This is a genomic window from Stenotrophomonas sp. SMYL11 (genome assembly GCF_036320005.1).
Lineage (GTDB): Bacteria > Pseudomonadota > Gammaproteobacteria > Xanthomonadales > Xanthomonadaceae > Stenotrophomonas > Stenotrophomonas maltophilia_A.
On record NZ_JAWIRS010000007.1, the window covers coordinates 81,230 to 170,446 of the forward strand.

73 protein-coding genes, 1 tRNA gene and 1 pseudogene (1 of these 75 running past the window's edge) are annotated in these 89,217 nt (G+C 67.5%); 51 read left to right on the top strand and 24 right to left on the bottom strand.

The genetic code is table 11. The features are described from left to right. On the top strand, positions 1-50 hold the final stretch of the coding sequence (locus tag V3B46_RS11980; RefSeq protein ID WP_164171550.1) for a SulP family inorganic anion transporter. It extends 1,555 nt beyond the left edge of the window; the window shows 50 of its 1,605 coding nt (coding positions 1,556-1,605); its start codon lies beyond the left edge, outside the window; it ends in the stop codon at positions 48-50. 164 nt (positions 51-214) lie between these two features. Here the strand turns inward: V3B46_RS11980 and V3B46_RS11985 are convergent. Further along, positions 215-913, bottom strand: a pseudogene (locus V3B46_RS11985) (glutathione S-transferase); the annotation flags it as partial. 170 nt (positions 914-1,083) lie between these two features. On the opposite strand from V3B46_RS11985, the gene V3B46_RS11990 reads away from it, so the two are divergent. After that, a complete protein-coding gene (locus V3B46_RS11990) occupies positions 1,084-1,905 on the top strand; it encodes a DUF3014 domain-containing protein (RefSeq protein ID WP_164171551.1) in 822 nt (273 codons plus the stop codon). Between the two features lie 181 nt (positions 1,906-2,086). Then, positions 2,087-4,672, top strand: a complete 2,586-nt coding sequence (clpB, locus tag V3B46_RS11995) for an ATP-dependent chaperone ClpB (protein WP_154353233.1) — start codon at positions 2,087-2,089, stop codon at positions 4,670-4,672. A 72-nt stretch (positions 4,673-4,744) separates the two neighbouring features. On the opposite strand, the gene V3B46_RS12000 is transcribed toward clpB, so the two are convergent. The 3 genes from V3B46_RS12000 to V3B46_RS12010 all read right to left on the bottom strand — a co-directional run bounded on the left by V3B46_RS12000 (position 4,745) and on the right by V3B46_RS12010 (position 7,715). Next, positions 4,745-5,545, bottom strand: a complete 801-nt coding sequence (locus V3B46_RS12000; RefSeq protein ID WP_125892763.1) for a MipA/OmpV family protein — start codon at positions 5,543-5,545, stop codon at positions 4,745-4,747. A gap of 140 nt (positions 5,546-5,685) precedes the next feature. Beyond that, a complete protein-coding gene (locus tag V3B46_RS12005; protein WP_154353232.1) occupies positions 5,686-6,981 on the bottom strand; it encodes an ATP-binding protein in 1,296 nt (431 codons plus the stop codon). Then, entirely contained in the window at positions 6,978-7,715 is a 738-nt protein-coding gene (locus V3B46_RS12010; protein WP_049461520.1) for a winged helix-turn-helix domain-containing protein, read from the bottom strand. The genes V3B46_RS12005 and V3B46_RS12010 overlap by 4 nt, the downstream gene beginning before the upstream one ends. A gap of 182 nt (positions 7,716-7,897) precedes the next feature. On the opposite strand from V3B46_RS12010, the gene V3B46_RS12015 reads away from it, so the two are divergent. Continuing rightward, positions 7,898-9,184: an O-acetylhomoserine aminocarboxypropyltransferase/cysteine synthase family protein gene (locus tag V3B46_RS12015; RefSeq protein WP_329891975.1), complete on the top strand. Its 1,287-nt coding sequence runs from the start codon at positions 7,898-7,900 to the stop codon at positions 9,182-9,184. A gap of 286 nt (positions 9,185-9,470) precedes the next feature. Here V3B46_RS12015 and ybaL read toward each other — a convergent pair whose 3' ends face one another. Together ybaL and V3B46_RS12025 are read right to left on the bottom strand one after the other, a co-directional pair. After that, on the bottom strand, positions 9,471-11,168 hold the full coding sequence (ybaL, locus tag V3B46_RS12020; protein ID WP_164171552.1) for a YbaL family putative K(+) efflux transporter: 1,698 nt from the start codon (positions 11,166-11,168) through the stop codon (positions 9,471-9,473). Between the two features lie 199 nt (positions 11,169-11,367). Further along, positions 11,368-13,755, bottom strand: coding sequence for a TonB-dependent receptor plug domain-containing protein (locus V3B46_RS12025; RefSeq protein WP_154353230.1), 2,388 nt, complete (start codon positions 13,753-13,755; stop codon positions 11,368-11,370). A 336-nt stretch (positions 13,756-14,091) separates the two neighbouring features. On the opposite strand from V3B46_RS12025, the gene V3B46_RS12030 reads away from it, so the two are divergent. Further along, positions 14,092-15,957, top strand: a complete 1,866-nt coding sequence (locus tag V3B46_RS12030) for an ABC-F family ATP-binding cassette domain-containing protein (protein ID WP_154353229.1) — start codon at positions 14,092-14,094, stop codon at positions 15,955-15,957. Between the two features lie 73 nt (positions 15,958-16,030). On the opposite strand, the gene ampR is transcribed toward V3B46_RS12030, so the two are convergent. After that, positions 16,031-16,894, bottom strand: coding sequence for a LysR family transcriptional regulator AmpR (ampR, locus tag V3B46_RS12035; protein WP_329891976.1), 864 nt, complete (start codon positions 16,892-16,894; stop codon positions 16,031-16,033). A gap of 176 nt (positions 16,895-17,070) precedes the next feature. Between ampR and blaL2 the strand changes: the two genes are divergently transcribed. From blaL2 to V3B46_RS12050, 3 genes are all read left to right on the top strand, one after another. Continuing rightward, the gene (blaL2, locus tag V3B46_RS12040) at positions 17,071-17,985 is read left to right on the top strand and encodes a L2 family extended-spectrum class A beta-lactamase (RefSeq protein WP_329891977.1); all 915 of its coding nucleotides are present in this window, start codon (positions 17,071-17,073) and stop codon (positions 17,983-17,985) included. Positions 17,986-18,071: 86 nt separating this feature from the next. Continuing rightward, the gene (locus V3B46_RS12045; RefSeq protein ID WP_032128538.1) at positions 18,072-19,286 is read left to right on the top strand and encodes a cation:proton antiporter; all 1,215 of its coding nucleotides are present in this window, start codon (positions 18,072-18,074) and stop codon (positions 19,284-19,286) included. 55 nt (positions 19,287-19,341) lie between these two features. Next, the gene (locus tag V3B46_RS12050) at positions 19,342-19,983 is read left to right on the top strand and encodes a hypothetical protein (protein ID WP_329891978.1); all 642 of its coding nucleotides are present in this window, start codon (positions 19,342-19,344) and stop codon (positions 19,981-19,983) included. A gap of 133 nt (positions 19,984-20,116) precedes the next feature. Here the strand turns inward: V3B46_RS12050 and V3B46_RS12055 are convergent, their stop codons facing one another. Continuing rightward, positions 20,117-20,860, bottom strand: coding sequence for a DUF3011 domain-containing protein (locus V3B46_RS12055; RefSeq protein ID WP_154353225.1), 744 nt, complete (start codon positions 20,858-20,860; stop codon positions 20,117-20,119). Between the two features lie 157 nt (positions 20,861-21,017). On the opposite strand from V3B46_RS12055, the gene aspS reads away from it, so the two are divergent. From aspS to queC, 18 genes are all read left to right on the top strand, one after another. Then, on the top strand, positions 21,018-22,769 hold the full coding sequence (gene aspS, locus V3B46_RS12060; RefSeq protein ID WP_106468917.1) for an aspartate--tRNA ligase: 1,752 nt from the start codon (positions 21,018-21,020) through the stop codon (positions 22,767-22,769). Positions 22,770-22,785: 16 nt separating this feature from the next. Beyond that, positions 22,786-23,103: a DNA primase gene (locus V3B46_RS12065; RefSeq protein ID WP_154353224.1), complete on the top strand. Its 318-nt coding sequence runs from the start codon at positions 22,786-22,788 to the stop codon at positions 23,101-23,103. Positions 23,104-23,134: 31 nt separating this feature from the next. Beyond that, positions 23,135-23,656 (top strand): GNAT family N-acetyltransferase, encoded by a 522-nt coding sequence (locus tag V3B46_RS12070; RefSeq protein WP_154353223.1) that lies wholly within the window; start codon positions 23,135-23,137, stop codon positions 23,654-23,656. Between the two features lie 75 nt (positions 23,657-23,731). Beyond that, complete coding sequence (locus V3B46_RS12075) at positions 23,732-24,364, top strand: esterase/lipase family protein (protein WP_032128532.1); 633 nt, start codon at positions 23,732-23,734, stop codon at positions 24,362-24,364. A gap of 179 nt (positions 24,365-24,543) precedes the next feature. Continuing rightward, positions 24,544-25,275, top strand: a complete 732-nt coding sequence (locus tag V3B46_RS12080) for a YebC/PmpR family DNA-binding transcriptional regulator (protein ID WP_154353222.1) — start codon at positions 24,544-24,546, stop codon at positions 25,273-25,275. Positions 25,276-25,380: 105 nt separating this feature from the next. Then, positions 25,381-25,902, top strand: a complete 522-nt coding sequence (ruvC, locus tag V3B46_RS12085) for a crossover junction endodeoxyribonuclease RuvC (RefSeq protein ID WP_032128530.1) — start codon at positions 25,381-25,383, stop codon at positions 25,900-25,902. 13 nt (positions 25,903-25,915) lie between these two features. Further along, a complete protein-coding gene (gene ruvA / locus V3B46_RS12090; RefSeq protein WP_005410756.1) occupies positions 25,916-26,509 on the top strand; it encodes a Holliday junction branch migration protein RuvA in 594 nt (197 codons plus the stop codon). Between the two features lie 49 nt (positions 26,510-26,558). Further along, positions 26,559-28,478, top strand: coding sequence for a potassium transporter Kup (locus tag V3B46_RS12095; protein WP_154353221.1), 1,920 nt, complete (start codon positions 26,559-26,561; stop codon positions 28,476-28,478). Positions 28,479-29,011: 533 nt separating this feature from the next. After that, complete coding sequence (gene ruvB / locus V3B46_RS12100; protein WP_154353220.1) at positions 29,012-30,052, top strand: Holliday junction branch migration DNA helicase RuvB; 1,041 nt, start codon at positions 29,012-29,014, stop codon at positions 30,050-30,052. Further along, complete coding sequence (gene ybgC / locus V3B46_RS12105) at positions 30,042-30,473, top strand: tol-pal system-associated acyl-CoA thioesterase (RefSeq protein WP_071229045.1); 432 nt, start codon at positions 30,042-30,044, stop codon at positions 30,471-30,473. Before ruvB ends, ybgC begins: the two co-directional genes overlap by 11 nt. A gap of 10 nt (positions 30,474-30,483) precedes the next feature. Continuing rightward, on the top strand, positions 30,484-31,263 hold the full coding sequence (tolQ, locus tag V3B46_RS12110; protein WP_154353219.1) for a protein TolQ: 780 nt from the start codon (positions 30,484-30,486) through the stop codon (positions 31,261-31,263). A 24-nt stretch (positions 31,264-31,287) separates the two neighbouring features. Further along, positions 31,288-31,716: a protein TolR gene (tolR, locus tag V3B46_RS12115; protein WP_100473681.1), complete on the top strand. Its 429-nt coding sequence runs from the start codon at positions 31,288-31,290 to the stop codon at positions 31,714-31,716. Then, positions 31,706-32,758: a cell envelope integrity protein TolA gene (gene tolA / locus V3B46_RS12120; protein WP_329891979.1), complete on the top strand. Its 1,053-nt coding sequence runs from the start codon at positions 31,706-31,708 to the stop codon at positions 32,756-32,758. Before tolR ends, tolA begins: the two co-directional genes overlap by 11 nt. Positions 32,759-33,049: 291 nt before the next feature. Next, positions 33,050-34,369, top strand: coding sequence for a Tol-Pal system beta propeller repeat protein TolB (tolB, locus tag V3B46_RS12125; RefSeq protein ID WP_154353217.1), 1,320 nt, complete (start codon positions 33,050-33,052; stop codon positions 34,367-34,369). 64 nt (positions 34,370-34,433) lie between these two features. After that, the gene (pal, locus tag V3B46_RS12130) at positions 34,434-34,952 is read left to right on the top strand and encodes a peptidoglycan-associated lipoprotein Pal (RefSeq protein WP_005410748.1); all 519 of its coding nucleotides are present in this window, start codon (positions 34,434-34,436) and stop codon (positions 34,950-34,952) included. Between the two features lie 3 nt (positions 34,953-34,955). After that, positions 34,956-35,774: a tol-pal system protein YbgF gene (gene ybgF, locus V3B46_RS12135; protein ID WP_329891980.1), complete on the top strand. Its 819-nt coding sequence runs from the start codon at positions 34,956-34,958 to the stop codon at positions 35,772-35,774. Positions 35,775-36,011: 237 nt separating this feature from the next. Further along, positions 36,012-36,713 (top strand): 7-carboxy-7-deazaguanine synthase QueE, encoded by a 702-nt coding sequence (gene queE / locus V3B46_RS12140; RefSeq protein WP_010481613.1) that lies wholly within the window; start codon positions 36,012-36,014, stop codon positions 36,711-36,713. A gap of 78 nt (positions 36,714-36,791) precedes the next feature. Then, positions 36,792-37,457 (top strand): 7-cyano-7-deazaguanine synthase QueC, encoded by a 666-nt coding sequence (gene queC, locus V3B46_RS12145; protein ID WP_014038216.1) that lies wholly within the window; start codon positions 36,792-36,794, stop codon positions 37,455-37,457. A 127-nt stretch (positions 37,458-37,584) separates the two neighbouring features. Here queC and V3B46_RS12150 read toward each other — a convergent pair whose 3' ends face one another. Beyond that, positions 37,585-38,541, bottom strand: coding sequence for a DUF2268 domain-containing putative Zn-dependent protease (locus V3B46_RS12150; protein ID WP_329891981.1), 957 nt, complete (start codon positions 38,539-38,541; stop codon positions 37,585-37,587). 178 nt (positions 38,542-38,719) lie between these two features. On the opposite strand from V3B46_RS12150, the gene V3B46_RS12155 reads away from it, so the two are divergent. Beyond that, positions 38,720-38,795: transfer RNA gene (locus V3B46_RS12155), tRNA-Lys, on the top strand. Positions 38,796-38,870: 75 nt separating this feature from the next. Here the strand turns inward: V3B46_RS12155 and V3B46_RS12160 are convergent. Continuing rightward, positions 38,871-39,188, bottom strand: coding sequence for a hypothetical protein (locus tag V3B46_RS12160; RefSeq protein WP_154353215.1), 318 nt, complete (start codon positions 39,186-39,188; stop codon positions 38,871-38,873). Positions 39,189-39,735: 547 nt separating this feature from the next. Between V3B46_RS12160 and V3B46_RS12165 the strand changes: the two genes are divergently transcribed. Then, positions 39,736-40,587 (top strand): alpha/beta hydrolase, encoded by an 852-nt coding sequence (locus V3B46_RS12165; protein ID WP_329891982.1) that lies wholly within the window; start codon positions 39,736-39,738, stop codon positions 40,585-40,587. A gap of 84 nt (positions 40,588-40,671) precedes the next feature. Continuing rightward, positions 40,672-41,610: an alpha/beta hydrolase gene (locus V3B46_RS12170; protein WP_329891983.1), complete on the top strand. Its 939-nt coding sequence runs from the start codon at positions 40,672-40,674 to the stop codon at positions 41,608-41,610. A 107-nt stretch (positions 41,611-41,717) separates the two neighbouring features. Here the strand turns inward: V3B46_RS12170 and V3B46_RS12175 are convergent, their stop codons facing one another. Both V3B46_RS12175 and V3B46_RS12180 read right to left on the bottom strand, forming a co-directional pair. Continuing rightward, complete coding sequence (locus V3B46_RS12175) at positions 41,718-42,143, bottom strand: response regulator (RefSeq protein WP_049400506.1); 426 nt, start codon at positions 42,141-42,143, stop codon at positions 41,718-41,720. 94 nt (positions 42,144-42,237) lie between these two features. Further along, entirely contained in the window at positions 42,238-43,005 is a 768-nt protein-coding gene (locus V3B46_RS12180; protein WP_329891984.1) for a CPBP family glutamic-type intramembrane protease, read from the bottom strand. Positions 43,006-43,154: 149 nt separating this feature from the next. Here V3B46_RS12180 and V3B46_RS12185 point away from each other — a divergent pair, with 149 nt between their 5' ends. Beyond that, complete coding sequence (locus V3B46_RS12185) at positions 43,155-43,475, top strand: TFIIB-type zinc ribbon-containing protein (RefSeq protein WP_329891985.1); 321 nt, start codon at positions 43,155-43,157, stop codon at positions 43,473-43,475. Between the two features lie 77 nt (positions 43,476-43,552). Here the strand turns inward: V3B46_RS12185 and V3B46_RS12190 are convergent, their stop codons facing one another. From V3B46_RS12190 to V3B46_RS12215, 6 genes are all read right to left on the bottom strand, one after another. Then, positions 43,553-44,065, bottom strand: a complete 513-nt coding sequence (locus V3B46_RS12190) for a GNAT family N-acetyltransferase (protein ID WP_329891986.1) — start codon at positions 44,063-44,065, stop codon at positions 43,553-43,555. Between the two features lie 81 nt (positions 44,066-44,146). Beyond that, the gene (locus tag V3B46_RS12195; RefSeq protein WP_154264224.1) at positions 44,147-45,112 is read right to left on the bottom strand and encodes a copper resistance protein B; all 966 of its coding nucleotides are present in this window, start codon (positions 45,110-45,112) and stop codon (positions 44,147-44,149) included. Beyond that, the gene (locus tag V3B46_RS12200; protein ID WP_329891987.1) at positions 45,109-46,920 is read right to left on the bottom strand and encodes a copper resistance system multicopper oxidase; all 1,812 of its coding nucleotides are present in this window, start codon (positions 46,918-46,920) and stop codon (positions 45,109-45,111) included. Before V3B46_RS12200 ends, V3B46_RS12195 begins: the two co-directional genes overlap by 4 nt. 75 nt (positions 46,921-46,995) lie before the next feature. Beyond that, complete coding sequence (locus V3B46_RS12205; protein ID WP_154264222.1) at positions 46,996-47,379, bottom strand: CopL family metal-binding regulatory protein; 384 nt, start codon at positions 47,377-47,379, stop codon at positions 46,996-46,998. Between the two features lie 85 nt (positions 47,380-47,464). Further along, positions 47,465-49,270 carry a DNA helicase RecQ gene (gene recQ / locus V3B46_RS12210; protein ID WP_329891988.1) on the bottom strand — a complete coding sequence of 602 codons (1,806 nt, stop codon included), beginning with the start codon at positions 49,268-49,270 and terminating at the stop codon, positions 47,465-47,467. 633 nt (positions 49,271-49,903) lie between these two features. Beyond that, positions 49,904-50,452, bottom strand: a complete 549-nt coding sequence (locus tag V3B46_RS12215; protein WP_106468898.1) for a Dps family protein — start codon at positions 50,450-50,452, stop codon at positions 49,904-49,906. An 86-nt stretch (positions 50,453-50,538) separates the two neighbouring features. Here V3B46_RS12215 and hrpA point away from each other — a divergent pair, with 86 nt between their 5' ends. After that, positions 50,539-54,621, top strand: a complete 4,083-nt coding sequence (gene hrpA / locus V3B46_RS12220; protein ID WP_329891989.1) for an ATP-dependent RNA helicase HrpA — start codon at positions 50,539-50,541, stop codon at positions 54,619-54,621. 53 nt (positions 54,622-54,674) lie between these two features. On the opposite strand, the gene V3B46_RS12225 is transcribed toward hrpA, so the two are convergent. Continuing rightward, positions 54,675-55,211, bottom strand: coding sequence for a hypothetical protein (locus V3B46_RS12225; protein WP_329891990.1), 537 nt, complete (start codon positions 55,209-55,211; stop codon positions 54,675-54,677). 130 nt (positions 55,212-55,341) lie between these two features. Between V3B46_RS12225 and V3B46_RS12230 the strand changes: the two genes are divergently transcribed. Both V3B46_RS12230 and V3B46_RS12235 read left to right on the top strand, forming a co-directional pair. Continuing rightward, complete coding sequence (locus V3B46_RS12230; protein ID WP_329891991.1) at positions 55,342-57,498, top strand: RelA/SpoT family protein; 2,157 nt, start codon at positions 55,342-55,344, stop codon at positions 57,496-57,498. 30 nt (positions 57,499-57,528) lie between these two features. Further along, positions 57,529-59,094, top strand: a complete 1,566-nt coding sequence (locus tag V3B46_RS12235; RefSeq protein WP_154353203.1) for a hypothetical protein — start codon at positions 57,529-57,531, stop codon at positions 59,092-59,094. Here V3B46_RS12235 and V3B46_RS12240 read toward each other — a convergent pair. After that, positions 59,091-61,190 (bottom strand): glycosyltransferase, encoded by a 2,100-nt coding sequence (locus V3B46_RS12240; protein WP_329891992.1) that lies wholly within the window; start codon positions 61,188-61,190, stop codon positions 59,091-59,093. The genes V3B46_RS12235 and V3B46_RS12240 overlap by 4 nt on opposite strands. 96 nt (positions 61,191-61,286) lie before the next feature. On the opposite strand from V3B46_RS12240, the gene mrcB reads away from it, so the two are divergent. From mrcB to tsaB, 4 genes are all read left to right on the top strand, one after another. After that, positions 61,287-63,725: a penicillin-binding protein 1B gene (gene mrcB, locus V3B46_RS12245; protein ID WP_329891993.1), complete on the top strand. Its 2,439-nt coding sequence runs from the start codon at positions 61,287-61,289 to the stop codon at positions 63,723-63,725. Then, positions 63,722-64,261 (top strand): hypothetical protein, encoded by a 540-nt coding sequence (locus tag V3B46_RS12250; RefSeq protein WP_154353201.1) that lies wholly within the window; start codon positions 63,722-63,724, stop codon positions 64,259-64,261. Before mrcB ends, V3B46_RS12250 begins: the two co-directional genes overlap by 4 nt. Positions 64,262-64,827: 566 nt before the next feature. Then, positions 64,828-66,876, top strand: a complete 2,049-nt coding sequence (gene yoaA, locus V3B46_RS12255) for a DNA repair helicase YoaA (protein WP_329891994.1) — start codon at positions 64,828-64,830, stop codon at positions 66,874-66,876. Positions 66,877-66,885: 9 nt separating this feature from the next. After that, on the top strand, positions 66,886-67,599 hold the full coding sequence (gene tsaB / locus V3B46_RS12260) for a tRNA (adenosine(37)-N6)-threonylcarbamoyltransferase complex dimerization subunit type 1 TsaB (protein ID WP_329891995.1): 714 nt from the start codon (positions 66,886-66,888) through the stop codon (positions 67,597-67,599). Positions 67,600-68,190: 591 nt separating this feature from the next. Here tsaB and V3B46_RS12265 read toward each other — a convergent pair. Then, positions 68,191-69,075 carry an energy transducer TonB family protein gene (locus tag V3B46_RS12265; RefSeq protein WP_154264215.1) on the bottom strand — a complete coding sequence of 295 codons (885 nt, stop codon included), beginning with the start codon at positions 69,073-69,075 and terminating at the stop codon, positions 68,191-68,193. Beyond that, positions 69,075-70,022, bottom strand: a complete 948-nt coding sequence (gshB, locus tag V3B46_RS12270; RefSeq protein ID WP_154264214.1) for a glutathione synthase — start codon at positions 70,020-70,022, stop codon at positions 69,075-69,077. Before gshB ends, V3B46_RS12265 begins: the two co-directional genes overlap by 1 nt. A 240-nt stretch (positions 70,023-70,262) precedes the next feature. Here gshB and pilG point away from each other — a divergent pair, with 240 nt between their 5' ends. The 7 genes from pilG to V3B46_RS12305 all read left to right on the top strand — a co-directional run bounded on the left by pilG (position 70,263) and on the right by V3B46_RS12305 (position 82,231). Further along, the gene (gene pilG, locus V3B46_RS12275) at positions 70,263-70,664 is read left to right on the top strand and encodes a twitching motility response regulator PilG (RefSeq protein ID WP_005418455.1); all 402 of its coding nucleotides are present in this window, start codon (positions 70,263-70,265) and stop codon (positions 70,662-70,664) included. Positions 70,665-70,682: 18 nt separating this feature from the next. Continuing rightward, positions 70,683-71,045 (top strand): response regulator, encoded by a 363-nt coding sequence (locus V3B46_RS12280; protein WP_005410717.1) that lies wholly within the window; start codon positions 70,683-70,685, stop codon positions 71,043-71,045. Then, on the top strand, positions 71,045-71,575 hold the full coding sequence (locus V3B46_RS12285; protein WP_005410716.1) for a chemotaxis protein CheW: 531 nt from the start codon (positions 71,045-71,047) through the stop codon (positions 71,573-71,575). The genes V3B46_RS12280 and V3B46_RS12285 overlap by 1 nt, the downstream gene beginning before the upstream one ends. A 41-nt stretch (positions 71,576-71,616) precedes the next feature. Further along, on the top strand, positions 71,617-73,653 hold the full coding sequence (locus V3B46_RS12290; RefSeq protein WP_032130100.1) for a methyl-accepting chemotaxis protein: 2,037 nt from the start codon (positions 71,617-71,619) through the stop codon (positions 73,651-73,653). Between the two features lie 100 nt (positions 73,654-73,753). Further along, positions 73,754-80,443 (top strand): Hpt domain-containing protein, encoded by a 6,690-nt coding sequence (locus V3B46_RS12295; protein ID WP_329891996.1) that lies wholly within the window; start codon positions 73,754-73,756, stop codon positions 80,441-80,443. Further along, positions 80,430-81,770 carry a chemotaxis protein CheB gene (locus tag V3B46_RS12300; RefSeq protein WP_329891997.1) on the top strand — a complete coding sequence of 447 codons (1,341 nt, stop codon included), beginning with the start codon at positions 80,430-80,432 and terminating at the stop codon, positions 81,768-81,770. Before V3B46_RS12295 ends, V3B46_RS12300 begins: the two co-directional genes overlap by 14 nt. Next, positions 81,767-82,231, top strand: coding sequence for a chemotaxis protein CheW (locus V3B46_RS12305; RefSeq protein ID WP_049422146.1), 465 nt, complete (start codon positions 81,767-81,769; stop codon positions 82,229-82,231). The genes V3B46_RS12300 and V3B46_RS12305 overlap by 4 nt, the downstream gene beginning before the upstream one ends. A gap of 198 nt (positions 82,232-82,429) precedes the next feature. Here the strand turns inward: V3B46_RS12305 and V3B46_RS12310 are convergent, their stop codons facing one another. Then, a complete protein-coding gene (locus tag V3B46_RS12310) occupies positions 82,430-83,167 on the bottom strand; it encodes a 16S rRNA (uracil(1498)-N(3))-methyltransferase (RefSeq protein WP_329891998.1) in 738 nt (245 codons plus the stop codon). After that, positions 83,158-84,549 (bottom strand): adenosylmethionine--8-amino-7-oxononanoate transaminase, encoded by a 1,392-nt coding sequence (gene bioA, locus V3B46_RS12315; protein ID WP_329891999.1) that lies wholly within the window; start codon positions 84,547-84,549, stop codon positions 83,158-83,160. Before bioA ends, V3B46_RS12310 begins: the two co-directional genes overlap by 10 nt. Before the next feature lie 77 nt (positions 84,550-84,626). Here bioA and nudE point away from each other — a divergent pair, with 77 nt between their 5' ends. The 7 genes from nudE to V3B46_RS12350 all read left to right on the top strand — a co-directional run bounded on the left by nudE (position 84,627) and on the right by V3B46_RS12350 (position 89,072). After that, positions 84,627-85,190 (top strand): ADP compounds hydrolase NudE, encoded by a 564-nt coding sequence (gene nudE, locus V3B46_RS12320; RefSeq protein WP_005418435.1) that lies wholly within the window; start codon positions 84,627-84,629, stop codon positions 85,188-85,190. Next, the gene (gene cysQ / locus V3B46_RS12325; protein WP_329892000.1) at positions 85,187-85,990 is read left to right on the top strand and encodes a 3'(2'),5'-bisphosphate nucleotidase CysQ; all 804 of its coding nucleotides are present in this window, start codon (positions 85,187-85,189) and stop codon (positions 85,988-85,990) included. Before nudE ends, cysQ begins: the two co-directional genes overlap by 4 nt. 13 nt (positions 85,991-86,003) lie before the next feature. After that, complete coding sequence (gene mazG / locus V3B46_RS12330) at positions 86,004-86,843, top strand: nucleoside triphosphate pyrophosphohydrolase (RefSeq protein WP_329892001.1); 840 nt, start codon at positions 86,004-86,006, stop codon at positions 86,841-86,843. Further along, positions 86,840-87,169, top strand: coding sequence for a YnfA family protein (locus V3B46_RS12335; RefSeq protein WP_154264210.1), 330 nt, complete (start codon positions 86,840-86,842; stop codon positions 87,167-87,169). The genes mazG and V3B46_RS12335 overlap by 4 nt, the downstream gene beginning before the upstream one ends. Before the next feature lie 138 nt (positions 87,170-87,307). After that, positions 87,308-87,610 (top strand): Mpo1-like protein, encoded by a 303-nt coding sequence (locus V3B46_RS12340; protein WP_049422150.1) that lies wholly within the window; start codon positions 87,308-87,310, stop codon positions 87,608-87,610. Positions 87,611-87,676: 66 nt separating this feature from the next. Next, entirely contained in the window at positions 87,677-88,636 is a 960-nt protein-coding gene (locus tag V3B46_RS12345) for an SPFH domain-containing protein (RefSeq protein ID WP_005410704.1), read from the top strand. A gap of 1 nt (position 88,637) precedes the next feature. Beyond that, positions 88,638-89,072, top strand: a complete 435-nt coding sequence (locus V3B46_RS12350; protein WP_257472311.1) for an NfeD family protein — start codon at positions 88,638-88,640, stop codon at positions 89,070-89,072. Positions 89,073-89,217 lie beyond the last annotated feature (145 nt).

The window sequence follows — 89,217 nt, forward strand, 5'->3', positions numbered from 1 at the left end:
TGCTGTCGCTGCAGAAGCAGGCGGTGAAACCGCTGGGTGAGAACAGCTGACCGCAGAGTAGTGGGGGGGGGGGGGGGGGGGGCGGCGGGGGGGGGGGGGGGGGGGGGGGGGGGGGGGGCGGGGCCGGCGCCCCGGCCCCCCCCCCCCCCCCGCCGGGGGGGGGGGGGGGGCCCCCCCCCCCCCCCCCCCCCCCCCCCCCCCACGACCGCTCCCCATCCAGCTCCGGGTAGTGGCGGAAGATGCCGTTGGTGTTGAACGGCAATCGCCGCTCCGAGGTCAGATAGGCGGCGATGCTGGGCCGCTTGGCCACCCGCTCCTGCAGCGCACGCAGCAGGGGCAGGTTCGGTTCCAGTGCCTGCATGCGGCGTGGGAACATGTAGTCCAGCCCGCTCAGCAGCTGGAACAGCGACAGATCCACATACGAGTGCTCGCGCAGTGCATGGCGGCCACCGTTGGCGGCCAGCACCTGTTCGAAGTAGCCGAGGAACTTCGGCAGCCGTTCGCTGCGCAGTGACGCGGCGCGTGCCTTGGCCTCGGTCTTCTGCTCTTCGTAGTACTTCGATGCAGCGATCGGATGGTGGGTGTCATGCACCTCGGCCACCAGGTCGGCGATGGTCAGCTGCAACTGCAGTGCCTGCATCCGCCGCGAGGCCGCCTGCGGCACCAGGTCCAGCGTCGGACCCAGGAAATCCAGGATCGCTGCGACCTGCGCGATAAGCTGGCGACCGGCCTTCAGGAACGGAGGCGCGAAGGGCTGCGCACCTTCACTGCTGCCATCGAGAAACACCTGCATCACTGCATCGCCGTGCACCCGCGCCATGTCGATGTAGTCGGCACCCGCATCTTCCAGTGCCAGACGCACGAACTCGCCACGGCCCTGGATGCCGGTCCAGTAGTACAGCGCGTATTGCATGGCAACGCCTCCACACGACAAGAGCAACAGCCTCGCGCGCGGCGTGCAAAGCGGGCGTGAGCATGGCTGCAGGTCCTGCGCAACCCAAACCGCAGCCGAACGAAGGGGGGAACCCTCGCCGACACGGGGGGTCACACCATCTCCATGCGTGTGAAACGAGGTGCTGCATCATGCAGAGTGGAAAGGCGGTATGGCCCTGGGTGTTGGGCGTGGTGGTGATCGGTGGCGCGGGCGGTTGGTTGTTCCGCGATCAGCTGAAGAGCCTGGCGGACGGCGTTTCGGTGCAGGTGCAATCCACTCCCGCCGGCAGCGCTGCACCTCCACAGCCAATGACGGCCGAGCAACCGGCTTCGGCACCTCCACCGATCAGGCACCCGCTGGAGACAGAGGCGGCCGCTGATCCAGCACTCCCGAAACTGGCTGACAGCGATGCCGCGGCCTGGGGCGCACTGAGCCAGTTGTTCCAGGGCGAAGGGCCGTTGACCCTGCTGTTGCGCGACCATTTGATCCAGCGCCTGGTTACCCAGGTCGACAACCTGGACAAGCCCAGCGTGCCGCCGACCGCGTTGGCCGCGCGCCCGCTGCCGGGCAACCTGCAGGTCGAGGCCGGTGAGGGCGGCGAACGCATCGCCGCCAGCAACGCGGCGCGCTATGCGCCCTATGTGCAGGCGTTCACTGCGCTGGATGCGGCGGCGACCGCCAGCGCCTACAAGCGCTTCTATCCATTGATCCAGCAGGCCTATGTGGACCTGGGCCGGCCCGAGGGCTATTTCAACGACCGTCTGGTGGCGGTGATCGACCACCTGCTGGATACCCCGGAGCCGGCCCAGCCGCCGTTGGTGGAACGCGATGAGCGTGGCCGCTACCGCTTCGTCGACGCCACCCTGCAGTCGCGCTCGATCGGGCAGAAGGTCCTGCTGCGCATGGATGTGGCGCAGGCAAGGGCCATCAAGCAGCAGCTGCGGGCGATCCGCAGCGCGATCACCCGCTGAGCCCGTCCACCGCGCGGAACTGATCGGGATCAACGCGCCGACCACACCCGTTCCGGCATGCTGGCCGCAGGCTGACTGGCCTCGGGGTGCAGTCGCAGTCACCCTTGAAACGGGGTGGGGCAACCGCATCTTTCCAGCATCGCCGGCACAGGCCGGCCCTGATGACCGATGAGGATTCGCAATGCGGATGGACAAGCTCACCTCGCGTTTCCAGCAGGCGCTGGCAGACGCACAGTCGCTGGCCGTGGGCCGCGACAACAGCATCATCGAACCGGTTCACCTGTTCAGCGCCCTGCTGGACCAGCAGGGCGGCAGCACGCGCCCGCTGCTGGCCCAGGCCGGGGTGAACGTGCCGGTACTGCGCGAGCGCCTGACCGAGGCGCTGGATGCGCTGCCCAAGGTATCCGGCCAGGCCGGCAACGTCTCGATGGGCAATGACCTGGGGCGCCTGCTGAACCAGACCGACAAGCTGGCCCAGCAGAATGGCGATGCCTTCATTGCCAGCGAGTGGTTCGTGCTGGCGTCGCTGGAGGATGGCGGCACGCTGGGCATGGCGCTGCGCGCCGCCGGTGCCGACAAGACCCGCCTGCAGGCCGCCATCGACAAGCTGCGCGGCGGCGAGAACGTGCAGTCGGAGAATGCTGAAGAACAGCGGCAGGCGCTGGAGAAGTACACCATCGACCTGACCGCGCGTGCCGAGAGCGGCAAGCTCGATCCGGTGATCGGCCGTGACGAGGAAATCCGCCGCACCATCCAGGTGCTGCAGCGGCGGACCAAGAACAACCCGGTGCTGATCGGCGAGCCCGGCGTGGGCAAGACCGCGATCGTGGAAGGCCTGGCCCAGCGCATCATCAACGACGAAGTGCCCGAGGGCCTGCGCGGCAAGCGCGTGCTGTCGCTGGACATGGGCGCGCTGATTGCCGGTGCCAAGTTCCGCGGTGAATTCGAAGAGCGCCTGAAGGGCGTGCTCAGCGACCTGGCCAAGAGCGAAGGGCAGATCATCCTGTTCATCGACGAGCTGCATACCATGGTCGGCGCCGGCAAGGCCGACGGTGCGATGGATGCGGGCAACATGCTCAAGCCCGCACTCGCACGCGGCGAGCTGCACTGCGTGGGTGCCACCACCCTGGATGAGTACCGCAAGTACATCGAAAAGGATGCCGCGCTGGAGCGCCGCTTCCAGAAGGTGTTCGTGGGCGAGCCGTCGGTGGAAGACACCATCGCCATCCTGCGGGGGCTGAAGGAAAAGTACGCGGTGCATCACGGCGTGGAAATCACCGATCCGGCCATCGTGGCGGCTGCGACGCTGTCCAACCGCTACATCACCGATCGCCAGCTGCCGGACAAGGCCATCGATCTGATGGACGAGGCGGCCTCGCGCCTGCGCATGGAGATCGACTCCAAGCCGGAGGAGCTGGACCGCCTGGAACGCCGGGTGATCCAGCTGAAGATCCAGCGCGAGATGCTGAAGAAGGAAAAGGACGAGGCCTCGCGGCAGCGCCTGGCCGATCTGGAAAACGACATCGATGCGCTGGAGCGCGAGTTCTCCGACCTCAATGAAATCTGGAAATCGGAGAAGGCCGCGCTGCAGGGTGCAACCAAGATCAAGGAGCAGGTCGAACAGGCCAAGCTGGAGCTGGAATCGGCGCAGCGCCGCCAGGATTTCGCCAAGATGAGCGAGATCCAGTACGGCCTGCTGCCGCAGCTGGAAAAGCAGCTGGCCGCTGCGCAGGAGGCCGAACACAAGGACTTCAAGCTGGTGCAGGACCGGGTGACCGACGAGGAAATCGCCGAGGTCGTCTCGCGCTGGACCGGCATTCCGGTCAACAAGATGCTGGAAGGCGAGCGCGACAAGCTGCTGCGGATGGAAGAGGTGCTGCACAACCGCGTGGTCGGCCAGGAGGAAGCGATCAAGGTCGTCTCCGACGCCGTGCGCCGCTCGCGCGCGGGCCTGTCCGATCCGAATCGTCCGGCCGGTTCGTTCCTGTTCCTCGGCCCGACCGGTGTCGGCAAGACCGAGCTGTGCAAGTCGCTGGCCGAGTTCCTGTTCGACAGTGCCGACGCCATGATCCGCATCGACATGAGCGAGTTCATGGAGAAGCACAGCGTCGCCCGCCTGATCGGTGCCCCCCCGGGCTACGTTGGTTACGAAGAGGGTGGCTACCTGACCGAGGCCGTGCGTCGCCGTCCTTACTCGTTGATCCTGCTGGACGAAGTGGAGAAGGCACATCCGGATGTGTTCAACATCCTGCTGCAGGTGCTGGACGACGGCCGCCTGACCGATGGCCAGGGCCGCACCGTGGACTTCCGCAACACCGTCATCGTGATGACCTCGAACCTGGGCTCGCACCAGATCCAGGACATGAGCGCTGATGACAGCCCGGAGGCCTACACGCAGATGAAGGCGGCGGTGATGGGCGTGGTGCAAGCGCACTTCCGTCCGGAGTTCATCAACCGCCTGGACGACATCGTGGTGTTCCACCCGCTGGACAAGCAGCAGATCAAGCAGATCGCGCGCATCCAGATGCGTGGGCTGGAAAAGCGCCTGGCCGAGCGCGGCTTGAAGCTGATGGTGTCCGACGCAGCGTTCGACCTGCTTGGCAACGTGGGTTTCGATCCGGTGTACGGCGCACGTCCGTTGAAGCGTGCGATCCAGGCGCAGCTGGAGAATCCGCTGGCGCAGAAGATCCTGGCCGGTGCCTTCGTCAACGGCGACACCATTGAAGTCGGCAACGACGGCGGCCATCTGGTGTTCGCCAAGGCGTGATTCACACGGGGCGCTGCCTGGCTGCAGCGCCCCGTTTCCTGCGGAGTACGCCGGGCCATGCCCGGCGCTCACTCAGAAGCGGTGTGTATAGCCGCTCATCAAGCCGAACTGGTTCGCCTTCTGCACGATCGGGCTGTCGGCCGCATCGCCGAGCAGGCGCGTGCCTTCGGCCGAGATGTACCAGTTGCCATTGCGGCCCACGCGGTGGCTCCATTTCAGGCCGAGACCGGCGCTGACCAGGCCAGCCTTCGGCGTGTGCTGGGCAAAGCCGGTGCGCGCCGCCTGTTCCGGGCTGACGCCGTACCAGGTCTGCATGTAGCCACGGTTGCCGTAGTCGGTGGAAACACTGCCACTGACCACGCCACCGGCCAGGTCGAACAGCGGCATGCTCAGATTCAGATGGATCTGCTGGGTGGCCAGGCCGTTCTCGGCCTTGTCCTCGTCCTTGCGGGTGAACTGCCAGGAGCCGCTCAGCACGGCTTCGCCCAGCGTATAACCAGCGGTGAGGCCGACCAGGGGACGGGTATCGATATCACCCATGCCGCGCAGGAAGTCGGAACCACCGAGCAGGGAGTCCTTGTCGCGGCGGATGCCGCTGGCGCCGATGTAGGCACGCACGCGGGTGTGCTCGCCGATGGACGTGCCCCAACCGATGCCACTGGTGCCCAGAAACCAGCCCCCCGGCGAGGTGACATCGAAGGACAGTGACGGCGTCGCACGATACTCCTCGCTGCCGCTGTAGCGCGGGGTCACGCCACCACCAGCGGCGAGCTCGAAGGTCCAGTGGTCATCCTTGGCGTGGGCGATCGGCGCGGCGAACAGCGGCAGCAGGGCCAGGCAGAGCAGGGTGGGGGAACGGCGAAGCTGGGACATGGAATCTCTCGACAATGGGAGGAAAGCAGCGCGCGCATCCGGCGAGTGCTGCAGGGTCGCCAGCGTGGCGATATGCCGGCGACCGATCCGTCCGCAGTTGTGCGGGAGTTGTAATCAACTGTAATGACGCCCTTGGGCGTTCAGCTGGCAGCCAGCGGCCAGTGCATTTCCAGGCGCGCGCCGCCCAGCGTGGCGCGGCTGATGCGCAGCTCGCCGCCGTGGCGGGCTGCAATGCGGTTGACAATGGCCAGGCCCAGCCCGAAGCCGCCGGTATCGCGGCTGCGGCTGTCATCCAGGCGGGTGAACGGACGCATCACCTTCTCGTGGTCGGCTTCGGCGATGCCGGGGCCGTCGTCATCCACGCGCAGACAGGCACGGCCAGCGACACCCACCAGCGAGACTTCCACCTGCGAACGCGCATGGCGCAGCGCATTGCCCACCAGATTGCTCAGCGCCAGCTGCAGCAGCCGCGGTTCGGCATCCACCCGCGGCAACGCACTGGGCTGCACGCGCAGGACCACGCCGGCTCGTTCGGCATCACGGCGTGCATCGGCCAGGCAGGCCTGCAGCCAGTCGTTGGCTTCAATGCGCTGCATCGGCTCGCCTTCCCCGGGATGCTCCAGGCGCTCATAGGCCAGCAGTTCGCTGACCAGCCGGTTGAGTTCGGCCAGGTCGCCGTGCAGCCCCTGTGCCAGCCGTGTACGGCGTTCGTGATCGTCGCTGTCCTGCATCAGGTCCAGGCCGAAGGCCACGCGCGCGATCGGCGTACGCAGCTCATGTGAGATCGCGTGCGTGAGGTCGCGCTGGCGCTGAACCAGTTCGGCCACGCGTGCGGCCATGCGGTTGGAATGGTCGACGATGACGCGTATCTGCGAGCGTGGCGAAACCTGCGCGCGCGCCTGCAGATCACCGGCGCCGATGCGGTCGGCATGCACGCGCAGCGCGTCCAGATCGCGCCAGAGCAGGCGCACCCAGGCGTACAGGCACAGCCCGAACAGGGCCAGCATCACCGAATAGGCGATCAGGGTGAGATAGAGGGTCATCGACGGCTCGCCCGGCAGGTGCAGGCGCAGCCAGGGGCCATCGGGATGCAGTGGATCAAGCGGCGCCAGTACGATCTCGAACTTCTGCCGGGAGATGAGCCCGTTGCGCCGCAGCTGTTCCTGTTCGCCCGTCGCGAGGGCAGGTGCTGACGGCAGCAGAGCCAATGCGATGCCATAGTGGGGTTGCCATTGCGCCAGCTGATCCTGCTGGGCGGCGGAGTCCTTTCCGTCCAACCCCTGCCGCAATGCATACAACTGGCCGCGCACCTGCTCTGCGAACACATGCTGCTGGAACGGCAGGTAGATGCGATCGAAGATCACGTTGATCAGCAGCAGGGTGATCAGGAAGCTCGCGCCGACCACCAGCCACAGGCGCAGGAACAGCCGCTTCATGCCGACCAGGACGAAGGATTGAACTGGTAGCCGCGGCCCCACACCGTCTTGATCCGCCGCGGTTCGCGCGCGTCATCGCCCAGCTTGCGGCGCAGCTTGCCGATGCTGACATCGACACTGCGGTCCAGCCCGTCGAAGCCGATGCCGCGCACCGCCTGCAGGATCTGGTCACGCGAGAGAATCTGCCCGGGCTGGCTGGCCAGCAGCCACAGGATCTCGAATTCGGTGGTGCCCATGTCCACCGGCTGGCCGTGCAGATGCACCTCGCGCTGCATGCGGTCGATCAGCAGCTCGCCGTGCATCAGGCGGCAGGGGGTGCCGGTGTTGCTGCTGCCATGGCGGCGGCGCAGCAGGGCGCGCAGGCGGGCCAGCAGCAGGCGCGGCTCGATCGGCTTGTGCACATAGTCGTCGGCGCCCGATTCCAGACCCAGCACCTGCTCGATGTCGTCCTCGCAGGCGGTCAGCATCAGGATCGGCACATCGGAGAAGCTGCGGATCTGCCGGCACACATCGATGCCACCGAGGCCAGGCAGCATCAGATCCAGCACCACCAGCTCCGGCGCATGCTGGCGGCAGGCCGCACCGGCGAGGTCGCCACGCGCCACATGCTGCACGGCGAAGCCGTGTTCGTGAAGGTAGTCACTGACCAGCTCGGCCAGGCGGCGGTCGTCCTCCACCAGCAGGACCGGGGTCGGCGTACCGCTGGCGGTGGGTGTCCAAGGGGATGGCTGCATGCGCGTTGGGCCTCCGTGCCCGGGCAGGAGCGCCCGGCGGCGAAGCCTAGCAACGGCCCATGACGGCTGCCTGAATCGCGGCCAACCTGATAACCGGTGGTACTGGTGTCATCGCCAGCAGCTTTCAGCGCACGGTTCTGGCTGGCCTATGGTGGCGGTTTCCCTGGATGGAGCCTGGCGCAATGAGCGACCCGCAGTGGCAACTGGAAACCCTGGCCGTGCATGGCGGCTACCGTCCCGACCCGACCACCCGCGCGGTGGCGGTGCCGATCTACCAGACCGTGGCGTATGCGTTCGATGACACCCAGCACGGCGCCGATCTGTTCGACCTGAAGGTGCCCGGCAACATCTACACCCGCATCATGAACCCCACTACCGACGTGCTGGAACAGCGCCTGGCCGCGCTGGAGGGTGGCATCGGCGCGCTGGCGCTGGCCTCGGGGCAGGCCGCGATCACCTACGCGATCCAGACCATCGCCGAGGCCGGTGACAACATCGTCGCCTCCAGTGCGTTGTACGGCGGCAGCCTCAACCTGCTGGCGCACACGCTGCCGCAGTACGGCATCCAGGCGCGCTTTGCCGATCCGTCCGATCCGTCCGCGTTCGCAGGGTTGATCGACCTGCGCACCAAGGCGGTGTTCGTCGAATCGATCGGCAACCCGCGTGGCAACGTCACCGACATCGCGGCCATCGCCGAGGTCGCACATGCCGCCGGCGTGCCGCTGATCGTGGACAACACGGTGGCCACGCCGTTCCTGCTGCGCCCATTCGAGCATGGCGCCGACATCGTGGTGCATTCGCTGACCAAGTACCTGGGCGGCCACGGCAATAGTCTCGGCGGTGCGATCATCGACTCGGGCCGCTTCGACTGGGCCGCGCAGCCCCAACGCTTCGCCCGCCTCAACCAGCCTGACCCGAGCTACCACGGCGTGGTCTACACCGAAGCGCTGGGGCCGGCGGCCTACATCGGCCGCGCGCGGGTGGTGCCGCTGCGCAATACCGGCGCGGCGCTGTCGCCGTTCAATGCGTTCCTGATCCTGCAGGGCATCGAGACCCTGGCCTTGCGTATGGAACGCATCAACGCCAACGCGCTGGCCGTTGCACAGTTTCTGAAGTCACATGCAAAGGTGGCCTGGGTGCGTTACGCCGGGCTGGCCGACGACCCCGAGCATGCCGCCGCGCAGCGCTATCTGGGTGGACACGGCTCGGGCGTACTGACCTTCGGCCTGCCGGGCGGCCGTGAGGCGGGTGCACGTTTCCTCGATGCGCTGAAGCTGTTCACCCGCCTGGTCAACCTGGGCGATGCGAAGTCACTGGCCACCCATCCTGCCTCGACCACTCATCGCCAGCTGGATGCAGCGGAGCTGGCCAAGGCCGGCGTCAGCGAGGACACCGTGCGGCTGTCGATCGGCATCGAGCATATCGGCGACCTGCGTGCCGACCTGGAGCAGGCCCTGGCAGGCGCCTGATAGCCGCACGCTTGGTCGTCATCGCCACAGGCGATCACCACCGGCACCGCGATGCGCTACGGTGGAACTGCCTCTCCAAGGCATGGCAACGTGGCGATCCAGATCCCCGGTCGATGCGGGTCGACCGGGGATTTTTTTGTGCCGCCGTGTCGACCAAGGTCGACACCCACCAACAGCAGCGGCGCTCTGTCGGAACCGGACCCACCCCGCCATCCCAGGGATAGTCAGCTTTTGCTTTTGCCGTTGCCTTGGCAGGTGCAGGGCTGCAAGCCCTGCCGCACACCCCTCACACCACCGGAATGCTGTGCTGCCCCAGATTCCGGTACGGCGGCGTCGACATGATCATCTCCGCCAGCGAATAAGCCAGCTCGCGCTCGGCCATCACCGTGCCATCGGCACCGTGCTCCAGCAGATGCTTCACTTCCGCATCGCTGTGCGCACGGGCCAGCAGGGTCAGCTCCGGGTTGATCGCCCGCAGCTTGGCCAGCGCCTCACCGGCTTCCAGCGGCTGAGGAATCGCCAGCACCGCAATCTTGGCGCGCTCCGGATGGGCCTCGGCCAGCACCCGGTCGGCGGCGGCACTGCCACGAATCGCCGCCAGGCCCTTGGCGTGCGCCTGTTCGACGTGTTCCTTGTTGTCATCGATCACCAGCACCGGCACACCACGGTCGCGCAGCACCTGCGCCAGTTCACTGCCGACCCGGCCGTAACCAATGACGATGGCGTGGTCATGCAGGTCGCGCGAGGGACCGGTGGCCTCTTCGGGCTCGGCGGCCTGGGGCGACTGTTCCTGTTTGGCCTGCCAACGGTCAAGCAGCCCGAACACCAACGGGTTGAGCATGATCGACACCAGTGCACCGGCCAGTACCAGCGACTGGCCTTCCTTCGGCAGGATCTGCAGCGCGACACCGAGGCCGGCGATGATGAAGGCGAACTCACCGATCTGCGCCAGGCTGGCCGAGATGGTCAGCGCGGTGCTGGTCGGGTGCCCGAACGCGCGCACGATGAAGAATGCGGCGGCCGACTTGCCGAACATGATGATCAGCACCGTAGCCAGCACCTGCCACGGGTGCTGGACGAGGATGTTGGGGTCGAACAGCATGCCGACCGACACAAAGAACAGCACCGCGAACGCATCACGCAGTGGCAGCGAATCGTGCGCGGCCTTCTGGCTCAGCTCCGATTCGTTGAGCAGCATGCCGGCGAAGAACGCGCCCAGCGCGAACGAGACGCCGAACAGCATCGCCGAGCCGAACGCCACGCCAAGCGCGATGGCCAGCACCGACAGGGTGAACAGCTCGCGCGAACCGGTACCGGCGATGCGCTCCAGGATCCACGGAATGACCCGGCGCCCGACCACCAGCATCACCGCCACGAACAGGCCCAGCTGCACGAAGGTCCAGCCGATGTCGGCCAGCACGCTGCCCAGCGAGTGCGACTCCTTGGCCGCATCGGGGCCGAACACACCTGCCATCACCGGCATCATCACCAGCGCCAGCACACAGGCCAGGTCCTCCACGATCAGCCAGCCGACCGCGATCTTGCCGCGCATGGTTTCCAGCAGGCGGCGTTCTTCCATGGCCCGCAGCAGCACCACGGTACTGGCGGTGGCCAGCGAGAAACCGAAGATGACGCCATGCAGGGCTGGCCAGCCCATCAGCGAGGCCACGCCCCAGCCGAGCAGGGTAGCGACCGCGATCTGGCCGATGGCACCGGGGATGGCGATGGCCTTGACCGCCATCAGGTCCTTCAGCGAGAAGTGCAGGCCGACGCCGAACATCAGCAGCATCACGCCCAGCTCGGCCAGCTGGTTGGCCAGCGCCTGGTCGGCGACGAAGCCGGGGGTGAACGGGCCTACGCAGATGCCAGCAACCAGGTAACCGACCAGGGGAGACAAGCGGAGCTTGTTGGCCAGCGCGCCGAAGATGAAGGCGAGCCCCAGGCCAACGGCAACGATGTTGATCAGGTCGGTGTCATGGTGCATCGGCACTCGCAGAAAATCGGGGGTACCCGATTTTCACCGATGCGGCCAGATACGGCAAACCCGCCGGCCAGGTACCGTGGCCGGCGGGTTTGCCCACGCATTTCTCCTCTCCCCCCGCCTCCGGCACGCCCCTTCAACAAGAATGGGCTCTCCTGCAGATGCGGCCCGGGGGTTGCCGGCCAGCGGCCGGCGCTACCACTTACCAGGTGTACTTGATCCGCCCGTACACGTACGCACCGTTGAAGCCGAACGGCGAGTAGTTGCTGTACGGCAGCATGCCGAAGGTGGAGTTCTGCAGGTCTTCGGTGCGGTCCGGGTACTTGTCCAGCAGGTTGTCGGCGCCCACGGTCAGGGTCCAGTTGCTGCTCGGCTTGTAGCTGGCCGATGCATCCACCACCCAGGCGTCGCCGTAGGTCTGGTCGCGCAGTGCGGTGGCCGAGTTGCGCACCGTGAATTTGCCGTAGCGGGTCGCGGCCAGGCCCAGTTCCCAGTGATCCGAACGCCAGGTGCCGCTCAGGATCGCCTTGTCACGCGGATAGCTGTCCTCGATGCGGCCGATCTCATCGCGGCCGATCAGCGACTGGGTCAGGCCCAGCGTGCCGAACACCGCCGGGGTGCCGCCGACGCGGCGCACTTCGGTGTCGTTATAGCTGTACGCGGCGGTCAGTTCCAGGCTGCTGGCGCTGAAGGGCACCGTGTAGCTGGACACGAAATCGACACCGCGGGTGCGCGTATCCAGGCCATTGGTGAAGTACGAGAACGCGGTCACCTGCGGCAGGCCCAGCGTGCCCAGCAGCGCGCTGGTGGCGGCGTTGGTGGTGATGCTGGACGACAATGCGATGCGGTCATCGATGTCGATCTGGTAGGCGTCGACGGTGATGTACAGGCGGTCGACCGGCTGCAACACCAGGCCCAGGCTGTAGGAGGTGGAGGTCTCGGCCTTCAGCGGCGAGGCGCCCAGCGCCTGCGCAGCCGGGCTGGTGGTGGGGAAGGTGCCGCGCTCGACGAACACACCATTGAGGAACTGGCTGGTGACCGCCTGGTAGCCCTGCTGCGCCAGCGACGGTGCACGGAAGCCGGTGGACGCGGTGGCCCGCAGCGCGACCTTGTCGGTGAATGCGTAGCGCGCCGACAGCTTGCCGGAGAAGCGGTCGCCGAAGTCCGAGTAATCCTCGTAGCGGCCGGTGATGCCGGCCGAGAACTTCTCGGTCAGGTCCGCTTCCAGACCGGCATAGACCGCGTAGTTGTGGCGGTCGGCATGCACTTCATTGGTGGGGGTGAAGCCACCGAAGCCCTGCGCGCCACTGCCGGTGTACGAGTTCAGCTCGCCCGGCTTCTGGTCCCACTTCTCCTTGCGGTATTCACCACCGAAGGACAGCGTGACCGGGTAGGCCAGGCCCCAGTCCAGCGACTTGGTCAGGTCGGCATTGAATATGTCCTGCTGGTACTTCAGTGTGCCGTCGTAGAACGAGCGCGGGCTGGTTGCGCCGAGGCTGTAGTTGATGCTGTTGCGGGTGTGGAAGTCGAGGGTGTTCTCGCCGTGGTTCAGGCTCAGGTCCCAGGTCCAGCCGTTGCCGGTGTTGCCCTTGACCCCGGCCACCAGCGAGCGGTCCTTGGAGTACTGGTTGATCTCCGGCACGAAGCCGTCCGGGTAGGTCTGCGCCAGCAGCGCGCTCTGCCCGCTGTGGTTGCGCGAGCGGTAGAACGCGAACGAGGTGATGTCGCGGTTGCTGAGCAGCGCGCTGGCATAGCCGGTCACGCGGTCGCTGAAATCGAAGCTGGCGTTGACCGAAGCCGCAGTCGCATCCACGCGCGGGTCGCCGACGATGAAGGTCTTCTGGCCGATGCTCGGGAAGTTGCCGGTGTTCGGGGTGGTGCCGCGGTACGGGCCGGCGCGGTTGCTTTCGTCCTGCTGGCTGATCTGGCCGGCCACGTGCACGCGGCCACGGCCGTTGCCGAACTCGACACCGGTATCGCCGGAGAGCTGGTACTTGTTGCCGTCACCGGCCGAGTACTGGCCGTAATCCACCGCCAGGCTGCCGCCACTGCCGCTGCCCTTGAGCACGATGTTGATGACGCCGGCGATGGCGTCCGAGCCGTACTGCGCCGACGCACCGTCGCGCAGCACCTCTACGCGCTCGATGGCGGCGATCGGGATCGCATTGATGTCCACCGCCGACGAACCACGGCCGATGCTGCCGTTGACGTTGATCATCGCCGAGGTATGGCGGCGCTTGCCGTTGACCAGCACCAGCACCTGGTCCGGCGACAGGCCGCGCAGCTGTGCCGGGCGCACGCCGCTGGTGCCGTCGGTCAGGGCCGGGCGCGGGAAGTTCAGCGAGGGCAGCGCGCGCGACAGCGCGGTGGCCAGCTCGCTGGTGCCGGTGGACTGCAGGGCTTCGGGGGTGATGATGTCGATCGGCGACTGCGACTCGGCGACCGTGCGGTCGGCCACGCGGGTGCCGGTGACGATCACCGTGTCCAGGGTGTTGGCGGCGGTGCCGGCCTGCTGGGCAGCGGCAACGAACGGAGAGCCACCGAGTGCGACAGCGACGGCGGCGGCGATCAGGCTGGTCTTGCGGGTCATCGGGACGGAGCTCCGGTTGGCGGGGGCGGCACCGGAATCGACATCACGGGGGTGAGGCGGACGGCGGTTGTTGCGGTGCGCAAAGCAGGAATTAACGGGATATTCAGCGCCTGTCAAATGCCGGTCATCGGAAAAAACGTTGCAGCAGCAACCATTTAGCCCGGATCGGCACTGGCGGGGGAGGGAGCCCGGGACGCGCGCGGCGAGGACGTGGGAGAGAGGAACGCCGGCCGCCGCGCATCCCGGGACGCGTCAAGTATTCGTTAACGCTAGAATTGCGTCGCAGGAACAGTGCTCACCAGCACATTCCATCTGGTTATATGGACGCCTCCCCCGATGATTTCCCTTCGTAATTTCGCCTTGCGCCGCGGCGAGCGGCTGCTGCTGTCCAATGTCGACCTGACCCTGCACGCCGGTTACCGGGTGGGTGTGGTCGGCCGCAACGGTGCTGGCAAGTCCAGCCTGTTCGCGGCAGTGAAGGGCGAGCTGGAGGCGGACAAGGGCGATGTCGATCTGCCCGGCAAGGTGCGCATCGCCAGCGTCGCCCAGGAAACTCCGTCGCTGCCCGACCCGGCGCTGAGCTTCGTGCTCGGCGGTGACATCGAGGTGGCCGCCGTGCTGGCCGCCGAGGCCGAGGCGACTGCGCGCGAAGACTGGGAAGCGGTGGCCGAGGCGCACACGAAGATGGCCGAGCTCAATGCCTACGACGCCGAAGCGCGCGCCGGCAAGCTGCTGCACGGCCTCGGTTTCCCGGCAGAGACCCACCACCGCGCGGTGTCCTCGTTCTCCGGCGGGTGGCGCGTGCGCCTGAATCTGGCCCGCGCGCTGATGATGCCCAGCGACCTGCTGCTGCTGGACGAACCGACCAACCACCTGGATCTGGACGCGGTGTACTGGCTGGAGCAGTGGCTGCTGAAGTATCCGGGCACCCTGCTGCTGATTTCGCATGACCGCGAGTTCCTCGACAACGTGGCCACCCACACCCTGCACCTGCACGGTGGTGGCGCCAAGCTCTACCCGGGCGGCTACACCGATTTCGAGCGCCAGCGCGCCGAACAGCTGCGCCAGCAGCAGATCGCGCACGAGAAGGAGCAGGCCGAGCGTGCCCACCTGCAGAGCTTCATCGACCGCTTCAAGGCGCAGGCCAGCAAGGCCGCGCAGGCGCAGAGCCGCATGAAGCGCCTGGCCAAGCTGGCCGGCACCGAAGCGGTGCGTGCCGAGCGCGAGTTCCGCATCGAGTTCGCGCCGCCGGCCAAGCTGCCGTTCTCGCTGATCCGCCTGAACCACGTCGAGGCTGGCTACGGCGAGGACGCGGTGATCCTGCACAACGTAGGCTTCGGCCTGGAAGCGGGCCAGCGCATCGGCCTGCTCGGCCCCAACGGTGCCGGTAAGACCACCCTGGTGAAGACCCTGGTAGGCGAGCTGGCACCGATCGTCGGCGAGCGCATGGCGCACCCGGACCTGAAGATCGGCTACTTCGCCCAGCACACGGTGGAGTCGCTGCACGAAGGCCAGTCGCCGATGGAGCACTTCCGCGAGATCGCGCCGGACGCACCGAACCAGTCGTTCCGCGATTTCCTCGGCAAGTGGAACTTCCCGGGCGACCGTGCATTCGAGCCGGTGGACGGTTTCTCCGGTGGCGAGCGCGCGCGCCTGGCGCTGGCGCTGATCGCCTGGCAGCAGCCGAATGTGCTGCTGCTGGACGAACCGACCAACCACCTTGACCTGGAAATGCGCGAAGCGCTGGCCGAAGCACTGGCCACCTTCGAAGGCGCGATCGTGATGGTCTCGCATGACCGCCATCTGATCGGCCTGGTCTGCGATACCTACTGGCGCGTGGCCGATGGCGTGGTCGAGCCGTTCGACGGCGACCTCGACGCCTACGCGGCCTGGCTGCGCACCCGTCCGCAGGCGCAGGGCACCAAGGCGCGCATGGAACAGGTGGAAGAGCCGGTGGTGGTCAAGACCGCGCCGGTGGCTCAGGTGGTGCAGAAGAAGCCGGTGAATCCGCACAAGCTGGCCGCCGCCGAAGCCAAGGTGGCCGAACTGGAAAGCGCCCTGGCCGAGCTGGATCGCCAGCTGGCCGACCCGGCCAACTACGCCGATGCCACCCGCATGGCGGTGATCGGCCGTGACCGCGAAACCGCTGCCGCCCAGCTGGAAAAAGCCGAAGCCGCCTGGATGGAACTGCTGGAGTCCTGATCACGCAAAAAAGGGGACGGAGGGGATTAAGTCGTTTGTGCCGCAAACGACTTAATCCCCTCCGTCCCCTTTTTCATCCCTGTGCCTGCAGCCATTCGCGGAACCGCTTCGCCGGCTCACGCTCGGCACGCGAGCGCAGTCGCGTCAGCCAGTAGCGCCCCAGCTCCAGCGCGGTGCTGAACGGCTGCAGCAGGCGACCCTCGGCCAGTTCCTGCTCGAACATGCGCAGCGGCAGCAGCGCCACGCCGGCACCACCCACTGCGGCCATCGCCACCGTCAACGACGAATCAAACACCGGCCCGCGGGCTTCCACGCCACTCACTCCTGCCGCCTGCAGCCAGCGCGGCCATTCGTCGCTGCGGTAGGAGCGCAGCAGGGGCAGGGTGCCCAGGTCGCGTGGCTGTTTGAGCCGCCGCGCCAATGCCGGTGCGCACAGCGGTGCAAACGGCGCGTCGAGGATCGCTGTGCAGGCCTGGCCCTGCCAGTCGCCATCACCGAAGCGGATCGCCAGGTCCAGGCCCTCGCCGGCCAGATCAATGCGGTTGTTGTGGGTCTGCAGTCGCAGCTCGATGTCCGGGTGCGCGGCCTCGAACGCAGCCAGCCGTGGCAGCAGCCAGCCGGTGGCGAAGGTGCCGACCACGCCCAGCGTCAGTACTTCACGGGCCGGGCCACCGGTGTAGCGCGCGATGCTGGCCGAGATGCGCTCGAACGATTCGTTGAGCACCGGGTACAGCGCCGCGCCCTCGTCGGTGAGCGCCACGCCGCGCGGCAGGCGATGGAACAGGCGGATGCCGAGGCGGTCTTCCAGCCCACGGATCTGGTGGCTCAGAGCGGCCTGGCTGACACACAGCTCCAGCGCGGCACGGGTGAAGTTCTGGTGGCGCGCGGCCGCCTCGAAGGCGCGCAGGGCGTTCAGTGGCAGGGTAGGGTGCAACATTGCGCAGTCGTGAGCTGGAGTGATGGCTGATCCTAACGCTTGAACCATGGATTTCGGAGAATTAAGGGGTTGAATGCGCTAGGCATTAATTGAATTCATGCCTCCCGTTGTATTTTTGCGCTGGTCGCCCCCGATCGAGGCTTCAATAATCGAGCGGTCCCCCAGGAGAACCCCGTATGCTCGCCCGTCGCCGATTCCTGCAGTTCAGTGGTGCTGCCGTTGCTTCCTCGCTGCTTGCCCCTGCGCTGGCGCGGGCGGCTGCCCCTTCGTCCGGCACACCCGCCGCGAACGCCGCCATTGCTGGCGCCGCCGATTTCGCCGCGCTGGAAAAAGCCAGCGGTGGCCGCCTGGGCGTCACCGTGCTGAACACCGGTAATGGCCGCCGCATCGGCGGGCATCGGCAGGACGAGCGCTTCCCGATGTGCAGCACGTTCAAGTCGATGCTGGTTGCCCATGTGCTGAGCCTTGCCGATGCAGGCCGCGTTTCGCTCGACACCCGTGTGCCCATCGCCGGGAAGGATCTGCAGTCCTACGCCCCGGTGGCGCGCCGCCATGTGGGCAAGGACCTGACGGTGCGCGATCTGTGCCGGGGCACGCTGACCACCAGCGACAACACGGCGGCCAACCTGCTGCTGGAGGTGGTGGGCGGGCCGTCGGCGCTGACGGCATTCCTGCGCGGGCAGGGCGACAGCGTTACCCGCAATGACCGCAACGAGCCGGACGTGAATCTGTTCGCGAAGGGAGACCCGCGCGATACCACCAGCCCGGCCGCGATGGCCACCAGCCTGGCCCGCTTCGCGGTGGGCAATGGCCTGCAGCCGGCATCGCGCCAGCAGTTCGCCGATTGGCTCATCGACAACCAGACCGGCGATGCCTGCCTGCGCGCCGGGCTGGGAAAGCGCTGGCGGGTGGGGGACAAGACCGGCAGCAACGGTGATGACACGCGCAACGACATCGCCGTGCTGTGGCCGCATGCGGGCGGTGCAGCGTGGGTGGTCACCGCCTATCTGCAGGGCGCGTCGGTCGATGACGACCAGCGCGCAGCGGTGCTTGCACGGGCGGGGGCGCTGGCCGATGCGATGATCGGATGAGGTAACCGGGGTCATTCGAAAATGGCTTGCCGGATCGGTTCGGCGCGCGCATCCTGCGCGCGTTCGAACCCCACGGAAGACCCCCGATGAGCCATGAGTTGATCTACCTGCTGCTGATCTTCGCGCTGCTGGTGATCCCGCGCGCGCTGCAGCGTTTCAGCCTGCCCGCACCGCTGACCTGCCTGCTGTTCGGCATCATCGGCATGCTCTGGCTGGGCGACCAGGCGCACGACGCGGTGATCGGTCTGCTGGCCACGCTGGGCATTTCCTCGCTGTTCCTGTTCGCCGGCCTGGAAGTGGATCTGCAGGCACTGCGCCGTGGCATGTGGCCGCTGCTGGCGCATCTGGTGATCCGTACCGGCACGCTGTTCGGTGTGGGCTGGCTGGCCTGGCGCTACGCGGGGCTGCCGTGGCAGGCGGCTGGCCTGCTGGCGCTTGCGCTGCTGACGCCGTCCACCGGCTTCATCATGGATTCGCTGTCGCGGCTGGGCCTGAGCGAGGACGAGCGGTTCTGGGTGACCAGCAAGGCCATCGCTGGCGAACTGCTGGCGCTGGCGGCGTTGTTCATCGTGCTGCAGGCAGGTGATCCGGGGCACATGGCGCTGTCCAGCCTGGCCCTGCTGGCGATGATGGTCGGCCTGCCGCTGCTGTTCATCGCGCTGGGCCGCTGGGTGGCGCCGCATGCGCCGGGCTCGGAGTTCTCGCTGCTGGTGATGGTGGGCATGGTCGCGGCCTACATTACCTATCTGCTGGGCGTGTACTACCTGGTCGGTGCGTTCATCGCCGGTCTGGTCGCCCGCCTGCTGCATCAGCGCATGCCGCTGCTGGCTTCGCACGAGAACCTGCACGCGCTGCGCCTGTTCGCCTCGTTCTTCGTGCCGTTCTACTTCTTCAACGCCGGCACCAAGGTGCCCAGCGAAGCACTCAGCTTCGAGGCGCTGGGGCTGGGCATCGTGATCACCCTGGTGGTGCTGCCGCTGCGCATCGGCGTGGTATGGCTGCAGCGCCGGGTGATGTTTGGCGAGAGCTTCCGCAGCAGCCTGCGGGTCTCGCTGGCGCTGGCCCCGACCCTCATCTTCACCCTGGTGTTGGCGGCGATCATGCGCGAGCGCTTCCAGATCCCGGCGGTGTTGTTCGGTGCGCTGTTGCTGTATGCGGCGCTGACCACGCTGCTGCCGTCGCTGGTGTTCCGCACGCCGTTCGATGTCGATCCGGTCGAGCAGGAGCCTGCGGGTGAAGGCGAAGCTGCGCCGGTGGCGGCCACCGAAACCCTGCCGGCGGCATCTGCAGTCGATCGCTGAGCGGATGCTGCGCGTGCGGTTTGCGCACTTCGGCCATGGCCGTTAGGGTTGGGGCATGAAACTGCCTGCCGTTGTCACCGCTTCCGCCCTCCTGCTCAGCCTTGCTGCGTGTTCGCAGCGCTCCGACACGGTTGCCCATGATCTGGCGACCGCACCGGCCGATGCCTTCATGGCCGCCATCGCCGCGCATTGCGGCCAGGCCTATGAGGGCCGGGTGGTGGAGGATACGCCGGCACCGACCGGCAAGGATCCGTTCGCCGGCCAGCGTCTGGTCATGCATGTGCGCGGCTGTGCCGATCCGGCGCACGAGCTGCGCATCCCGTTCCATGTCGGCGATGATCACTCGCGCACGTGGGTGCTGACCCGCACCGAAAACGGCCTGCGCCTGAAGCACGATCATCGCCATCAGGATGGCAGCGCCGATGCAATCACCCTCTACGGCGGCGACAGCACGCCGCCGGGCACCGCCGAGCGCCAGCAGTTCCCCGCCGATGCTGATTCGGTGGCGATGTTCCGCCGCGCCGACATGCTGGCCTCTACGCACAACACCTGGGCGATGGAGATTGATCCCGACCAGACCTTCGTCTACGAGCTGACCCGCCCGGAGGGCCGCCGCTTCCGCGTGCAGTTCGACCTGAGCAAGCCGGTTGCCCTGCCGCCTGCACCGTGGGGCGACGACAAAGCGTCCGCCCCGTGATCCCAGGGTCGGATCCCTCCTGCGGAGGGCCCCGACCCCAGAAAGACCCTCCGTAGATCCACGCCATGCGTGGATGCGGGATACCGGACCGGGGTCAGAGCCCTGGCCGTCGGCCAGGGATCCGACCGTGTACTTACCGCGTACCGAAACGCGCGCGGCAGCCGTTGCTCACCCACACCTGGCCACGTGAGTAGCCCCAGCTGCGGCCCTCCTGGCAGGCGCTGCCGGACAGTTGCTGCTGCAGCACTGGCCGACCCTGGCGCTCGTCCCAGTCGCAGGTCTGCGAGCGGTTGTTGTTGCTGCTGCAGGTAACCGAGTAATTGCTGTTGCCGCCGCCCCAACCGCCACCGCCGCCGCCCCAGCCGCGGGCCTCGGCGAATTCGGCGCGGCAACCGCCACTGACCCAGATCGCGCCATTGCGCACGCCCCATGTACGCCCTTCGTTGCAGGGGCTGCCGGACAGCTGGCGGACCAGGCGGGCATTGCGCCAGCCGACCGGGCAGCTGCGCTCGCGGTTGTTCTGGCTCTCGCAGCGGATGGTCTCGCCGGGGCGGCCGTTGTTGCCGCCCCAGCCACCGCCATTGCCGCCGCCCCAGCCACCGCGGGCCTCGACGAATTCCGCGCGGCAACCGTTGGTGACCCAGATGCTGCCGTTTCGGCTGCCCCAGGTGCGTCCTTCATCGCAGTCCGAGCCGGACAGCTGGCGCACCAGCTGCGCATTGCGCCAGCCGGTGTTGCAGACCCGTTCGCGGTTGTTCTGGCTTTCGCAGCGGACCACGCCGCTCTGCGCATGCGCGGAAGGGGCGGGCAGGGCAAGGGTGCCCGCGGCACCCAGGCTGAGGGTTACGGCCAGGCTGGCCAGGGACAGCGGTTTCATGGCGGCATCCCATACGGTGGCAGGTGCCCGACTATAGGGATGGGGGCGATCAAGCCGGTGTGACTGGCCGGATTTGCCCCGGCCGGGGCCTCGGCCGCAGAATACGAGGCTTTCCGGCCCCCATCCGGTGCCGGCGTTCTCCAGCGGAGCTTCCCCCATGCGTACCCACTTCTGCGGCCTGGTCGATGAGACCCTGATTGGCCAGACTGTCACCCTCGCCGGCTGGACCGACGTGGCCCGTAACCAGGGCGGCGTCTGCTTCATCGATCTCCGGGATCATGAAGGCATCGTGCAGGTGACCGTGGAAGTCGACAACGCCGACGTGTTCGCCGTGGCCGCGTCGCTGGGCTACGAGGACGTGCTGCAGGTGGAAGGCGTCGTGCGTGCCCGCCACGCGGTGAACGACAAGATGCGCACCGGCAAGGTGGAAGTGATCGCCACCGCCATCACCGTGCTGAACAAGGCCGCGCCGCTGCCGTTCCACGCCCACGAGAATCCGGGCGAGGAAACCCGCCTGAAGTACCGCTACCTGGACCTGCGCCGCCCGGAAATGCAGCGCATGCAGCGCACCCGCATCAAGCTGGTGCAGGCCCTGCGCCGCCATCTGGACGAAAAGGGCTTCCAGGACATCGAGACCCCGATCCTGACCAAGGCCACCCCGGAAGGCGCGCGCGACTTCCTGGTGCCGGCGCGCATGCACCCGGGCGAGTTCTACGCCCTGCCGCAGAGCCCGCAGCTGTTCAAGCAGATCCTGATGGTGGCCGGCTTCGACCGCTATTACCAGATCGCGCGCTGCTTCCGCGACGAGGCCCTGCGTGCCGACCGCCAGCTGGAATTCACCCAGCTGGACATGGAATTCGCCTTCGTCCGCGAGCGCGACGTGCAGGATTTTGTCGAGGACATGATCCGCGCCATCTTCAAGGAAGTGGTCGACGTCCAGCTGGATGCCAGCTTCCCGCGCATGACCTGGGCCGAGGCGATGCGTCGCTACGGCTCGGACAAGCCAGACCTGCGCATCGCGCTGGAACTGGTGGACGTGGCCGAGCTGGTCAAGGACAGTGAATTTGCCGTGTTCACCGGCCCGGCCAATGATGCCGAAGGCCGCGTCGCCGCGCTGCGCATCCCGGGCGGTGCAGCGCTGAGCCGCAAGCAGATCGACGAGTACGCCGCGCACGCCGCCAAGTACGGCGCCAAGGGCCTGGCCTACATCAAGATTGCCGACAACGGCGAAGTCAGCTCGCCGATCCAGAAGTTCTTCAGCGAGGAATCCTTCGCCGCGCTGGTCGCCCATGTCGGCGCCGGTAACGGCGACATCGTGTTCTTCGGCGCCGGTGGCTACAACAAGGTCTCCGACTTCATGGGCGCGCTGCGCCTGAAGGCCGGCAAGGACTTCGGCCTGGTTGCCGACGGCTGGGCACCGCTGTGGGTCACCGACTTCCCGATGTTCGAGTGGGACGAGGAAGAACAGCGCTATGTCGCCCTGCATCACCCCTTCACCGCACCGGCCGTGGACGACATCGCCGACCTGCGCGCCAATGCCCGTACCGCCGTTTCGCGCGGCTACGACATGGTGCTCAACGGCAATGAGATCGGCGGTGGTTCCATCCGTATCCACCGTCCGGACATGCAGAGCGCGGTGTTCGAGCTGCTCGGCATCGGCGCCGAAGAAGCCCGCGCCAAGTTCGGCTTCCTGCTCGACGCGCTGAACTACGGCGCGCCGCCGCACGGTGGCATCGCCTTCGGCATCGACCGCATCGCCGCGCTGATGGCCGGCACCGAGTCGATCCGCGACGTCATCCCGTTCCCGAAGACCACCGGTGCGCAGGATCTGATGACCGATGCGCCGTCGCCGATCGTCGACACGCAGCTGGCCGAAGTGCACATCCAGGTTCGCCCCAAGACCAACTGATCAGGAGATCCAGGCAATGACCGAGTTTGCGTTTTCGCTGGAGTGGGAAAAGCTGGGCAATGAAGGCGCCGAGGCCAATCTGGTCACCGAGCGTGCGCGCGTGTTCGGTGGTTGGCTGGTTCGCGTCGGAACCAACCCGGCGGCGATGGCCCTGACCTTCGTCGCCGACGGCGAAGGCCGTTGGGACGGTGAAGACTTCGGCGTCGAGGATTACGAGGACGACGAAGAGGAAGAGTACGACGAGGACGAGGAAGGCGAAGAAGAGGACGAGGACGAAGAGGAATACGAGGAAGAGGACGAGGAAGAAGAAGCGGAATCGCCTGAAAAGGCTTGACCCGCGCTTCGCCCTGACGTCAACTTCCTGCATGTATTCGATCCGCCGCGCCACCGTGGACGACGCGCCGACCCTGTCGGCGCTGGCTGCCCGCACGTTCACCGAAACCTTCGGCCATCTGTATCCGCCGCAGGACCTGCAGGCCTTCCTCGAGGAGGCCTACACGGTCGAGCGCCAGCGCGTGATCCTGGCCCACCCCGATTACGCGGTGTGGCTGTTGGAGCTGGACGGGGAGGCGGTCGGCCATGCCGCCGCCGGCCCCTGTGGCCTGCCGCACCCGGACGTGAAGCCCGGTGACGGCGAACTCAAGCGCCTGTACCTGATCAAGACGCAGCAGAGCTGCGGCTGGGGCAGCCGCCTGCTGGAAACTGCGCTGGCCTGGCTGGAACACGAAGGCCCGCGCACGCTGTGGCTGGGCGTGTGGTCGGAGAACTTCGGCGCACAGCGTTTCTACGCCCGCTATGGATTCGAGAAGGCGGGCGAGTACCTGTTCCCGGTCGGTGACACCCAGGACCTCGAGTTCATCCTGCGCCGCGCACCGCGCGCGATCTGACGTTCACCGCCGCTTGCTGCGCGCGCGTGTTCAATCACCGTACGTTTCCGCCCCGCTGACCGCCAGGCTGTTTGCATGACTCCCCCCGTATTGCTGCTGCATGGCATCTGGAATGCCCGTGCCTGGGTCGGGCCGCTGGCCTGGCGCCTGCGCGCGCGTGGTTTCCAGGTGCACGCGTTCGGTTACTCCTCGGTGTTCGGTGGCCCCGACGTGGCCGTGCCGCAGCTGCTGGAGCGGCTGGCCGATGCCGGCCCGTTGTCGCTGGTCGGCCACAGCCTGGGGGGATTGCTGGCGTTGGAGGCCTTGCGCCGCCAGCCGCAGCTGGATGTGCAGCGCGTGGTCTGCCTGGGCTCGCCGCTGCGCGGCAGTGGCACTGCGCGTTCGCTGTCCGAGCACGGCTGGGGCCTGGCGTTGGGGCGCAGCAGCGATCTGCTGCTGGATGGCCTGCCGGACTGGCAGGGCAGGGCCGAGGTTGGCCTGATTGCCGGTTCGGTGCCGCACGGGCTGGGCAGCCTGCTGGGCGCCATCGACGATGCCTCCGACGGTACCGTGGCCCTGGCCGAGACACGCCTGCCGGGCCTGGCCGACCATTGCGTGGTGCGTACCAGCCACAGCGGCCTGGTGGTATCGCCCGATGCTGCGCGGCAGACCGCGCATTTCCTGCGCCACGGCCAGTTCGACCACAGCCGCGACGCCGCCGCCGCGTAAGGCGGTTCGCCGGGCAGGGCGATGCACTCTCGGTAGCGCCGGGCCATGCCCGGCGGCAGTAGTTCCACGCCATGCGTGGATGGCGCCTTCCCGATATCCCTTCGGCCCTAGACACGGTTGCCGCCCCCGATCAGGTAGAATCCGCGCCTTGATCCTGAAGCAGCCAGACGGTAGCACCCATGGGTAGAGGCCCCTCCATCGAAGCCCGCAAGAACGCGTCCGACGCGAAGCGCGGCAAGATTTTCACCAAGATCATCCGCGAGATCGGCGTTGCCGCGCGCGGCGGTGGAGGCGACCCCAACAACAATCCGCGCCTGCGTGTGGCCGTGGACAAGGGCCTGGCCGTGAACATGTCCAAGGACGTGATCGAGCGCGCCATCAAGAAGGCTACCGGTGAACTGGAAGGCGTCGATTACGAGGAAATCCGCTACGAGGGCTATGCCCCGGGTGGCGTGGCCGTGATCGTCGACTGCCTCACCGACAACCGCGTGCGCACGGTGGCCGATGTCCGCCATGCGTTCAGCAAGTGCGGCGGCAACATGGGCACCGAAGGCTCGGTGGCCTTCATGTTCAAGCGCCTGGGCGTGCTCAGCTTCGCCCCGGGCGCCGATGAGGAAGCCATCACCGAAGCGGCCATCGACGCCGGCGCCGATGACATCGTGGTCTACCCGGACGACGGCTCGATCGACGTGGTCACCAGCCCTGACGCGTTCAACGCGGTCAAGGATGCGATGGCCGCCGCTGGCCATGCCGCCGACCACGCCGAAATCACCTTCCGCGCGGACAACGACATCAAGGTCGAGGGCGAGGTTGCCCTGCAGGTCAAGAAGCTGCTGGACATGCTTGAAGACCTGGACGACGTGCAGGACGTGTACTCCAACGCCGAACTCGGCGCCGACGCCTACGCCTGAGCCGTCTTCGACGGCCTGGGCGCGGGCCGTTGAACGGTCACCGCGGACAGTCATGAGCCCATACGCCTGCCAGCGCCTCCCGTTCCGCCCCGCCAGGAGTGCAGCATGACCCGCATCCTCGGCATCGACCCCGGTTCGCAGCGGACCGGGGTCGGCATCATCGATGTCGACGCCACCGGCCGCGTCAGCCACGTGCACCACCAGCCGCTGGTGCTGCTCGGCGCCGACGATTTCCCGCAGCGCATGAAGCTGCTGGTGCTGGGCCTGGCTGACCTGTGCCGCGAGTACCAGCCGCAGGAAGTGGCCATCGAACGCGTGTTCATGGCCCGCAACCCCGATTCGGCGCTGAAGCTGGGCCAGGCCCGCGGCGCGGCGATCTCGGCGGTGGTGCTGCGCGATCTGCCGGTGCACGAATACGCCGCCAGCGAGATCAAGTTGGCGGTGGTCGGGCGCGGTGGCGCCGAAAAGCAACAGGTTCAACACATGGTCGGGCTCATGCTCAACCTGAAAACCAAGCTGCAGGCCGACGCGGCCGACGCGTTGGCAGTGGCGATCACCCATGCCCACGTAAGGGCGACGGCCAACCGCCTGGGGCTCAGTGCCCGCCAGGCGTGGGGCCGCAAATGAGGAGCTGCACGCAATGATCGGTCGACTGCGCGGCATCGTCGCCTACAAGGCGCCGCCGTGGCTGGTGGTGGACGTGAACGGAGTAGGTTACGAGCTGGAGGCGCCGATGAGCACCTTCTACGACCTGCCCGAGCTCGGCCGCGAGGTCACCCTGTACACCCATTACTCGCAGAAGGAAGACAGCGTCTCGCTGTACGGCTTCCTGCGCGAAGGTGAGCGGCGCCTGTTCCGCGACGTGCAGAAGGTCAGTGGCATCGGCGCGAAGATCGCGCTGGCCGTGCTGTCCGGCGTCACCGTCGAGGAATTCGCGCGCATGGTCCAGGCCGGTGACATCACCGCGCTGACCCGCATTCCGGGCATCGGCAAGAAAACCGCCGAGCGCATGGTGCTGGAGTTGCGCGACCGCGCTGCCCAGTTCGGTGCCGGTGGCGCACTGCCGACCGGCAGTGGTCCGGCCCCGGCCGATCCGCTGTCCGATGCCACCGTGGCCCTGCAGCAGCTGGGCTACAAGCCGGCCGAAGCGGCGCGCATGGCCCGCGATGCCTTCAACGAAGGTGACGAAGTGGCCACCGTGATCCGCAAGGCGCTGCAGTCGGCGCTGCGCTGACCCGCCTTCCTTTCCCCCAACCCACCGCCTGAGCCTCGCCAGGAGTCCCATGTCCAGCAGTCAAACCCCGCACGCGGCCGCCCCAGGCGGTCATGGTCACGCCCCTCCAGCCGGAGGCCTGGCGCTGATCATCGGTGCGATCGGCGTGGTCTTCGGCGATATCGGTACCAGCCCGCTGTACACCCTGAAGGAGGCGTTCTCGCCGCACTACGGGCTCAACAGTGACCACGATACCGTGCTGGGCGTGCTGTCGCTGGCGTTCTGGGCGCTGAACATTGTGGTCACGCTGAAGTATGTGACCATCATCATGCGCGCCGACAACGACGGCGAGGGCGGCATCATGGCGCTGATGGCGCTGACCCAGCGCACGCTGCGCAACGGGTCGCGCTCGGCCTATGTGGTCGGCATCCTCGGCATCTTCGGTGCCTCGCTGTTCTTCGGCGATGGCGTGATCACCCCAGCGATATCGGTGCTGGGTGCGGTGGAAGGCCTGGAGGTTGCCGCGCCAGGACTGCACGCCTTCATCGTTCCGATCACCGTGGTGGTACTGCTGGCGGTGTTCGCGGTACAGCGCTTCGGTACCGCGAAGATCGGCAAGCTGTTCGGGCCGATCACCTCGATCTGGTTCATTTCGCTGGCGGCGATCGGCATCTACAACATCGTCGATGCACCGGAAGTGCTGAAGGCGTTCAACCCGTGGTGGGCGATCCGCTTCTTCATGGAGCATGGCTGGCACAGCATCTTCATCCTCGGCGCGGTGGTGCTGGCAGTGACCGGCGGTGAGGCGCTGTACGCCGACATGGGCCACTTCGGTGCCAAGCCGATCCGCCACGCCTGGTACTTCTTCGTGCTGCCGTGCCTGGTGCTGAACTACCTGGGGCAGGGCGCGCTGGTGCTCAACCACCCCGAGGCGGTGAAAAATCCGTTCTTCGAAGCGGTGCCGTCGTGGGCGCTGTATCCGATGATCATCCTGGCCACCATGGCCGCGGTGATTGCCTCGCAGTCGGTCATCACCGGCGCGTTCTCGGTATCGCGCCAGGCCATGCAGCTGGGCTACATCCCGCGCATGCGCATCAAGCACACCTCGCACGACACCATCGGCCAGATCTACATCCCGGGTATCAACTGGGGCATCGCGGTGATGGTGATCGGCCTGGTGCTGGCCTTCCGCAGCTCGTCCAACCTGGCGGTGGCCTATGGCATCTCGGTGTCGGCCACCATGCTGATCGACACCCTGCTGCTGGCACTGGTGGCGCGCACGCTGTGGCCGAAGGCCCGCAACTGGATCCTGCCATTGTGCGTGGTGTTCTTCATCATCGACCTCGGCTTCGTCATCGCCAACGGCGCCAAGCTGCTGCAGGGCGCCTGGTTCCCGGTGGTGCTGGGCATCTTCCTGTTCACCATGATGCGCACCTGGCGCCGTGGCCGCGAGCTGCTGCGCGATGAGATCCGCAAGGACGGCATCCGCCTGGATACCTTCCTGCCGGGCCTGATGCTGGCACCACCGGTACGCGTGCCGGGCACCGCGGTGTTCCTCACCGCCGACCCGACCGTGGCCCCGCACGCGCTGATGCACAACCTCAAGCACAACAAGGTGCTGCACGAGCGCAACGTGTTCCTGCACGTGGAAACCCTGCCGATCCCGTATGCGATGGAAGGGCAGCGACTGAAGATCGAATCGGTGGGCGACGAGTTCTACCGCGTCTACGTGCGCTTCGGTTTCATGGAGACCCCGGACGTGCCGCTGGCGCTGATGCGCTCGTGCGACCACGGCGGCATCTACTTCGACCCGATGGACACTACCTTCTTCGCCAGCCGCGAGACCATCGTCGCCACCGCCAACCGCGGCATGCCGATCTGGCGCGACAAGCTGTTCGCGCTGATGCACAGGAACGCCGCACCGGCTACGGGCTTCTTCCGGATTCCGGGTAACCGCCTGGTCGAACTCGGCGCGCAGGTGGAGATTTAATCTCCACCTGCGCTACGTCCCACGATTTGCGGTGCAAATCGTGGGCCCCGCGCGCATTCCACCTTATCCCCGCGCCTGTCGGCGCGCCCCCTTGAAACGCAGGCGCCTTGGGCGCCGGCGTTCCGCGCATCCCACCTTATCCCCGCGCCTGTCGGCGCGCCCCCTTGAACAACAAGGGGGCTCCACTTGCGGAGGCGCCGCGCGCTTGAAGCTTGGCCTACTCTGCTCTCCAGTTTCCTCCACGCCTGGATCTACCGTGTCGACCAAGGTCGACACCTACCAAGAGCAGCCCATGTCATTCCGACAGATCGCAGGACTCTGTCGAAGGCGGGGTGGGTCCGGTTGCGGGGCATCCGCGCCATGGATGGCGCGGCTGAGCCCCCATGGACGGGTTTACGGCGTCCCCGCAACCGGACCCACCCCGCCATTCCCCAGGAAGCCCGCTTCGGCTGTTGCTTTGGATGTTGCCGTTGCCTTTGCGGGTGCCGGGCGCAGCCCGGCCGAAACCCGTACTTTTGCCGCATAATCAGCACATGACCGACGACCGCATCATCGGTGCCGGCGCCACCCGCGAGGATGACGCCGCCGACGCCAGCATCCGCCCCAAGCGCCTTGCCGACTACCTCGGCCAGGTGCCGGTGCGCGAGCAGATGGAGATCTACATCCAGGCGGCCAAGGGTCGGGGTGACGCGCTGGACCACGTGCTGATCTTCGGGCCACCGGGCCTGGGCAAGACCACCCTGAGCCATGTGATCGCCAACGAACTGGGCGTGGCACTGCGGGTCACCTCCGGCCCGGTGATTGAAAAGGCCGGCGACCTCGCCGCGCTGCTGACCAACCTGCAGCCGCACGATGTGCTGTTCATCGACGAGATCCATCGCCTGTCGCCGGTGGTGGAGGAAGTGCTGTACCCGGCGATGGAAGATTTCCAGATCGACATCATGATCGGCGAAGGCCCCGCCGCGCGCTCGATCAAGATCGACCTGCCGCCGTTCACCCTGATCGGTGCCACCACCCGGGCCGGCCTGCTGACCGCGCCGCTGCGCGACCGCTTCGGCATCGTCCAGCGCCTGGAGTTCTACAGTGTCGAAGAGCTGACCCGCATCGTGCGCCGCTCGGCCTCGATCCTGGCCATCGACTGCACCGCCGACGGGGCAGGGGAGATCGCGCGCCGTGCGCGTGGCACCCCGCGTATCGCCAACCGTCTGCTGCGCCGCGTGCGCGACTATGCGCAGGTGAAGGCCGGCGGCCACATCGACGAGGCCGTGGCCCAGGCTGCGATGAAGATGCTGAAGGTCGACCCGGAGGGCTTTGACGAGCTTGACCGGCGCCTGCTCAAGACCATGGTCGACTACTTCGATGGCGGCCCGGTCGGCATCGAATCGCTGGCGGCGGCGCTGTCTGAAGAGCGTGGCACGCTGGAAGACGTGGTCGAGCCGTACCTGATCCAGCAGGGCTTCCTGGTGCGCACCGCGCGTGGCCGCATGGCCACCCACAAGGCCTACCGGCACATGGGCCTGAAGCCGAAGAACCCGCCGCAGGACCTGTTCGCGGAGGTTCCCGATGTCGGTTGAGCCCCGATTCAGTTGGCCGACACGCATTTACTGGGAAGATACCGACGCAGGTGGCGTGGTCTACCACGCCCGCTACGTGGCCTTCATGGAACGGGCCCGGACCGAATGGATGCGCGCGTTGGGCTACGGTCAGGAGCGCATGCGCGCCGAGCACGGGATGGTCTTCGCGGTGCGCTCGATGCAGATGGATTTCATCAAGCCGGCACGGCTGGATGACACCCTGCAGGTGAGTGCCCGCCTGGTCCAGCTGAAGAAGGCCAGCATGGTCTTCGACCAGCAGATCCTGCGCGACGGCGAGCTGCTGCTGTCGGCGCAGGTCCGCATCGCCGCACTGGAAGCGGCCAGTTTCCGCCCGCGTGGCATGGACGAGGCCGTCCTTGCCGTGCTGCAACCCCACCTCCACCCCGAATCCGAACACTGAGGAACAACGGATGATCGCAACGCTCCTGGCCCTGCAGGCCACGGTCACCGAGGCACTGCCGGCCGATGTCAGCAACGCCGCGACCCAGACCCTTGCCCAGGCCACCACCGGCGGCGGCATCAACTACCTCGAACTGATGGCCAAGGCCAGCTTGCCGGTGAAGATCATCGTGCTGCTGCTGCTGATCGGCTCGTTCGTCAGCTGGGTGATCATTTTCCGCAAGGCCCGCGTGTTCAAGCAGGCCACCCGCGAAGCCGACGAGTTCGAAAACCGCTTCTGGTCCGGCGCCGACCTGGGCAAGCTGTACAGCTCGGCCACCGACCGCAGCCGCAATGTCGGCGGCCTGGAAGCCATCTTCGAAGCCGGCTTCCGCGAGTACACCCGCCTGCGCGACAAGCGACGCCTGGACGGTCGTGCCCAGCTGGAAGGTGCCCAGCGCGCGATGCGCACCACCTACACCCGCGAAGTGGACCAGCTCGAGCGCAACCTGGAGCTGCTGGCCAACATCGGTTCGACCGCGCCGTACGTGGGCCTGGTCGGTACCGTGTTCGGCATCATGGTGACCATGCACGACATGATCAGCAGCGGTGCGCAGGCTGGTATCGCCGCCGTCGCGCCGGGCATCTCCGAGGCACTGTTCGCCACTGCCATCGGCCTGTTCGTGGCGATCCCGGCGGTGTGGGCCTACAACCGCTTCACCACCCGCGTAGAGCGCATGTCGGTGCGGTTCGAGACCTTCGCCGAAGAGTTCAGCTCCATCCTGCAGCGCCAGAGCGCTGGCGACGAGTAAGCGCCTGACCCGGGAGTCCAAGCCATGTCCGCTGCCATCGGTCGCCGCAAGCGCCGCAAGCTGAAATCGGAAATCAACGTCGTTCCCTATATCGACGTCATGCTGGTGCTGCTGATCATCTTCATGGTCACCGCACCGCTGCTCACCCTGAGCTTCGACGTCGACCTGCCGCAGTCCAACGCCAAGGCGCTGGAGAGCAAGCAGGACCCGGTGATCGTCTCGGTGCGCCAGGACGGCCAGCTCAGCCTGAAGCTGCCCGACGCCAAGGAACCGACCGCCGTGTCGGCCGAGGAACTGGAAGGCCGCCTGGCCGGCATTGCCGCCCAGGACAAGGGCGTGCGCGTGATCGTTGCCGCCGACCGCGCCGTGGCCTATGAACAGGTCATCGCCGCGATGGATGTGATCAAGCGCGCCAAGGTAGACAAGGTAGGCCTGGCCACCGATGCACGCTGACGCCCTGCCACCTCCGCATCAGCGCGAACCCGGCTGGGGCCTGCCCCTGGCGCTGGCGTTGCTGGTGCACCTGCTGGTCGCGCTGGTGTTCATCGTGGCCTGGTTCTGGTCGCCTGAGCGCAACACCGATGCTGCCGCCGGCGACCCGTCGGTCGAGGCTAGCCTGGCGCTGTCGGCGTCCGAGGCGTCCGCCGCGCGCCAGGCCCTGCGCCAGTCGGAAAAGCTGGAAGACCTGCCGCCGCCGGTGGTCGAGCCGATTCCGGTGCCCGAAGACACCATCCCGCCGCCGCAGCCGATTCCCGAGCCGCGCCCGCAGGACGCCCCCACGCCGCAGCAGCAACAGGCGCAGGAGCGTGTCGCGCAGCCGGACACCAAGGACCAGGAAGCGGTGAGTGCGCTGGCCATCTCGCAGGAGAAGGCCAAGCAGGAACAGGAAGCCAAGCGCCGCCAGGAGCAGATCGACCTGACCGAACGCAAGCGCCAGGAAGAAGCGGAGCAGAAGCTGCGCCTGGCCAAGCAGCAGGAAGCGGACGAGAAGAAGAAGCAGGCCGAGCAGGAGCGCGTGGCCGCTGACAAGGCCGAGGCCGAGAAGCAGAAGAAGATCGCCGAGATCCGTGCCCGCCGCGAGCAGGCCGAGAAGGAAGCCAAGCTGGCCGAGCAGAAGCTGCGCCAGGTCGCCGCCGCGCGCAACGCGGCCGGCAGTGCGGCTGCCGGTGCCAGTGGTGCCTCCCGGCCGGCCGCCGGTGGGGGTGGCAGCAGCGATGATCTGACCGCCAAGTACGCTGCGGCGATCCAGGCCAAGGTGCGCGACACCTGGACCCGCCCGGACAGCGTGCCGCTGGGACAGAAGTGCCAGGTGACCATCACCCAGATCCCGGGTGGACAGGTGCTGCAGGCCAAGGTCGGTGCGAACTGCCCCTATGACGAGGCCGGCAAGCGCTCGATCGAGGCCGCCGTGCTCAATGCCCAGCCGCTGCCGTACCGGGGCTTCGAGTCAGTGTTCAACCGCACGCTCAACCTGACCTTCACTGCGCAGGATTGATCGGGCAGGGCAGGGCAGGGCGGTCATCAGGCCGCCCGCGCCCAGGGCTGTCGCGCTTGCCTCTGGTGCGCTCGGTTTCGACCGGGCAGGCTGTCGGTTGCTGTCGAACACTGCCTTCTAGGGGGCGGTGTGGCCGGGGCAAGCGGGCGCGATGTTAGCCACGAAGTTAACGGTGCGTGAGAAGACGGGCTGGAACTGACCCGGAATTCACGTACCCTTGGTTCATGATTGCGAAGCGGTTCACTCCCGCTTTGTTATCCCTCGTTCCGGTTTCCCCCTATTGAGCGCTCCATGAAAAAGATGCCTCGCTGGCTTGCCGTGTTTGCGGCCCTGTTGCTGCCCTTTGCTGCCGTCGCGCAGCAGAAGGGGCTGGATATCGACATCATCGGCGGCAATGCCTCCGCCCTGCCGATCACCATCGTGCCGATGCCCTACCAGGGTTCGTCGGCCGCTCCGCAGACCGACGTCGCCGGCGTGGTCCGCGCCGACCTGGAGCGCTCGGGCCAGTTCCGCACGCTGCCGGAAGCGCAGATCGTCGAGAAGCCCGTGCGTGGCGGTGAGATCCAGTTCGCTACCTGGCGCGCGCTGAAGCAGAACTACATCGTGGTGGGCCGCGTGCTCGACGCCGGTGCCGGCGCCTACCGTGTCGAGTACGAACTGTTCGACGTACCGAAGGGCGAGCGCCTGCTGGGCCTGGCGATGACCGCCCGTGGCAATGCCATGCGTGACGTGGCCCACCAGATGGCCGACGCCATCTACGAGAAGATCACCGGTGTCCGTGGCGCCTTCTGGACCCGCATCGCCTACGTGACCGCCAGCGGCAAGGGCGACGCCATGCGCTACGCGCTGATGGTGGCAGACTCCGACGGCTACAACCCGCAGACGATCGTGCGTTCGGCCGAGCCGCTGCTGTCGCCGTCGTGGAGCCCGGATGGCAGCAAGCTGGCCTACGTCAGCTTCGAGCGTGGCAATTCGGCGATCTACATCCAGAACATCGGCACCGGCGCGCGCGAGCTGGTCACCAGCTTCCGTGGCATCAACAGCGCTCCGGCGTTCTCGCCGGACGGCCGCAAGCTGGCCCTGACCCTGTCGCGTTCGGGTAACCCGGAAATCTACGTGATGGACCTGGGCAGCAAGCAGCTGACCCAGCTGACCAACCACTTCGCCATCGATACCGAGCCGACCTGGGCACCGGACGGCAGCGCGGTGTACTTCACCTCCGACCGCGGCGGCCGTCCGCAGGTCTACAAGGTCGGTGCGGGCGGCGGCAGCGCCGAGCGCGTGACCTTCCAGGGCAACTACAATGCCAAGCCCTCGGTGTCCTACGACGGCAAGAAGATCGCCGTCGCCCAGGGCTCGGGCAACAGCTACAAGATCGCGATGATGGACAGCTCGCTGGGTTCGCCGCGCTGGAGCACGCTGTCCCCGGGTTCGCTGGATGAATCGCCGAGCTTCGCGCCCAACGCAAGCATGGTGTTGTATGCCGCCCGCGAAGGTGGCCGTGGTGTGTTGTATGCCGTCTCGGCCGATGCGCGGGTCCGCCAGCGCCTGGTCCTGGCCGATGGTGATGTGCGCGAACCGGCATGGTCCCCATACCGTACCCAGCGCTAAAAGAGTGTTAATATTTTCGTTGTCTTGAACCCCTCATCGGCCTAGGAGCCACAAAGGTATCGCCATGAACAAGTCCACCCGCGTTCTGCTTGTTTCCCTGCTGTCTGTGGCCGTCCTGGCCGGTTGCTCGAAGAAGGTGAAGGAAGAGCCGGCAGCCCCGGTCGACACCGGCACCTCGACCACCACCCCGACCGGTCCGTCGACCTCGGGCCTGTACGGCCCGGGCGACCTGGACACCGACGCTTGCCTGCGCCAGCGCGTGGTCTACTTCGACCTGGACAAGGAAGACGTGAAGCCGGAATTCCAGGCCATCATGGCTTGCCACGCCAAGTACCTGCGTGACCGTCCGTCCTCGCGCATCACCCTGCAGGGCCACACCGACGAGCGCGGTTCGCGCGCGTACAACCAGGCCCTGGGCGAGCGTCGTGGCAACGGCGTCAACTCGGCCCTGCAGGCCAACGGTGGCTCGGCTTCGCAGCTGACCGTCGTGTCCTACGGTGAAGAGCGTCCGGTCTGCACCGAGTCGAACGAGTCCTGCTGGTCGCAGAACCGTCGCGTCGAAATCGTCTACACCGCGCAGTAATCCATGCGTATTGGCATCAAACTGATGCTGGTCGTTGCGGCAGCCCTCGTGGCTGCCGCACCGGCGCATGCACAGCGACAGAGCCTGGCCGACCGCGTTGGCGCGATCGAGCAGCAGATGTACAACAACAGTGCCAACCAGGACCTGTTGAACCAGATCAATCAGCTGCGGCAGCAGGTCACCAGCCTGCAGGCCTCGATCGAGCAGTTGCAGCACGACAACGCCCAGCTCAAGCAGTCCGCCCAGGACCAGTACCTGGATCTGGACAGCCGCCTGAACCGGTTGGAAGGGGGCAATGCCGCCCCGGCCCTGCCGCCCGTTCCGGCGAGCGTGCCGAAGGCCGCTCCGGCCCCGGCAAAACCCGCAGCGGCGGCCACTTCCGAGCGGCCGCCTTCCGTCCATGGTGATGCCGGCAGCCTTGCCGCCACCGGCGACGAGCGCACCTCCTACAACGTCGCCTTCGATTCGCTGAAGGCCGGCAAGTACGATGATTCGGCGCAGCTGTTCCTGAGCTTCCTGCAGCTGTACCCGAACGGCGTCTATGCGCCGAATGCGCTGTACTGGCTGGGCGAGAGCTACTACGCCACCCGTAATTTCCCGATGGCCGAGACCCAGTTCCGTGAACTGCTCTCGCGCTATCCGACCCACGACAAGGCCGCAGGCGGCCTGCTCAAGGTTGGCCTCTCGCAGTACGGCGAGGGCAAGGTCGACCAGGCCCAGCAGACGCTGGAGACCGTCGTGGCGCAGTACCCTGGCTCGGACGCCGCGCGCACCGCGCAGGACCGCCTGCAGTCGATCCGCCTCGGCAAGCAGATCCGCTGATCCACTGACCGGGCGTACAATGGGTGCCCTGTAGAGCCGAGCCCATGCTCGGCTGCTTTCGTTTCCGGACCGGCAAACCCGCCCGGATCCGGTAGCGCCGGGCCATGCCCGGCGGCTTGCATTACCGGCTGGGCCACACCCGACCGGCTGCAGTTGTAGAGCCGAGCCATGCTCGGCTGTTTTCGTTACCGGCCACGGTAGCCCACCCGCCACGTGTCCCATCAAGAAGTCCCCGCCATGACCGCCGTTACCCCGTCCAGCGCCGCCGCCACACCCAGCGAGATCGTGCAGTCGCCGCTGCCACGCCTGAAGATCACCGAGATCTTCACCTCGCTGCAGGGCGAAGCCGATACCGCCGGCTGGCCGACCGTGTTCGTGCGCCTGACCGGCTGTCCGCTGCGTTGCCAGTATTGCGACACCGCCTATGCCTTCCATGGCGGCACCTGGTGGGACATCGATGACATCGTGGCCGAGGTGCTGGCCCAGGGCGTGCGCCACGTCTGCGTGACTGGTGGCGAGCCGCTGGCACAGAAGCGCTGCCTGGTACTGCTGCAGAAGCTGTGCGACGCCGGCATGGATGTCTCGCTGGAAACCTCCGGTGCGCTGGACGTCAGCGCAGTGGACCCGCGCGTGTCGCGCGTGGTCGACATCAAGACCCCGGGCTCGGCCGAAGTGGCGCGCAACCGCTGGGACAACCTGCCGTTGCTGACCGCCCGCGACCAGATCAAGTTCGTCATCTGCAGCCGCGAGGATTACGACTGGGCCAAGTCCCTGCTGGCCGAGCACGATCTGGTGAAGCGTTGCACCGTGTTCTTCTCGCCGAGCAAGGGTGAGATCACCGCGCGCCAGCTGGCCGACTGGATCGTCGAGGACCGGCTGCCGGTGCGCTTCCAGATGCAGTTGCATAAAATCCTGTGGAACGACGAGCCGGGCCGATGAGCCCGGGCAACGTTCCCTGATGTAGCTCCGGCGCGGGACAGCGTGCTGGCTTTCCCCTCCCAACCGGATGTTTTTCCCATGAAGAAGGCAGTCGTGCTTCTCTCCGGCGGCATGGATTCAGCCGCCGTCATCGCCATGGCCCAGGAACAGGGCTTCGCCGTGCATGCCCTGAGCGTGCGCTACGGCCAGCGCCATACTTCCGAACTGGATGCCGCCGCCCGCGTGGCCAAGGCGCAGGGCGTGGTCGCGCACAAGACCGTGGACGTGGACCTGCGCAGCATCGGCGGTTCGGCGCTGACCGACGATATCGACGTACCCGAGGCCGGCGGTGCCGGCATTCCGGTCACCTACGTGCCCGCGCGCAACACCATCATGCTGTCGCTGGCGTTGGGCTGGGCCGAAGTGCTCGGCGCCAATGACATCTTCTGCGGCGTCAACGCCGTGGACTACTCCGGCTACCCGGACTGCCGTCCCGAGTTCGTGGCCGCGTTCCAGGCGCTGGCCAACCTGGCCACCAAGTCGGGCGTGGAAGGCGCAGGCATCAAGGTGCACGCGCCGCTGCAGTTCCTCAGCAAGGGCCAGATCGTCAGCGAAGGCGTGCGCCTGGGCGTGGACTTCGGCCTGACCGTGTCCTGCTACAACGCCGACGCCAACGGCGCCGCCTGCGGCCACTGCGACGCCTGCCGCCTGCGAGCGCAGGGCTTTGCCGAAGCCGGCGTAGCCGACCCGACGCTGTACGCCTGACCATCTCTGGTAGTGCCGGCCGCTGGCCGGCTTCCCTGATGGGTGTGAATTCCCAGATGGTGGTTGCGAACTGCTCCTCGGTGGGTGCCAACCTTGGTTGGCACTGTCCGCCAGGCAAGGCCCGGCGTTATCTCTGCCGCAACCACCCCGACGCGTCAATAAACGCCCGTACCGCCTCCGGATCGGCATAGTCCAGCTCGATCATCCGCGCGATCGCCGCCTTCTCATCAGCCTGTTGTCGCATGTACTCCTGCGTGATGCGATACCCGGCGTAGTACCCCACATCACTCACCCCGAACGGATTGCGGGCGCTGTTGTAGAGCCAGTTGTCGAGATTTTCCCCGTTCATCTCAGCAATGAAGCGCGTGCGGATTTCCGCTTCGTGTGCTGCGCCGTAGTCGTAGAAGGGCAGTGCTGGCCGGCGCCCGCTCAGCCGCTCCGCCACATACTCGGCCACACCCTCGCGCACCGCGTACTGGGCCAGGCTGCCGGTGGTCTCGCGCTGCTGGGTATGCACGTACTCGTGCAGGTTGTTCTGCGCGTTGTTCGCCCCCGGGCGGCTGTCGTAGAAGATCCGCAGGCGGCTGCGCATCGGCTCAGGCAGCTCGCTCACGTCCACGCGCTCATCGCCCAGCGCCATCTCCGCTCCGATCAGCACCTTGTCATCCAGCGTGGTGCCGCCGGTACGCAGAACACCGACCGCATAGGTGATGGTGGCGGGGCGCAGGGCGGGGTAGAGCGTACGGAAGGCGGTCAGGTCCCGTTCCAGTGTGGCGCTGGCCTGCTGCGCGTTGGCGGTCAATGGGCGTACCGACGTCCAGAATCGAGGCCACGCACGCATTGCCTCGGCGTATTCGCGGGCGGTGTAGTTGCGGACCTGCATCAGCGCATGCAGGCCGGGGCTGCCCGGATCGATGTAGTGCTGCTGGACCAGCGCCACCTGGCGCTCGGCATCAGGCTCGGCGCGCACCGCGTCATAGGTGGCCCAGAAGCGGCCGATGTCGTCGGTGACGACCTGGGATGGGGCGGCCAGTGCCGCATAGGGCAGCAGCAGGGCGGCAATGAGGCAGAAGGGCAGGCGCATTCGTGGCTCCGGGCAGGAATCACAGCTGGGATGCGTCGGAGGCCCGAAAGGTTTAAGGCGGCGGCCCAGATCGGGGTAGTGCCGGCCGCTGGCCGGCAACCTCATGCATCAGGGTTTCACCCGGCCCGGCAAAGTAGGGTAGAATGCCGACCCCGCCGAAAGGCTGGGGCAGTGCAATGGGCCGTTAGCTCAGTCGGTAGAGCAGAAGACTTTTAATCTTTTGGTCGAAGGTTCGAATCCTTCACGGCCCACCATTGCATCCAATGACCCAGGTCATCCAGAAAGGCACCGCCAAGCGGTGCCTTTTTTGTGGCGCTCGTCTAGGGCAACTACTTCGTCCGCGCATTCTTCGCTTTAGCCGCCGCCGCGTCGGCAGCCTCCTGTGCGGCCGTTGCTGCCGCATTCGCAGAACGTGCCGCCTCCGCTCTTGCGGCCTCGAAATAGGTGAGCCGCTGCAGACTGGTTCTGCGTCCCAGTTCCATCGCTGCGGCGAAGCTCTCCGGATGCTTTGCAGCACAGGCCTCCTGCACCAGTTGCACGGCACGATCAGACAGCCCGGGCTGGATGTTGCCGAGCAGGCAATCGGCATACGGTACGGGCGCGGCCGGGCTGGCGGCCAGCGCGGCGATGAGTACGGCACTCAACATGCAAACCTCCTTGTAGGTTTCGAAGGGACTGGTGACCAGTCCATCCCAAGTATGGACCGGTTCCGGGTACAACGGCGGGTACGCCGGCCGGATATCCCGGCACACCAGTTCCGCCAGCCCGCGGCAGGCGAAGAACGACCCATCGACCGGCAGCGCTCAGCGGCGTGCAGCATTTCCGCCACAGTCAGCATGCCAACGGCGGCACGCTTCGCGCGTGGCATCGCGGATGCGCTTGAGGCATCCCCAGAATGCGCATCCACGCATGGCGTGGATCTACTTTCGCCTGAGAACAATCGCTGCGATGACGGCTGCGATGCCGACCGGGATCAGGATGACCGCCAGAAGAATGATCCAGTGCCAAATGCTGAAGCCCCCCATGTCCCAACTCCTTGTAGGAAACGACGAATGCTAGCAAAACGCGATTGCAGTCATTTCCCGATACAGTTCAAGCATCGCGCAGCGCCGTAGCATATGTGCAGGCATGCCGAATCGGCCGACGCCTCGGCCTCGGCGTTATGCTCGGCACTTTCCCAGGATGGGCCGCTCCATGCGCTTGATCGTGCTGTCGCTGTTGTTGTCCGCTGTCTCCGCCGCGCCGTTGATGGCCGCCGAGCCGGCGCCGTCCGCACAGGTCGCCGCCGTAACCCCGCTGGTCATCGGCGAGACCTTCACCATTGAATCGAAGGCGCTGGGCGAAACCCGCCGCATCAACGTTTACCGCCCGCAACCCTGGGGTCTGGACCCGAAGGCACCATTGCCGGTGCTGTACATGGCCGATGGCGGCATCGGCGAGGACTTCCTGCATGTGGCCGGGCTGGTGCAGGTGCTGAGCGGCAACGGCAGCATGCGTCCGTTCCTGCTGGTAGGCATCGAGAACACCGAACGCCGCCGCGACATGACGGGCCCCAGCAAGGACCCGCAGGACCAGAACATCGCGCCCCGCATCGGTGGATCGGCGGCCTACCGCAGCTTCCTGCGCGATGAACTGATGCCGCAGGTGCGCCAGCGCTACCCGACCACCGACGAGCGCGCGCTGATCGGTGAATCGCTGGCCGGCCTGTTCGCGGTCGAGACGCTGCTGCAGGAGCCGACGCTGTTCAACAGCTACATCGCGCTGGACCCCAGCCTGTGGTGGAACCGTGGTGCAATGTTGGCCGGAGCGACCAAACAGCTGCCGGCGGTGACGCGCGCACAGCCGCAGGTGTTCCTGGCCAGCAGCGGGCAGCCGGAACTGGCCGCATCCACTGCACGACTGGCCGAGTTGTTGCAGCAGGCTTCGCCGTCGCCGCTGGTGAAGTACCTGCCGCTGCCTGAGGAAACCCACGCCACGATCTATCACCCGGCCGCCCTGCAGGCGCTGCGCACGCTGTTCCCGGCGCCGCCACCGGCCTCGCCCTGACCTGGCGTGGCACTGCGTCGCATGACGTGTGAGGATGCGGTAGCGGCGCCAACCGGGTGCGTCGCCCGCAACGGGAGAGCGTGGATGCAGCGTGTGCGTGGATGGAGTGTGGCGGCCTGCCTGGCCGTGAGTGGCTGCGCGATGTCGGTGGCGCCACCGGCAACGCAGAGTGAAGCGAAGGAAAGCGCGGCAACTGCAGCGCCGGGCGTGGTGCTGCCGGATACCGAAGCGCTGCGCGTACATGACCCGGTGGGGCGCGATTACCCGATCTGGGTGGCGCTGCCGGCCGACTATGCCGCGCACCCTGAAAAGCACTATCCGGTGCTGTACGTGACCGATGCGCTGTACAGCTTCCCGCTGGTGCGCAGCGTGCGCAACATGGTCGGGCAGAAGGGCGTCAACATCGAGGATTTCATCCTGGTCGGGCTGCCGCCGCAGGAGGGCCTGACTTCGAAGCAGAGCCGTTCGCGTGATTACACCCCCAGCAATCCGGCGCGCACCGATCCGCGTGACTACAGCGATGACGTCAGCTATGGCGGTGCGGCACATTACCGCGATTTCCTCGCCGAGCACGTGCTGCCAATGATCGATGCACGCTACCGCACCGATCCGGCGCGACGCGCCTATGCTGGCCATTCCTACGGCGGCCTGTTCGGCGCCTACGTGCTGACCACGCGTCCGGACATGTTCCGGACCTACATCCTGTCCAGCCCGTCGCTGTGGTTCGACAACCACCTTGTGCCGCGCCTGCAGGCCGAGGCCACGGCGCCTGCGCAGCCGACCACCGTGGTGCTGTCAGTCGGCAGCTTCGAGACGGTCAAGCCCGAACCGCGCTATTTCACCCGCAACGACATGCTGCGCCACAACGCCGAGTTCGCCGAGCAGCTGCGCGGCAGTAGGCGCTCGTTGAAGGTGGACAACATGGTGATCGACGACGAGGACCACTTCACGGTGTACCCGGACATGATCACCCGCGCGTTGTTGAAGGTGTTCCCAGGCAGTAGGCCCTACAGCAGTGGCTGATCCCAGGTTCAATCCACGCATGGTGTGGATCTACCGATGGTGCTGACGTGGATCCACGCCGAAGAGAAACGGAATCAGTAGATCCACGCCATGCGTGGATGAATGCCTCAGGCCGCGCTGGCCTGCGGCGGCGGTATCAACGTGGCATCCGCTGCATGGCGGAAACACAGGCGGATGGCATCGAGCAGCTCGCTCATGCTGTACGGCTTGGGCAGGAAGTGGATGCCGGCGCGCAGCTGCGGCAGCACGCGGTGCTGGTCCATGCCGGAGGTGACCAGGATCGGCAGCTGCGGCAGGTGCTCGCGCACGCGGTTGGCGGTTTCGATGCCGCTGATGCCGCCCAGGCAGACGTCGGTGAACAGCAGGTCGAACGGTTCGCCGGCGTTGAGCAGGCCCAGTGCGGCCTCGGCGCTGCTGACGGCGGTGACCTGGCAGGCCTGGCTTTCCAGGGCGAGGCGACTGAGTTCCTGGGTTTCCTCGGCGTCCTCGATCAGCAGGACGCGCGGTTCCACAAAGCGCTTGGACAGCAACATGACGCGGCAACTCCGGACAACAGGGGGAGCGAAAGGCGCGCAAGTATGCGCAAGCCGGTAGTGATCCCGGCGTGCACGGCAAGCTAAGTGGGCGTTACAGCTGTCCGCGCCGCTGGCGGCGGACGTGCCAGGCCAGCACCAGCACGGCCAGCAGGGCGGTGCCGATGCGCAGGCTGGTGGCCTGCCAACCCAGAGCGAGCGCGTCGTCGAGGCTGAACACGTTCCAGGCCAGGTTCATCGAAATGTGCAGGACCAGGCCGCACCACAGGGTGTCGCCGTCGAGGTGGTCGAGCCAGGCGAAGATGAAGCCGCCCACGGCGATCACCGCGCCGACGAACAGCGCGATGCCGCCACCGTCGAACCCACCGAAGCCGAGCCAGTGCACCATGCCGAACAGCAGTGCCTGCGGCAGTGCGAGCAGCTGCCACGGACCACGCATGAGCTTCATCAGCAGCACGAAGCCGAGGCCACGGAACAGCACTTCCTCGGCCAGCGGGAACAGCACGGCCAGCATGGTGGCGTCCAGCGCGGTCAGCGCGGTGTTCGGGGTAGCGAGCACCGCCAGGCCCAGCCAGCAGGGCAGGCTGGCCAGCAGCACCCACATCGGGCCGCCCCAACCGTTCCCGCGCAGCCCGAGGCTGGCCAGCAGGCCCATGCCACGGGGCCGCAGCAGCGCGGCCAGCAGTAGTGCCACCAGCACCGCCAGTGCGTTGTCCAGCAGGCTGCCGCCGTAGGGAATGGGCAGGGCGGGAATCGGCGTGCCGATGGCTGCGGCGATATCGCGCAGGTTCAGGCCGAGGCCGACGCCCAGCAGGACCAGCAACAGGCGCGCGGCGTTGGGCAGGCGGGACAACGCGGTCATGTACGCACTCCTTGCGGAACAGGGGCTCAGTGTGTGCGACTGCTGCCGCATCGGCACGCGTCGGAAGTCCCTGTGCCATCGGTCATGCGTTGCCGCACAGTCATCACAGGGCAGGTACAGTCGTTACCAGACCGACAGGAGCAATGCCGATGCTGTGCCCCGTGTGCAAGACCCAGACCCTGCAGATGGCCGAACGCCATGGCATCGAGATCGACTACTGCCCCGGCTGCCGAGGCGTGTGGCTGGATCGTGGCGAACTGGACAAGATCATCGAGCGTGCCGGTGCCGGTGCCGGTGCCGGTGTGGCCGTGCCGCCGCCCGCGCCTGTGCAGCAGCATCCGGCATCCTCTCCGCCGCCGGTGATGCACCGTGATACCCGCCACTTGGGCCAGCGCTACGAGGACAACCGGGGCCACGGATACAAGAAAAAGAAGAAGGACAGCTTCCTGTCTGAGTTGTTCGACTTCTAGTTTGTAGAGTCCAGCCATGCTCGACTGTTGGCGGTAACAGCCAGTCGAGCAAGCTCGACTCTACATGGGGCGCGTGATCACGGCCGCCGCAGGATGAACTCGCGGTCGTGGGTGTCGCCGACGATGAAGTCGTACTCGCCAACCTTGCTGCAGCCGTAGCGCGCATAGAAGCGCTGTGCGCCGAAATTCTCTTCCCACACGCCCACCCACAGGGTGCGACGCTGTGGTTGGTCCAGCCACGCCATGAACGCGTCCATCATGCGTGCACCGTGGCCGTCGTTCTGGTATGCGGCCAGGATGTAGAACCGCTTCAGTTCGATGTCGCCCCCGCGTGACTCGGCATGCGGCAGGGTGTTGGCACCGGCGGCCAGATAGCCGACCACCGACTCACCGTCCATCAACAGCCAGATGGCACTGCGTGGATCGGACAGTTCGATGCGCTGCGGCTCGCTGCTGTAGTGGTCCTGCAGGAAATCGTGCAGCTCCTGCGGTGGATAAGAATCGCCCCAGGTTTCGTTGTAGGTGGCAATCGCGATGGCCGACAGCGCGTCGACGTCGGCAAGGGTGGCGCGGCGGATCTGCAACGACATGGCGGTGCCTGCATTGGAACGTGGCGCAGTGTAGCCGGCCCCGGCGGCTGCCGGGGCTGGCCATTGCTCACGAACTGCTGCTCAGAACCACATGCGCACGCCGGCCACCCAGCGCGTGTCGCGCGCGTGGTCACCGGCGTAGTCGGCGGTGTCACCAAACGTGCGTTCGTGGCTGATGCCGATGTAGGGCGCGAAGCGGCGGCTGAACTCATAGCGCAGTCGCAGACCGGCTTCGACCTTGTTCAGGCCACGACCGATGCCGTACTCCTTCTCGTCCTTGGCCGCGACGGTGGCTTCCAGCAGCGGCTGCAGGATCAGGCGGTTGGTCAGCAGCACGTCGTACTCGACCTCGGCCTTGGCCAGTACCTGGCCGCCGGAGCCCATGTACAGCGTGGCCGAGCTCTCGAACTTGTACGGCGCCAGGCCCTGGATGCCGACGGCCGCCCACGTGCGCGAGTCGGCCGGGCGGAAGTCCTGGCGCACGCCGACCAGCACGTCCCACCACGGCGAAACGCTGCGGCCATACAGTGCTTCCAGCGACGACGATTCCGTGCGGCCGCGGCTGCGTTCGCCGTCGGTACGCAACCACAGGCGGTTGATGTTGCCGCCGATCCAGCCAGTGGCCTCCCAGGCCTGGCCGTTGCTGCTCTTGCCATCCCAGTGTTCAAGACGGTCGATCAGCAGCAGGCTGTTGATCTCCGGTGCGTGCTCCATCGCACCGTGGGCGATCGGCGGGAATGCGGCGGCACGGTCGGCATCGGTCGGCACCGGAATGGGTTCGCGCGGTTCGGTGGGGGCGGGCGCGCCGTGGCCCATGGCCGCGTGGTCCATCCTGGAATGGTCCATGCCGGCATGATCCATCGCACCGGCATCCATCTTTGAATGATCCATCTTCGAATGATCGACCGGTTCGACCGGCGCCTTCGCGGTTTTCGCGGGCGCGTCCATCGCGGCCATGCCATGGCCGGCATGCGACTGCGCGAACACCGGCAGCGCCGCCGCCAGGCCCAGGGCCAGCAGGCTGGGAGAAAGGAGTGAGCGGCTCATTCTTCGATCCTCACTTCGCGCATCATGCCCGCTTCCATGTGGTACAGCAGATGGCAGTGGTAGGCCCAGCGGCCGAGTGCATCGGCACGCACACGGTAGCTGCGGCGGGTGCCCGGTGGCATGTCGATGGTGTGCTTGCGCAGCTGGAACTCGCCCTGCGCGTTTTCCAGATCACTCCACACTCCATGCAGGTGGATCGGGTGCTGCATCATGGTGTCGTTGACCAGCACGATGCGCATGCGCTCGCCGTAGTTCAGTCGAAGTGGTTCGGCACTGGCGAAGGGAATGCCATCGAACGACCAGGAGAACTTCTCCATGTGGCCGGTCAGATGCAGTTCGATCTCGCGGCTCGGTTCGCGGCCATCCGGATCCTCGAACAGGCTGCGCATCGCGCCGTAGGTCAGTACCTGGCGGCCGTTGTCGCGCAGGCCGATGCCAGGGTCATCCAGCTTGGGTTCGCTGGCCGAACTCTGCATGTCCACCAGCGGGTTGTTGCGTTCGCTGGCCGGGTGCTTCGGTGCCTTGCTGGCGGAATCGCCGCCGCCATGCGCGCCGTGGCCCATGCTGGCGCCGCAGCCACCTTCCATGCCCTTCATCGCTGCCATGTCGTGGCCACCATGGCCACCACTGCCCATGTCGTGGCCCATGTCGCTCATTGTCAGCAACGGGCGTGGGTCGCGCGCGGGGATCGGTGCCTGCAGGCCATGGCGAACCGCCAGTGTTCCGGCGGCGTAGCCGGTGCGGCCCATGTCCTGGCAGAAGATCGTGAAGGCGTCCTGGCCGGTGGGTTCGACCAGCACGTCGTAGGTTTCGGCGGGAGCGATGCGGAATTCGTCGATGCTGACCGGGTGGATGTACTGGCCGTCAGCGGCGACCACGGTCATCTTCAAACCGGGGATGCGCACGTCGAAGTAGGTCATCGACCCGCCATTGATGAAGCGCAGCAGCACCTTTTCGCCACTGCGGAACAGGCCGGTCCAGTTGCCGGCCGGGGCGGTGCCGTTCATCAGGTAGGTGTAGGTATGCGCGTTGATATCTGAGATATCGGTGGGCGTCATCCGCATCCGGCCCCACATGCCACGGTCGGACAGCGCCGCCGACCAGCCGTCGCGTTTCGCGTCGCGCAGGAAGTCGGGCAGGGTGCGCTTGTAGTAGTTGTCGTGCTCGGCCAGCTTCTTCATGCGGCGGAACAGCGCGCCCGGGTCCATGTCGGTCCAGTCGGACAGCATGATCACGTGCTCGCGGTCGTGGTGGTACGGCGCCGGTTCGGCCGGATCGATGATCAGCGCGCCGTACAGGCCGGCCTGCTCCTGGAACATCGAGTGGCTGTGGTACCAGTAGGTGCCCGACTGCTTCAGCTCGAAGTGGTAGTGGTAGGTCTCACCGGGGCCGATGCCGTTGAAGCTCAGGCCAGGCACGCCGTCCATGTTGGCCGGCAGCAGGATGCCGTGCCAGTGGATCGAGGTCGGATGCCGTTCCAGCGTATTGCGCACGAACAGGTCCACGGTCTGGCCTTCGCGCCAGCGCAGGATCGGCGCCGGCAGCGAGCCGTTGACGGTGATCGCCGGGCGGGTGCGGCCGGTGAAGTTGGCCAGCGATTCGCCGATGGCCAGTTCAACGCGGGTATCGCTGAGCACGGCAGGGGCGCCGGCCAGGCGGGGGGCGGCGCTGGCAGCAGCAAGCGCGCGCTGCGGCACGCCGACAGCGGTGATGCCGGCAACCACGCCACCTGCGGCGAGGCCCTGTACGAACAGGCGGCGCGACGGCATGGGCACAGCGCCCGGGCCGGGGGGGATGCGGGTATTCATGGTGGTGACTCCAGACACGTAAAGACGCCGGCAAGCGGCCGGCTGCGGTGCGCAGGGCGCACGATGCGTGTGGAATCAGCCGATGGGAGGACGCGAGATCGGCGGCAGCGGCGGCGCCGGGCGGCCGGTGGCCGGCATCGGCTGCGGGGCCAGCGACAATGCCGGGCCGGCCATGACCGGCAACGGCAGCACTACCAGCAGCGGGTGCTGGGCACAGCTGCGCACGCAGTCCTTGATCTGGCAATGAGCGTCGTGGGCGGGAGCTTTGGCCTGCGGAGCCTCGTCGGCCTGCATGCCCGCGTGATGGTGGCAGTCAGGGTCACCGCCGTCGGCGGCAGTGGCCACCGCGTGCGCCATCCGGCCCATTTCCTCATGACCGCTGGCCATGGCCGCGTTCAGCCCGTTGAGCAACAGGCTGAGCATGAGCACGACACGGAGCAGGGTCGAGGCCAGGGACATGACGCTAATCTAGCTGCAAGTGGGCGCGGATGCACTTCCGGCTGAATGGCCGGTTCAAGGTTGGAGCAGCACCAATGTAGAGCCGCTACCCTTCTTCGCGCACGATCTCGATCAGGCGCGGGCCGTAGCGGCTCAGCTTGGTGCCACCGATGCCGCCGACCCGGGCCAGTTCATCCAGGCTGGTCGGGCGCTGTTCGGCGATGTTGCGCAGAGTGCTGTCGTGGAAGATCACGAAGGCCGGCACGTTCTGCTCGCGCGCCAGCTCGGCGCGCAGGCCGCGCAGGGCGTTGAACAGGGCCAGATCCTGCGGCAGCACCGACAGGCCGGTGCGCTGTGCGCTGCGCTCGCGCCCGCTGGTGCTGCTGGCCGGGTCGCGGCGCATGCTGATCTGGCGGCGGCCGGTCAGCACGTCGCGGCTTGCATCGGTCAGGCGCAGGCCACCGTGGCCCTCGCTGTCCACTTCCAGCAGGCTGGCGGCGACCAGCTGGCGGAAAACGCTGCGCCAGGTGCGTGCATCCAGGTCACGGCCGATCGCATAGGTGCTGAGCTTGTCGTGGCCCTGCTGCTTCACCTTTTCGTTCTCGCTGCCGCGCAGGACATCGATCAGGTGGCCGACGCCGAAACGCTGGCCACTGCGGTACACGCAGCTCAGCGCCTTCTGCGCCGGAATGGTCGCGTCCCACGAGGCCGGCGGCGTCAGGCAGTTGTCGCAGTTGCCGCAGGGCTGGGGATAGGTCTCGCCGAAACCGGCCAGCAGCACCTGGCGGCGGCACTGCATGGATTCGCAGTAGCCCAGCAGGTGGTCCAGCTTGGACCGCTCCAGCTGCTTGCGCTCTTCGCCCGCTTCGGATTGCTCGATCATCTGCTTGAGCAGCACCACGTCACCCAGGCCGTAGCACAGCCAGGCCTCGGCGGCCTCGCCATCGCGGCCGGCGCGACCGGTTTCCTGATAGTAGCCTTCCATCGACTTGGGCAGGTCGGTATGCGCGACGAAGCGCACGTCCGGCTTGTCGATGCCCATGCCGAAGGCGATGGTGGCGCACATCACGATGCCATCCTCGCGCAGGAAGCGGCGCTGGTTGTTCGCGCGCACGTCCGGCGGCAGGCCGGCATGGTAGGGCAGGGCGTTGAAGCCCTGTCCGCAGAGGAATTCGGCGGTCTCCTCGACCTTGCGCCGCGACATGCAGTAGACGATGCCGGCCTCACCGCGGTGGCCGCGCAGGAAATCGGTCAGCTGCTTGCGGGCGTTGTCCTTCTGCACCACTGCATAGCGGATGTTGGGGCGGTCGAAGGAGCTGACGAAGTGGCGTGCTTCCTGCAGATCGAGGCGCTCGGCGATCTCTCGCTGGGTCGGCGGATCGGCGGTGGCAGTCAGCGCGATCCGCGGGATCTGTGGCCAACGCTCGTGCAGCACGGTCAGCTGGCGGTACTCGGGGCGGAAATCATGGCCCCACTGCGACACGCAGTGTGCTTCGTCGATGGCGAACAGGGCGATCTGGCTGCGCGACAGCAGCGACAGGAAGCGGCCGGTCAGCAGGCGCTCGGGGGCGACATAGAGCATGTCCAGCTCGCCCGCGAGCAGTTCGCGCTCGACGCGGCCGGCGGTCTCGGCGTCCAGGGTCGAGTTCAGGTACTCGGCACGCACGCCGAGCTGGCGCAGGGCCTCGACCTGGTCCTGCATCAGCGCGATCAGCGGCGAGATGACAATGCCACATCCGTCACGCAGCAGGGCCGGCACCTGGTAGCAGAGCGACTTGCCACCGCCGGTGGGCATCAGCACCAGGGCATCGTGACCGGCAGCCACATGCTCCACGATGTCCTGCTGGGGACCACGGAAATCGTCGTAACCAAAGACGCGTTGGAGCAGGTCGTGCGCAGGACGGGAAGCCATCCAGCTAGTTTACCCCGGCGGGGGTGGTAGGGGTTCGGCAGGGCTGCGCCCTGCACCTGCTAACAGCCAGAGCAACGTCAAAGGCAACAGCCGGCTCTGGGGTGTCTGCTGGTTGGGCGGGGCGGTGTGGACTTGCAGGACACGCCGTAAACCCATCCATGGGGGCTCGATGGCGCCTTGCTCGTGCGCGCTGTCCTGCGCACACGGCAAGACCGGGGTTGGGCATCCTGCCCAACCCGCCCGAGGCATGCCTCGGGCCCATGGCGCCAACGGTCCTGCAAGCCCACACCGCCCCACCCTCGACAGATTCCGTGTGCTGTTGGCAGGAGTCGACCTTGGTCGACACATCTGTCAGATATCGAATGAATTCATCCGTGTCGACCAAGGTCGACACCTACCAGATCGGACGCTGTCCCGGCAGATCGCGAAAAACTGTCGAAGGCGGGGTGGGCCCGGTGGCAGGGGTGTCCGCGGCATGGATGCCGCAGCCAAGCCCCCAAGGACGGGTTTACGGCGTCCCCTGCCACCGGACCCACCCCGCCAACCCGCAGGAGACCAGCTTTTGCTCCGGCTGTTGCCGTTGCCGTTGCCTCTGCGGGTGCAGGGCGCAGCCCTGCCGAGCCCCCCAAACTCTTACTGGAGGAGCGAGCGCAGCATCCAGGCGTACTTCTCGTGGGTCTGCAGGCGCTGAGTCATCAGATCCTCGGTCGGGGCATCGTCACCCTTGGCCGCCACATCCAGCACTTCACGTGCCGTACGGCAGACCGCTTCGTTGGCGACCACCAACTGGCGTACCATTTCACGCCAGTCCGCACTGTCGGTCAGGCCCGGTTCCTCGGCGATCGAGGTCAGCGCAGCGAATTCCCGGTAGGAGCCCGGGGCATTGAAGCCCAGCGCGCGGATGCGCTCGGCCACGTCGTCCAGTGCCGCCCACTGCTCGGTGTACTGCGTCTCGAACATGGTGTGCAGCGAGTTGAACATCGACCCGGTCACGTTCCAGTGGAAGTTGTGCGTCTTCAGGTAGAGCGTGAACGCATCGGCCTGGAAGCGCGACAGACCGTCGGCGATCTTCTTGCGGTCGCTCTGGGTGATCCCGATATCGATGTTCGGCGCCGACGGTGCCGCCGCTGCAAGCTTCTGCTTGCCGGTCTTGGCCTTGGTCGTGCTCTTGGTCTTCGCCATGGGGTTCCTCCTTGTGGAATCGTTGGCCTTCACAATAGACCGGTCGTGATGACTGGTCGCTTTCAAAGTTTTGAACGAACCTATTGATGAACTCTATCGATAAAAATCCATCGCCCCGCCTGCGCCAGCAGCGCGCCGCCATCGACGGCGCCATGAGCCGCGACCGGGGCCGTTTGCTGGGGATGCTCTCGCGTTGCCAGGCCAAGCCACAGGATGCGGCACTGGCCGCCACCTTCGAGCAGGCCTTGCAGGCGTCGGTGCAGCGCCGGATGACACGGGCGCAGCAGCAGCCGTCCATTACTCTGGACCCGCAGCTGCCGATTGCGCGTGAAGCCGACGCCATCATCGGGCTGATCCGCGACCATCAGGTCGTGGTGATCGCTGGTGAAACCGGCTCGGGCAAGACCACCCAGCTGCCGAAACTGTGCCTGGCCGCAGGCCGTGGCCAGGCCGGCATGATCGGCTGCACCCAGCCGCGACGGATTGCCGCACGTGCGGTGGCCAGCCGCGTGGCGCAGGAACTGCAGAGCGAACTGGGCCAGCTGGTCGGCTACCAGGTGCGCTTCAACGACAAGGTCAGCGAAGACAGCCGAATCAAGTTCATGACCGACGGCATCCTGCTGGCGGAAATCGCCAGTGACCGCTGGTTGTCGAACTACGACACCATCATCGTCGACGAGGCGCACGAACGCAGCCTCAACATCGACTTCCTGCTGGGCTACCTGAAGCAGCTGCTGCGCAAGCGCCCGGACCTGAAGCTGATCGTCACCTCGGCCACCATAGACACCGAACGCTTCGCCCAGCATTTCGACAATGCGCCGGTGATAAGCGTCGAAGGCCGCACCTACCCGGTGGAAGTGCGCTATCGCGCGCTGGAGGGCGAGGGCGAAGACCAGGGCGAACGTACCGTCAACGATGCCATCGTGTCGGCCATCGACGAGATCACCCGCCTGGACGCGCGCGGCGACGTGCTGATCTTCCTGCCCGGCGAGCGCGAGATCCGCGATGCGCACCAGTCGCTGGAGCGCCGCAAGTACCGCAACACCGAGGTGCTGCCGCTGTACGCGCGGCTGTCCAACCAGGATCAGGACCGGGTATTCAACCCCGGGCCGAACCGGCGCATCGTGCTGGCCACCAACGTGGCCGAAACTTCGCTGACGGTGCCGCGCATCCGCTACGTGGTCGATCCGGGCTTTGCCCGCGTCAAGCGCTACAGCCCGCGCAACAAGCTGGACCGCCTGCACATCGAGCCGATCTCGCAGGCCAGCGCCAACCAGCGCAAGGGCCGCTGCGGCCGTATCGCCGAGGGTATCTGCTACCGCCTGTACGCCGAGGCCGATTTCCAGGCGCGGCCGGAATTCACCGATCCGGAAATCCGCCGCTCCAGCCTGGCCGGGGTGATCCTGCGCATGCTGCAGCTGGGCCTGGGCCGCATCGAAGAGTTCCCGTTCCTGGAAGCACCGGATGAGCGTGCGGTGGCCGATGGCTGGCAGCAGCTGACCGAACTGGGCGCGATCGACGCCGAGCGGCGCATGACCACCATCGGCAAGCAGATGGCACGCCTGCCGGTGGACGTGAAGCTGGCGCGCATGCTGGTCGCCGCGCAGGCCGCCGGCTGCCTGCGGCCGATGCTGGTGATCGCCTCGTTCCTGGGCATCCAGGACCCGCGCGAGCGCCCGCCGGAAGCGCGCGGTGCGGCCGACAGCGCGCATGCGCAGTTCGCCGATGGACGCTCCGAGTTCGTCGGTGTGCTGCGCCTGTGGGATGCCTATCGGCAGGCCCATGAAGACCTGACCCAGTCCAAGCTGCGTGACTGGTGCGGTCGCCACTTCCTTGGCTTCCTGCGCATGCGCGAGTGGCGCGAGCTGCATCGCCAGCTGCGCCTGCTGTGCGAGGAACTGGGCTGGAAGGAAGAAGCCAGTGATGCCTCGATGGCACCGCTGCTGGCCGGCAGCAGTGCACCGGCCCCGGCACGTGATGATGCCGCCGCAGTGAAAGCCACTCGTGGCCAGCTGCACCGTGCCGCGCGCCTGGCCCGCGAAGGCAAGGCCGAGGCGGCCCCGGCGCCGGTGCCCGCGCGTGCGCAGAAGGAACAGGCGCCGGCGGGCGGCGGTTTCAGCGAGCGCGTGCGTGCCGCTGCGTACCAGACCCTGCATCGGGCGCTGGTGGCGGGCCTGCCGACGCAGATCGGCCACCGCACCGAGAAGGGAGATTTCCAGGCGCCACGCCAGCGCCGCTTCCTGCCGTTCCCGGGTTCGGCGCTGTCCAAGCGGCCGCCGCCGTGGCTGCTGGTGGCCAACCTGCTGGATACGCAGAAGGTGTGGGGCATGACGCTGGCCGCGATCGAGCCGGACTGGGTCATCGCCGAGCTGCCGCACCTGCTGCTGCGCAAGCACTTCGACCCGCACTGGTCGCGCGCGCAGGGCCAGGTGCTGGCCTCCGAGCAGATCAGCTTGTTCGGCCTGGTGCTGGCGCCGAAGAAGCCGGTGCACTACGGCCGCATCGCGCCGGGCGAGGCACATGACATCTTCGTGCGCCAGGCGCTGGTGACCGGCGAGATCAACACCCGCGCCAGCTTCGTGGCCGACAACCAGAAAGTGCTGGAGGTCGCCCGCGAAGAAGAAGCCAAGCTGCGCCGCGCCGGCATCGTCGCCGACGAGGACTGGCAGGCGCGCTGGTACCTGGACAGGGTGCCGCCGCAGATCCATTCGGCCGCGGGACTGGATACCTGGTGGAAGGGGCTGGCACCGGAACAGCGCAAGACCCTGCACTGGTCGCTGGTCGATCTTTTGCCGGGTGAGGGCAGCGAACAGGAGCGCTACCCGAAGTACCTGCCGCTGGGCCAGGCGCGCCTGCCGCTGCATTACCGCTTCGAACCGGGTGCCGACGACGATGGTGTGACCCTGGACGTACCGCTGCACCTGCTCAACGCACTGGATCCGGTGCAACTGGGCTGGCTGGCGCCGGGTTTCGTCGCCGACAAGGCCTCGGCACTGATCCGCAGCCTGCCCAAGGCGATGCGGCGCAACTACGTGCCGGCACCGGACTTCGGCCGCGCGTTCTACGAGGCGTTCCCGCAGCCCAGCGCCGATGCCATCACCGGCGAACTGGCGCGCTTCCTGTCACGTGCGACCGGCGCAACGGTGACCGCGCTCGATTTCGAGCCTGGTTCGATCGAACCGCACCTGCACATGAACCTGCGGCTGCGCGACGAGCAGGGCAAGGTGCTGGCGACCTCGCGCGATCTGGACGCACTGCGCGCGAAATTCGGTGGTCGTGCCGGCGATGCGTTCGCTGCACGCGCTGGGCGCGAGATGGCCGCCGATGGCCTGCGCACGTTCCCGGCCACGCCGATTCCGCTGCAGGTACCCGGTGAAGCGGGCGTGCCGGCCTATCCGGCGCTGCTGGACGAGGGCGACAGCGTGGCGCTGCGCATCTTTGCCGATCGCCAGCAGGCGCAGGAGGCCCATCCGCTGGGCGTGCGCCGGCTGCTGGAGATTGCCCTGGCCGAGAAGGTGAAGCAGGCGCGCAAGCAGCTGCCGGTCGGCGCCAAGACCGGCCTGTTGTATGCCGCCATCGAATCGCAGGAGCGCCTGCGCGGTGACCTGGTCGATGCGGCGATGAACGCGGTGCTGGCCGAGGGCCTGGAAGACATCCGCGATGCGGCGGCCTTCGAACAGCGCCGTGAGCATGCGGCCAAGGCGTTGTTCGGCGAGGCCATGTCGCGGCTGAAACTGGCCGAGACCATCCTGGCCCTGGTGGCGGAACTGAAGCCGATGCTGGAAGCACCGTTGATGGGCTGGGCGCGCGGCAATCTGGACGACATGGAAGCGCAGCTGGTCGGCCTGATCCATCCCGGCTTCCTGCGCGATACGCCGGCTGACGCGCTGGCACAGTACCCGCGCTATCTGAAGGCGATGATCCTGCGCACCGAGCGTGCCAAGCGTGATCCGCCGCGTGACCAGGCGCGCATGCTGGAGCTGCACCCGTTCCTGGAAGCGCTGGACGTGGGTGAGCAGCAGGGCCTGCGTGAGCGCCCGCAATGGCAGGCGCTGCGCTGGGATCTGGAAGAGCTGCGGGTGTCACTGTTCGCGCAGGAGCTGGGTGCGCGCACCGGCATCTCGGCGAAGAAGCTGGCGCAGCGGGTGACCGCATTGCGCCAGGCGTGACGTCGTTGCTGCAGAGCCGGGCCCACGCTCGGCTCTGCAGCAAGGTCACGGCGTTACTTGGTTCGGCGCACCTTCGGCTGGGTGTTCACGCCGTCGACCTTCAGGTACCACACGCCCATCACACCAGGCTTGATGCTGACGGCGGGGGACTGCTTGCGCACACCGGCCAGGGTGCTTGCATCGGTCTGCTCCCATTCCTGGCCGTTGTCCAGCACGTAGACGCGGCCCTTGCCGAAGCCGCGGAACTCGCCCTGCAGCACGCCGGTGATCGGCTCGCTGCTGCCGAAATCGAAGAAGCCGCGATTCTTCACGATCACTTCCTGACGGCCTTCCTCGCGCGCCGTTTCCCGTACGGCCGCAACCGCCTGGGTGGTGGCCGCTTCGACCTTGCCCTGCAGCCAGCGGTTCAGCGTGGCCAGTTCCTGCGCGTTGAGCTTGTCCAGGCCGGCAGCCTTGAACTCGGCCGGTGACATCTGCTGCTGCAGGTCACCCTCCACCATGCGCTGGGCCAGCGCAGGCGCCGACAGGGACAGCAACAGTGCGGCACAGGCCAGCAGCTGTAGGCGGAAACGCGGGACGATCGAGGACATGTCGGGACTCTCCTGGGTTTGCCCGCGAGTGTAGCGGCATGTCTTCATGCCGGGTGATGGTGGCCGCGGTGATTGTCCCTGAACGGCGCCGGCGCTAGTGTAGGAGCCTCTGTCTTGCCTGCTCGATGCTGTGAACCGCGCTTCCGTCCCCGGCCTGGATGCCTTGTTGAACCGCCCCTCGGCAGCCGTGCTGCCAGCTCCGCTGCGCCAGGCCCTGCGCGGGCACTGGGAAGCGCCGGACTGCGACCACCAGATGCGCGCCAGCTGGTCGGTGCTGGGCGACACCCTCGACGCACTGGCGATGCTCTCCGCCGACGAAGGCGCGGTGGTCGCGGCCCTGCTGTTCGACCTGCTTGGCCTGCGGGCGAGCCTGGAGCAACTGCCGCTGGGCAACCACAAGGCCGCAGTGATCGGCCTGCTGGATGGCCAGGATGCGGCCGATCCGGTGTGGGCGCTGCACGCCGGCCGCGAGGCCGGGCGCAACAGCGAGGGCCTGCGCCGCCTGCTGCTGGCGATCATCCGTGACCTGCGCGTGGTGCCCATCCTGCTGGCGCGGCAGCTGGCGCGCATGCGCGCGGCCGACAAGCTGGACGACGAGCAACGCCGCGCGCTGGCGCAGCTGACCCGCGACATCCATGCGCCGTTGGCCAACCGCCTGGGCATCTGGCAGCTGAAGTGGGAGCTGGAGGACCTGGCGTTCCGCCACCTGGAACCGGAGACCTACCGGCGCATTGCACGGGAGGTGGACGAAACCCGCATCGCCCGCGAGCGTTACGTCGAGAACGTCAAGAAGGTGCTGTCGCGCGAACTGGTCGCGCAGGGTATCAAGGCCGAGGTCAGTGGCCGCCCGAAGCACATCTACAGCATCTGGCGGAAGATGCAGAAGAAGCGGCTGGCGTTCGACCAGCTGTACGACATCCGTGCGGTGCGCGTCATGGTCGACGATGTCGCCGCCTGCTACGCCGCGCTGGGCGTGGTGCATGCACTGTGGGCGCCGGTGCCCAGCGAGTTCGACGACTACATCGCCCGGCCCAAGGCCAACGACTATCGCTCGCTGCATACCGCCGTGGTCGGCCCGGAAGGACGCACCATCGAAGTGCAGATCCGTACCCACGAGATGCATTCGCAGGCCGAGCTGGGCGTGGCCGCGCACTGGAAGTACAAGGAAGGCGGCAAGGGCGCGGAGAAGTCCTTCGACCGCAAGATCACCTGGATGCGCCAGCTGCTGGAGCAGGCGCAGGACGGGCAGGGCAATGAACTGGCCGGGGCGCTCGATGCCGAGCTGACCGAGGACCGGGTCTATGCACTGAGCCCGAAAGACGAGGTGCTGGACCTGCCGCAGGGCGCCACGCCGCTCGATTTCGCCTACCAGGTGCACACCATGGTGGGCCACCGCTGCCGTGGTGCGAAGGTCAATGGCCGTATCGTGCCGCTGACCTACCGCCTGCGCAGCGGCGACCGCGTCGAGATCCTGACCGGCAAGGAGGCCGATCCGCGCCGCGACTGGCTGATGCCGGCCAACGGCTTCCTGGCCAGCAACCGCTCGCGCGAAAAGGTGCGCAGCTGGTTCCACAAGCTGGACCGCGCGCGCAACGTGCAGGCCGGGCGCGAACTGCTCGAGCGCGAGCTGAAGCGTCTTGGCCTGCAGCATTCTGATCTGGCCGTGGCGGCGAAGAAGTTCCATGCCGACAGCGTTGACGACCTCTACATCCAGGTGGCGCTGGGTGACACCGGCCCGAACCAGGTCAGTCGTGCCCTGCTGGAAGCCGAACGCGCAGCGAGCCAGCCGGCGCCCGCGCCAGCCCTGCCGCGGCCGACCGCGCGCCGCGAGAACCTGGGCAAGTCCAAGTTCACCGTGCAGGGCGTGGGCAACCTGCTGGTGCAGCTGGCACGCTGCTGCCAGCCAGTGGCCGGTGAACCGATCGTCGGCTACCTGACCCGTAGCCGGGGTGTCACCGTGCATCGTGCAGACTGTGCCGCGCTGGCCCGGCTGGCAGCCACCAGCCCGCAGCGCATCCTGCCGGTGGAGTGGGGCCAGGCCGGTGGCGGGTACGAAGTGGACGTGGTGGTCACTGCGGTTGACCGCCGCTGGCTGCTGAAGGACATCACCAACCTGATCGCCCAGGAAGACGCTTACGTGCTCGACATCCACAGTGACAACGTGCGCAACAGTGGCCGTGCCCACCTGCGCCTGCGCCTGAAGGTGAGCGACTACGGCCAGCTGTCGACCCTGCTGGGCAAGCTGGATGCGCTGCCCGGCGTGAGCGAGGCGCGTCGCCTCGGCTGAGCTTCACGCTGCCCCGGCTACCCTGCACGCATGGAACGCGAGCCTCCGCATCGCCCGCATGGCGCTGAACATCCTGCGCTGGACCGCGTCCGCCGCGAAGGTCGTTGGTGGTGGCTGCAGGCACGCCACGCGCGCCGGGTGTGGCGCTGGGCGCTGGTCGCGGCGCTGGCGGTGTTCGTGCTGCTGGTGCTGCTGCGCAAGCCGCTGGCCGACTGGTTCTGGGATGAGCCTCAGATTGAACAGTTGCTGGCCGAAGGCGATCGCGCACTGGCGGCCGGGCGGCTGAGTGCCGCCGATGGCAGTGGTGCGCGTGAGCGCTACCAGGCCGTGCTGGCGCTGGATGGTGATCGTCCGCAGGCCCGTGAGGGGCTGGCCCGTACCGGCGCCGCGGCCCTGCAGCAGGCCAGCGAAAAACTGCAGGCCAACGACCTCGAAGGCAGCGCGCAGGCGCTGGCACTGGCCCGGGAACTGCAGGTGCCGCAGGGCGATGCGGACGCCGTGGCACGCCAGCTGCAGGCCCGGCGCAGCGCAGGCGCCGGCATCGGTGCACTGCTGGCGCAGGCGCGCAACGCCTTTGCAGCGGGCCGGCTGGACGACGGTGACAGCAGCGCGCTGCCCCTGTTCCAGCGCATCCTGGTACTGCAGCCGGACAATCTGCCGGCGCTGGAAGGTCGCGAGGACGCACTGAGCGATCTGCTCCAGCAGGCCCGCATCCTGGCCGGGCGCGGCGAGCTGGCCGAGGCAGCCGCGATACTGCAGCGTGCGCGCCAGTTCGATGCCGGCCACGCCGATCTGCCCGCCAGCCAGGAAGCATTGGCACAGGCCGTCGACCAGCGCCTGCGCCAGGCCCAGCGCGCCTTACAGCGTCGGCAGCTGGAATCGGCAGCGAAGGGGTTCCTCGCCGTGCTGGCAGTGGCGGTTGATGATTCCAGTGCCCAGCGCGGCCGCGAACAGACCTTGCAGGCGGTGCTGGCACGCAGCCAGAAGCAGGCCGACGATTTCCAGTTCGAAGCGGCGCAGGCGGATGCCGCGTTGGCGGCGGAGCTGGGTGCTTCGCCGGCCGCGCAACAGCAGCTCGCGCAACGCCTGCAGCGCGCCCAACAGGCACAGAAGGCGCTGCAGCAGCCGGCGGTCAGCAACACGCAGCGCGAGCGCCAACTGCGCGACCACCTGCGCAGGATCGAGCGCGCCGAACGTGCCGGGCAATGGATCAGCCCCCCTGGCCACAGTGCGTTCGACGCGTTGCGCGAAGCGCAGTCACTGGCGCCACGCGATGCACGGGTGAAGGCTGCCGCAGGGCGGCTGCTGCCCGCCAGTCGTCGCTGCTTCGACGACAACCTGCGGCAGAACCGCGTGCAGGCCGCAGGTGCCTGCCTGCAGGCGTGGCAGACCCTGTCGCCGACCGCGGTTGGACTTCCCTCGGCACGCCTGCGCCTGGCCCAGCGCTGGCTGGCGATCGGCAGCGAACGGCTCGGCAATGGAGACCTGGCGTTTGCCGCACACGCCGCCGAACAGGCCCGGTTGCTGCAACCGGACCTGGCCGAGCTGCCGGCGTTCGAAGACCGCCTGCGCCGCGCCGGCGGTCGCCCGGATTAGGTGAAGAACACCCGCTGCACGGTCTCGCGGGCAGCGTCGAGGGAGAAGTGTTCAGCGATGTTGGCCAGGCCGGCGTCGGACAACTGCTGCCACAGCTGCGGATCCTGGTACAGGCGGACCACCGCATCGGCGAAGCCCGCCGCATCATCCGCCACCAGCACGTCCTGGCCCGGGTGCAGGTGCATTCCTTCCACGGCGCAGGTGGTACCTACCACCGGCTGGCCATGGGCCATGCTCAGGTTGATCTTGCCTTTCACGCCGGCACCGAAGCGCAGCGGCGCGATGGAAATGCGTGCGCCGTCCATGTAGGGCGTGATGTCCTCGACGAAACCGTGCATCTGCACGCCGGGCTGGCGTGCGGCCAATGCCAACAGCGATTCCGGTGTGGCGGCACCGATGCAGTGCAGGCGTACCTCGGGCAGGCGGGCGCGGATGCCGGCAAAGACTTCGCCGATGAACCACTCCATGGCATCCAGGTTCGGCGGATGGCGGAAGCCGCCGACAAACACCAGATCATGGCGCTGTTCGAACGGCTTGCCGGCGCCGGCGACGTCGTGCAGGTTGGAGATCAATTCAACCTGCACGGAAGGGGCGTCGGCCTGCAGCTGCTCGCGCTCGGCGGCACTGACCAGCACGGTGACGTCGCACTGCTCCATCACCGCCAGCTCGCTGGCGCGGGTGCGCTCGGCGGCGCGCAGCAGCCCGGCATCACCGGCGACTTCGGCACCTCGACGTTCGCGCAGGTAGTGCAGGTCCACGGTGTCGAACACGGTGCGGGCCTGCGGCGCATACCGCTTCAGCAGCGGCAGGCACTCGTGGGCGACATGGTGGCGGACCAGCAGCGCCACGTGGAAACGCGCACCGTGCGTTCGCAACCAGCTGGCGACGCCATCGAGGAACGGTGCATACCAGACTTCCACGCCCATCCGCTGCAGTGCTTCGGTGGCGGCACCGCCATGTTCGCGGCGGGTGGGAACAAACACCACATGAGCGCCGCCCTGCAGCAGCAGGCGGATCAGGTTCACCTGGCGCAGTGATGCCGAATCGCGATCCGGCTGGGGTACTTCCTCGTCCAGGATCAACACCTGGCGTCGGCCACGCAGCAGCAGTGCGGGTGACGGCACTTCGCCCACCGCCGGATGGCGGGCCAGCTCGGTGGCCCAGCGGGCGGCGAAGACGGCCTGGTTGCGCACCTGGTAGGCCTTCACTCCAGTGCCGGTGTCGGTGCCGTTGCTGGTGCCTTCATCGTGGATCACCCGGCTGGCTGGCTGCACCAGCACACGCAGGCCCTGGGCGCGAACGCGGAAGGCCAGATCGGTGTCCTCGTAGTACGCCGGCTTGTAACGGGTGTCGAAGCCGCCCAGCTGCTGCCAGAGGGCGCGCGGCAGCATCAGTGCCGCGCCGGAGCAGTAGTCGACGTCGCGCAGGCTGGCAAAACGCGGGTCGTCCGCCGCCTCGAAACGGCCGTAGCTCCAGCCGCTGCCGTTGGCGAAGATCACACCCCCTGATTCCTGCAGGCGGCCATCCGGGTACAGCAGCTGGCTGCCGACCAGGCCGGCGTCGGGCGTGCTGGCGAACGTGTCCAGCAGGGCATCCAGCCAGCCCGGCTGTGGCACCGTATCGTTGTTGAGCAGCACCACATAGCGGCCGCGTGCGCGCGACACGCCATCGTTGCAGGCCTCGATGAAGCCGCCGTTGTGCTCGCGCACTTCATAGCGCAGTCCGGCGACCTGCGGCATCCATTGCACGGTGGCGTCGCTGCTGCCGTCATCCACGACCAGGATCTCGCACGCCGCCAGCGGCGGATGCGCCGCCAGCGCGCGCAGGCAGGCCAGGGTATGGCCGACGTGGTTGTAGACCGGGATGACGATACTCACTTCCGGCGTTTCGCTGAACGGCACCGTGAAGGGGGCGAAATCCTGTGCCGGCGGCAGGAACAGCGGCGTTCGCGGCGCGGGAACGACGCGCTGGGTATGCACGCGGATGCGCTGCCAGGTCGCCCGCCACCCACGGGTACGCAGGCTGGCCAGGCTCCGGCGGGCCAGGCCCGTGAGGCGGTTGATCAGGTATCGGATCTCGGCCAGGGACATCGCCATCCGGTTGCAACTCCAGCTTAAGCAGGGGAACCCGGGAGAATTCGCCAGCCGCAGCGGCTGGGGTAGACTCGCCAGACCCTACATTCTCGCATTCCCGTGCCCCGACGCTACGATTCCGACGACATCGACGATTTCGACGACGACGACCAGCAGGACAACGGCCCGCTGTGGCGGCGCCGGCTGATCACCTGGAGCATGGCTGCGGTCGCGTTGGGATTGGGTTTCCTCATTCCCTATACGCTGTACCTGAACCAGCAGGTGACCCAGCGTTTCGGCGAGCTGCGCTGGCAGATCCCGACGCGCGTCTACGCGCGCCCGCTGGTGCTCACCCCCGGCAGGGCGATGGATGCGTCCACGCTGAAGACCGAGCTGGCCGCCTCCGCCTACCGCGATGACGGCCAGGGCAAGGAGCCGGCCACCTATGCGGTGAACGGCGGGCGTTTCGTCATCTCCAGCCGCGGCTACAACGACGTCGATGGCCGGGTTGCCCCGCGCCGGCTCGAGCTGTCACTGGCCGATGGTGCGGTCGCCTCGCTGCGCGACGCCGACAACCGCAAGGCCTTGAAGGCCGCGCGGTTGGACCCGGCCCGCATCGCCACCCTTTACGGCCAGAAGCAGGAAGAACGCCGCCTGATCCGCATGGACGAGGCGCCGGACCTGCTGGTGACCGGCCTGCAGGCGGTGGAGGACAAGGACTTCAACCGCCACCACGGCATCGACCTGTCCGGCATCGCCCGCGCGGTGTGGGTGACCATCCGCTCCGGTGGACAGAGCCGACAGGGCGCGTCCACGCTGACCCAGCAGCTGGCCCGCAGCGGCCTGCTCGGCATCGGCAAGGAGCAGACGGTTACCCGCAAATTCAACGAAGTGCTCTACGCGCTGATCATGGAAGCGCGCTACGACAAGCGCACCATCTTCGAGGCCTACCTCAACCAGGTGTACCTGGGCCAGCGTGGCAGCCAGGCGATCCATGGCATGTCCTCTGGCGCCGAGTTCTGGTTCGGTCGCGACCTGCAGTCGCTGGAGACCGAGCAGATCGCGCTGCTGATCGGCCTGGTCAAGGGCCCGTCCTTCTACGACCCGCGGCGCAATCCGGAACGCGCGCTGGATCGCCGCAACTTCGTGCTGGGCAAACTGCACGAAGCCACGCTGATCGATGACGCCGAGTACCAGCGTGCGTTGAAGGCCCCGCTGGGCGTGCCCAAGACGCCGGGCCTGGTTGCCGCCAACCGCTTCCCCGCCTATGTCGATCTGGTCCGCCGCCAACTGGGTCACGACTATCCGGAATCTGCCCTGCAGGGCGCCGGCCTGAGCGTGATGACTGGCATGTCGCCGTCCGCGCAGGCCTATGCCGAAGGCGCGGTGACCCGCACCATCAAGTCGCTGGAGAGCAAACGTCGCCCCGAACTGCAGGCCGGCATGGTGCTGACCGATGTGCACAACGGTGACGTGCTGGCGGTAATCGGCAGCCGTGAAGTGTCCGAGGTCGGCTTCAACCGTGCGATCGAAGCACAGCGCCCGGTCGGCTCGTTGCTGAAGCCGTTCGTGTACCTGCTCGCGTTGGCGCAGCCGGACCGCTACTCGCTGGCCAGCTGGGTCGACGATTCACCGGTGACCGTCCAGCTCGGCCGCGGCCGCAACTGGAATCCCGGCAATGCCGACAACCGCAGCCACGGCACCGTCCGCCTGAGCGACGCGCTGGCGCATTCCTACAACCAGGCCACGGTGCGCGTGGGCATGCAGGTCGGCCCCGAGCGCGTGACCCAGCTGATCCACGTGCTGGCCGGCATCAAGGCCGAGGCCAATCCGGCGGTGATTCTCGGTTCGACCGACCAGAGCCCGTACGCGATGGCCCAGCTGTACCAGTTCCTCGCATCTGGCGGCGAAATCCAGCCGCTGCATGCGGTGCGTGGCGTGCTCGATCCGCAGGGCAAGCTGCTCAAGCGTTACGACAAGACCCCGGCACCGGCCCAGGAAGGCGACTCGATTGCCGCCAACCTGATCAGTGTCGGCCTGCAGCAGGTGGTTGCCAGCGGCACCGCGCAGCGGCTCAACGCCGATGGCCTCGGCCGCCTGCAGCCGGCCGGCAAGACCGGTACCACCAACGATGGCCGCGACAGCTGGTACGCCGGTTACACCGGCGATCATCTGGCGGTGATCTGGATCGGCAACGACCAGAACGAGCAGGCAGGCCTGTATGGTGCCACCGGCGCGATGCGGGTCTGGTCGGGCATCTTCCAGCGCCTGCCGAGTGCTCCGCTGCGGGTCAGCAACAAGGGCCTGGACTGGCAGTCGGTGGCGCCGACCGGACTCAACAGCACGGATGAAGGCTGCCCGGGCGCGCGTCGTTTCCCGTTCGTGGTGGGCTATGCGCCGGCCTATGCTCCGTGTGCGCCGGCGGTGTCGCCGGACGGGCAGGGTGCCGAAGGCGAGGGCGGTGGCTGGCGCAGCTGGTTCGGCCTGGACCGCAAGCCGGAAGCACCTGCCGAACCTGCCGCGGCGCCCGCCGCCGCCACTCCTCCCCCGAGCCGATGATGCCGATGAACATGCGATCCCTGCTGCAGCCCCTGGCCCTGACCGGTCTCAGCCTGGCCCTGGCCGCCTGCGTCAGCAGCGCACCGCCGGTGGCCAAGCCGCCGGTTGATACCACCACGCCGGCACAGCGCCTTGCTGCAGTGGATGCGGCCGCAGGTCCGGACGACAAGGAGCTGTCGGTGCAGCCGCTGCGTGATTCGCAGGTGGAAGACCTGCGGGTGACCGCACAGGCGCAGCGCCAGGCCAACGACCTGGCCGGTGCCGCCAGCAGCCTGGACCACGCGCTGGAAATCGTGGCCGGTGACCCGGCGGTGTTGCAGGAGCGTGCCGAGCTGGCGCTGTTGCAGGGCCAATGGGCACAGGCGGAGACGTTCGCGCGCAAGGCGGTGGATCTGGGGTCGAAGACCGGGCCGCTGTGCCGCCGGCACTGGGCGACGATCGAGCAGTCGCGTCTGGCGCGGGGCGAGAAGGAGAATGCGGTGTCGGCGCATGCGCAGATTGAAGGCTGCACCGTGCCGGGGATCAAGCGGTACTGAGGTATTCCACTCCATCGGGCGCTGCCCCCTCTGCAGCAAGCGCTCGCACTGATGGATGGTCGCGATGGGCCGTGTGGGTGGGGCGTGCAGGACACGCCGTAAACCCATCCTTGGGGGCTCGATGGCGCCATCCATGGCGCCCACGGTCCTGCACGCCCCACCCACCCGGCCCGCCCTACATCCCGCGGGCCGCAGGCCAAGAACAAAATCAAAATCAAAATCAAAAGCGGGTCGCGCGCTGCGCGCGCTCGCTGCCATTTCCTTTCTTCTTTCCCCGTTACTCCCACCGCTTCTGAGCTGCCAGTCGAGCAGGCTCGACTTTGCGAAGCCTGTCTCTCCGTCACCGGGAATCTGTCGAAGGCGGGGGACTGTGGGTTTGCGGGGTGTCCGCGGCATGGATGCCGCGGCCAAGCCCCCAGGGACGGGTTTACGGCGTCCCCGCAAACCCACAGTCCCCCGCCAGTCCCCAGTACAACCCAGAGCCATGAACACCGCTGTTGCTGTTGCTCTGGCTCCGGCTTGAAACGGGTGCCGGGCAGCGCCCGGCCGGGTATCCTTTCCCTCTGATGTCCGACCTTGTCCATGCCAGCCGCGAAGCCCTCAGCGACGGTGGCGCGCTCGCCTCGCACCTGGATGCATTCGTCCCGCGTCCGGCACAGCTGCACCTGACCGAAGCCATCGCCGATGCGCTGCAGCAGCGTGATCTGCTGCTGGCCGAGGCCGGCACCGGCACCGGCAAGACGTTTGCCTATCTGGTGCCGGTGCTGCTGTCCGGGTTGCGCACCATCATCTCCACAGGCACCCGCGCGCTGCAGGACCAGCTCTACCACCGCGATCTGCCACGGGTGCGTCAGGCACTCGGGGTCGGCCTGCGCAGTGCGCTGCTGAAAGGGCGTGCGAACTACCTGTGCCGCTATCGCCTGCAGCAGGCGCGCGGCGAGCCGCGTTTTTCCAGCCCCGAACAGGCGGCGCAGTTCCAGCGCATCCTGGCCTGGTCCGGTCGCTCGGAGTTCGGTGACATCGCCGAGCTCGACGGGCTGGCCGACGACTCCCCATTGCTGCCGATGGTCACCTCCACCGTCGACAACTGCCTGGGCACCGATTGCCCGTTCTGGGATGACTGCTTCGTGGTGCGTGCGCGGCAGCGTGCACAGGCTGCCGACGTGGTGGTGGTCAACCATCACCTGCTGCTGGCCGATCTGGCCCTGAAGCAGGATGGCTTCGGTGAACTGCTGCCGGGCGCGCAGGCCTTCGTCATCGACGAGGCGCACCAGCTGCCCGAACTGGCCGCGCAGTTCTTCGGCGAGGGTTTTGGCATGCGCCCGTGGCAGGAGCTCGGGCGCGATTGCCTGGCCGAAGCGCGTGGTGTCGGAGGCGTGCAGTCGGCGCTGCAGGAACCGGTCGACCAGTTGCAGCAGGCGCTGCTGGCGCTGCGTTCGGCGATGGAGGGACTGCCGCTGCGTGGCACGCAATGGCGCGCGCTGGCGATGCCACAGGTGCGCGACGGATTCGATACGGTGATGGCAGGGTTGGTGACCCTGGAGCAGGCATTGCAGCCGCTGCGCGAAGCGGCGGCGGGTCTGGATGCCTGTCATGCGCGGGCGCGTGAGGCGGTCTCGCGGCTCAGCCGCTGGCTGGGCGATGACGAGCCCACTCTCGACTTCGATACCGATCCGGCGGACACATCCAGTGCGGCTGATGTGCTCTGGTACGAGCTCACGCCACGCGGTTTCCGCTGCCAGCGCACGCCGATGGATGTGTCCGGCCCGTTGCGCGAGCATCGTGAGCGTAGTCGCGCGGCATGGATCTTCACCTCGGCGACGCTGACCGTGGGCGGTGGTTTCGACCACATCGCCACCCGACTGGGCCTGGATGACCCGCATACGCTGGTCCAGCCAAGCCCGTTCAACTGGCCCGAGCAGGCGCTGTGCTACCTGCCCGAAGGCCTGCCTGATCCGGCCGCGCGGGGTTTCGGCACTGCGCTGATCCAGACTCTGCGACCCGTGTTGCAGGCCTCGCAGGGCAGGGCCTTCCTGTTGTTCGCCTCGCACCGTGCATTGCGTGAGGCCGCCGAGGCATTGCGCGACGGGCCGTGGCCGTTGTTCGTGCAGGGCGAGGCACCGCGCGCGACGCTGCTGCAGCGCTTCCGTGAATCCGGCAATGGCGTGCTGCTCGGTTCGGCCAGTTTCCGCGAAGGCGTGGATGTGGTCGGCGAAGCACTGAGCGTGGTGATGATCGACAAGCTGCCGTTCGCGGCGCCGGACGATCCGGTGTACGAGGCGCGGCTGGAGGCGATCCGCAGCCAGGGCGGCAATCCGTTCCGCGACGAGCAGTTGCCGCAGGCGGTGATCGCGCTGAAGCAGGGCGTCGGCCGCCTGATCCGCAGCGAGAGCGACCGCGGCGTGCTGGTACTGTGCGACCCGCGCGTGCTCAACCGTGGCTATGGCCGGGTCTTCCTCGATTCGCTGCCACCATTCCGGCGTACCCGCAGCCTGGCCGATGTGCAGGCCTTCTTTACGCCACAATGGGCACCCGTGGCCGATGATGCGGCTGCCCCGGCCGCCGTTGCGGCCGGCCCCGAGCCGGCGCCCGGTGCCACGTTCCCCCTGTTCTGACCCGATCCGATGAAACTGCTCGCCTTTGAAACCGCCACCGAAGCCTGTTCCGTTGCCCTGCATGTCGATGGGCAGGTGCTGGAACGCTTCGAGATCGCCCCGCGCCGGCACGCCGAACTGAGCCTGCCGTGGGCGGAGGCGCTGCTGGCCGAAGCCGGCATCAGCCGCCGCCAGCTGGACGGCGTCGCGCTCAGCCGCGGCCCAGGTGCGTTCACCGGCGTGCGCCTGGCGATCGCCATTGCGCAGGGCATCGCGCTGGCGCTGGACCGCCCGCTGCTGCCGGTCTCGACGCTGCAGGTGCTGGCGCTGCGTGCTCCCGTTGAAGAAGTGCAGATCCTGTCGGCGATCGATGCGCGGATGGGTGAACTGTATGTCGCACGCTTCGAGCGTGTTGACGGCTTGCCGGTGGCGCGTGATGCCGAGCGCGTATGCGCACCCGCTGCGGTATCGCTGCCGGAAGGACTGTCCGCCTACGGCGTTGGTACCGGTTTTGGTGCGGCCGAGGGTGCGCTTGTTACGCAGTTGGGCGCTGGCCTGCGCGGATTCGATGCGACAGCACTGCCGCGGGCATCGGATGTGCTCGCACTGGCGGTACCGGCGTTCGCGCGTGGCGAGGCGATTGCGCCGGAGAAGGTCGAGCCCGCGTACCTGCGTGACAACGTGGCATTGACCCTGGTCGAGCAGCAGGCCGCGCGCGAGGCGAAGGCGAAGGCCAACGGCTGAGCCCCTCGTGGCAGAGGATCGGTAGAGTCGACTGTTAGTCGACTGCAACAGCCGCGCCTGGCCGGGCGGGGTGGGTTCGCGGGGGACACCGTGAATCCCCAGTCCGGCCCAGCCGCTGGCGGCTGTGCGTTCGGGCGCTTGCGAAGCAGTGCTTCGCAAGCAAAGCGCCCTCACCCATGGAGGCTTGTCCGCGGCATCCATGCCGCAGACACCCCCGCGAACCCACCCCGCCCGACCTCTGACAGTTTCCGTGTGCGTCCGCCACGGAAAATCAAAAAAGAAAAATCAAAATCAAAGTCAGAAGCCGATCGCTTCGCTCGCATCCACGCATGGCGTGGATCTACCGAAACGGGCAGTTGCGTCGCGCGAAGTAGGCACAGAAGCGCCGCGATCTGTCAGCGGTGGGGCGGTGTGGCTGGGCAGGACCGTTGGCGGCATGGATGCCGCCATCGAGCCCCCAGGGACGGGTTTACGGCGTGTCTTGACCAGCCACACCGCCCCGCCAAACCTACAGCCCAACCGCCGCTTTTGACGTTGACGTTGACGTTGACGTTCAGCGGGTCCCGGGCCGCAGGCCCGGGCAACAAATCCCTACCGGTCGTCGTGCAGGGTGCCGCCCGGCAGGAACACCCACGTGCGGGTGACCTGCAGGATATCGATCTCATCCTCGGTCTTCGGCAACGGCGGGAACGGCTGCGCCAGCTTCACCACCCGCAGTGCCGCCTCATCCAGCAGCGGCGTGCCGCTCGAACGCAGGATCCGGCTGCTCTCCACGCTGCCATCGCGGCGCACGCCCACGCTGATCACCACCTGGCCACCCAGCCGGCGCTGCCGCGCCTCATCCGGGTAGTTCAGGTTGCCGACGCGCTCGGCGCGATCGACCCAGGCACGCAGGTAGTTGGCATAGGCATATTCGCGCGTGCTGGCCGATACGAACTTGCGGTTCGGGCGCTTGGCGTACTGCGCCGAGCGTAGATGGACTTCAGCGGCCAGGCGGGCCATTTCCACATCGCGCTGCTCGCGCGCGCTCAGCGGTGCGTCCGGTTCGGGCTGATCCGGCGTGGGCCGGGACTGCGCCTGCGCGACCACTTCTTGGCCATTGCGGCTGCTGACCACCCGTGCCTGTGGCGGCGGAACCGGCGCGGCCGATTGCTGCTGCTGTGGAACCGGGCTGATTCCGGACTGGGCCTGCGGCACGATGCCGGCCTGGTTGTCGCGCGGACGCTGTGCGCGATCGTGCTCGCCACCGCCTTCCTGGTTGGCCGCGGCAAGGAAATCAGCCTGCTTCGGCGTCAATGCGGTGCGGGTCTGGCTGAAGATCACTTCCAGCGTCGGCACCAGCGGTGCATCGCCCTTCACGGCAAAGCCCACGCCCAGGATCAGCAGGGCGTGGACCAGCACAGACAGCGCGATGGTCGCCCCCAGCCGTTGCGCTTCGCGCGGCGGCGGGGGCAGTACGGCAGGTGCGGACGGCATCAGCGCAGGCCGGCCTCGAGTGCGTCGAACAGGGTGCCGGCAATGTTCAGGCCGTACTGTGCGTCCAGTTCGCGCACGCAGGTTGGGCTGGTCACGTTGACCTCGGTCAGGTAGTCGCCGATCACGTCCAGGCCGACGAAACGCATGCCGCGGCGCTTCATCTCCGGCCCGACCTGGGCGGCGATCCAGCGGTCGCGCTCGCTCAGCGGGCGACCTTCGCCACGGCCGCCGGCAGCCAGGTTGCCGCGGAACTCGTCACCCTGCGGAATGCGGGCCAGGCAGTAGTCGACCGGTTCGCCGTCGACCAGCAGGATGCGCTTGTCGCCGGCGCTGATGTCCGGGATGAATTTCTGCGCCAGCGCCAGCTTGCGGCCGCCGTCGGTCAGCGTTTCCAGGATCACGTTCAGGTTGGGGTCGCCCTGGCCGCTGCGGAAGATCGAGCGGCCGCCCATGCCATCGAGCGGCTTCAGTACCGCCTGGCCGTGTTCCAGGGCGAAGGCCTTCAGCGCCTTGGCATCGCGGCTGACCAGGGTCGGCGGGCAGCACTGCGGGAACAGCAGGGCGGCCAGCTTCTCGTTGTAGTCGCGCAGGCCCTGCGGGTTGTTGACCACGCAGGCACCGGCCGCCGCAGCCACGTCCAGCACCTGGGTGTCGTAGATGTATTCGGCGTCGACCGGCGGATCCTTGCGCATCAGCACGATCTGGCCGGGGCCGAACTCGGTGCGGCTGAATGCGCCCAGCTCATACCAGCCGGCCGGGTCGTCGCGCACCTGCAGTGGCGCGGTCTGGGCCACCGCCACACCACCTTCCAGGGCCAACCCGCCCGGGCGCACGTAGTGCAGGGCATGGCCGCGGCGCTGGGCTTCCAGCAACATGGCGAAGGTGGTGTCCTTGGCGATCTTGATGTGGGCGATGGGGTCCATCACCACGATGACGTTCAACGGCATGGGCGCACCTGTCTGGCAAGGCGTTGATGGTAGCGGCAACGCCGGTCGCGCGCCTCCCCGCCGTACTGCAACGCAGCGTCCGCCCTGCGGTCGCGCACGCATTGCGAAACCCGTCACGTTCAGGAGGGTGCCATGCCCCACGCCATGGGGCGGCCTTGAAGCGGGCGCGGAAAGTGCGATATAGATACGCTTTCGTAGCGGCCCCCGCCAGAGATCGGGCCGTGCGCTTGGGGATAGGCAATGACTGAAAACACGACTGCGGGCGGGGAACTCGCAGGACTCCGGGTGATGGTCATCGATGATTCGAAGACCATCCGCAGGACTGCGGAAACGCTGCTCAAGCGCGAAGGCTGCGAGGTGGTCACCGCCACCGACGGCTTCGAAGCGCTTGCGAAGATCGCAGACCAGCAACCGCAGATCATCTTCGTCGACATCATGATGCCGCGCCTGGACGGGTACCAGACCTGTGCGCTGATCAAGGGCAACCAGCTGTTCAAGGCGACCCCGGTCATCATGCTGTCGTCCAAGGATGGCCTGTTCGACAAGGCGCGGGGACGCATCGTCGGCTCGGAGCAATACCTGACGAAGCCTTTCACGCGTGAAGAACTGCTGGGTGCCATCCGCACATACGTCAACGCCTGACCAGGGGGGAAAGGCACAATGGCTCGTATCGTTCTGATCGAGGATTCACCGACCGACCGCGCGGTGTTCACCCAGTGGCTGCGCCGTGCCGGCCATGAGGTGCTGGAAGCGGACAACGCAGAGGATGGACTGCAGCTGGTGCGCGACCAGGTGCCGCAGCTGGTGCTGATGGACGTGGTCCTGCCCGGCATGAGCGGCTTCCAGGCCACCCGCGCGATGGCCCGTGACGCGGCGATCAAGCACATCCCGGTGATCATCGTCAGCACCAAGGCGATGGAAACCGACAAGGCATGGGGCCTGCGCCAGGGCGCAGCCGATTACATCGTCAAGCCGCCGCGCGAGGATGAACTGATCGCGCGGATCAACGAACTGGTGGCCTGATGCGCTCGCCCTTCGACATTCTCGAAGCCTACGAACGGCGCAGCCTGGCCCACGCGGTGCAGCTGCCCGAACGGCAGTTCGCCCAGGACCTCTGGCGTGGCGTGGGCTACCGCGTCGGCCAGCGCCGGCTGGTGTCCGATTTCCGCGAAGTGGTGGAAATCGTGCCGATGCCGCCGGTGACCCCGGTGCCGTGCGCGCAGCCGTGGCTGCTGGGCGTGGGCAACCTGCGCGGCAACCTGTTCCCGGTGGTCGACCTGAAGTACTTCCTGGAAGGCACGCGCACCGTGCAGCAGGAAGGCCAGCGCGTGCTGATCATGCGCCAGGCCGGCGGCGACGTCGCCCTGACCATCGATGAACTGTTCGGCCAGCGCAGCTTCGAACTGGACCAGCAGATCGCGGCCGGCACGCTGGCCGAAGGACGTTACGGCCACTTCGTCGATCGCGCCTTCCACGCCGACGGCCATGACTGGGGCGTGTTCTCGCTCTCGCTCCTGTCGCGTACCCCTGAATTCCGGCAAGCCGCGGCCTGAGGCCGGGCATCGCCCCCTGCATTGAAGATCGAGGTTGAACGATGAGTACTGCTTCGGACGCCACCAAGACCGGCAAGCTGCGGCTGGGCGGCAGCAACCTCTGGTTGTTCCTGCTGCTGGCATCGATGATCCTGTTCGGCGTCAACACCGGCGTCGCCACCTGGCAGGGCAGTCGCCTGGCCGATGCCGGTTCCAAGGCAGCCGACCTGCAGGTACTGTCGCAGCAGCTGGCCAACCAGGGCCGTGATGCGGTGGGCGGCAACGCGCAGGCGTTCACCGCCTTCAAGGCCACCCGCAACGCGATCGAACAGAACGTGTCGACCCTGCAGGGGCGCTACGGCAAGGAACCGGGCGTGTCCGGTGCGATCGCCACCCTGGCCGAGACCTGGGCGCCGCTGGGCAAGCAGGCCGGGCAGCTGGTCGCCAGTGAACCGGCGGTGCTGGCGCTGGCCGGCAATGCCAACAACTTCACCGGCGCGGTGCCGGGCCTGCAGGCCCAGCTGAACGAGCTGGTGCGTGCGATGTCGGCCTCGGGTGCGCCGTCGTCACAGGTGTACAGCGCACTGCAGCAGGTCGTGGTGGCCGGTTCGATGGCCCGCCGCGTGACCGAAATGCGTGCCGGTGGCAGCGCCGCTGCCACCTCGGGCGATGCACTGGCACGCGACATCACTGTGTTCTCGCAGGTGCTCGACGGCCTGCGCAACGGCAACGAGGAACTGGGCATCACCGCCGTGCGCGGTGCCGCCGCCGTGGCCGCGCTGGAGCAGTCGCAGCAGAAGTGGGAAGCAATGAAGCAGGACGCCGACGCGATCCTGGCCAGCTCGCGCCAGCTGTTCGCCGCACAGTCCGCCGCCACCGCGCTGGGCCAGGGCTCGGCGCACATGCTGGACGACAGCCGCAAGCTGTTCGAGGCGTTCTCCTCGTTCGGCTCGGTGTCCGATACCCGCCTGTTCCCGAACTTCTGGATCGGTGTGGTGTCCGGTGCGCTGTCGCTGATCGCGATCATCGGCTTCGTCTCCACCAACGTGCGCAGCCGCTCGCGCGAGCAGGAACTGCGCTATCAGACCCAGGTCGAGTTCAACAGCCGCAACCAGCAGGCAATCATGCGGCTGCTGGACGAAATCTCCTCGTTGGGTGAGGGCGACCTGACCGTGAAGGCCTCGGTGACCGAGGACATGACCGGCGCCATCGCCGACGCGATCAACTACGCGGTGGACGAGCTGCGCCACCTGGTGACCACCATCAACGACACCTCGGCCAAGGTCGCGCTGTCCACCCAGGAAACCCAGGCCACCGCCATGCAGCTGGCAGAGGCGGCGGGCCATCAGGCCAACCAGATCACCTCGGCCTCGGACCGCATCGGTGAAATCGCGGCGAGCATCGAACAGGTGTCGCGCAACTCGGCCGAGTCGGCCGACGTGGCACAGCGCTCGGTGGTGATCGCCGCCGAAGGTGCCGGCGTGGTGCGCGAGACCATCCAGGGCATGGACCAGATCCGTGACCAGATCCAGGAAACCTCCAAGCGCATCAAGCGCCTGGGCGAGTCGTCGCAGGAAATCGGCTCGATCGTGGAACTGATCAACGACATTTCCGAGCAGACCAACATCCTGGCATTGAACGCGGCGGTGCAGGCGGCTTCGGCCGGTGAAGCGGGCCGCGGTTTCGCGGTCGTGGCCGACGAAGTGCAGCGCCTGGCAGAACGCACCTCGGGCGCAACCCGACGCATCGAGAACCTGGTCCAGGCCATTCAGGCCGATACCAACGAAGCGGTCACCTCGATGGAACAGACCACCGCCGAAGTGGTGTCCGGTGCACGCCTGGCCGAGGACGCCGGCACCGCACTGACCGAAATCGAGCGCGTGTCCAATGCACTGAACACCCTCATCAAGAACATCTCCATCGCCGCCCAGCAGCAGTCGGCTGCGGCCTCGGACATCACCCGCACCATGGGCGTGATCCGGCAGATCACCGGCCAGACCTCGCAGGGTGCCGGGCAGACCGCCGAATCGATCGGTCACCTCGCGCAGCTGGCGGCCGACCTGCGTCGTTCGGTCGCCGACTTCAAGCTGCCGGCGTGACGCGGGCAGGGCGGCGAGCAAGGAACCAGTCGATGAAGCATTTCCATTCCCCACGCCAGAACTCGCGCGGCCTCCGCGCGGCGGCGAACGGAGCGCGTCCATGAGCAGTCTGCGCGATGCGATGAGCCACGCAGCGCTGGGCTGGGTCAAGCCCGAGCTGGACGAGACCCTGCGCCAGGTGCGCAACGAGGTCGAGTACTACGCGGAAGACCCGGCCGATGCCAGCCGCATGCGCATCTGCGCCGGCTACCTGCACCAGGTGCAGGGCACCCTGCGCATGGTCGAGCTGTACGCCCCGGCGATGGTGGCCGAGGAGCTGGAACAGCTGGCCAATGCCATCGGCGCCGGTAGCGTGGCCGATCGGGATGAAGCCTGCGCGACCCTGATGCGTGGCAGCGTGCTGCTGCCCGACTACCTGGAGCGGCTACAGAACGGGCATCGCGATATTCCGATCGTGCTGATGCCACTGCTCAACGAAATCCGTGCCGCGCGTGGCGAAGAAGGCGTGCATGACAGCGTGCTGCTGGCGTTCGCGCCGGACAGCGTCAGCGCCACCGAGGCCGAGCTGGACCATGCCCGTGGCAGCCTGAGCGGGCGCAACCGCGAGCTGCTGGATACCGTGGGCAGCGCGGTGAAGGAAGAACTGCTGCGCATCAAGGATGCGCTGGACCTGCACCTGCGCACCGGCGGTGCGCCTGAACAGCTGCAGACCCAGGCCAACGAACTTGGCGCCGTGGCCGATACGCTGGGCATGATGGGCCTGGGCGTTGCCCGCGGGGTGGTCGTGCAGCAGCGCGATGCGCTGCGTGGCGTGGTCGAAGGGCGCCAGCAGATCGACGAGAACCTGCTGCTGGATATCGCCGGCGCATTGCTCTACGTGGACGCGTCGCTGGACGACCAGGTCGCCCATCTGGGCGCCGGCAGTGGCGAAGATGACCCCAGCGCGGTTGAAAACCGGCGCACGGTGGAGGTGCTGGCACATGAGGCCATCGCCAACTTCGCCGCCGCCCGCGAGCATTTCGTCGCCTTCATCGAAACCAGCTGGAACCATGCCGAGCTGCAGGACGTGCCGCGCCTGCTGGGCGATGTGTCCGGTGCGCTGCGCATGCTCGACCTGAACACCGCCGCCGATTACCTGCGCGGTGTGCAGCAGTACATCGAAGCCGAGCTGATCGGTCGCCAGCGCGTGCCCAGTGGCCGCCAGCTGGACACCCTGGCCGATGCCATGGCCAGCCTGGAGTACTACCTCGAGGCTCTGCGCGACCGCCGCCCGGGCCGCGAGGACATCCTCGACATCACCCGCAGCAGCCTTGAAGCGCTGCGCTACTGGCCGTTGCCGGACCGCAATGCGGTGGAGCCTGTTGCCGCCGCGCCGATTCCGTTCGCATCGCTGCTGGTGGATCGCGAGCCGATCGCGCTGCAGGCCGAGCCGGTGCAGCCGGAGCCCATCGAGATTCCGGTGCAGCCGGCCGCGCCCGCCGCCGGCACGGTGCCGGTGCCGCTGCCGGACTTCACCTTCGATCCGCCACCGGCCACGCCTGCACCGGAGGTGGTGGACAACCGCCCGATGTTCGGGGCGCTGGGGAGTGTCGCCTCCACACCGCTGTCGCTGCATGACGACGCGGATGCACCGCTGGTCTTCGCTGCCTCCAGCGCGCCCGCGCCCGAGGTGCCGCAATGGGATCTCGCACCGTTCCATCCGGACTCCGAACCGACCGCGAGTGCCGAAGACGAGCGCAGTCCGACTTTCGCCAGCTTCGACCCGGTCAGTTTCGAACGGGCCGAAACCAGCGTGGAACCGGCGCCGCAGTGGACACTGTCGGAGGCAATACCACCGGCATCGGCCGATGTGGCTGTAATGGATGTCGAGGATGATGTCGACGCGTCGGTGCCCTTCGACACCGCTGACTTTGCCGCGCCCGTGTTCGACCCGGTGGCTGCCGAGCACGATGTGGTCGCCGCCGGTGACGACGTGGTGTTCCGTTTCGACGCCGATGCGCTGGACAATGCCGACGACGTGCTGTTGCTGCACGCGATGGAGACGCTGTCGCTGGACGACGACGCCGGATTGCACCCGGCGCTGGAGATCGTCGATCCCGCTGCACCCGTGCGGGTGGACGAAAGCCCTGTGGTTGCCGAAGCGGACGCGGTTCCGGCGGATGTGCAGGAGGACGTGCCCGCGCCGATGGCCGAGGTGCTCACGCCGGTCTCCGATGCATCGGCACCGGCGGTGTCGGTGATTGATATCGACACCATTGCGCCCATCGACTTCAGCGAAGCCGACGCGCAGTTCTTCGCCGAGCTGAGTGCCGCGGCGGCCGACTTCAATCCGCAGGCCATGGCGGCTCCGCCCGCTGCGGACATCCCGGTCGTGGCCGGGACCGAGACCGGCTTCGAGGCCGGCTTCGACGACGATGCCGAGAACATCGACGAGGACATCCGCGAGGTGTTCCTGGAAGAGTTCGACGACGAGCTGGCCAACCTGGGCACGCTGCTGCCGGCATGGCGCATGCAGCTGGACAACATGGACCGGCTGCGGCCGATCCGCCGCATCTTCCACACCCTCAAGGGCAGTGGCCGCCTGGTGGGGGCACGTACCCTGGGCGAGTTCGCCTGGAAGATCGAAGGCATGCTCAATCGCGTGCTGGATGGCAGTCGCCCGGCGACTCCGGCGGTGCTGGCGATGGTCGACAACGCCCATGCCGCGCTGCCGCAGCTGAACGCCGCGTTGCGCCATGGCCAGCGCATCAGCGTGGACCTGCAGGCGATGCAGGCCATCGCCGATCGGGTCGGTGCCGGCGAGGAGACCTTCTACGTACCGTTGCCGGCTGCGGCCGCACCGGCAGCGACACTGGCCGAGCCCGAAGGCGAAGACGAAATCAGCCGCCTGCTGGAAGCCGAGGCCGCTGCATCGGCGCAGGCCGATGCCACGGCAGTGGCCGAAGACGCCGGTACCCCGGCCAACATCGACAGCGTACTGCGCGAGATCCTCGAGGCCGAGGTCGAAGTCCACCAGGCGACCCTGCAGGAATGGCTGCGCTCGGCGCAGCAGGCACCGCAGCCGGTCAGCGACGCACTGCTGCGTGCGGTGCACACCATGAACGGCGCCTTCGCGATGACCGAAGTGCCGGAAATCACGGCGGTCACCGGCGGTGCCGAGTCCTACATCAAGCGCGCACTGGCCGCCGACGTGGTGCCTGGCGACGAGGGCGTAGCCGCACTGGATGCGACCGCGCAGGCGATCACCGCGACCATGGAGGCGCTGCAGGCCGAACAGCCGCGGATTGTTCCGCAGGGCGCGCTGGTGCAGCGGCTGCAGGCATTGGCCGGCGAGCTGCCGGAAGCGCGCTGGCCGCTGTTCGCGCGGGAGGACGAGGACGAAGAGGGCGTCGAGCTGGCGCCTGATGCCGAGCAGGCATCCGCGGCCGAAGCGCCGCTGGCCGGGCTGGACACGCTGGAAGAAACCAGCATGCCGTCCGCTTTCGATGCGGCGACCGATCTCATTGCCGAGCCGCAGTCGCATGCCGAAGATGCGCTGGAACCGGTTCCAGCTGCAACCGAACTGCAGGCGCTGGATGTCGCAGCCGACAGCGGCCTGGACGTGGGCGAGCTGACCGCCAGCGACGATCTTTCGCGTTACTTCGACGCCGACTGGCCATCGGTACCGGGCGAAGGTGAACCTATCGTGGCGGGCACCGGCGCGATTGAATCGATCCAGCCGATTGAAAGTGCGCCTGATGTTGCACAGGACGAAACAGATGCCGTGCCGGCGATCGCGACGGTCGATGACGCTGACCTGACCATGGCAGACGATCTGTCGCCGTACCTCGACGCCAGTGCGCTGCCGGTGGATGACCGCGACGCGGAAGCGTTGCCGGTGTCTGCGGAAGTTGACGCGATCGACCTGAATACGCCGTTGCCGTTTGATTCGGACAGCGGCGATGACAACGTCATTGAAGACGCTGCTGCACTGCCACTCGACAGCGAGCTGTCGAGCCTGCAGGATGAAATGGCTGTGCCGGGTTTTGCAGAACCGGTCACGCTGGCAGCCGCGCTCGAGGCCGGCCTGCACGTGATCGAGGAGGAGCAGACCCTGGACGACGACGGGCAATGGCCCGTGATCGGCCTCCAGGCCAGCGAACTCGCGCCGGGCGAGGCAGATGCCTTTGCCGAGGATGCGGACGTCGGCGGGGAGGCGGCGGTCGGTGAAGGAGAGAGCGCCGATCAGCCGTCCCCGGCGACGGTGATTGAGGAGATCACCGCGGAGGCGTCGCAGGGCGGCACTGCTGCGGTGCGCTTCTTCGAAATGGAAGAAGCACCGGGCCAGGGCACGGTCGATGCCCATGCACAGGTTGCAGCGACCGACATCGTGTCCCGCGCGCTGCACCACGAGCAGGCACCTGCTGCGGCGGATGCCGAAGACGGCGCCGATGCACTTGACTTCAGTGTGTACGACCGCGAGCTGGTCGATATCTTTGTCGAAGAAGGCAAGGACCTGCTCGACCACTGCGATGGCCTGATCAGCGAACTGCGCGATTCACCGCAGGACCGCGAGGTGCTGGCTGGCCTGCAGCGTGATCTGCACACCCTGAAGGGTGGCGCACGCATGGCTGGCATCAATGCCATCGGCGACCTTGGCCACAGCATCGAATCGCTGCTGGAGGCGGTGGCCGCTGGCCGCACCGAGATCGAGCGCCGCGACGTGCAGCTGCTGGAGCGTGGCTTTGACCGCCTGCACCAGCTGCTCACCCGCACCGGCGCGCACCGCGTGGTGGAGCCGGCGCAGGATCTGGTCGAAGCCTTCGAGGTCCGCACCACCATCGATATCGCCGCAGCCGCTGCGGCCGCGCGTGCGGCCAGCGAGATCGAGACCGTGCCCGCACAGGCCGCGGGTCCGCTGGCGACCCCGATCGAAGCGCCGCTGTCGGCTCCGCTTCCGGCCGAGGGCGAGGTCGATGAAGATCCGCTGGCGCGTCCGCAGCAGGAGCAGGTGCGCGTGCGCGCCGACCTGCTCGACCGCCTGGTCAACCATGCCGGTGAAGTGGCGATCTACCGCTCGCGGCTTGAACAGCAGCTGGGTGCCTTCCGTGGTGCCATGGGCGAACTGGAGCGCACCAATGCGCGACTGCGCGACCAGCTGCGCCGACTCGACCTGGAAACCGAGGCGCAGATCGTCGCCCGCTACCAGCGCGAGCAGGACCAGGCCGACCAGAAGTTCGATCCGCTGGAGCTGGACCGCTTCTCCACCCTGCAGCAGCTCAGCCGTGCGCTGAACGAGTCGGCGGCCGACCTGGGTGGCCTGCAGGGCGTGCTGGACGATCTGTCGCGCCAGTACGATTCGCTGCTGCAGCAGCAGTCGCGCGTCAGCTCCGAGCTGCAGGATGGCCTGATGCGCGCGCGCATGGTGCCGTTCGATGGCCTGGTGCCGCGCCTGCGCCGCGTGGTCCGCCAGTCCGGCATGGATACCGGCAAGCAGGTCCACCTGACCCTGGAAGGTACCCACGGCGAACTGGACCGCAACGTCCTCGACCGCATGGTCGCGCCGCTGGAACACATGCTGCGCAACTCCGTGGCCCATGGCCTGGAAGCGCCGGAACAGCGCCGCGCCGCCGGCAAGCCGGAGGAAGGCGAGATCGCCATCCGCCTGCACCGCGAAGGCTCGGAAATCGTGCTGGAAGTGGCCGATGACGGTGCTGGCCTGGACCGCGAGGCGATCCGCCGCCGCGCCATCGACCGTGGCCTGCTGGCCGCCGATGCGCAGCCAAACGAGCAGGAGCTGGACAACCTGATCTTCGCGTCCGGCTTCACCACCGCCGACCAGGTCAGCCAGCTGGCCGGTCGTGGCGTGGGCATGGACGTGGTGCGCAACGAAGTGCGCCAGCTCGGTGGCTCGGTCGACATCCAGTCGGTGCGGGGCCAGGGCGTGCGCTTCACCCTGCGCCTGCCGCAGACGCTGGCCGTCACCCAGGCGGTGTTCGTGCAGATCGGCGAAACCACCTTCGCGGTGCCGGTGGCCTCGGTCAGTGGTATCGGCCGCCTGTCGCGCGAGCGTTTCGAAGCCGCCGACAGCAGCTACCGTTACAGCGGCGAAGACTATCCGCTGTACGACCTCGGCAGCCTGGTCGGGCAGGCCCCGGCGCGTGCCGATGGCCAGGACCAGGTGCCGCTGCTGCTGGTCCGTGCCGGTGATCTGCGTGCGGCCGTGGCGATCGACCAGGTGCTGGGCAACCGCGAAATCGTGGTCAAGCCGGTCGGCCTGCAGATCGCGTCGGTGCCGGGCATCTACGGCGCGACCATCACCGGCGATGGCCGCGTGGTGGTGATCCTGGACGTGGCGCCGCTGGTGCGCCGCTTCCTCGCCAACCCGACGCCGCCTGTGCTGGCCAACGCACCGCGCCAGGAGCGCCAGGTGCCGCTGGTGATGGTGGTCGACGACTCGCTGACCATGCGCAAGGTTACCGGTCGCATCCTCGAACGCCACAATTTCGAGGTCAGCGTTGCGCGCGACGGCGTGGAGGCGCTGGAGCGCCTGGAAGAGCGCGTGCCGGACCTGATGCTGCTGGATATCGAGATGCCGCGCATGGATGGCTACGAGCTCGCCACCGCGATGCGTGCCGACCCGCGCTACAGGGACGTGCCGATCGTGATGATCACTTCGCGCAGCGGTGACAAGCACCGCCAGCGCGCCTTCGAGATCGGTGTCCAGCGCTACCTGGGCAAGCCGTACCAGGAACTGGACCTGATGCGTAACGTGTACGACCTGCTGGGGATCGCCCGTGTCCGTGAGTGAAACCCAAGCGGCTCCGGCCGTGGCCCTGCTGGCCCGTCCCGGCGCGGCGCGTGAGCGCCTGCGCGAGGCGCTGTCGCATGCGGATGTGCAGCTGGTGCTGGAAGATGATCCCAACACGCTGGAGGCGCGGGTCCTGCAGGAGGCGCGCCCACAGTTCGTGGTGATCGCGCTGGAGGCCGCCATCGAGGACGCCTTGGAGCGCCTGGAAGCGGTGCTGTCCGCACCGGGCCTGACCCTGGTCTTCGACGAGGCCGAACTGGCTGCACGTCGTGATGGCTGGGAGGCTCAGCGCTGGGGCCGTCATCTGGCCGCCAAGCTGCATGGCCACCAGCAGGTGTTGCCGCCGGGGGCCGAAGAAGAACCCAGCCTTCAGCTGGAGCCGGGCCACCCGGCACCGGCACCGGCGCCGCAGGACGAAGCGCTGCAGCCGCACCTGGAGCAGGCATTGAGCTGGGCCGACGAGGTCCCCGCTGACACTCTGTACTCGCCGCCTGCGCAGCTGCACGAACCGATCGCGCTGGAAAAGGCGCTGGCGGCGTTGCAGCCGGTCGTGTCGGAGCCGCTGGAGGCCCCCGCACTGCCGTCGCTGGCAGAGACCGCGTCCGCAGCACCGCCGCTACCGCCGGTCTCCTTCGACCACACCGCCTGGTCGCTGGTCGAGGACGAGGCCGATACCTCGGCAACCGCTCCGCACCACGCTGCGGTGGAGGCTCCGCTGTCTTCCTTCGATACCGGTCATCTGAGCCTGGTCGATCTGGATGCCGCAGCGCCCGTGGGCGCACGCGCCGGATCGCTGCTGGTGCTGGCCGGCATCGGTGGCCCGGATGCGCTGCGTCGCCTGCTCGGCGCGCTGCCGTCTTCGCTGAGCGTGCCCGTCCTGGTGCACATGCGGCTGGATGGCGGGCGCTACGGCAACCTGGTCAAGCAGATGGCACGCGTGTCGCCGTTGCCGGTGCAGCTGGCTGAAGCCGGCCAGCGTGCAACACCGGGTGAAGTGCACGTGCTGGCCGATGACATCGGCGTGCAGGCAGCCAGTGACGGCCTGCATTTCGTCAGCGACGCGCTGGGCATTGCGATTGCCGCGCTGCCGGCTGACCACACTGCGCTGGTCCTGCTCAGCGGCGCTGACCTTGCGCATGTCGGTCCGGCGCTGGATCTGGCCGCCGCCGGTGCATGGGTGGCCGGGCAGGTCGGCGAGGGCTGCTACGACCCGGCTGCAGCCACTGCGGTGGTTGCTGCCGGCATGGTGGCCGGTGAACCGCAGGAACTGGCGCAGGCGATTGCCGCGCGCTGGGGTGAGCAGGACGACAACGGAGAAGCACCATGAGCTATGCCAGCAATGACGAAATCCGTGGCGTCCTGATCCAGGCCGGCAACGCGCGCGTGCTGCTGCCCAATGCCACCGTGGCCGAAATGATGTCGCGCGTGCCGGTGCAGCCGGTCTCCGGTGCGCCGCGCTGGTTGGTCGGCGAGATCGGCTGGCATGGCTGGCAGGTGCCGCTGGTGTCGTTCGCACGTCTTTCGGGACTGGGCGAAGAAGCCGTGAGCGGCCATAACAAGGTGGTGGTACTGAAGGCCCTCAGCGGCAACGCGCAGCGTCCGTACTACGCGCTGCTGACGCAGAACTTCCCGCAGCTGATTTCGGTGCCGCGCGACGGCCTGCTGGCTGACGCCTCGGAAGAAACCCTGCCGGACATCGTGCACATGCGTGTGCTGCTGGGCGAGCAGAGCGCGCTGCTGCCGAACCTGGACGCGCTGGAAGCCGCCCTGGATTCGCTGGCGGCCTGATCGGACATCCGCCGGGCATTTTGAATTCCTGGTAGTGGCGGGGGGGGGGGGGGGGGCCCGGGGGGGGGGGGGGGGCGGCCCCCCGCGCGCGCGACCCCCCCACACTCTTTATGTGGCGTGGGGCGCCGGGGCGGGGCCCCGCCCCCCCCCCCCCGCGCGCGCCGCCCCCCCCCCCCCGCCACTACCAGGAATCGGGCCTTACCCCAGATCCCCCAACCGCGCCTGCAGTGCTGCAATCGCGGCCAGGCCGGCCGTTTCCGTGCGCAGAATGCGCGGGCCCAGCTGCAGGCCCTGGAATCCTGCCGCCGCCAACTGATCCCGGTCGCGCGGCGACCAGCCACCTTCCGGGCCGATCGCGATCACGATGCCGCCTGCCGGAGCGGCCGCCAGCGTCGACAGGCGATGTGTGCCCAGCGGGTCCAGGGTCAGCCGCAGCGTATCGGCCGGCAGTGCTGCCGCGGCCTGCGCCAGCGACAACGGTGAACCCACCTGCGGAATGCGCGCGCGCCCGGACTGGCCGCAGGCCGAGGTCACCACATTGTTCCAGTGCGCCACGCGCTTCTCCGCCCGTGCTGCATCCAGCTTCACCTCGGTGCGCTCGGCGTTGACCGGAATGATCGCCGCCACGCCCAGTTCGGTGGCCTTCTGCAGGATCAGGTCCATCTTCTCGCCACGGGCAATGCCCTGCAGCAAGGTGATCGCCAGCGGCGATTCATTGGCGATGGCCTGCACAGCGTCGATGCGCACCTGCACCTCGCGCTTGCCGGCCACGGTCAGCGTCGCGCTGTAGTCGTTGCCATCGCCGTTGAACAGTACGCAGGTATCGCCTTCGCGCAGGCGCATCACCCGTACCAGGTGGTTGGCCGTCTCTTCCGGCAGGGTCACGGTCTGGCCGCTGTGCAGCGCCAGGTCGATAGGGCAGCGGGTCACGCGCATGCAATCGCCTCGTCAATCGCCGCCAGCGTGGTATGTGCCAGCAGCTCCAGTTGTTCGTCATCCACGCAGTAGGGTGGCATCCAGTACAGCACGTCGCCCAGCGGACGCAGCACCACGCCACGTTTCAGCGCGGCCTTGTAGGCGTGCAGGCCCAGCCGCATGGCCGGGTCGAACGGTGTGCGCTTGTTGCCATCGCGCGACAGCTCGAACGCCACCACCATGCCGGCCTGGCGCACGTCGGCCACGTGCGGGTGGTCGGCAAACGGTGCGGCCAGCGTGCCCATCACCGAGGCGATGCCCCGGTTGCGGGCGATCACATCGTCGTCGCGGAAGATGTCCAGCGTCGCCAGCGCCGCGGCGCAGGCCAGCGGGTTGCCGGTGTAACTGTGCGAATGCAGGAAGGCGCGCTCGCGCGAGTCGTCGAGGAAGGCGTCATACAGCGCCTGCGTCGCCAGTACTGCGGCAAGCGGCAGGAAGCCGCCGGTCAGGCCTTTCGAAAGGCACATCAGGTCCGGCATCACTCCGGCCTGCTCGCAGGCGAACAGGGTGCCGGTGCGGCCGAAGCCGGTGGCGATCTCGTCGGCGATCATGAACGCGCCATGGGCATCGCACAGTTCGCGTACGCGCTGCAGGTAGACCGGGTCATGCATGCGCATGCCGCCGGCACACTGCAGTCGCGGTTCCAGGATCACCGCGCAGATCTCGCCCGGGTGCTGGTCGAACAGCGTGGCCAGGCCATCGGCCGCCTGCCGCGCGCGATCGGCCGCGCTCTGGCCCGGTTCGGCCAGGTAGGCGTCGGGCGAGGGCGCGAACAGCCCTTCGGCCAGCAGCGGCGCATAGACGCGGCGATACAGCGGGATGTCACCCAGCGCCAGCGCGCCCAGGGTCTCGCCGTGGTAGCCGTTCTCCAGTGCGATGAACCGCGTGCGCCGCGGCTCGCAACGGTTCTGGAAATACTGGAAGGCCATCTTCAGCGCCACTTCCACGCCGGCGGAGCCGTTGTCCGCGTAGAACACCTTGGCCAGCGGTTCGCGGCCAGGCTGGTGCGGGGCCAGCGCCAGCAGGCGTTCGGCCAGGGTGATGGCCGGCTCATGGCCGAAGCCGGCCAGCATCACCTGTTCCAGCTGCCCGGCCTGGGCGGCAATGGCGCCACCGATGCGCGGTTCGGCATGGCCGAACAGGTTGGTCCACCAGCTGCTGACCGCATCCAGATAGCGGTTGCCGTCGTGGTCGATCAGCCAGGCACCTTCGCCGCGGGCGATCGGCACCAGCGGCAGGGTGTCCGGATGCTCGCGCATCTGCGTGCACGGGTGCCACAGCACCTGCAGGTCGCGCTGCCGCCAGTGCTGGGCCAGCGGGGAAGGGGTTGGGTCTGCTAGCATTTCGGGCTCATGAACATGTTGCTGCCTGCACATTCTATCGGCCCCGGCGCAGGCGCCGGCCGCCGCGGAGATTCCGCATGAACGATGACCGTGCCGGCCGTCGCTTGCCGATCATCCATCGGATCACCGATGAGGAGAACGGTCCCTTCCAGCGCCAGCACCTGGACCTGGAGTTCTCCAACGGCGAACGCCGCCGCTTCGAGCGGCTGGTCAGCCGGGGGCATGGCGCGGTGGTGGTGGTGCCGATGCTCGATGACGAGACCGTGCTGCTGGTACGTGAATACGCCGCCGGCATGCACCGCTACGAACTGGGCCTGGTCAAGGGCCGGATCGATGCCGGCGAGACCCCCGAGCAGGCCGCGGACCGCGAACTGAAGGAAGAGGCCGGTTATGGTGCGCGCCGGGTGGACGTGCTGCGCGCGATGACGCTGGCCCCAACCTACATGAGCCATCAGTCGTGGCTGGTGGTGGCGCGCGACCTGTACCCGGAAAAGCTGGCCGGCGATGAGCCGGAAGAACTGGAAGTGGTGCCGTGGAAGCTGGCCGAACTGGACCAGCTGATGTTGCGCGAGGACTTCTCCGAGGGACGCTCGCTGGCGGCGCTGTTCATCGCCCGGCAGTGGCTGCAGGGAACGCGATGATCAAACTGACCACGGACCTGCGCGAGACCGCCATCGCCATCGCCCAGGAAGCCGGACAGGCCATCATGCAGGTCTATGCCGATGGCTTCGACGTGCAGATCAAGGATGACAACAGCCCGGTCACCAGTGCCGACCTGGCGGCCAACCAGGTCATTGAACAGGGCCTGCAGCAGCTGACCCCGGATCTGCCGATCCTGTCCGAGGAGTCGGCGCAGGTGGGCTGGGAGCAGCGCCGTCACTGGGGTGCCTACTGGCTGGTGGATCCGCTCGATGGCACCCGCGAGTTCGTCAAGCGCAACGGCGAGTTCAGCGTCAACATCGCGCTGATCTACCAGGGCGCACCGGCCTTCGGCGTGGTGCTGGCGCCGGTCACCGGCATCGTCTGGCATGCCATGCGCGGTGAGCTGGCGTACCGTCGCCAGGGCCTGCATGACACCGTGCTGCGCACCCGCATGCCGGCCAGCGCACCGCTGCGGGTGGCCGCCAGCCGCTCGCACCGCTCGCCGGAAACCGAGGCGCTGCTGGCGCGCATGGGCCGCATCGAGACCATCGCGCAGGGCTCGTCACTGAAGTTCTGCCGGATCGCCGAAGGCGGCCTGGATGTCTACCCGCGGCTGGGCCCGACCTCCGAATGGGACACCGCCGCCGGCCAATGCGTGCTGCACGCTGCCGGTGGCGCGGTGCTGTCAGCGGCCACCGGCAAGCCGTTCCGCTACAACCGCCGCGAGACCCTGTTGAACGGCGATTTCATTGCCCTTGGTGACACCAGCCTGCCCTGGCGCGACTGGTTGTCCGATTGACCCTGGAGACTGCATGAGCGCGCACGACACCCCCACCACCGGCAGTGCCGCCAGCAACGAACTGGAGCGCCTGCTGTCGATCATGGCGCGCCTGCGCGATCCGCAGGGCGGCTGCCCCTGGGACCTGGAGCAGGACTTCGCGACCATCGCGCCGTACACCATCGAGGAAGCCTACGAGGTCGCCGATGCCATCGATCGGGGCGACCTCGATGATCTCTGCGATGAGCTGGGCGACCTGCTGCTGCAGGTGGTGTTCCATGCGCGCATGGCCGAGGAGCAGGGTGCCTTCGCCTTCGCCGAGGTCGCACGCGCGATCAGCGACAAGATGCAGCGCCGCCACCCGCACGTGTTCGCCGATGTCAGCGTCGATGACGCCGACGGGGTGACGCGCAACTGGGATGCGATCAAGCGTGCCGAGCGTGCCGCCAAGGGCGAGCAGGACACCTCCGCATTGGCCGGCATCTCGCGTGGCCTGCCCGAATGGCAGCGGGCGGTGAAGCTGCAGTCGCGTGCGGCCAAGGTCGGTTTCGACTGGCCAGGCCCGCTGCCGGTGCTGGACAAGGCGGCCGAGGAACTGCAGGAGCTGCGCGAGGAGTTCGAGCGCGGCGATATTGCCGGCAACAAAGCGCGCCTGCAGGAAGAGCTGGGCGACCTGCTGTTCGTCTGCGCCAACCTGGCGCGCCACGCCGATATCGATCTGGGTGCGGCGCTGCGCGGGGCCAACCACAAGTTCGAACGCCGCTTCCGTGCGATGGAAGCGCAGGCCGAAGCGCAGGGCAGCGCGTTGGCGACACTGGATCTGGATGCCCAGGAAGCGCTGTGGCAGCACGCCAAGGCCGGCGAAAAAGCGTGAAGACGCTCGGCCTGTTCCTGCTGACTGCGCTGGCCGAGATCGTCGGCTGCTACCTGCCGTGGTTGTGGCTGCGCAAGGGCGGCAGCGCCTGGCTGCTGCTGCCGGCGGCCGCCAGCCTGGCGCTGTTCGCCTGGCTGCTGACCCTGCACCCGACCGCCAGTGGCCGGGTCTATGCCGCCTACGGTGGCGTCTACATCGGCACCGCGCTGTTCTGGCTGTGGCTGGTCGATGGCATCCGCCCCAGCCGCTGGGACCTGTTCGGCGCAGCCCTGTGCCTGGCCGGCATGGCGGTGATCATGTTCGGGCCGCGCACGCCCCCGGTGTAGCGTCGAGCCATGCTCGACTCTGCAAAGGCAGTGCCACCGGACACGCACTGCCTTGTCAGAATCGGCCACGCCGTCCAGGCCGCTTTCCCTCCCAGGAAGGCGCATGATGGCGGTGACCACGGCCCCCGGAACACGTACATGTCCCGCTTCGCCAGCTTCCGCGAGTTCTATCCGTTCTATCTCAGTGAGCACCGCCACCCGGTATCGCGCCGGCTGCACTTCGTCGGCAGCTGCGGCGTGCTGCTGCTGGTCGTTGCAGCGATCCTGCGCGGGCAGCCGGTGCTGTTGCTGGCCGCCTTGTTCTGCGGTTACAGCTTTGCCTGGGTCGGCCATTTCTTCTTCGAGAAGAACCGCCCGGCCACCTTCCAGCACCCGCTGTACTCGTTCATGGGCGACTGGGTGATGTTCGCCGACATCCTGCGCGGGCGCGTGCCCTGGTAGCTCTGCTGTGAATGTGGCCTTCACCCGCTATGCTGGGGCCTGGACGTCATAGATAAGGAAAGCAAGATGTTCCCGACCATGTTCTTTACCGTGGTACTGGCCTTCGTGGCCGTGGTGATCCTGTTCAAGGCAGTACGGATGGTGCCCCAGGGCTACGAGTGGACCGTCGAGCGCTTCGGGCGCTACACGCACACCATGACCCCCGGCCTGCATTTCCTGATCCCGATCGTGTACGGGGTGGGGCGCAAGGTGAACATGATGGAGCAGGTGCTGGATGTGCCCAGCCAGGAAGTGATCACCAAGGACAACGCCGCCGTGCGCGTGGACGGCGTGGTGTTCTTCCAGGTACTGGATGCCGCCAAGGCAGCCTATGAGGTGGCCAACCTGGAAGTGGCGATGATCGCCCTGGTACAGACAAACATCCGTACCGTGATCGGTTCGATGGACCTGGATGAATCGCTCAGCCAGCGCGAGGTGATCAATGCCCAGCTGCTGAGCGTGGTCGACCATGCCACCAATCCCTGGGGCGTGAAGGTCAACCGCATCGAGATCCGCGACATCCAGCCGCCGCGCGATCTGCTGGATGCGATGGCGCGGCAGATGAAGGCCGAGCGCGAGAAGCGCGCGCAGATCCTCGAAGCGGAAGGTTCACGGCAGTCGGAGATCCTGCGCGCCGATGGCGAGAAGCAGGCCACCGTGCTGGAAGCCGAAGGCCGTCGCGAAGCTGCGTTCCGCGATGCCGAGGCGCGCGAGCGCCTGGCCGAGGCCGAAGCGATGGCGACCAAGGTGGTGTCGGCGGCGATTGCCGAGGGTGACGTGCAGGCGATCAACTACTTTGTCGCGCAGAAGTACGTGGAAGCGTTCAAGGAGCTGGCCAGTTCGCCGAACCAGAAGCTGGTGCTGATGCCAATGGAGGCCAGTGGCGTGATCGGTTCGATCGCGGGCGTGGCCGAACTGGCGAAGCAGGCGCTGGCCAGCCAGGACAACAAGGCCGCTGGCAAGCGGCCGCCGCCGCTCGGAGGCTGATATGCGCTGGGAAGTCGTCGGTTGGGGCGCGCTGGCGCTGCTGCTGTTCGCGGCCGAAGCGCTGGCGCCGGGTGCGTTCATGCTGTGGATCGGCATTGGCGCGGCGGCAGTGTTCGTACTGGTTGCGGTGTTCAGCGACATTCCACTGTTGTGGCAGGTGATCGCCTTCGTCCTGCTGAGTGTGGTCTCGATCCAGTGCTACCGGCGTTGGGGGAGGCCGCGGGCACGGCCCAGCGATGCGCCGTTGCTCAACCGCCGTGCCGAGCAGCTGGTCGGCCGGGAGGTGGTACTGCAGCAGGGCATCGTCGGTGGCCAGGGACGGGTCAGCATTGACGATGCGTCCTGGCAGGTGAGCGGTCCGGAGCTGCCTGCAGGTACGTGGGTGCGTGTAGTGGCGGTGCAGGGCAGCACGCTGGTGGTCGAAGCGGTGGCCTAGGGGTTCCCAGCCAACGGCGGAGCCCCTCGTGGGTGGTCGCGGAAGGCGGTTCATGTGTCTGGGTCGGGGGGGGGGGGGGGGGGGGGGGGGGGGGGCGGCGGCGCCCCGCCGGGGGGGGGGGGGCCGCGGCGGGCGCGGGGGCGGG

What these genes read in the sequence shown, in the direction of transcription:
- V3B46_RS11990 (WP_164171551.1), top strand. Translation starts at nt 1,084, where the DNA reads ATGCAGAGTGGAAAGGCGGTATGGCCCTGGGTGTTGGGCGTGGTGGTG.
- clpB (WP_154353233.1), top strand. Translation starts at nt 2,087, where the DNA reads ATGCGGATGGACAAGCTCACCTCGCGTTTCCAGCAGGCGCTGGCAGAC.
- V3B46_RS12000 (WP_125892763.1), bottom strand. Translation starts at nt 5,545, where the DNA reads ATGTCCCAGCTTCGCCGTTCCCCCACCCTGCTCTGCCTGGCCCTGCTG.
- V3B46_RS12005 (WP_154353232.1), bottom strand. Translation starts at nt 6,981, where the DNA reads ATGAAGCGGCTGTTCCTGCGCCTGTGGCTGGTGGTCGGCGCGAGCTTC.
- V3B46_RS12010 (WP_049461520.1), bottom strand. Translation starts at nt 7,715, where the DNA reads ATGCAGCCATCCCCTTGGACACCCACCGCCAGCGGTACGCCGACCCCG.
- V3B46_RS12015 (WP_329891975.1), top strand. Translation starts at nt 7,898, where the DNA reads ATGAGCGACCCGCAGTGGCAACTGGAAACCCTGGCCGTGCATGGCGGC.
- ybaL (WP_164171552.1), bottom strand. Translation starts at nt 11,168, where the DNA reads ATGCACCATGACACCGACCTGATCAACATCGTTGCCGTTGGCCTGGGG.
- V3B46_RS12025 (WP_154353230.1), bottom strand. Translation starts at nt 13,755, where the DNA reads ATGACCCGCAAGACCAGCCTGATCGCCGCCGCCGTCGCTGTCGCACTC.
- V3B46_RS12030 (WP_154353229.1), top strand. Translation starts at nt 14,092, where the DNA reads ATGATTTCCCTTCGTAATTTCGCCTTGCGCCGCGGCGAGCGGCTGCTG.
- ampR (WP_329891976.1), bottom strand. Translation starts at nt 16,894, where the DNA reads ATGTTGCACCCTACCCTGCCACTGAACGCCCTGCGCGCCTTCGAGGCG.
- blaL2 (WP_329891977.1), top strand. Translation starts at nt 17,071, where the DNA reads ATGCTCGCCCGTCGCCGATTCCTGCAGTTCAGTGGTGCTGCCGTTGCT.
- V3B46_RS12045 (WP_032128538.1), top strand. Translation starts at nt 18,072, where the DNA reads ATGAGCCATGAGTTGATCTACCTGCTGCTGATCTTCGCGCTGCTGGTG.
- V3B46_RS12050 (WP_329891978.1), top strand. Translation starts at nt 19,342, where the DNA reads ATGAAACTGCCTGCCGTTGTCACCGCTTCCGCCCTCCTGCTCAGCCTT.
- V3B46_RS12055 (WP_154353225.1), bottom strand. Translation starts at nt 20,860, where the DNA reads ATGAAACCGCTGTCCCTGGCCAGCCTGGCCGTAACCCTCAGCCTGGGT.
- aspS (WP_106468917.1), top strand. Translation starts at nt 21,018, where the DNA reads ATGCGTACCCACTTCTGCGGCCTGGTCGATGAGACCCTGATTGGCCAG.
- V3B46_RS12065 (WP_154353224.1), top strand. Translation starts at nt 22,786, where the DNA reads ATGACCGAGTTTGCGTTTTCGCTGGAGTGGGAAAAGCTGGGCAATGAA.
- V3B46_RS12070 (WP_154353223.1), top strand. Translation starts at nt 23,135, where the DNA reads ATGTATTCGATCCGCCGCGCCACCGTGGACGACGCGCCGACCCTGTCG.
- V3B46_RS12075 (WP_032128532.1), top strand. Translation starts at nt 23,732, where the DNA reads ATGACTCCCCCCGTATTGCTGCTGCATGGCATCTGGAATGCCCGTGCC.
- V3B46_RS12080 (WP_154353222.1), top strand. Translation starts at nt 24,544, where the DNA reads ATGGGTAGAGGCCCCTCCATCGAAGCCCGCAAGAACGCGTCCGACGCG.
- ruvC (WP_032128530.1), top strand. Translation starts at nt 25,381, where the DNA reads ATGACCCGCATCCTCGGCATCGACCCCGGTTCGCAGCGGACCGGGGTC.
- ruvA (WP_005410756.1), top strand. Translation starts at nt 25,916, where the DNA reads ATGATCGGTCGACTGCGCGGCATCGTCGCCTACAAGGCGCCGCCGTGG.
- V3B46_RS12095 (WP_154353221.1), top strand. Translation starts at nt 26,559, where the DNA reads ATGTCCAGCAGTCAAACCCCGCACGCGGCCGCCCCAGGCGGTCATGGT.
- ruvB (WP_154353220.1), top strand. Translation starts at nt 29,012, where the DNA reads ATGACCGACGACCGCATCATCGGTGCCGGCGCCACCCGCGAGGATGAC.
- ybgC (WP_071229045.1), top strand. Translation starts at nt 30,042, where the DNA reads ATGTCGGTTGAGCCCCGATTCAGTTGGCCGACACGCATTTACTGGGAA.
- tolQ (WP_154353219.1), top strand. Translation starts at nt 30,484, where the DNA reads ATGATCGCAACGCTCCTGGCCCTGCAGGCCACGGTCACCGAGGCACTG.
- tolR (WP_100473681.1), top strand. Translation starts at nt 31,288, where the DNA reads ATGTCCGCTGCCATCGGTCGCCGCAAGCGCCGCAAGCTGAAATCGGAA.
- tolA (WP_329891979.1), top strand. Translation starts at nt 31,706, where the DNA reads ATGCACGCTGACGCCCTGCCACCTCCGCATCAGCGCGAACCCGGCTGG.
- tolB (WP_154353217.1), top strand. Translation starts at nt 33,050, where the DNA reads ATGAAAAAGATGCCTCGCTGGCTTGCCGTGTTTGCGGCCCTGTTGCTG.
- pal (WP_005410748.1), top strand. Translation starts at nt 34,434, where the DNA reads ATGAACAAGTCCACCCGCGTTCTGCTTGTTTCCCTGCTGTCTGTGGCC.
- ybgF (WP_329891980.1), top strand. Translation starts at nt 34,956, where the DNA reads ATGCGTATTGGCATCAAACTGATGCTGGTCGTTGCGGCAGCCCTCGTG.
- queE (WP_010481613.1), top strand. Translation starts at nt 36,012, where the DNA reads ATGACCGCCGTTACCCCGTCCAGCGCCGCCGCCACACCCAGCGAGATC.
- queC (WP_014038216.1), top strand. Translation starts at nt 36,792, where the DNA reads ATGAAGAAGGCAGTCGTGCTTCTCTCCGGCGGCATGGATTCAGCCGCC.
- V3B46_RS12150 (WP_329891981.1), bottom strand. Translation starts at nt 38,541, where the DNA reads ATGCGCCTGCCCTTCTGCCTCATTGCCGCCCTGCTGCTGCCCTATGCG.
- V3B46_RS12160 (WP_154353215.1), bottom strand. Translation starts at nt 39,188, where the DNA reads ATGTTGAGTGCCGTACTCATCGCCGCGCTGGCCGCCAGCCCGGCCGCG.
- V3B46_RS12165 (WP_329891982.1), top strand. Translation starts at nt 39,736, where the DNA reads ATGCGCTTGATCGTGCTGTCGCTGTTGTTGTCCGCTGTCTCCGCCGCG.
- V3B46_RS12170 (WP_329891983.1), top strand. Translation starts at nt 40,672, where the DNA reads ATGCAGCGTGTGCGTGGATGGAGTGTGGCGGCCTGCCTGGCCGTGAGT.
- V3B46_RS12175 (WP_049400506.1), bottom strand. Translation starts at nt 42,143, where the DNA reads ATGTTGCTGTCCAAGCGCTTTGTGGAACCGCGCGTCCTGCTGATCGAG.
- V3B46_RS12180 (WP_329891984.1), bottom strand. Translation starts at nt 43,005, where the DNA reads ATGACCGCGTTGTCCCGCCTGCCCAACGCCGCGCGCCTGTTGCTGGTC.
- V3B46_RS12185 (WP_329891985.1), top strand. Translation starts at nt 43,155, where the DNA reads ATGCTGTGCCCCGTGTGCAAGACCCAGACCCTGCAGATGGCCGAACGC.
- V3B46_RS12190 (WP_329891986.1), bottom strand. Translation starts at nt 44,065, where the DNA reads ATGTCGTTGCAGATCCGCCGCGCCACCCTTGCCGACGTCGACGCGCTG.
- V3B46_RS12195 (WP_154264224.1), bottom strand. Translation starts at nt 45,112, where the DNA reads ATGAGCCGCTCACTCCTTTCTCCCAGCCTGCTGGCCCTGGGCCTGGCG.
- V3B46_RS12200 (WP_329891987.1), bottom strand. Translation starts at nt 46,920, where the DNA reads ATGAATACCCGCATCCCCCCCGGCCCGGGCGCTGTGCCCATGCCGTCG.
- V3B46_RS12205 (WP_154264222.1), bottom strand. Translation starts at nt 47,379, where the DNA reads ATGTCCCTGGCCTCGACCCTGCTCCGTGTCGTGCTCATGCTCAGCCTG.
- recQ (WP_329891988.1), bottom strand. Translation starts at nt 49,270, where the DNA reads ATGGCTTCCCGTCCTGCGCACGACCTGCTCCAACGCGTCTTTGGTTAC.
- V3B46_RS12215 (WP_106468898.1), bottom strand. Translation starts at nt 50,452, where the DNA reads ATGGCGAAGACCAAGAGCACGACCAAGGCCAAGACCGGCAAGCAGAAG.
- hrpA (WP_329891989.1), top strand. Translation starts at nt 50,539, where the DNA reads ATGAACTCTATCGATAAAAATCCATCGCCCCGCCTGCGCCAGCAGCGC.
- V3B46_RS12225 (WP_329891990.1), bottom strand. Translation starts at nt 55,211, where the DNA reads ATGTCCTCGATCGTCCCGCGTTTCCGCCTACAGCTGCTGGCCTGTGCC.
- V3B46_RS12235 (WP_154353203.1), top strand. Translation starts at nt 57,529, where the DNA reads ATGGAACGCGAGCCTCCGCATCGCCCGCATGGCGCTGAACATCCTGCG.
- V3B46_RS12240 (WP_329891992.1), bottom strand. Translation starts at nt 61,190, where the DNA reads ATGGCGATGTCCCTGGCCGAGATCCGATACCTGATCAACCGCCTCACG.
- V3B46_RS12250 (WP_154353201.1), top strand. Translation starts at nt 63,722, where the DNA reads ATGATGCCGATGAACATGCGATCCCTGCTGCAGCCCCTGGCCCTGACC.
- yoaA (WP_329891994.1), top strand. Translation starts at nt 64,828, where the DNA reads ATGTCCGACCTTGTCCATGCCAGCCGCGAAGCCCTCAGCGACGGTGGC.
- tsaB (WP_329891995.1), top strand. Translation starts at nt 66,886, where the DNA reads ATGAAACTGCTCGCCTTTGAAACCGCCACCGAAGCCTGTTCCGTTGCC.
- V3B46_RS12265 (WP_154264215.1), bottom strand. Translation starts at nt 69,075, where the DNA reads ATGCCGTCCGCACCTGCCGTACTGCCCCCGCCGCCGCGCGAAGCGCAA.
- gshB (WP_154264214.1), bottom strand. Translation starts at nt 70,022, where the DNA reads ATGCCGTTGAACGTCATCGTGGTGATGGACCCCATCGCCCACATCAAG.
- pilG (WP_005418455.1), top strand. Translation starts at nt 70,263, where the DNA reads ATGACTGAAAACACGACTGCGGGCGGGGAACTCGCAGGACTCCGGGTG.
- V3B46_RS12280 (WP_005410717.1), top strand. Translation starts at nt 70,683, where the DNA reads ATGGCTCGTATCGTTCTGATCGAGGATTCACCGACCGACCGCGCGGTG.
- V3B46_RS12285 (WP_005410716.1), top strand. Translation starts at nt 71,045, where the DNA reads ATGCGCTCGCCCTTCGACATTCTCGAAGCCTACGAACGGCGCAGCCTG.
- V3B46_RS12290 (WP_032130100.1), top strand. Translation starts at nt 71,617, where the DNA reads ATGAGTACTGCTTCGGACGCCACCAAGACCGGCAAGCTGCGGCTGGGC.
- V3B46_RS12295 (WP_329891996.1), top strand. Translation starts at nt 73,754, where the DNA reads ATGAGCAGTCTGCGCGATGCGATGAGCCACGCAGCGCTGGGCTGGGTC.
- V3B46_RS12305 (WP_049422146.1), top strand. Translation starts at nt 81,767, where the DNA reads ATGAGCTATGCCAGCAATGACGAAATCCGTGGCGTCCTGATCCAGGCC.
- V3B46_RS12310 (WP_329891998.1), bottom strand. Translation starts at nt 83,167, where the DNA reads ATGCGCGTGACCCGCTGCCCTATCGACCTGGCGCTGCACAGCGGCCAG.
- bioA (WP_329891999.1), bottom strand. Translation starts at nt 84,549, where the DNA reads ATGCTAGCAGACCCAACCCCTTCCCCGCTGGCCCAGCACTGGCGGCAG.
- nudE (WP_005418435.1), top strand. Translation starts at nt 84,627, where the DNA reads ATGAACGATGACCGTGCCGGCCGTCGCTTGCCGATCATCCATCGGATC.
- cysQ (WP_329892000.1), top strand. Translation starts at nt 85,187, where the DNA reads ATGATCAAACTGACCACGGACCTGCGCGAGACCGCCATCGCCATCGCC.
- mazG (WP_329892001.1), top strand. Translation starts at nt 86,004, where the DNA reads ATGAGCGCGCACGACACCCCCACCACCGGCAGTGCCGCCAGCAACGAA.
- V3B46_RS12340 (WP_049422150.1), top strand. Translation starts at nt 87,308, where the DNA reads ATGTCCCGCTTCGCCAGCTTCCGCGAGTTCTATCCGTTCTATCTCAGT.
- V3B46_RS12345 (WP_005410704.1), top strand. Translation starts at nt 87,677, where the DNA reads ATGTTCCCGACCATGTTCTTTACCGTGGTACTGGCCTTCGTGGCCGTG.
- V3B46_RS12350 (WP_257472311.1), top strand. Translation starts at nt 88,638, where the DNA reads ATGCGCTGGGAAGTCGTCGGTTGGGGCGCGCTGGCGCTGCTGCTGTTC.